Origin of the sequence: Actinomadura verrucosospora (genome assembly GCF_039540335.1) — a bacterium.
Classification (GTDB): Bacteria; Actinomycetota; Actinomycetes; order Streptosporangiales; family Streptosporangiaceae; genus Spirillospora; species Spirillospora verrucosospora.
In genome coordinates this window covers 1-113435 of sequence record NZ_BAABEV010000007.1, presented here as the reverse complement: position 1 = coordinate 113435, position 113435 = coordinate 1, and the positions used below count along the sequence as shown (strand labels likewise).

Annotated in this window: 103 protein-coding genes, 6 tRNA genes and 1 pseudogene (1 of these 110 running past the window's edge); 36 read left to right on the top strand and 74 right to left on the bottom strand. The window is 73.2% G+C overall.

Going from position 1 to position 113435, the window contains the following annotated elements:
* The 8 genes from ABD944_RS10775 to ABD944_RS10740 all read right to left on the bottom strand — a co-directional run.
* On the bottom strand, window positions 1–399 hold the 5' portion of the coding sequence (locus ABD944_RS10775; protein WP_345174921.1) for an SDR family oxidoreductase. 381 nt of this gene lie to the left of the window's left edge; 399 of the gene's 780 nt are visible here — the first part of the coding sequence; the start codon lies at window positions 397–399; its stop codon lies off the left edge, out of view.
* Window positions 399–1595, bottom strand: a complete 1197-nt coding sequence (locus ABD944_RS10770) for a cytochrome P450 (RefSeq protein WP_345174919.1) — start codon at window positions 1593–1595, stop codon at window positions 399–401. Before ABD944_RS10770 ends, ABD944_RS10775 begins: the two co-directional genes overlap by 1 nt.
* A gap of 10 nt (window positions 1596–1605) precedes the next feature.
* Entirely contained in the window at window positions 1606–2193 is a 588-nt protein-coding gene (locus tag ABD944_RS10765; protein WP_345174917.1) for a TetR/AcrR family transcriptional regulator, read from the bottom strand.
* Window positions 2194–2252: 59 nt separating this feature from the next.
* Window positions 2253–2336 (bottom strand) — tRNA-Tyr (locus ABD944_RS10760).
* 25 nt (window positions 2337–2361) lie between these two features.
* A tRNA-Leu gene (locus ABD944_RS10755) sits at window positions 2362–2434 on the bottom strand.
* Between the two features lie 5 nt (window positions 2435–2439).
* A tRNA-Leu gene (locus tag ABD944_RS10750) sits at window positions 2440–2513 on the bottom strand.
* Between the two features lie 229 nt (window positions 2514–2742).
* A complete protein-coding gene (locus tag ABD944_RS10745) occupies window positions 2743–4242 on the bottom strand; it encodes a protein kinase domain-containing protein (RefSeq protein WP_345174915.1) in 1500 nt (499 codons plus the stop codon).
* Between the two features lie 95 nt (window positions 4243–4337).
* The gene (locus ABD944_RS10740) at window positions 4338–4913 is read right to left on the bottom strand and encodes a TetR/AcrR family transcriptional regulator (protein ID WP_345174914.1); all 576 of its coding nucleotides are present in this window, start codon (window positions 4911–4913) and stop codon (window positions 4338–4340) included.
* Window positions 4914–4986: 73 nt separating this feature from the next.
* Here ABD944_RS10740 and ABD944_RS10735 point away from each other — a divergent pair, with 73 nt between their 5' ends.
* From ABD944_RS10735 to ABD944_RS10715, 5 genes are all read left to right on the top strand, one after another.
* Entirely contained in the window at window positions 4987–5691 is a 705-nt protein-coding gene (locus ABD944_RS10735; RefSeq protein ID WP_345174913.1) for an enoyl-CoA hydratase-related protein, read from the top strand.
* A gap of 92 nt (window positions 5692–5783) precedes the next feature.
* Window positions 5784–7214 (top strand): aldehyde dehydrogenase, encoded by a 1431-nt coding sequence (locus tag ABD944_RS10730; protein WP_345174910.1) that lies wholly within the window; start codon window positions 5784–5786, stop codon window positions 7212–7214.
* Complete coding sequence (locus tag ABD944_RS10725) at window positions 7211–7945, top strand: SDR family oxidoreductase (RefSeq protein ID WP_345174908.1); 735 nt, start codon at window positions 7211–7213, stop codon at window positions 7943–7945. Before ABD944_RS10730 ends, ABD944_RS10725 begins: the two co-directional genes overlap by 4 nt.
* A complete protein-coding gene (locus tag ABD944_RS10720; protein ID WP_345174906.1) occupies window positions 7942–8817 on the top strand; it encodes an NAD(P)-dependent oxidoreductase in 876 nt (291 codons plus the stop codon). The genes ABD944_RS10725 and ABD944_RS10720 overlap by 4 nt, the downstream gene beginning before the upstream one ends.
* Window positions 8818–8932: 115 nt before the next feature.
* Window positions 8933–9274 (top strand): carboxymuconolactone decarboxylase family protein, encoded by a 342-nt coding sequence (locus ABD944_RS10715; protein WP_345174904.1) that lies wholly within the window; start codon window positions 8933–8935, stop codon window positions 9272–9274.
* Here ABD944_RS10715 and ABD944_RS10710 read toward each other — a convergent pair.
* Window positions 9271–9843, bottom strand: a complete 573-nt coding sequence (locus ABD944_RS10710) for an acetamidase/formamidase family protein (RefSeq protein ID WP_345174902.1) — start codon at window positions 9841–9843, stop codon at window positions 9271–9273. The two genes, ABD944_RS10715 and ABD944_RS10710, sit on opposite strands and share 4 nt — an antisense overlap.
* A 159-nt stretch (window positions 9844–10002) precedes the next feature.
* Between ABD944_RS10710 and ABD944_RS10705 the strand changes: the two genes are divergently transcribed.
* Window positions 10003–11871, top strand: coding sequence for a beta-propeller domain-containing protein (locus ABD944_RS10705; protein ID WP_345174901.1), 1869 nt, complete (start codon window positions 10003–10005; stop codon window positions 11869–11871).
* On the opposite strand, the gene ABD944_RS10700 is transcribed toward ABD944_RS10705, so the two are convergent.
* From ABD944_RS10700 to ABD944_RS10690, 3 genes are all read right to left on the bottom strand, one after another.
* A complete protein-coding gene (locus ABD944_RS10700) occupies window positions 11868–12992 on the bottom strand; it encodes a D-alanine--D-alanine ligase family protein (RefSeq protein ID WP_345174900.1) in 1125 nt (374 codons plus the stop codon). The two genes, ABD944_RS10705 and ABD944_RS10700, sit on opposite strands and share 4 nt — an antisense overlap.
* Before the next feature lie 71 nt (window positions 12993–13063).
* On the bottom strand, window positions 13064–14053 hold the full coding sequence (locus ABD944_RS10695) for an NAD(P)H-dependent glycerol-3-phosphate dehydrogenase (RefSeq protein WP_345175213.1): 990 nt from the start codon (window positions 14051–14053) through the stop codon (window positions 13064–13066).
* 17 nt (window positions 14054–14070) lie between these two features.
* Complete coding sequence (locus ABD944_RS10690) at window positions 14071–14991, bottom strand: lysophospholipid acyltransferase family protein (protein WP_345174899.1); 921 nt, start codon at window positions 14989–14991, stop codon at window positions 14071–14073.
* A gap of 105 nt (window positions 14992–15096) precedes the next feature.
* On the opposite strand from ABD944_RS10690, the gene cofC reads away from it, so the two are divergent.
* Window positions 15097–15753: a 2-phospho-L-lactate guanylyltransferase gene (gene cofC / locus ABD944_RS10685; RefSeq protein WP_345174897.1), complete on the top strand. Its 657-nt coding sequence runs from the start codon at window positions 15097–15099 to the stop codon at window positions 15751–15753.
* 10 nt (window positions 15754–15763) lie between these two features.
* Window positions 15764–15976: a hypothetical protein gene (locus ABD944_RS10680; RefSeq protein WP_345174895.1), complete on the top strand. Its 213-nt coding sequence runs from the start codon at window positions 15764–15766 to the stop codon at window positions 15974–15976.
* Window positions 15977–16082: 106 nt separating this feature from the next.
* Here ABD944_RS10680 and ABD944_RS10675 read toward each other — a convergent pair whose 3' ends face one another.
* The 4 genes from ABD944_RS10675 to leuC form a co-directional block, all read right to left on the bottom strand.
* Window positions 16083–16361 (bottom strand): HU family DNA-binding protein, encoded by a 279-nt coding sequence (locus ABD944_RS10675; RefSeq protein WP_021598708.1) that lies wholly within the window; start codon window positions 16359–16361, stop codon window positions 16083–16085.
* A 158-nt stretch (window positions 16362–16519) separates the two neighbouring features.
* On the bottom strand, window positions 16520–16753 hold the full coding sequence (locus ABD944_RS42620) for an SCO5555 family protein (RefSeq protein WP_179843372.1): 234 nt from the start codon (window positions 16751–16753) through the stop codon (window positions 16520–16522).
* Between the two features lie 158 nt (window positions 16754–16911).
* Window positions 16912–17499: a 3-isopropylmalate dehydratase small subunit gene (gene leuD, locus ABD944_RS10665; RefSeq protein ID WP_345174892.1), complete on the bottom strand. Its 588-nt coding sequence runs from the start codon at window positions 17497–17499 to the stop codon at window positions 16912–16914.
* 9 nt (window positions 17500–17508) lie between these two features.
* Complete coding sequence (gene leuC / locus ABD944_RS10660; protein ID WP_345174889.1) at window positions 17509–18960, bottom strand: 3-isopropylmalate dehydratase large subunit; 1452 nt, start codon at window positions 18958–18960, stop codon at window positions 17509–17511.
* A 136-nt stretch (window positions 18961–19096) separates the two neighbouring features.
* Between leuC and ABD944_RS10655 the strand changes: the two genes are divergently transcribed.
* The 5 genes from ABD944_RS10655 to ABD944_RS10635 all read left to right on the top strand — a co-directional run bounded on the left by ABD944_RS10655 (window position 19097) and on the right by ABD944_RS10635 (window position 22712).
* Entirely contained in the window at window positions 19097–19816 is a 720-nt protein-coding gene (locus ABD944_RS10655; RefSeq protein WP_345174887.1) for an IclR family transcriptional regulator, read from the top strand.
* A gap of 103 nt (window positions 19817–19919) precedes the next feature.
* Window positions 19920–20597, top strand: coding sequence for a MerR family transcriptional regulator (locus tag ABD944_RS10650; protein WP_345174886.1), 678 nt, complete (start codon window positions 19920–19922; stop codon window positions 20595–20597).
* A 96-nt stretch (window positions 20598–20693) separates the two neighbouring features.
* Complete coding sequence (locus ABD944_RS10645; protein WP_345174885.1) at window positions 20694–21086, top strand: YidH family protein; 393 nt, start codon at window positions 20694–20696, stop codon at window positions 21084–21086.
* Entirely contained in the window at window positions 21083–21385 is a 303-nt protein-coding gene (locus ABD944_RS10640) for a DUF202 domain-containing protein (RefSeq protein WP_345174884.1), read from the top strand. The genes ABD944_RS10645 and ABD944_RS10640 overlap by 4 nt, the downstream gene beginning before the upstream one ends.
* Before the next feature lie 94 nt (window positions 21386–21479).
* Window positions 21480–22712: an NAD(P)-binding domain-containing protein gene (locus tag ABD944_RS10635; RefSeq protein ID WP_345174883.1), complete on the top strand. Its 1233-nt coding sequence runs from the start codon at window positions 21480–21482 to the stop codon at window positions 22710–22712.
* Here the strand turns inward: ABD944_RS10635 and ABD944_RS10630 are convergent.
* A complete protein-coding gene (locus ABD944_RS10630; protein WP_345174881.1) occupies window positions 22709–23668 on the bottom strand; it encodes a LysR family transcriptional regulator in 960 nt (319 codons plus the stop codon). The two genes, ABD944_RS10635 and ABD944_RS10630, sit on opposite strands and share 4 nt — an antisense overlap.
* A 73-nt stretch (window positions 23669–23741) precedes the next feature.
* Here ABD944_RS10630 and ABD944_RS10625 point away from each other — a divergent pair, with 73 nt between their 5' ends.
* Window positions 23742–24149 (top strand): NUDIX hydrolase, encoded by a 408-nt coding sequence (locus tag ABD944_RS10625; RefSeq protein ID WP_345174880.1) that lies wholly within the window; start codon window positions 23742–23744, stop codon window positions 24147–24149.
* Between the two features lie 122 nt (window positions 24150–24271).
* Window positions 24272–25405, top strand: a complete 1134-nt coding sequence (locus tag ABD944_RS10620) for a glycoside hydrolase family 113 protein (protein WP_345174879.1) — start codon at window positions 24272–24274, stop codon at window positions 25403–25405.
* Here the strand turns inward: ABD944_RS10620 and ABD944_RS10615 are convergent.
* From ABD944_RS10615 to ABD944_RS10575, 9 genes are all read right to left on the bottom strand, one after another.
* Complete coding sequence (locus tag ABD944_RS10615; RefSeq protein WP_345174877.1) at window positions 25402–26769, bottom strand: NADH-quinone oxidoreductase subunit N; 1368 nt, start codon at window positions 26767–26769, stop codon at window positions 25402–25404. The two genes, ABD944_RS10620 and ABD944_RS10615, sit on opposite strands and share 4 nt — an antisense overlap.
* A complete protein-coding gene (locus tag ABD944_RS10610) occupies window positions 26769–28250 on the bottom strand; it encodes a complex I subunit 4 family protein (RefSeq protein WP_345174876.1) in 1482 nt (493 codons plus the stop codon). Before ABD944_RS10610 ends, ABD944_RS10615 begins: the two co-directional genes overlap by 1 nt.
* Window positions 28251–28254: 4 nt before the next feature.
* Window positions 28255–29892, bottom strand: coding sequence for a proton-conducting transporter transmembrane domain-containing protein (locus ABD944_RS10605; protein ID WP_345174873.1), 1638 nt, complete (start codon window positions 29890–29892; stop codon window positions 28255–28257).
* Window positions 29893–29932: 40 nt separating this feature from the next.
* Complete coding sequence (gene nuoK / locus ABD944_RS10600) at window positions 29933–30238, bottom strand: NADH-quinone oxidoreductase subunit NuoK (RefSeq protein ID WP_345174871.1); 306 nt, start codon at window positions 30236–30238, stop codon at window positions 29933–29935.
* The gene (locus ABD944_RS10595) at window positions 30235–30774 is read right to left on the bottom strand and encodes an NADH-quinone oxidoreductase subunit J (protein ID WP_345174870.1); all 540 of its coding nucleotides are present in this window, start codon (window positions 30772–30774) and stop codon (window positions 30235–30237) included. The genes nuoK and ABD944_RS10595 overlap by 4 nt, the downstream gene beginning before the upstream one ends.
* On the bottom strand, window positions 30771–31634 hold the full coding sequence (locus ABD944_RS10590) for a complex I subunit 1 family protein (RefSeq protein WP_345174868.1): 864 nt from the start codon (window positions 31632–31634) through the stop codon (window positions 30771–30773). The genes ABD944_RS10595 and ABD944_RS10590 overlap by 4 nt, the downstream gene beginning before the upstream one ends.
* On the bottom strand, window positions 31627–32505 hold the full coding sequence (locus tag ABD944_RS10585; protein ID WP_345174865.1) for a hypothetical protein: 879 nt from the start codon (window positions 32503–32505) through the stop codon (window positions 31627–31629). The genes ABD944_RS10590 and ABD944_RS10585 overlap by 8 nt, the downstream gene beginning before the upstream one ends.
* Window positions 32496–32840: an NADH-quinone oxidoreductase subunit A gene (locus ABD944_RS10580; RefSeq protein WP_345174863.1), complete on the bottom strand. Its 345-nt coding sequence runs from the start codon at window positions 32838–32840 to the stop codon at window positions 32496–32498. The genes ABD944_RS10585 and ABD944_RS10580 overlap by 10 nt, the downstream gene beginning before the upstream one ends.
* A gap of 88 nt (window positions 32841–32928) precedes the next feature.
* Complete coding sequence (locus tag ABD944_RS10575; RefSeq protein ID WP_345174862.1) at window positions 32929–33375, bottom strand: hypothetical protein; 447 nt, start codon at window positions 33373–33375, stop codon at window positions 32929–32931.
* Window positions 33376–33585: 210 nt separating this feature from the next.
* Here ABD944_RS10575 and ABD944_RS10570 point away from each other — a divergent pair, with 210 nt between their 5' ends.
* Together ABD944_RS10570 and ABD944_RS10565 are read left to right on the top strand one after the other, a co-directional pair.
* Window positions 33586–34146 (top strand): ArsR/SmtB family transcription factor, encoded by a 561-nt coding sequence (locus tag ABD944_RS10570; protein WP_345174860.1) that lies wholly within the window; start codon window positions 33586–33588, stop codon window positions 34144–34146.
* A 116-nt stretch (window positions 34147–34262) separates the two neighbouring features.
* On the top strand, window positions 34263–36317 hold the full coding sequence (locus ABD944_RS10565) for an MMPL family transporter (RefSeq protein ID WP_345174859.1): 2055 nt from the start codon (window positions 34263–34265) through the stop codon (window positions 36315–36317).
* 645 nt (window positions 36318–36962) lie between these two features.
* On the opposite strand, the gene ABD944_RS10560 is transcribed toward ABD944_RS10565, so the two are convergent.
* On the bottom strand, window positions 36963–37631 hold the full coding sequence (locus tag ABD944_RS10560; protein ID WP_345174858.1) for a TetR/AcrR family transcriptional regulator: 669 nt from the start codon (window positions 37629–37631) through the stop codon (window positions 36963–36965).
* A gap of 57 nt (window positions 37632–37688) precedes the next feature.
* On the opposite strand from ABD944_RS10560, the gene ABD944_RS10555 reads away from it, so the two are divergent.
* A complete protein-coding gene (locus tag ABD944_RS10555; RefSeq protein WP_345174857.1) occupies window positions 37689–38195 on the top strand; it encodes a cupin domain-containing protein in 507 nt (168 codons plus the stop codon).
* A 91-nt stretch (window positions 38196–38286) separates the two neighbouring features.
* Here the strand turns inward: ABD944_RS10555 and ABD944_RS10550 are convergent, their stop codons facing one another.
* Complete coding sequence (locus tag ABD944_RS10550) at window positions 38287–39276, bottom strand: AraC family transcriptional regulator (protein ID WP_345174856.1); 990 nt, start codon at window positions 39274–39276, stop codon at window positions 38287–38289.
* 213 nt (window positions 39277–39489) lie between these two features.
* Here ABD944_RS10550 and ABD944_RS10545 point away from each other — a divergent pair, with 213 nt between their 5' ends.
* Complete coding sequence (locus ABD944_RS10545; RefSeq protein WP_345174854.1) at window positions 39490–40413, top strand: NADP-dependent oxidoreductase; 924 nt, start codon at window positions 39490–39492, stop codon at window positions 40411–40413.
* A gap of 46 nt (window positions 40414–40459) precedes the next feature.
* On the opposite strand, the gene ABD944_RS10540 is transcribed toward ABD944_RS10545, so the two are convergent.
* Window positions 40460–40792 (bottom strand): YnfA family protein, encoded by a 333-nt coding sequence (locus ABD944_RS10540; protein WP_345174852.1) that lies wholly within the window; start codon window positions 40790–40792, stop codon window positions 40460–40462.
* A 202-nt stretch (window positions 40793–40994) separates the two neighbouring features.
* On the bottom strand, window positions 40995–42134 hold the full coding sequence (locus tag ABD944_RS10535; RefSeq protein ID WP_345174850.1) for an erythromycin esterase family protein: 1140 nt from the start codon (window positions 42132–42134) through the stop codon (window positions 40995–40997).
* An 81-nt stretch (window positions 42135–42215) separates the two neighbouring features.
* On the opposite strand from ABD944_RS10535, the gene ABD944_RS10530 reads away from it, so the two are divergent.
* Window positions 42216–42986, top strand: coding sequence for a TioE family transcriptional regulator (locus ABD944_RS10530; protein ID WP_425550304.1), 771 nt, complete (start codon window positions 42216–42218; stop codon window positions 42984–42986).
* A 25-nt stretch (window positions 42987–43011) separates the two neighbouring features.
* On the opposite strand, the pseudogene ABD944_RS10525 reads toward ABD944_RS10530, so the two are convergent.
* From ABD944_RS10525 to cimA, 10 genes and pseudogenes are all read right to left on the bottom strand, one after another.
* Window positions 43012–43503, bottom strand: a pseudogene (locus tag ABD944_RS10525) (phosphatase PAP2 family protein); the annotation flags it as partial.
* Window positions 43504–43692: 189 nt separating this feature from the next.
* Window positions 43693–43765: transfer RNA gene (locus tag ABD944_RS10520), tRNA-Glu, on the bottom strand.
* A gap of 513 nt (window positions 43766–44278) precedes the next feature.
* Window positions 44279–44351, bottom strand: a tRNA-Glu gene (locus tag ABD944_RS10515).
* Between the two features lie 24 nt (window positions 44352–44375).
* A tRNA-Gln gene (locus ABD944_RS10510) sits at window positions 44376–44447 on the bottom strand.
* A 101-nt stretch (window positions 44448–44548) separates the two neighbouring features.
* Window positions 44549–45184, bottom strand: coding sequence for a DUF2461 domain-containing protein (locus tag ABD944_RS10505; RefSeq protein ID WP_345174848.1), 636 nt, complete (start codon window positions 45182–45184; stop codon window positions 44549–44551).
* A 10-nt stretch (window positions 45185–45194) separates the two neighbouring features.
* Window positions 45195–45962 (bottom strand): fumarylacetoacetate hydrolase family protein, encoded by a 768-nt coding sequence (locus tag ABD944_RS10500; RefSeq protein ID WP_345174845.1) that lies wholly within the window; start codon window positions 45960–45962, stop codon window positions 45195–45197.
* A 22-nt stretch (window positions 45963–45984) separates the two neighbouring features.
* On the bottom strand, window positions 45985–47556 hold the full coding sequence (locus ABD944_RS10495) for a cellulose binding domain-containing protein (protein WP_345174843.1): 1572 nt from the start codon (window positions 47554–47556) through the stop codon (window positions 45985–45987).
* An 82-nt stretch (window positions 47557–47638) separates the two neighbouring features.
* Window positions 47639–48007, bottom strand: a complete 369-nt coding sequence (locus tag ABD944_RS10490) for a hypothetical protein (protein WP_345174842.1) — start codon at window positions 48005–48007, stop codon at window positions 47639–47641.
* Between the two features lie 240 nt (window positions 48008–48247).
* Window positions 48248–48526: a GNAT family N-acetyltransferase gene (locus ABD944_RS10485; RefSeq protein WP_345174841.1), complete on the bottom strand. Its 279-nt coding sequence runs from the start codon at window positions 48524–48526 to the stop codon at window positions 48248–48250.
* Window positions 48527–48564: 38 nt separating this feature from the next.
* Entirely contained in the window at window positions 48565–50142 is a 1578-nt protein-coding gene (gene cimA / locus ABD944_RS10480; protein ID WP_345174840.1) for a citramalate synthase, read from the bottom strand.
* A gap of 386 nt (window positions 50143–50528) precedes the next feature.
* Here cimA and ABD944_RS10475 point away from each other — a divergent pair, with 386 nt between their 5' ends.
* Window positions 50529–50768, top strand: a complete 240-nt coding sequence (locus ABD944_RS10475) for a cold-shock protein (RefSeq protein ID WP_345174838.1) — start codon at window positions 50529–50531, stop codon at window positions 50766–50768.
* 77 nt (window positions 50769–50845) lie between these two features.
* Window positions 50846–51415 (top strand): hypothetical protein, encoded by a 570-nt coding sequence (locus tag ABD944_RS10470; protein WP_345174837.1) that lies wholly within the window; start codon window positions 50846–50848, stop codon window positions 51413–51415.
* A gap of 58 nt (window positions 51416–51473) precedes the next feature.
* On the opposite strand, the gene ABD944_RS10465 is transcribed toward ABD944_RS10470, so the two are convergent.
* The 9 genes from ABD944_RS10465 to ABD944_RS10425 form a co-directional block, all read right to left on the bottom strand.
* Entirely contained in the window at window positions 51474–52577 is a 1104-nt protein-coding gene (locus ABD944_RS10465; protein ID WP_345174836.1) for a branched-chain amino acid aminotransferase, read from the bottom strand.
* A 164-nt stretch (window positions 52578–52741) separates the two neighbouring features.
* Window positions 52742–53791, bottom strand: a complete 1050-nt coding sequence (locus ABD944_RS10460) for a 3-isopropylmalate dehydrogenase (protein ID WP_345174835.1) — start codon at window positions 53789–53791, stop codon at window positions 52742–52744.
* A 58-nt stretch (window positions 53792–53849) separates the two neighbouring features.
* A complete protein-coding gene (locus ABD944_RS10455) occupies window positions 53850–54491 on the bottom strand; it encodes a (2Fe-2S)-binding protein (protein ID WP_345174834.1) in 642 nt (213 codons plus the stop codon).
* Between the two features lie 871 nt (window positions 54492–55362).
* Window positions 55363–56952, bottom strand: coding sequence for a phosphoglycerate dehydrogenase (gene serA / locus ABD944_RS10450; protein ID WP_345174831.1), 1590 nt, complete (start codon window positions 56950–56952; stop codon window positions 55363–55365).
* A gap of 174 nt (window positions 56953–57126) precedes the next feature.
* The gene (locus tag ABD944_RS10445; RefSeq protein ID WP_345174829.1) at window positions 57127–57783 is read right to left on the bottom strand and encodes a thymidylate synthase family protein; all 657 of its coding nucleotides are present in this window, start codon (window positions 57781–57783) and stop codon (window positions 57127–57129) included.
* A 411-nt stretch (window positions 57784–58194) separates the two neighbouring features.
* Entirely contained in the window at window positions 58195–59751 is a 1557-nt protein-coding gene (locus ABD944_RS10440) for a DUF2079 domain-containing protein (RefSeq protein ID WP_345174828.1), read from the bottom strand.
* A 53-nt stretch (window positions 59752–59804) separates the two neighbouring features.
* The gene (locus ABD944_RS10435) at window positions 59805–61781 is read right to left on the bottom strand and encodes an FtsX-like permease family protein (protein WP_345174826.1); all 1977 of its coding nucleotides are present in this window, start codon (window positions 61779–61781) and stop codon (window positions 59805–59807) included.
* On the bottom strand, window positions 61778–62494 hold the full coding sequence (locus ABD944_RS10430; RefSeq protein ID WP_345174825.1) for an ABC transporter ATP-binding protein: 717 nt from the start codon (window positions 62492–62494) through the stop codon (window positions 61778–61780). The genes ABD944_RS10435 and ABD944_RS10430 overlap by 4 nt, the downstream gene beginning before the upstream one ends.
* The gene (locus ABD944_RS10425; protein WP_345174823.1) at window positions 62491–63075 is read right to left on the bottom strand and encodes a PadR family transcriptional regulator; all 585 of its coding nucleotides are present in this window, start codon (window positions 63073–63075) and stop codon (window positions 62491–62493) included. Before ABD944_RS10425 ends, ABD944_RS10430 begins: the two co-directional genes overlap by 4 nt.
* A gap of 140 nt (window positions 63076–63215) precedes the next feature.
* Between ABD944_RS10425 and ABD944_RS10420 the strand changes: the two genes are divergently transcribed.
* The gene (locus ABD944_RS10420; protein ID WP_345174822.1) at window positions 63216–64004 is read left to right on the top strand and encodes a hypothetical protein; all 789 of its coding nucleotides are present in this window, start codon (window positions 63216–63218) and stop codon (window positions 64002–64004) included.
* Between the two features lie 80 nt (window positions 64005–64084).
* Here the strand turns inward: ABD944_RS10420 and ilvC are convergent, their stop codons facing one another.
* The 4 genes from ilvC to ABD944_RS10400 all read right to left on the bottom strand — a co-directional run bounded on the left by ilvC (window position 64085) and on the right by ABD944_RS10400 (window position 70517).
* On the bottom strand, window positions 64085–65068 hold the full coding sequence (gene ilvC, locus ABD944_RS10415; protein WP_345174821.1) for a ketol-acid reductoisomerase: 984 nt from the start codon (window positions 65066–65068) through the stop codon (window positions 64085–64087).
* Window positions 65069–65138: 70 nt separating this feature from the next.
* A complete protein-coding gene (ilvN, locus tag ABD944_RS10410) occupies window positions 65139–65663 on the bottom strand; it encodes an acetolactate synthase small subunit (protein WP_345174819.1) in 525 nt (174 codons plus the stop codon).
* A gap of 5 nt (window positions 65664–65668) precedes the next feature.
* Window positions 65669–67540 (bottom strand): acetolactate synthase large subunit, encoded by a 1872-nt coding sequence (locus ABD944_RS10405; protein WP_345174817.1) that lies wholly within the window; start codon window positions 67538–67540, stop codon window positions 65669–65671.
* A gap of 151 nt (window positions 67541–67691) precedes the next feature.
* Entirely contained in the window at window positions 67692–70517 is a 2826-nt protein-coding gene (locus tag ABD944_RS10400; RefSeq protein ID WP_345174816.1) for a putative bifunctional diguanylate cyclase/phosphodiesterase, read from the bottom strand.
* A 405-nt stretch (window positions 70518–70922) separates the two neighbouring features.
* Between ABD944_RS10400 and ABD944_RS10395 the strand changes: the two genes are divergently transcribed.
* Window positions 70923–72023, top strand: a complete 1101-nt coding sequence (locus tag ABD944_RS10395) for a PQQ-dependent sugar dehydrogenase (protein WP_378189365.1) — start codon at window positions 70923–70925, stop codon at window positions 72021–72023.
* 97 nt (window positions 72024–72120) lie between these two features.
* Here the strand turns inward: ABD944_RS10395 and gatB are convergent, their stop codons facing one another.
* The 3 genes from gatB to gatC all read right to left on the bottom strand — a co-directional run bounded on the left by gatB (window position 72121) and on the right by gatC (window position 75795).
* The gene (gene gatB, locus ABD944_RS10390) at window positions 72121–73605 is read right to left on the bottom strand and encodes an Asp-tRNA(Asn)/Glu-tRNA(Gln) amidotransferase subunit GatB (protein ID WP_345175209.1); all 1485 of its coding nucleotides are present in this window, start codon (window positions 73603–73605) and stop codon (window positions 72121–72123) included.
* A 14-nt stretch (window positions 73606–73619) separates the two neighbouring features.
* On the bottom strand, window positions 73620–75074 hold the full coding sequence (gatA, locus tag ABD944_RS10385; RefSeq protein ID WP_345175207.1) for an Asp-tRNA(Asn)/Glu-tRNA(Gln) amidotransferase subunit GatA: 1455 nt from the start codon (window positions 75072–75074) through the stop codon (window positions 73620–73622).
* Between the two features lie 421 nt (window positions 75075–75495).
* A complete protein-coding gene (gene gatC / locus ABD944_RS10380) occupies window positions 75496–75795 on the bottom strand; it encodes an Asp-tRNA(Asn)/Glu-tRNA(Gln) amidotransferase subunit GatC (protein WP_345174812.1) in 300 nt (99 codons plus the stop codon).
* A gap of 178 nt (window positions 75796–75973) precedes the next feature.
* Between gatC and ABD944_RS10375 the strand changes: the two genes are divergently transcribed.
* The gene (locus ABD944_RS10375; protein WP_345174811.1) at window positions 75974–76222 is read left to right on the top strand and encodes a DUF6458 family protein; all 249 of its coding nucleotides are present in this window, start codon (window positions 75974–75976) and stop codon (window positions 76220–76222) included.
* 140 nt (window positions 76223–76362) lie between these two features.
* Here ABD944_RS10375 and ABD944_RS10370 read toward each other — a convergent pair whose 3' ends face one another.
* From ABD944_RS10370 to mnmA, 5 genes are all read right to left on the bottom strand, one after another.
* Window positions 76363–78477 carry a putative bifunctional diguanylate cyclase/phosphodiesterase gene (locus tag ABD944_RS10370; protein WP_345174809.1) on the bottom strand — a complete coding sequence of 705 codons (2115 nt, stop codon included), beginning with the start codon at window positions 78475–78477 and terminating at the stop codon, window positions 76363–76365.
* Between the two features lie 258 nt (window positions 78478–78735).
* Entirely contained in the window at window positions 78736–80904 is a 2169-nt protein-coding gene (gene ligA, locus ABD944_RS10365) for an NAD-dependent DNA ligase LigA (protein WP_345174808.1), read from the bottom strand.
* Between the two features lie 51 nt (window positions 80905–80955).
* On the bottom strand, window positions 80956–81957 hold the full coding sequence (locus tag ABD944_RS10360; protein ID WP_345174806.1) for a methionine synthase: 1002 nt from the start codon (window positions 81955–81957) through the stop codon (window positions 80956–80958).
* 33 nt (window positions 81958–81990) lie between these two features.
* Entirely contained in the window at window positions 81991–82809 is an 819-nt protein-coding gene (locus ABD944_RS10355) for an LLM class F420-dependent oxidoreductase (RefSeq protein ID WP_345174803.1), read from the bottom strand.
* A gap of 24 nt (window positions 82810–82833) precedes the next feature.
* On the bottom strand, window positions 82834–83910 hold the full coding sequence (mnmA, locus tag ABD944_RS10350; protein ID WP_345174801.1) for a tRNA 2-thiouridine(34) synthase MnmA: 1077 nt from the start codon (window positions 83908–83910) through the stop codon (window positions 82834–82836).
* Between the two features lie 67 nt (window positions 83911–83977).
* Between mnmA and ABD944_RS10345 the strand changes: the two genes are divergently transcribed.
* Window positions 83978–85063, top strand: coding sequence for a DUF695 domain-containing protein (locus tag ABD944_RS10345; RefSeq protein WP_345174800.1), 1086 nt, complete (start codon window positions 83978–83980; stop codon window positions 85061–85063).
* Between the two features lie 232 nt (window positions 85064–85295).
* Here ABD944_RS10345 and ABD944_RS10340 read toward each other — a convergent pair whose 3' ends face one another.
* Window positions 85296–86123 (bottom strand): DUF1206 domain-containing protein, encoded by an 828-nt coding sequence (locus tag ABD944_RS10340; RefSeq protein ID WP_345174799.1) that lies wholly within the window; start codon window positions 86121–86123, stop codon window positions 85296–85298.
* Between the two features lie 39 nt (window positions 86124–86162).
* Complete coding sequence (locus ABD944_RS10335; RefSeq protein WP_345175205.1) at window positions 86163–87338, bottom strand: cysteine desulfurase family protein; 1176 nt, start codon at window positions 87336–87338, stop codon at window positions 86163–86165.
* Window positions 87339–87481: 143 nt separating this feature from the next.
* Here ABD944_RS10335 and ABD944_RS10330 point away from each other — a divergent pair, with 143 nt between their 5' ends.
* The 3 genes from ABD944_RS10330 (at window position 87482) to ABD944_RS10320 (ending at window position 91262) form a co-directional block, all read left to right on the top strand.
* Window positions 87482–88003, top strand: coding sequence for a TetR/AcrR family transcriptional regulator (locus tag ABD944_RS10330; RefSeq protein ID WP_345174797.1), 522 nt, complete (start codon window positions 87482–87484; stop codon window positions 88001–88003).
* A 178-nt stretch (window positions 88004–88181) separates the two neighbouring features.
* Window positions 88182–89405: an MFS transporter gene (locus ABD944_RS10325; RefSeq protein ID WP_345174794.1), complete on the top strand. Its 1224-nt coding sequence runs from the start codon at window positions 88182–88184 to the stop codon at window positions 89403–89405.
* Between the two features lie 48 nt (window positions 89406–89453).
* Window positions 89454–91262 (top strand): serine/threonine-protein kinase, encoded by a 1809-nt coding sequence (locus ABD944_RS10320; RefSeq protein WP_345174793.1) that lies wholly within the window; start codon window positions 89454–89456, stop codon window positions 91260–91262.
* Window positions 91263–91310: 48 nt separating this feature from the next.
* Here ABD944_RS10320 and ABD944_RS10315 read toward each other — a convergent pair whose 3' ends face one another.
* The 8 genes from ABD944_RS10315 to ABD944_RS10280 all read right to left on the bottom strand — a co-directional run bounded on the left by ABD944_RS10315 (window position 91311) and on the right by ABD944_RS10280 (window position 100247).
* Window positions 91311–92261, bottom strand: coding sequence for an electron transfer flavoprotein subunit alpha/FixB family protein (locus ABD944_RS10315; RefSeq protein WP_345174792.1), 951 nt, complete (start codon window positions 92259–92261; stop codon window positions 91311–91313).
* Window positions 92262–92282: 21 nt separating this feature from the next.
* A complete protein-coding gene (locus ABD944_RS10310) occupies window positions 92283–93062 on the bottom strand; it encodes an electron transfer flavoprotein subunit beta/FixA family protein (RefSeq protein ID WP_345174791.1) in 780 nt (259 codons plus the stop codon).
* A 275-nt stretch (window positions 93063–93337) separates the two neighbouring features.
* The gene (locus ABD944_RS10305) at window positions 93338–94642 is read right to left on the bottom strand and encodes a protein kinase family protein (protein WP_345174790.1); all 1305 of its coding nucleotides are present in this window, start codon (window positions 94640–94642) and stop codon (window positions 93338–93340) included.
* Window positions 94643–94704: 62 nt separating this feature from the next.
* Window positions 94705–96663 (bottom strand): serine/threonine-protein kinase, encoded by a 1959-nt coding sequence (locus tag ABD944_RS10300; protein WP_345174787.1) that lies wholly within the window; start codon window positions 96661–96663, stop codon window positions 94705–94707.
* A 48-nt stretch (window positions 96664–96711) separates the two neighbouring features.
* Entirely contained in the window at window positions 96712–97524 is an 813-nt protein-coding gene (locus ABD944_RS10295; protein ID WP_345174786.1) for a serine/threonine-protein kinase, read from the bottom strand.
* A gap of 98 nt (window positions 97525–97622) precedes the next feature.
* Window positions 97623–98627 (bottom strand): acyl-ACP desaturase, encoded by a 1005-nt coding sequence (locus tag ABD944_RS10290; RefSeq protein ID WP_345174784.1) that lies wholly within the window; start codon window positions 98625–98627, stop codon window positions 97623–97625.
* Between the two features lie 119 nt (window positions 98628–98746).
* The gene (locus tag ABD944_RS10285) at window positions 98747–99514 is read right to left on the bottom strand and encodes an SDR family NAD(P)-dependent oxidoreductase (RefSeq protein WP_345174782.1); all 768 of its coding nucleotides are present in this window, start codon (window positions 99512–99514) and stop codon (window positions 98747–98749) included.
* A gap of 67 nt (window positions 99515–99581) precedes the next feature.
* The gene (locus tag ABD944_RS10280) at window positions 99582–100247 is read right to left on the bottom strand and encodes an NADPH-dependent F420 reductase (RefSeq protein WP_345174779.1); all 666 of its coding nucleotides are present in this window, start codon (window positions 100245–100247) and stop codon (window positions 99582–99584) included.
* Window positions 100248–100329: 82 nt separating this feature from the next.
* Here ABD944_RS10280 and ABD944_RS10275 point away from each other — a divergent pair, with 82 nt between their 5' ends.
* Window positions 100330–100716 (top strand): winged helix-turn-helix transcriptional regulator, encoded by a 387-nt coding sequence (locus tag ABD944_RS10275; protein WP_345174777.1) that lies wholly within the window; start codon window positions 100330–100332, stop codon window positions 100714–100716.
* Here ABD944_RS10275 and ABD944_RS10270 read toward each other — a convergent pair.
* The gene (locus ABD944_RS10270; protein WP_345174775.1) at window positions 100703–101485 is read right to left on the bottom strand and encodes an enoyl-CoA hydratase/isomerase family protein; all 783 of its coding nucleotides are present in this window, start codon (window positions 101483–101485) and stop codon (window positions 100703–100705) included. The genes ABD944_RS10275 and ABD944_RS10270 overlap by 14 nt on opposite strands.
* 106 nt (window positions 101486–101591) lie before the next feature.
* On the opposite strand from ABD944_RS10270, the gene ABD944_RS10265 reads away from it, so the two are divergent.
* From ABD944_RS10265 to ABD944_RS10255, 3 genes are all read left to right on the top strand, one after another.
* On the top strand, window positions 101592–104591 hold the full coding sequence (locus ABD944_RS10265) for a DEAD/DEAH box helicase (RefSeq protein ID WP_345174772.1): 3000 nt from the start codon (window positions 101592–101594) through the stop codon (window positions 104589–104591).
* The gene (locus tag ABD944_RS10260) at window positions 104591–105367 is read left to right on the top strand and encodes an SWIM zinc finger family protein (RefSeq protein WP_345174770.1); all 777 of its coding nucleotides are present in this window, start codon (window positions 104591–104593) and stop codon (window positions 105365–105367) included. Before ABD944_RS10265 ends, ABD944_RS10260 begins: the two co-directional genes overlap by 1 nt.
* A gap of 153 nt (window positions 105368–105520) precedes the next feature.
* Window positions 105521–106306, top strand: a complete 786-nt coding sequence (locus tag ABD944_RS10255) for an ATP-binding cassette domain-containing protein (protein WP_345174768.1) — start codon at window positions 105521–105523, stop codon at window positions 106304–106306.
* Between the two features lie 164 nt (window positions 106307–106470).
* Here ABD944_RS10255 and ABD944_RS10250 read toward each other — a convergent pair whose 3' ends face one another.
* Window positions 106471–107640: a sensor histidine kinase gene (locus tag ABD944_RS10250; RefSeq protein ID WP_345174766.1), complete on the bottom strand. Its 1170-nt coding sequence runs from the start codon at window positions 107638–107640 to the stop codon at window positions 106471–106473.
* Between the two features lie 116 nt (window positions 107641–107756).
* On the opposite strand from ABD944_RS10250, the gene ABD944_RS10245 reads away from it, so the two are divergent.
* Together ABD944_RS10245 and ABD944_RS10240 are read left to right on the top strand one after the other, a co-directional pair.
* On the top strand, window positions 107757–108029 hold the full coding sequence (locus tag ABD944_RS10245; RefSeq protein ID WP_345174764.1) for a helix-turn-helix transcriptional regulator: 273 nt from the start codon (window positions 107757–107759) through the stop codon (window positions 108027–108029).
* Entirely contained in the window at window positions 108026–108601 is a 576-nt protein-coding gene (locus tag ABD944_RS10240) for a hypothetical protein (protein ID WP_345174761.1), read from the top strand. Before ABD944_RS10245 ends, ABD944_RS10240 begins: the two co-directional genes overlap by 4 nt.
* On the opposite strand, the gene glgP is transcribed toward ABD944_RS10240, so the two are convergent.
* Entirely contained in the window at window positions 108598–111195 is a 2598-nt protein-coding gene (gene glgP, locus ABD944_RS10235) for an alpha-glucan family phosphorylase (protein WP_345174759.1), read from the bottom strand. The genes ABD944_RS10240 and glgP overlap by 4 nt on opposite strands.
* A gap of 378 nt (window positions 111196–111573) precedes the next feature.
* Between glgP and ABD944_RS10230 the strand changes: the two genes are divergently transcribed.
* Window positions 111574–113435, top strand: a 1862-nt coding sequence (locus ABD944_RS10230) for an alpha-1,4-glucan--maltose-1-phosphate maltosyltransferase (protein WP_345174757.1), incomplete at its 3' end; no start/stop codon positions are given.

Genomic DNA, 113435 nt, shown 5'->3' with positions numbered 1-113435 from the left:
CATCTGCGGGACGAAATGCGACACGAGCCGGTGCGCGCCGACGAGGTGGACCTGCACCTGCGCGAGGAACTCGGCGGTGTCGAGCTCGTGCAGGCGCCCGGCGGACAGGTCGCCGGCGCTGGAGACGACGACCTCGACGGGGCCGAGCGCGTCGGCGGCCGCCGCGGCGAACGCCTTGACCGAGTCGGAGTCGGCGACGTCCAGCGGGTGCGCGAACGCCTCTCCCCCGCCGGCCCGGACCGTCGCGGCCAGCTCCTCGCACTTGTCGACGCGCCGCGCGCCGAGCGCGACCGGGTGCCCGGCCATCGCCAGCGCCGTCGCCGTCGCCGCGCCGATCCCGGAGGAGGCGCCGGTCACCACGGCCGTCCGCCGCCGCGGATGGGGGTCGAACCTGGGCATCAGCGCACCTCCACGCGCAGGGGCAGGGCGGCGAAACCGCGGACGTTCACCGAGTGCACGCGCTCCGCGCCGTCGTGGTCGACCTCGTAGGAGGAGACGCGGCGCACGAACTCGGTCAGCGCGATGTGCGCCTCCAGCCGCGCCAGGTTCGCGCCGAGGCAGAAGTGCCGTCCGCCGCCGAAGCTGACGAGCTGCGAGGTGTCGCGGTCGAGGTCGTAGGCGTCGGCGTCGGCGAACGCGCGGGGGTCGCGGTTTGCCGATCCGACCAGCAGGAGCACGCGGTCGCCCTCACGGACGCGCCGCCCGTGCAGCTCGACGTCGCGCACGACCTTCCGGGCGAGCATCTGGCTGGAGGTGTCGTAGCGGAGCGTCTCCTCCACCCAGTCGTCCACGCGGGCCGGGTCGCGGAGCGGCTTGGCGCCCTGGTCGGGGTTGCGCGCCCCCCAGTACAGGGCGTTGGCGAGCAGCTTGGTGGTGGTCTCGTTCCCGGCGACCACCATCAGGAACAGGAAGGCGATGACCTCCTCGTCCTCCAGCCGGTCGCCGTCGATCTCGGCGTCCAGGAGCGCGGAGGTCAGGTCGCCGGCCGGCGCGCGGCGCCGCTCGGCGACCATGTCCTGGTAGTAGCCGGCGAGGGTGAGCGCCGCGTCCATCCCCGCGGGCGGGACGTCGTTCAGCCCCTCCTCCCGGTGGACGACCGTGTCGGCGAGCCGGCGCACCTCGGCCCGGTCGGCCTCGGGGACGCCCATCATCTCCGAGATGACGTCCATGGGAAGGAGGCCGGCGAAGTCGGAGACGAAGTCGAACTCGCCCTTCTCCAGGGCCGGCTCCAGGTGGCGCCTGGTCAGCGCGAGGATTCCGTCCCCCAGCTCCTTGACCCGCCGTGGCGTGAACCCCTTGGACACCAGGGCGCGCATCCGGGTGTGGCGCGGCGGGTCGAGCGCGAGGAACGACATCGTCCGGGGCGCGTGGGGGCCCCAGGCGCTCGGCTCCACCGAGACGCCGTGGGAGTTGGAGAAGGTCGCGTGGTCGCGGAAGGCCGCGGACACGTCGGCGTGCCGGGACAGCGCCCAGAAGCCGATCTCGTCGTTGCGGTAGAGGGGCGCCTCCTCGCGGAGGCGCGCGTAGAGGGGGTAGGGATCCTCGTGGACGGCGTAGTCGAAGGGGCTGTAGGAGACCTGCGCGGCAGGGTCCACGGCCGTCACCTCACTCGGGGGGTTCGGGCAGGATGAGCTCCGCCATCTCGGCGAGCCGGTCGGCCATGCGGGCGTAGGAGGTGTAGCCCATGCCCGCGTACAGGAGCGCGCCGGTGTAGGCCAGTTCCAGCGCGCCGAGGATCTTGGGGTCGTCGTGCTCGCGCAGCGCCGCGCGGAGCCGTTCGCGGATCGCGTAGCCGATCCGCGTCCGCAGTTCGCGGACGTCGGGGTCGGTGCCGAGCAGCGCGGTGGTGCACGCCGCCGCGAGGTCCGGCTCGTCCGAGACCAGCAGCGCGATCTCGCGGAGCGTCCCCACCACCCGTTCGCGCAACGTCCCGTCCGCCTCAACGGGGGGCAGGGCGCTGAGCCGCCGCCAGAACACCTCGGTGATCAGGTGGTTCTTGGAGGCGAAGTAGGTGTACGCGGTCGCGGGCGCCACGCCGGCGCGGCGGGCCACGTTGCGGACGGTCAGGCCCTCGTAGCCGGTCTCGGCGACCTCCACCACGGCGGCGGCGGTCAGCCGCCGCACCGTGTCGGCCTGCCGCTCGGTGAGGCGGCGCCGGGTGGGCTCGGTCAGGGGTTCGGGTTTTCCGGACACGTGTCCAGACATTAGTTCAGAACCGGACCGCGCGCAACGCCCCGGCGCGTCGTCCCCGGTGAGGCGGGTGGGATTCGAACCCACTCAGTCAGCGACACTTGGGTTACAGCCAAGCCCGACTCTCCGAACGTCGGCGCCGCCCCTCGCGCGGGCCGCGGGCCCGCGCCGTACCTCCGGAGGGATTCGAACCCCCAGCGCACAGCACCTCATGCTGCCGTCTCTGCCGTTGGACTACGGAGGCATGCGTGCGGCTCCCGGGATTCGAACCCGGAACGTCCACTTCCTGAAAGTGGTCTCTCTGCCGGTTGGAGTAGAGCCGCGGGGAACTCGCCTGGACGGGCGTCGCTCGCGGCGGCTCGGCCGGGGCCTCTAGGAGACGGGATACCGGCCGGGGCGGGCGTGCGACGCCGAGGGCAGTCGGAGTCGATACTGCTCCAGAGCCATGGCCGGTCCTCCTCTCGGGCTTCTCGCGTCACCGTCCCTGTCTCGGACGGGCTGACGTCGTCAACGGTGCCACCGGCGGCGCGGCGGCCGCAACGGGTTTTCGGCTCAGTTCTCGTCCGGCAGGGCCGCGCCGAACGCGACCAGCGCCCAGAACGCGACCATGATCCAGCCGAGCGCGATCCCCGTCACCGCGAGCCCGAGCCCGCGCTCGCCGGAGCGCCGCAGCCGCACCCAGGCCATGTGCCCGGCGACGATCGCGGGGATGGACGGCAGCCCGCAGGTGATGAGCCCCACCGCGCCCATGGACACCGCGTAGATCGCGAGGCTGTTCATGGGCGGCTTGCCGTGCGCATGACGCGCGGCCGTGTACTGGTGGGGCGCCTGGGAAGGGTGGCCCTGGTAGCCGGTCTGCCCCTGGTAGCCCGTCTGCTGCTGGTACCCGGTCGGCTGCTGGTAGACGGCCTGCCGGGCGTCGATCGCGTCGGCGTAGCGGCTCCAGCTCTCCGCCTCGGCGGTCCGCCCCTGCCCGCTGAGCAGGACGGCGAGGTTGCGCATCGCGGCGGGGTCGCCGGCCTGCGCGGCCTGCCGGTACTGCCCCTCGACGAGCGCCGCGGCCTCCCCCGCGGCGAGGGCCGGAGCGACCCCCGGCGCCTGCGTCCCCGGCGTCTCGGTCGGCGGCCGGGAGGGCGCCTCGGCGCGGTCCCCGCCCGGAGTGGGCGATGGGGCCGGCGTCTCGGCGCGGTGCCGGCCGGGCGCCCGGGTGTGCTGCGTGTGCTGGGTGTGCTGCGTGGAGGGCGCGGGCTGCCGGACGCCGCTGGAGATGAGGCCGTCCAGCAGCGCCTGGGCGGACGGCCGCCGCGCCGGGTCCTTGGCCAGCGCCGCCTGGACGGCCTTGAGCAGCGTGCCGTCCAGCCCGCCCAGTTCGGGTTCGCCGCTGATGATCTGGTGGATGACCGCCGGCAGCGAGTTGCCGCCGAAGCACGGCCCGCCGCGCGCCGCGAAGGCCACGGTCGCGCCCCAGGCGAACACGTCGGACGCCGGGCTCGCGCCGCGCCCGTCCAGCTGCTCGGGGGCCATGAACGCGGGCGTGCCGATGATGCCGCCGGTCGCGGTGAGGCGTGTCCCGTCCAGCGAGCGGGCGATGCCGAAGTCGATGACGCGCGGCCCGAACGTGGACAGCAGCACGTTGGCGGGCTTGAGGTCGCGGTGCACCACCCCGGCGTCGTGGATGGCGGTCAGCGCGGTCGCGATGCCGACCGCGACGGCCTCCAGGTCGGCGCCGCGCAGCGCCCCCTCCTTCGCGACGGCGTCGTCCAGGCTGGGGCCGTTGACGAACTCGGTCACCAGGTAGGGCGGGTCCGCCGCGGGGTCGGCGTCCAGGACCGGCGCCGTGCAGAACGCGCGCACCCGCTTGGCCGCCGCGACCTCCGCCTCGAACCGCGCGCGGTACTGCCGGTCGGCCGCGTACTCCCGCCGGATCACCTTGAGGGCGACCTTGCGCCCGGACGCGTCCAGCCCCGCGTACACCGTCCCCATACCGCCCTCGCCGAGACGGTCGACGACCCGGTAGGGGCCGATGCGTTCCGGCAGGTCGGCGTGCGGCACGGACATACTCCTCGGGACGGCGATCGGCCCTACAAGCCTGGCACATCCCCACACTTCACGCGGCCCGGTCCGCCATCTCCCCGGGCCCGCGCCCCTCAGCCGAGCTCGGCCCGCAACGTCCGGGCCACCACCTCGGCGGTCACCTCCAGCGGGCGGACGTCGTGCGCCGTCCGGCTGAGCACGAGCGCCCCCTCGAAGGCGCTCAGCACGTAGGTGGCCAGATCCTTCGCGCGCGCGTCCGGGATCCCGCCCTCGGCCAGCCTGCGCGCGAGGGAGAGCTCCCACGACGCGAACACCTCCGCGCACGCGTGCCGCAGCGGCTCGCTCGTGCTGGCGACCTCCAGCGCCACGGTCGCGATCGGGCACCCGTCGCCCCACTCCGACCTCTCCAACGCCTCCGCGCTCAGCCGGAACATGTCGATGACCGACCGCTCCAGGCTCTGGTCGGCCCGCGCGAACACGAGGTCGAACAGGCGCAGGTACCGATCGCCCGAATGCCGCACGGCCTCGGCCCCCAGCTGCTCCTTCCCGCCCGGGAAGAAGTGGTACAGCGACCCCCAGGGCGCCTCGCCCGCCGCGGTGATCTGCTTGAGCCCCGTCCCGGCGTACCCCTGCTCGCGGAACAGCTGGGCGCTGGCCTCCAGCAGCCGGGTCCGTGTGTCGCGCGTCATGGGGACACCCTAGCCATTGCCCTCACTAGATCGATCTATCTACTATGACGATCGATCCAGACAGGAGGCGCTCATGAGCGTGCGAACCGAACGCCGCGGCCCCGTCCACGTCATCACCCTCGACCGCCCGGACCGCCGCAACGCGGTCGACGGGCCGACCGCCCGGCGGCTGGCCGACGCGGTCCGCGCCTTCGAGGACGGCGACGCGAAGGCCGCCGTGGTGACCGGCGCCGGCGGGGCCTTCTGCGCGGGCAGCGACCTGAAGGCGATGGCCGCGGGCGACTTCCCCGTCCCGACCGCCGAAGGCCCGCCCCCGATGGCCGTCACGCGCGCCCGCCCGTCCAAGCCGGTGATCGCGGCGATCGAGGGCTACTGCTTCGGCGGCGGTTTCGAACTGGCCCTGTGGTGCGACCTCCGGGTGGCGTCGGAGACCGCCGAGTTCGGCCTGCTCAACTTCGAGCACGGCCTCCCGTCCCTGGACGGCGCCACCGTCCGTCTCCCCCGCCTGGTGGGGCAGCCCCGCGCCCTGGACGCCCTCCTGACCGCCCGCCGCATCCCCGCCCGGGAAGCCGCGAGCTGGGGCCTGCTGACCGCCCTCACCCCGCCCGGCGAAGCCCTGGAGACGGCGCTTGCCCTGGCCGCCCGGATAGCGTCCCTCCCCGCCCCGGCCCTCCAGGCCGCGCGCGCGTCCCTCCTGGCACAGGGCCCTCTCCCCGAGGCAGATGCCCTGAGGAACGAAACGACTCTCGCCCTGGCCGCCTTGCCCACGCGCACGTGACCAGACGCGAATTCGCGTGGGCGTCTTGCGTCCCGGCGGGGGCTGAACTGTAGTCTGGACAGGTGTCCAGAACAAACGATCGCTTGCTTCTGGTGGACGGGCGTCTCGTCCCCGGGGCGGGCGGCGCCTTCGAGACGATCAATCCCGCGACCGAGGAGGTGCTCGGCACCGCCGCCGACGCCTCCGCAGACGACATGGACCGGGCGATCGCGGCCGCGCGCCGCGCGTTCGACGAGACCGGGTGGTCGACCGACCACGCCTTCCGCGCGCGGTGCCTGCGGCAGTTCCGGGAAGGGCTGCGGCGGCGCGCCGACGAGCTGCGCGAACTCACGATCAAGGAGGTGGGCGCGCCGAGGTTCCTGACGTTCGGGGCCCAGCTGGACGCGCCCGTCGACGACCTCGCGTGGTTCGCGGACCTGGTCGAGGAGTACGGCTGGGAGCGGGACCTCGGGCGGGCCGAGCCGATGGGGATGCCCAGCCACCGGCGGGTCGTCCGGGAGGCGGTGGGCGTCGTCGGCGCCGTCACCCCGTGGAACTTCCCGCACCAGATCAACCTCGCCAAGCTGGGCCCGGCGCTGGCGGCGGGCAACACGGTGGTGCTGAAGCCGGCGCCCGACACGCCCTGGTGCGCGGCGGTGCTCGGCGAGGTGATCGCGGAGGAGACCGACATCCCGCCGGGCGTGGTCAACGTGGTCACCTCGTCCGATCACGCGCTGGGCGCCCAGCTCACCCGGGATCCCCGCGTCGACCTGGTGTCGTTCACCGGGTCCACCGCGACGGGGCGCGACGTGATGGCGAGCGCGGCCGGGACGCTCAAGCGGGTGTTCCTGGAGCTCGGCGGCAAGTCGGCGTTCGTGGTCCTGGACGACGCCGACCTGCGGGCCGCGTGCTCGTACGCGGCGTTCGCCGGCATCACCCACGCCGGTCAGGGCTGCGCGATCACGACCCGGATCCTCGTCCCGCGCGAGCGCCACGACGAGGCCGTGGAGATCACCGCCGGGGCGCTGGCGAAGCTCGGCGCCGGCGACCCGCAGGACGACCGGACGATCTGCGGCCCGGTCATCTCGGCGCGCCAGCGCGAGCGGATCGAGGGCTACCTGGACCTGGCCGTCAAGGACGGCGGCGCGTTCGCCTGCGGCGGCGGCCGCCCGGAGGGCCGGGACAGGGGCTTCTGGATCGAGCCGACGCTGATCACCGGGTTGACCAACGACTCCCGCGCGGCGCGGGAGGAGATCTTCGGCCCGGTGCTGGTGATCCTGCCGCACGACGGCGACGACGACGCGGTGCGGATCGCGAACGACTCGCCGTACGGGCTGTCGGGCGCGGTGCACGGCGGGGACGTCGAGCGGGCGCGCGGGGTCGCGCGCAGGCTGCGGACCGGGACGGTCAGCGTGAACGGCGGCGTCTGGTACGGCGCGGACGTCCCCTTCGGGGGCTACAAGCAGTCGGGCATCGGCCGCGAGATGGGCGTGGCCGGTTTCGAGGAGTACCTGGAGACCAAGGCGATCGCGGAGGGCGTGTGAGGTTCGAGGGAAAGGTCGCGGTCGTCACCGGGGCCGCGCAGGGAATCGGCGAGGCGTACGCGCGTGCGCTGGCCTCCGAGGGCGCCCACGTGGTCGTCGCGGACGTGGACGAGCGCGGCCGGGACGTCGCGGACGACATCAAGGGCCTGTTCGTGCGGACGGACGTGTCCGACCCCGCGTCCGTGGACGCCATGGCCGGGGAGGCGGCGGAGCGGTTCGGCGGGATCGACCACCTCGTCAACAACGCCGCCATCTTCGGAACGATGAAGCTGGACTTCCTCTTCACCGTCGACTGGGACTACTACAAGAAGTTCATGTCGGTGAACATGGACGGCGCGCTGCTGTGCGCCCGCGCCTGCCACCCCCACATGCAGGCGCGCGGCGGCGGTTCGATCGTCAACCAGTCGTCCACGGCGGCGTGGCAGTACTCGGGCTTCTACGGGCTGGCCAAGGTCGGCGTCAACGGGCTCACGCAGCAGCTCGCGCACGAGCTGGGCGGCATGAACATCCGCGTGAACGCGATCGCGCCGGGCCCGATCGACACCGAGGCCAACCGGGCCGTCGTGCCGGGGAACATGTCGCAGAAGATCGTCCGGGACAAGATGGCGCTCAAGCGGATGGGGTCGCCCGAGGACCTGGTGGGCGCGTGCCTGTTCCTGCTGTCGGACGACGCCGCGTGGATCACCGGCCAGATCCTCAACGTGGACGGCGGCGAGGTGTTCCGGGCATGAGCGATGCGCGCGTCCCCCCGCAGGGTGAACGCAGGGCGGTCGGCTTCGTCGGGCTCGGGCAGATGGGGGCGCCCATGGCGACCCACCTGGCGGGCCGGGGCCTGGCCGTGTACGACGCGCGGCCCGAGGCGATGGCGCCGTTGGTGAAGGCGGGTGCGCGGGCCGCGAGGAGCGTCGCCGAGGTGGCCGCGCACTGCGACCTGGTCTCGGTCATGGTCCGGGACGACGCCCAGGTGAGGGAGGTGAGCGAGGAGGTGCTCGCGAGCGCGCGTCCGGGCACGGTCCTCGCCGTCCACTCGACCATCCGCGCGCGGACCGCCGAGGACCTGGCCTCGCGAGCGCGGCGCTACGGGATCGAGGTGGTGGACGCGCCGGTGAGCGGCGGGTTCATGGGGGCGAGCGCGGGCAGCCTCGCGGTCATGGTCGGGGGGTCGGACGAGGCGTTCGAGCGGTGCCGCGAGCCGTTCGGCGCCTGGGCGGACCTCGTCCTGCACATGGGGCCGGTCGGCGCGGGCACCCGGGCGAAGCTGGCCCGCAACATGCTGCACTTCATCTCGTTCACGGCCGCCGCGGAGGCGCAGCGGCTCGCGGAGGCGGCGGGGGTGTCGCTGCGCAAGCTCGGCAGGGTCGTCCGGCACACCGACGCGATCACCGGCGGCGCGGGCTCGATCATGCTGCGGCCGACGACCGCGCCGCTGGAGCCGGACGACGACCTGTACGACATCCTGCGGCACACGCGGGATCTCGGCGAGAAGGACCTGGCGCTCGCGCTGGAGCTGGCGGACGAGCTCGGCGTCGACACCCCGCTCGCCCGGATCGCCCTCGACCGGTTCGGTGCGGGGCTGGGGCTGAGGGGAGAGGCCAATGACTGAGCGGAGCGAACCGGGGGGTGTGGGGGGTCGCCCCCCCACAGAGAACATGACTGAGCGGAGCGAACCGGGGGGTGAGCGCGGCGAAGCCGTGGGGCGGCGTGAGCGTGGGCTGGAGATGATGCGCCAGGTCTACGGCTGGGAGGTCTCGGACGGGCCCGGCGACTTCTTCGGCATCACCGTGGAGCACCTGTTCGGCGAGATCTGGACGCGGCCGGGGCTGAGCATGCGCGACCGGCGGCTGCTGCTCGTCGGGGCCCTCGCCGGTCAGGGGCTGAACGACGTCCTCGACATCCAGATCCCGGCGGCGCTGGCCAACGGGGAGCTGTCCCCGGACGAGCTGCGCGAGATCGGCGTGTTCCTCACCCACTACATCGGCTGGCCGCTCGGGTCGAAGCTGAGCGTCCAGATCGACACGCTGATCGCCAGGCACGAGAAGCGCGCGCGGCGGGACGGCTAGCACAGGCGCGGGGTCGGGTCGGGCATCAGCATCGGCCCGGTCACGCGGAACCGTTCGACGCCCTGCCGGGTGAGGCTGACGCGCAGGTCGATCCAGCCGCGCACGCCCGGCTCGCCGCAGTCGTAGGCGCCCCTCAGCGGGAAGTGCAGGTCGCCCACCGACAGCTTCGCGCCGCGCACGTGCACCGGCAGCAGGATGCGGGAGCCGGCGGTGAGCGGGGCGATGAGGCATCCGCCGACGTCGCGGCCGCGCGCTTCGCCGGGCACGGCCACGGGGTCGGACGGCGCGCAGCCGATGATCCCGGGGTGGCCGCCGGCGTCGCGCCCGCCGCCGGGGCGCCCGACGGCGAGCACGTCCACCACGATGACGTCGCCGGGCTCCGCGCCGACGACGACGAGCGGACCGCACAGCAGGACGCCGCCGCCGGGTTCCCGGCCGGGGCACTCCATCCGGACGGACCCGCCCGTGATGACCTCCGCCACACCCGGGATGTCGGGGTGCCAGTGGGAGTGTCCGAGAACGTCCCGCATCCCGGGGTCGCCGAGGTCGAACACGGCTGGTGAAGGCATCGGGCAGAGCTCCTTCCGCAGGGACCAGGTGATGCTCCGATCCTGCCCAGCCGCTGTTTCGGGACGGTTTCGGCTTCCTGACGCCCGCGTAAGACGGCCTTCACCGGAAAATCCGCGAGCCCCGGGGAACCGGGCCGCGAGAGCGCGCGTCCAAGGTCCATGCGTGGTCGTATCCTCCTCCCGGTCGCGACGACGCTCCTGCTGGCCGGGAGCGCCGGGTGCTCCAGGTCAGGGCAGGTCCACGACCGGGACTCCCAGGCGCCGCCGGTGCGGCTCGTCGCCTATGGCCGCTGCGACGCGCTCCTCGACGAGCTGCGCCGCGCCACCCTGGACAAGGTCGGCCCTTACGGGCTCGACGGCGTGCCGGGCGGCGGCGGCATGGAGGCGCTGGCGAAGGCGTCGAAAGCGGACAAGGTCCCCGGGGCTCCCGCGCCCGCACCGGAGCACTCCACCACGAACTCGCACGAGCCGGATGCGGACGAGCCCGATCTCGTGAAGACCGACGGCCGCAGGATCGTCGTGTTCGCCCGGGGACGCCTCAAGGTCATCGACCCGGTGTCGCGCAAGGTGGCGCACACGGTGGAACTCCCGGGCGGCACCCGCTACGACAGCGGGGAGCTGCTGCTCAGTGGTGACCGCGTGCTCGTGCTGACGCGGCAGACCATGGCCGTGCCCTTCGAAGGGCCGGGACCGGGCCGGTCGGCACCCGGTCGACCGCTGCCCGGGTCGACGCAGGCGACGCGCCTCACACTGGTCGATCTGGCCGGCAGGCCCAGGGTCGCCGGGACGATGACGTCCGGCGCCGACTACCTGGACGCGCGGCAGACCGGCTCCACGGTCCGCGTTGTGGTGAGGTCTCTTCCGCGCATCTACTTCCCCGGTGGCGACGGCGAGAAGAAGGCCGTGGCGGCGAACCGGGAGGCCGTGTGGAAGGCCCCGCTGGACGCCTGGCTCCCGTCCTTCGAGGTGGAGGGCGGGGCGACGTACCGGACGCCGTGCGACCAGGTCAGCCGCCCGTCCTCGTCCGCGGGTTCCTCGATGCTGACCGTGCTGACGCTCGACCTGGCGAAGGGCCTCGGCGACCCGCGGCCGGTCGCGGTGGCCGCTGACGGCTCGACCGTCTACGGCAACGGGAAAAGCCTCTACATCACCGGCACTCCCCCACAGCTCTTCGCGTGGCCGCGCAAGAAGGCGGTCGAGCCGCGTACGGACGTCTACAAGTTCGACGTCCGCGGTGGCGGCCCTCCTCGCTATGTGGCCTCAGGCTCGGTCAAGGGGTTCCTGCTCAACCAGTACTCGATGTCGGAGCACGAGGGGAATCTCCGCCTGGCCGCGACGACCAGCCGGAACGAACCCGGCAGCCAGGCGTCGCAGAGCTCGGTGTACGTCCTGGCCCAGCACGGCGCGCGACTCGACCAGATCGGGCGGCTCGACGGCCTCGGCAAGGGCGAGCGGATCCACTCCGTCCGGTTCATCGGCGCCACCGGCTACGTCGTGACGTTCCGGCAGACGGACCCGCTGTACGTCGTCGATCTCAGGGACCCCCGCCGCCCCAGGACGACCGGCGAACTCAAGATCAACGGCTATTCCGCCTACCTGCATCCGACGGCGGACGGGAAGCTGCTTGGGGTGGGGCAGGACGCCGACTCCTCCGGCCGGACGAGCGGTCTCCAGGTGTCGCTCTTCGACGTCTCCGCAGGCCCCCGCAGGCTGGACGCCTACAAGCTCCCCGGGGCGGCCTCCCAGGCGGAGTTCGAACCGCACGCGTTCCTGTACTGGCCGAAGACCGGTCTCACCGTCGTGCCGGTGACGCGGCGGGACGGCGGCCCGCCCGAGGCCCTCGCCCTCAGGGTCACCGGTTCGGGCGTCACGAGGCTCGGAACCGTCCGGGCCCCGGGCCCGGACTTCGGCGGCGGCGCCGGCCGCTCACTCGTCATCGGCGACACCCTCTGGACGTTCTCCGACGCGGGCGCGCACGCCGTCGACGCGGCCACCCTCAAGGGCGGCGACCGGCTCGCCTTCGGCTAGCGCAGCCCGGTCGAGCGCTGGAGCGCCGTCTGGATGAGCCGGTCGACCAGCGCCGGGTAGTCGAGTCCCGTGGCCGCCCACATCTGCGGGAACGCCGACGCCGGGGTGAAGCCGGGCATCGTGTTGATCTCGTTGAGGATCCAGCGGCCGTCGGGCGTGTGGAAGAAGTCGACCCGGGCGAGGCCCTCGCAGTCGAGCGCGTCGAACGCCTGCACGGCGATGCGGCGGACCTCCTCGATCGCCGCGGGCGGCAGGTCCGGCGGGATCGCCATGGTGGTGGAGCCGTCGAGGTACTTCGTCTCGAAGTCGTAGAAGTCGTGGCCGCCCCCCATCAGGACCTCGGCGGGCACGCTGGCCTCGGCGGGGCCGTCGTCCACCCCCTGCAGGACGCCGCACTCGATCTCGCGGCCCTCGACGGCGGCCTCCACGATGACCTTGGGGTCGTGCTCGCGGGCCGCGTCGACCGCGGCCTCCAGGCCGGCCTCGTCGGTGACCCGGGTGATGCCCATGCTCGACCCGGCGCGGGCCGGCTTGACGAACACCGGCGTGCCGTCGGCCAGGCCGAGCTCCCTGATGATCTCGTCGACCTTGCGCTTGCGCTCGCGCCGCCACTCCCGGTCGCCGACCAGGACGTACGGGCCGACGGGCAGGCCGCGCGCCTGCCACACGAGCTTCATGAACCCCTTGTCCATGCCGACCGCGCTGGCCAGCACGCCGGCGCCGACGTAGCGGATGCCGGCGAGGTCGAGCAGGCCCTGGATCGTGCCGTCCTCGCCGTAGGGGCCGTGCAGCAGCGGCAGGACCACGTCGACGTCGCCGAGGGCCGCGGGCACCTCGCCCGGCCGGACCACCATCAGGCCGCGGCTGTCGGGGTCGAACGGCAGCGCGAGGACGCCGCCCTCCCCGGTCACCTCCGGGAGCCGGCCGCCCTCGATCGCCAGGCTCAGGTCCGCGGGCGGGAGCACCCAGCGCCCGTCGCGGGCGATGCCGATCGGCACGACCTCGTACCGGTCCCGGTCGATGGCGGCCATGACGGCGCCGGCGGTGACGCAGGAGATCGCGTGCTCGGAGCTGCGCCCGCCGAACACCACCGCCACGCGGATCCTAGAAACCTGGGACATGACGCCCGACCCTACCGGTGATCAGCACGGGTCGGCCACGAGCGAACCGGGCGCGCTGCGCTGCCATTCCGTCACACCCCGTACCGCTCGGGCTTGGGAGACCGCGAAATCAGCGAGATCGCCGCCTCCTTGATCGGTATGCCGCGGTGCAGCACGGCGGTGACGGCCTCGGTGATCGGCATCTCCACGTTGTGCTTGCGCGCCAGCTCCAGCACCGCCTCGGCCGACTTCACGCCCTCCGCGGTCTGCTTGGTGACGGCGATGACCTCGTCCAGGGTCATGCCGCGGCCGAGGTTCTCGCCGAACGTCCGGTTGCGCGCGAGCGGCGAGACGCAGGAGGCGACGAGGTCGCCCATCCCGGCGAGGCCCGCGAAGGTGTGCTCGTCGGCGCCGAGGGCGGCGCCCAGCCGCGCGATCTCGGCCAGCCCGCGGGTCATCAGCAGCGCCTGGGTGTTGGAGCCGAACCCGAGCCCGACCGACATCCCGACGCACAGGGCGACGACGTTCTTCACCGCGCCGCCCAGCTCGACGCCGATCACGTCCGTGGAGGTGTAGACGCGGAAGTAGGACGTCATCGTGGCGGCCTGCAGGCCGCGCGCGGCGTCCTCGTCCACGCACGCGGCGACGGCGGCGCTGGGCTCGCCGGTGGCGATCTCGCGCGCCACGTTCGGGCCGCTGAAGACGGCGACGCGCTCCTGCGGGACGTCGGCGACCTCGCGGATCACCTCCGACATCCGCCGGGTGGTGCCGAGCTCGACGCCCTTCATCAGGCTGACCAGGACGGCCTCGCGCGGCAGCAGGGAGACCCAGCCGCCGAGGTTGTGCCGGAGCGTCTGCGCGGGGACGGCGAGCGCGACGAAGTCGGCGCCGCGCAGGGCCTCCGCCGGGTCCAGGGTGGCGCGAATGCCCTCGGGGAGCGGGACGCCCGGCAGGTAGTCGGTGTTCTCGTGCCGTTCGTTGATGCCCTCGACCACCTCGGGGCGGCGTCCCCAGAGGGTGACCTCGCCGCCGGCGTCGTGCAGCATCATCGCGAACGTGGTGCCCCAGGAGCCGGAGCCCATCACCGCGGTACGGAAGGTCACGAGTCGGCCGCCTTCGGTTCGGCCGCGCGCTGCCCGCCGGACTCCGGCCCGGCCGGTCCGGCCTGCTCGGGGACCGCGTCCTTGGCCGCGCCCGCGTCCGCCTCGGCCTGGGCGGCGCGGCGGCGCTCCTCCAGGACCCTGTGGTGGTCGAAGGGCTCGGAAGGCGGCTCCTCGCCGCGCAGCTCGCCGAGCAGCGCGGTGATCGCGGCCATGATGTCGTCGGTGGCGGCGCGCAGGGTGTCGCGGTCCAGCGGGAGGCCCGCGTACCGCGACAGGTCCACGGGCGGCCCGGCGATCACTCTCATCGTCTTGCGGGGCAGCGGGTGCACGCCCTTCTTCAGGCTGCCCGCCAGGCCCTTCTGCTCGCCCTTCTTGTACGGCATCAGCTCGTGCGCGCCCCAGCTCGCGACCGGGACGACCTTGGCGCCGGTCTGCAGCGCCATCCGCGCGGCGCCCGTCTGCCCCGTCATCGGCCACAGCTCCGGGTCGCGGGTGCAACTGCCCTCCGGGTAGAACATCAGGCACTCCCCGTCCAGGAGGGCCTTCTCGGCGTCCCTGAGGGCCAGGGCGGCGTCGGCGCTGTCGCGGTAGACCGGGATCTGGCCGGTGCCCCGCAGCACCGCGCCGATGAACCTCACGCCGAACAGCGTGGACTTGGCCAGGTAGACGGGGTAGCGGCCCGACTCGTAGACGAAGTGGGCGAGCGCGAGCGGGTCGGACTCGGAGATGTGGTTGGCGGCGATGATCACGCCGCCCTTCCTCGGGACGTTGCCGCGGCCGCGCCAGTCGCGCTTGAGCAGCCCGAACAGCAGCGGCCGGAGGATGACGATCGTGAGCTTGCGCCACCCCGGCGAGTAGCGGTGGCCCGGGCGTCCCTCCTCCTGCGAGGGGGCGACCCCCTGCTTCGCTCCGCTCATCCCGCCCCTCCCTCGATCCGGCCCGCAGGTGAACCTGGGGTGTCCTCAAGTGTCGCGGTTGCGGGCGCATAGTGTCGAGTTGCCATGTCTACACCAGCACCCCCCGTGCGAGCGCACGGGAAGCCGCCGCTCCGGTGGTCGCTCGTCGTCCCCGTCAAGGTCCTCGCCAAGGCCAAGACCCGCATGTCGGCCGCGGCGGGACCGCACCGGGAGGCCCTGGCGCTCGCGGTCGCGGCCGACACGGTCGCCGCCGCGCTGCGCTGCGACCGGGTCCGCGACGTGATCGTAGTCACCGACGATCCCCTTCCGGCGGCCGAGCTCGCCGCCCTCGGCGCCCGGATCGTTCCGGACGTCCCGGATGCCGGCCTGAACCCGGCCCTCGTCTACGGCGCCGGCCGCGGCCGGGAGCTGGCCGCCGACGCCGGCGTCGGGGCGCTTTCAGCCGACTTGCCCGCTTTGCGACCTCTTGAACTCGCTCGCGTCCTGGACGCCGCGAGCGCCGCGCCCGAGGCGTTCGTGCCGGACGCGGCCGGCGTCGGCACGACCCTCTACACGGCCCGCCCGGGCGTCCCGTTCTCCCCCGCGTTCGGCGGCGGCTCGCGGACCGCCCACCGCGCCCGCGGCGCCCGGGAGATCCTCCTGCCCGGCACCGACAGCGTACGCCGCGACGTCGACACCCCGGACGACCTCCGCGCGGCGCTCGCGCTCGGCGCCGGTCCCCGCACCACGGCCGTCGCCTCCCGGCTGCCCTCGTTGGCCTAGAGTCGGGGGCATGCAGGGGACGGTGAAGGCGTTCGACGCGCGGACCCGCTCGGGGAGCGTGCTCCTCGACGACGGGACGGAACTGCCCTTCGACGCCGAGGCGTTCGCGGCGGGCGGCCTGCGGCTGCTGCGCTTCGGCCAGCGGGTGAACCTCGCGCTGGACGGCGAGCGGATCTCGGTGGTGACGCTGTCGACCTTCCCGCTTCCCGCACCGCCCGCCTGAGCGGGCGGTCCCGGACGAGCACGTCCCGGAGGAGCGCGGCCGGACGAGCCCGGAAACGCGGCAGCGCCCGGAACCATGCGGTCCCGGGCGCTGACGCGGTGAGGCACTACTTCTTGCCGGCCACCAGGTTCTTGAAGTCGGCGCCCGCCTTGAACTTCGGCACGGACGTCGCGGGAACCTCGATGGTCTTGCCCGTTGCGGGGTTGCGGGCCGTGCGGGCAGGCCGGTCGGCCTTCTCGAACGAACCGAACCCGGTGATCGCGACCTTGTCGCCCTTGGCGACCGCGTTCTGGATCGCCTCCAGGATGGCGTCGACCGCCTCGGCTGCGGCCTTCTTGCTGCCCAGCCGGTCAGAGATGGCGTCGACCAGCTCACGCTTGTTCATGGGTTACTCCTCTAGTTCCCCCCTTGCCCGAACGAAACTAAGGGACCCTCACCATGGACACAATCACCTTCACGCAAACGATGGCGTGTCGCTGGCGTTTTTGTCGGTCTCGCCCCCGTCTCGCCCGGTGACCGGACCGGATCCGGCCACTGCGCACGCTAACCGACGTCGGGCCCCTCTTGGAAATCGGCGAGGAACGCGTCCAGCCTGCGGGCGGCCAGTTCGGCGTCCCGTTTCGCCAGATCGGTGATCGCCAGAAGGTGCCGGATGAGCCGCTGCCGGTCCTGTGGCGGGAGCGGTGCCACGGCGCGATGAGCGTCACGCAACTGTCGTGCGAGCTGCGTCAACGTCGGATCGTCCCACTCTGGCCCGGTCCACGGGGCCGTGCTCACTTGGAGTCCCCCAACGGTCGGCGGTCGTTGCACACCAGGGAGATTCTCCCCGCGTCCGCGCCGACCGTCTCGCCCGGGGTACGTTCGGGCGCGCCCGTGACGCCGGATACTTCCAGGTATCTGGCGCCACGGGCGGCGTGTCGCGGATCTCGGACGGGCTACACCGTGGTGGGGAGCAGGGCGGTGCGGGCCGCCTCGAACTCGGCGATGGCGTCGGCGTGGCGCAGCGTGAGGCCGATGTCGTCCAGGCCCTCCATCAGCCGCCAGCGGGTGTAGTCGTCGATCTCGAACGTCGCGGTCTCGGCGCCCCAGCGGACCTCGCGCTCGCCCAGGTCGACGGTGATCTCCAGGGCGGGGTCCTTCTCGACCGCGCTCTGCAGCGCCTCGACCTGCTCGCCCGTGAGGACGACCGGCAGCAGGCCCATCTTCGTGGAGTTGTTGCGGAAGATGTCGCCGAAGCGCGACGCGATCACGACGCGGAAGCCGTACTGCTGCAGCGCCCAGACGGCGTGCTCCCGGGACGAGCCGGTGCCGAAGTCGGGCCCGGCGACCAGGATGCCCGCGCCCTGGTACCGCGGCTGGTTCAGGACGAAGTCCGGGTCCTCGCGCCAGGCCGAGAACAGGCCCTTGTCGAATCCGGTGCGGCTGACCTGCTTGAGCCAGACGGCCGGGATGATCTGGTCGGTGTCGACGTTGCTGCGGCGCAGCGGCACCGCGCGCCCGGTGTAGGTGGTGAACGCTTCCATCGTGCTTCCTTAGAGGTCGGCGTCATTCTGGGGGGACGACCCCCCAGACCCCCCGGCGGCTGCGCCGAGGTCAGCGGGGGCGGCCAGATGCCCGGTCACGGCGGTGGCGGCGGCGACGGCGGGCGACACCAGGTGGGTGCGGCCGCCCGGTCCCTGCCGGCCCTCGAAGTTGCGGTTGGACGTGGAGGCGCTGCGCTCGCCGGGCGCGAGCTTGTCGGGGTTCATCGCCAGGCACATCGAGCAGCCGGCCTCGCGCCACTCGGCGCCGGAGGCCGAGATGACGGCGTCCAGCCCCTCCTCCTCGGCCTGCTTCTTGACCTTCATGGAGCCGGGGACGACCAGCATCCGGACGCCGTCGGCGACCTTGCGTCCCTCCAGCACGCCCGCGACGGCGCGCAGGTCCTCGATCCGGCCGTTGGTGCAGGAGCCGACGAAGACGGTGTCGACCGCGATGTCGCGCAGCGGCGTCCCGGCGGTCAGGCCCATGTACTCCAGGGCGCGCTCGGCGGACTGGCGCTGGACGGGGTCGTCGAAAGACGCGGGGTCGGGCACGGACTCGCCGAGCGGCAGGCCCTGGCCCGGGTTCGTCCCCCACGTGACGAACGGGGTCAGCTCGGCGGCGTCGATCACGACCTCCCGGTCGAAGACCGCGTCGTCGTCGGTGCGCAGGGACGTCCAGTACTCGACGGCGCGGTCCCAGTCCTCGCCCCGCGGGGCGTGCGGGCGGTCCTTGAGGTAGGCGAAGGTCGTCTCGTCCGGGGCGATCATCCCGGCGCGGGCGCCGGCCTCGATGGACATGTTGCAGACCGTCATGCGGCCCTCCATCGACAGCGACCGGACGGCCTCGCCCCGGTACTCTACGATGTGGCCCTGACCGCCGCCGGTGCCGATCCGTGCGATGATCGCGAGGATCAGGTCCTTGGCGGTCACGCCCTCGGGCAGCGCGCCCTCGACCGTGACGGCCATCGTCTTCGGGCGGATCTGCGGCAGCGTCTGCGTGGCGAGGACGTGCTCGACCTCGCTGGTGCCGATCCCGAAGGCGAGGGCGCCGAACGCGCCGTGGGTGGAGGTGTGCGAGTCGCCGCACACGACGGTCATCCCCGGCTGGGTCAGGCCCAGCTGCGGGCCGATGACGTGCACGATGCCCTGGCCCTCGTCGCCCATCGGGTGGAGCCGGATCCCGAAGTCGGAGCAGTTCTTGCGCAGCGTCTCGACCTGGGTGCGCGACACCGGGTCGGCGATCGGCTTGAGCAGGTCCGTGGTCGGGACGTTGTGGTCCTCGGTGGCGATCGTCAGGTCCGGGCGGCGGACCTGGCGGCCCGCCATCCGCAGCCCGTCGAACGCCTGCGGGCTCGTGACCTCGTGGACCAGGTGCAGGTCGATGTAGAGGAGGTCGGGCTCGCCCTCGGCGTGCCGTACGACGTGCGCGTCGTACACCTTCTCGGCCAGTGTTCGGCCCATCACTCCACCTCACCTGTGCTGATCGTCGGCTGTGCTGGTCGTCGTGCCGGCCGGCGGCGCGCCGCCGGCCCGGTCGCTCGGGCGGTCCCGGCCACCTCGATTTGCATCTCAAATTACGAGACGGCAATATCAATGCATGGACAACTCTAGCGGAGTCGGCGTACTTGACAAAGCGGTGCTCGTGATGAACGCGCTGGAGGCCGGTCCGGCCTCGCTCGCCCAGCTCGTCCAGACGACGGGGCTGGCCCGCCCCACCGCCCACCGGCTGGCCGTCGCGCTGGAGCACCACCGCCTCGTCCACCGCGACGCGCAGGGGCGCTTCATCCTCGGGCCGCGGCTGGCGGAGCTCGCGGTCGCCGCGGGCGAGGACCGCCTGCTCGCGATCGCGCAGCCCATCCTGGCCCAGCTGCGCGACCACACCGGCGAGAGCGCGTCGCTGTTCCGCCGCCAGGGGGACGTGCGGGTCTGCGTGGCCGCCGCCGAGCGCACCAGCGGCCTGCGCGACACCATCCCGGTCGGCGCCGCGCTGCCGATGACGGCGGGGTCCGCCGCGCAGATCCTGCTCGCGTGGGAGGAGCCCGACCGGCTGCACCGCGGGCTGCGCGGCGCCAAGTTCGAGGCCACGACGCTGGCGTCCGTGCGGCGCCGGGGGTGGGCGCAGAGCGTCGGCGAGCGGGAGCAGGGCGTCGGCTCCGTCTCGGCCCCCATCCGCGGCGCCGCCGGACGGGTGATCGCGGCCGTCTCGGTGTCCGGTCCCCTCGAACGCCTCACCCGCTCCCCCGGGCGCCTGCACGCCGCGCCCGTCGCCGCCGCCGCCGAGAAGATCTCCGAAGGCATGCGCCGCACCGCGTCCTGATCCGGCCGTGGGGCGAACCGCCACAAGCCGGACGGACCTGGGAGTGTGCCGGTCTCCGCGCCCCCGACCTCGCTACCGTTGCCTTCGGTAAAGGGGGTGCAACGTGCAGATCTCCGAGCTCAGCGACCGCAGCGGGCTGACGGTCCAGACGATCAAGTTCTACATCCGGGAGGGCCTGCTGCCGAAGGGCTCGACGGTCAGCGCCACGCGCTCGGAGTACGACGGGCGGCATCTGGAGCGGCTCCGGCTGATCAGCGCGCTGCGCGAGGTGGGCGACATGCCGATCTCGGCGATCCAGGAGGTCATCGAGGCCGTCGAGGACGACCGGGTCGGCATGCACGAGCTGTTCGCCACCGCCCAGCACGCCGTCGGCCCGCACGCCGCCGCGCCGCACGACCCGCACTGGCGGGCCGCCCGCGAGGACGTCGACGCCATCGTCCGCGAGCTCGGCTGGCAGGTCGGCGACCGCGCCCCCGCCCGCGACCTGCTGGCGCACGCGTTCGTGGCGCTGCGCCGCCTCGGCTTCCCGATCACCCTCAAGGACCTGCGCCCCTACGTGAAGGCCGCCGCCGAGGTCGCCGAGCACGAGATCGGACGGGTCGCGGAGGGCGCCCCGCGGGCCCGGACCGTCCATTCGCTGCTGGTGTCGACCGTCCTCTACGAACAGGTCCTCGCGTCCCTGCACCGGCTGGCCCAGGAGGACGCCTCGGCGCGCCGCTTCGGCCGCACCGTGCCCGCCCCGCGCGCCTCCCCCCGGCCGGACCCCGCTCCGCCGCCCTGACCCGGTCCCACCAGGCTTTTCCGGGATAGACGGTCGGAATTGCCATTCACGCCCCCGTTTTAGGGCTTTCACTTTCTTCGCCTAATATGAAAGGCGATGACCGCGACGACGCCTCCGGGCTCCTCCTCCGGCGGCAGGTGGACCGACCGCCTGCTCGCCGAGGGCGACGACCCCGATCCGCGCTTCACCATGGCCAACGAGCGCACGTTCCTGGCCTGGATCCGCACGGCTCTGGCACTGATCGCGGGCGGCATCGGCCTCGCCCTGGCGGGCGACCTGATCGATTCGCCGCTGCGGCAGGTGCTCGCGGTCGGCTTTGCCGCGGGCGGCGCCCTGGTCGCGGCGCTGGCGTTCCGCCGGTGGCTGCGCACCGAGCGCGCGCTGCGGCGCGCCGAGACGCTGCCGCCGCCCGCGCTGGCCCCGGTCATCTCCTACGGGCTGGCGGGCGCCGCGATCGTCCTGCTGATCGCGCTGCTGATCACCCGGTGAGGCTCCGGGACCCCGGCGCGCAGCCGGAGCGGACGGCGCTGGCCTGGTCCCGCACCACCCTGGCCCTGATCGGCGCGGGCCTGCTGTGCGTGCGCCTGGCCCCCTCGGCCCCGGGCACCATCCTCGCCGCGTCGGTCGTGTGCGGCGGGGCCGCGCTCATGCTGCGCCGCACCCGCAGGAGCTTCCACGCCCGGCGCGCCCTGCCCACCGGGGCGGGCGCGGCCGACCCGGTCTCGATCCTGATCACGACCGGTCTGGCCATCCTGCTGGCGGGCGTCGCCGCCGCCTTCGCCTTCTGAGGCGCGTCCCAGCGAGCCATGCGCGTCGCGCATGACTGGCGTGCGAAGTCTTCGCTGGTGACATGAGTGCGCGACGTCTAACGTCGGACGCGCCATGACACGAATCGCCTTTCTCGGACTGGGACGCATGGGCGTCCCGATGGCCCGGCGCCTCATCGCCGCCGGGCACGACCTGACCGTCTGGAACCGCACGCCCTCCCGGGCCGCCCCGCTCGCGGAGGCGGGCGCCGCCGTCCGCGGCACGCCCGCCGAGGCGGCGCGGGACCGCGAGCTGGTCGTCACGATGCTCACCGACGCGGCCGCCGTCGACGACGTGCTGTTCGGCCCGGACGGCGCCGCCCCGGCCCTGCCGCCCGGCGCCGTGATCGCCGACATGTCGACGATCGGCCCGGACGCCGTCCACCGCGTCCGGAGCCGGCTCCCGGAGGGGATCGGGTACGTCGACGCGCCGGTCTCCGGCAGCGTCCCGCAGGCGGAGGCGGGCGAGCTCGTGATCCTCGCGGGCGCCGGGCCGGAGGACCTCGCCCGCTGCGCCGGCGTCCTCGCCGCCCTCGGGGACGTGCGGCACGTCGGCCCGCCCGGCTCGGGGGCCGCGCTCAAGCTGGTGGTCAACAGCGCGCTCGTCGGGAACTTCGCCGTACTCGGCGAGGTGCTGGCCCTGGCCGACCGGCTCGGCGTCGACCCGGGCCTCGCCCTGGACGCGCTGGCGCGCACCAGCCCCCAGGCCCGCCGCCTCAAGGAGCACGCCGACGGCGACTCGCCGCGCTTCACGCTCGCGTTGGCGGCCAAGGACCTCGGCCTCGCCCTCGACGGCTCCCCGCCCGCGGGCGTCCTGCCCACCGTCCGCGCCCGGACGGACGCCGCGCTCGCCGCCGGGCTCGGCGGTCACGACCTCGTCGCTCTCACCGACCACATCAGGAGGACTCCGCCCATGCGCGTGACGCTCGCCAACCCCGAGACCGTCCCGGCCCCGCCGAACCCGGCCTACTCCCACACCGCGTACGTGACGCAGGGCCCGATGCTGTACGTGTCGGGGCAGATCGCGCTCGGCGCGGACGGCGAGATCGACAAGCCCGGCGACATGACCCGCCAGTCGGAGGTGATCATGTCGCTGCTGGAGCGGATCCTCGCCGCCCACGGGGCGGGCTTCGGCGACGTGGTCAACATCCGGACGTTCGTCACCGACCTGGACCGGCTGCGGGAGTACGGCGACGTCCGCCGGCGGTACTTCACCGGCCCGCCGCCCACCAGCACGACCGTCGAGGTGTCCCGTCTCTTCCACCCCGACGCCCTGCTGGAGGTGGAGATCGTCGCGGTCGTCCCCTAGGTCCGGGGCCTCCCCGCCGCGCCCCGCGAGATTCCGGGCCCGCCCTCGGACCGCAGCTCCGCGGCCACGTCCCGCAGGTCCGCGAGGAAGGCGGTGACGGCCGGGGACCGGCGCGCGTGCCGCCCCACCGCCGCGTAGACGGCGCGGCGGGGGCGGCCGGACGTCACGGCGCGGAGCACGACGCCGTCCCGCGCCAGGGCGGAGGCGGCCACGGCCGGGACGAGCGTGACGCCGAACCCCTCGGCGACCAGCCCCAGCTTGGAGATCCACTCGGCGACCCGCAGCGGCGTCTGCGGCACGAACCCGGCCGCCTCGCACCGGGCGCGCAGCGCCGCGATCGCCTCCGGGTCGTCGGCGACGATCCACGGCTCGTCGGCCAGTTCCGCGAGCGGGACGCGTTCGCGCGCGGCGAGCCGGTGGCCGGACGGCAGCGCGACGAGCAGCGCGTCGTCCAGCAGGGTCACCAGGTCGTCGGCGGCGATCGAGGGGACCTTGTGGGTGCTGACCAGGGCCATGTCGAGATCCCCCGCCTCCAGCATCGGCAGCAGGCGCTCGGTGGTGCCCTCGCGCAGCAGCGGCCGGACGCCCGGGTGCCGGGCCCGGAACCGGGCGAGCGCGCGGGGGACGAGCACGGCGTTGGCGGTGGGGAACGCGCCGAGCCGCAGGGTCCCGGTGTCGAGCCGGCGCAGCCCGTCGAGGGCGCGGGCCGTGTCGGCGAGCCGGTCGAGGAGGGCGCGCGCGTGCGGGAGGAGGTACTCCCCGGCGGGCGTCGGCCGCACGCCCCGGGCGCCGCGCGCGAACAGCTCCACTCCGCAGACGTCCTCCAGCGCCGCGATCTGCCGCGAGACGGCCGACTGCGTGTAGCCCTCCGCGGCCGCGGCGGCGGTGAAGGAGCCCAGGTCGGCGACGGCGACGAAGGTCCGCAGCAGGACGGGATCGAGGGCTTCGGCACGCACTCCCGGAGCATACGGCCCGCTGCTGCCCGCACGGCGCCGCCTCCCCGCGCGCCGCCGCGCGGCCTGGAGGAGAATGACCGCCGTGGAAGATCTCGACGTCGTCGCGTGGATCCAGGTGTCGGACGGCCGGATGCTCGCCGTCCGGTCCCGGGGCCGCGACCTGCTGTACCTGCCCGGAGGGAAACGGGAGCCGGGCGAGGACGACTGGTCGGCCCTGTCCCGGGAGGTCCGCGAAGAGCTGGATCTGGAGCTCGACCGGGCGTCCTTCCGGGAACTGGGCGTGATCCGGGCCCCCGCCCACGACCAGCCCGACTTCGCCCACGTCCGCATGGCCTGCTTCACCGCCGCGTACCGGGGCGCGATGGCGGCGGCCGGCGAGGTGGACGAGTACGTCTACGTGGGGCGCGGCGACCGGCACCTGCTCGCGCCGGCCGCGCAGGCCGCCCTCGACCTCGCCGAGCGGCACGGCCTGCTCCCCTGATCGACCTTCGGACCCGGCCCCCGGCGACTTTGGTCGCCGGGGCCTGGTCCGGTGGCCGCTGCCCGGGCGTGCCCGACCCCGGAAGGCTCGGTGGCGGGCGGCTCGACCAGCGAGGAGCAGACGTGTCACACCAGGGACCGACGGCACAGCGGAGACCTTCGGCGAAGATCAGCCGCAGGACCGTGCTCGCCGGGACGGCGGCGGCCGCCGTGTCCGGGGCGGCGGTGATCGCCTCTGCCCCGACGACCGGCACCGCGCAGGCCGCGCCGGCCCGGAGGCGGCCGCTGCCGCAGCACGGCGTCAACTACGACACCGAGCGCGAGGTGTGGAAGCCCGCGTACGTGCGGCGCGAGATCCGGGCGATCCGCCGCGACCTGCACTGCAACGCGATCATCCTGCTCGGCTCGAACCTGGGACGCCTCATGCTCGCGGCCCGCTGCGCGGCGGAGGAGGGCATGTTCGTGTGGTTCGAGGCCCGGCAGTTCGACAGGGACGCGCGGGCGACGCTGAAGTTCCTCACCGGCGTCGCCAAGGCGGCCGAGGGGCTCCGCCGCGTCCACGCCGGCGTCGGCATCTCGGTGGGCTGCGAGCTGACGATCTTCATGGAGGGGCTGGTGCCCGGTAAGGACTGGCGGGAGCGGGCCGCCAACCTCGGGACCCCGGCGGGCGAGGGCTACAACGAGCGGCTGAACGCGTTCCTCGGCCGGGCGCTCAGGACCGTCCGGCCGCTGTTCGGCGGCCGCCTCACCTACACCTCCGGCGTCTGGGAGGAGGTCGCCTGGCGCGGCTTCGACGTCGTGGGCGTCGACCTGTACCGGGACGAGACGAACGAGGCGACCTACGTCCAGGACGTCCGGGCCCTGCACCGGTTCGGCAAGCCCGTCGTCATCACCGAGTTCGGATGCTGCACCTACCGGGGCGCGGACAGGCGCGGCGGCGACGGGTTCGACATCGTCGACTGGTCGCAGGACCCGCCCGTCATCCCGCCGGGCTACGTCCGCGACGAGCGGACCCAGGCCCGCTACATCTCAGAGCTCCTGGACGTCTACGAGGCCGAGGGCGTGTACGGCGCGTTCGTCTACGACTTCATCGAGCCCGACGGCCCGTACTCTCCCGATCCCGCCAGGGACCTCGACATGGCCGGGTTCTCCCTGGTCAAGGTGCTCCCGCCCGAGACGGGACTCGGCTACGAGAAGACCGGCCACTTCGAGCCGAAGCTCGCGTTCCGCACCCTCGCCCACCGCTACGCCCCCTAGACGGCGAGGGCGGCGCCGGCGGCGATGCCGAGGGCCAGGGACAGCAGGGCGGCGGCAGCGGCGAGCGCGGTGGCGCCGCGCGCCCGGGGCGGCGGGCGGGACGGCCGCCGGAACAGCGGGACGATCCAGCGCAGGTAGTAGAAGACGCTGGCGACCGTGTTCACGGCGGCGACCGCCGCGAGCCACGCGTGACCGCCGTCCAGCGCCGCGCCGAACATCAGGACCTTCCCGACGAACACGGCGGTCGGCGGCGTCCCGACGAAGCCGAGCAGGCAGACGACGAGGGACAGGCCGAGCAGCGGCGAGGCGCGCAGCAGCCCGGTGTATCCGGCCAGGTCGTCGCGGCCGGCGGCGACCACGACCGCGAAGGCGCCGAGGTTCGTCACCGCGTAGGCGGCCACGAAGTACAGCAGCGCGGGACGGGCCAGATCGGTCCGTCCCGCCATCGCGACCGGGACGAGCAGGTAGCCCGCCTGGCTCACGGTCGAGTACGCCAGCAGGCGCCGGACGTTGTCCTGCCCGAACGCGGCGAGGTTGCCGAGCGTCATCGTCGCCGCCGCGACCACGGCGAGGAGGGCGGCCCAGCCGTCCGGGGAGGTCTCGGCGCCGAAGCGGTAGAGGGCGGCGAACGCGCCGACCTTGGGGACGGTGGTGACGTACGCGGCGACGGCGGGCGGGGCGCCCTCGGTCACGTCCGGCACCCAGTAGTGGCCCGGGACGGCGCCCGCCTTGAACAGGAGCCCGGCGAGGAGCGCGACGAGGCCCGCCGCGACCGCCGCCGGGGGCGCGCCGGCGAGCCCGGTCCGCAGCACCGGGTAGGCGGTGCCGCGCCCGACGCCGGACAGCAGCGTCACGCCGCCGAGCATGAGCACGCCCAGCAGCGCTCCCATCAGGTAGTACTTCAGCGCGGCCTCGGTCCCGGGCGCGTCCTTGCCGAACCCGGCGAGCGCGTAGGCGGGGATGCTCGCCAGCAGGTACGCGGCGACGAGGACGAGCAGGTCGGACGAGGCGCCGAGCATGATCGTCCCGAGTGCGGAGAGCAGGATCAGGACGTGGTGCTCGCTCTCCCTCGGATGGCCGCGGACCCGCCCGGCCGCGAGCAGGACCACGGCGAGCGTCGAGCCGAGCACGGTGATCCGGGTGACGTGCGTGATCGCGTCGACGGAGAAGGAGTCGAACGCCATGAGGCCGGGACGGGCCGCCGCGGCCCCCGCGAAGGCCAGGCCGGCGACGAGCCCGGCCGAGCAGACCACCGGGACCGGCCACTGGCGCGCACGGGGCAGGAACATCCCCGCCATCAGCCCGGCCACGGCGGCGGCCAGCACGCACAGTTCGGGGGCGAGGTCGGCGGGGTTCTCGTTCATCAGCGGCCCACCAGCGCGACGACGGCGGCCGACAGCGGTTCGATCGTGTCGAGCAGGAAGCGCGGCGCGACGCCGATCACCAGCGACAGCGCCAGCAGCGGGACGAGCGCGGCCAGTTCGGGGCGCCGCACGTCGGTGACGAGCGGGCTCAGCTCGCCGGGCGGGCCGAGCACGGCGCGGTGCAGGACGCGCAGGAACAGCGCCGCCGTGACGAGGATGCCGAGGACGGCCAGGGCGCCGGTGACCGCCGTCGCCGCCGTGCCGCTCCCGATCGTCCCGGCGAAGATCTGGAACTCGGCGACGAACCCGGACAGGCCCGGCAGCCCGAGCGAGGCGAACGCGGCCACCGCGGTCAGCGCGGCGAAGACGGGCGCGCCGCGCGCGATGCCGCCGAACCGCCCGAGGTCGTAGCTGCCCGCCCGGTCGTACAGGACGCCGCACAGCAGGAACAGCGCGCCGGTGATGAGGCCGTGGCTGACCATCTGCGTGACCGCGCCGGTGACGGCGAGCCGCCGCGCGTCGGCGTCGCCGGCGGCGTATCCGGCCGCGCCCAGTGCGAGGACGATGTACCCCATGTGGTTGACCGACGTGTAGGCGACGAGCCGCTTGAGGTCGTCCTGCGCCAGTGCGACCAGCGCCCCGTACAGGACGCCGACCAGCCCGACGATCAGGAAGACCAGGGCGTAGCGCCGCCAGGCGTCCGGCAGCATCGGCATCGCGATCCGGACGAGCCCGTAGACGCCCATCTTCAGCATCACGCCGGCGAGGATCGCCGACCCCGCGGCGGGCGCGTCGGTGTGGGCGGGCGGCAGCCAGGTGTGGAAGGGCACGACGGGTGTCTTGACGCCGAGGCCGATCCCGACGGCGAGGAGCGTCAGCGCCGCCAGGCCGCCGCTCCGCGGCGGGTTCCGGGTCAGTTCGACCATGTCGAACGTGTGCGGGTCGGCGCCCAGGTAGAGGCCGATGAACCCGAGCAGCAGGACGAGCGATCCGAGGAACGTGTAGAGGAAGAACACCAGCGCCGACCGCGTCCGGTCGCCGTGCCCCCACAGCAGGATCACGAAGTACATGCCGACGATCGACAGGTCGAAGAAGACGAAGAACAGCAGCAGGTCGAGGGCCGCGAAAAGGCCCAGGCACACGGTCTCCAGGAAGAGGAACAGGATCGCGAAGGCCCGCACCCGGTGGGTCTGCCGCAGCGAGTACACCGCGCACGCGGCGAACAGCACGGCGGTCAGGGCCAGCAGCGGCAGCGACAGGCCGTCCACGCCGACGTGGTAGCCGGCCCGGACGGACGGGATCCACCGGACGTCGGTCTCGTAGGCGATCCCGCCGCGGGTGCCGTGCGCGGCCCACATCCCGATGACGAGCGCGAGGTCCAGGACGCTGACGCCGATCCACGTCCAGGGGACCGCGCGGCGTGGGACGGCGGGCAGCGCGAGCGCCACCGCCAGCGGGAGGAAGACCACCAGGTTCAGCATCGGCTCACCCGGCCAGCACGGCGACGACGACGAGCACCGCGAGCACCACGGCGGCCTGCGCGTAGTACATGTGGACCTGCCCGGTCTGCGGGCGCCGCGCCAGGGCGCCGAGCCCGCGCGCCGCGCGCCCGACCGCGTTGACGAGGCCGTCCACCCGGAACTCGACGCGGCGCCCGGCCAGCCCGGCGGTCGCCTGGACGCCGCGCGCGACGCCCCGGACCGCGCCGTCGACGACCCGGTCGTCGAATCGTGCGAGGGCCCGGGCCGCGGCGAACGACGGACGGACCACCAGGACCGAGACGGCGTCCTCCAGCCAGAGCCAGTGCAGCGCCCACGCCGGCTCCGGGATCCGCCGGACGGCCACGACCGCGCCCACCGTGAGCACCGCCAGAACACCGGAGAGGGCGAACGACCAGGGTCCGGGGCCGCTCTCGTCCGGCATGCCGAGCAGCCGCCGCCAGGCGTCCGCGACCGGGGGCAGGCCGAGCGCCCCGAGCGAGGCCGCCGCGACGGCGAGCGGGACCAGCGGCGCCCGCTGCGCGAACGGCACCCGGACCGCCCCGTCTCCGGCCACCAGACGGAACGCGGCGAGCAGGGCCTTCGCGGCATACGCCGCCGACAGGACCGCCGCCGCGAGCCCCACCGCGAGAAGGGCCGGCGAGCCGCCGGAGCCCGCGAGGATCTCGTCCTTGGTGACCCACAGCGACAGCGGCGGGACGCCGGCCAGCGCGAGCGCGCCCGCTCCGAACGCCGCGCCGACCGTCCGATGCCGCCGTGCCGCGCCCTGCAACGCGTCCAACCGCTGCGTCCCGAGCACGCCCAGCCACACGCCCGCGCAGAGGAACAGGAGGCTCTTCACCGCCGCGTGCGCGACGAGGTGCGCCGTGCCGCCGCTGAGCGCGCCGGCACCGGCTCCGAGCACCATGAAGCCGATCTGCGCGCATGTGGACGCGGCGAGGAGCTGCTTGAGGTCGCGCTGCGCGAGCGCGACGGCGCCCAGGACCAGGGCGGTCACGGCCCCGGCCCAGGTCACCAGCGTGGCGGCCCAGCCGGTCGCGGCCAGCAGCGGATGCACGCGTATCAGCAGGTAGGCGCCTGCGGCGACCATCGTGGCCGAGTGCAGGAGCGCCGACACCGGGCTCGGGCCGTCCATGGCGCGCGACAGCCAGAAGGAGAACGGGAGTTGCGCCGACTTCCCGAGCGCCGACACCACCAGTCCGGCCGCGACGAGGTCCCGCCAGGGGGCGCCGGACGCTGCGAGGTCGTCGAGCCGGAGGGAGTGGGCCCCGGCGATCGCGAACCCGGCCGCCGCGTAGAGGCCCATGTCGGCGGCCCGGGTCATCAGGAACGCGACGCCCGCCGACCTGACCCGTCGCTCGTCCCACCACTCGTACCCGATGAGCGCGTACGACATCGCGCCCATGACCTCCCAGCCCATCAGCAGCAGGACCAGGTCGGTCGCCGTCACCGTGACGGCCATCGCCGCGGCGAACAGCAGCATCAGGCCGAAGAAGCGGGCGCCGCGCCCCTCCCCCGCCGCGAAGACGAGGACCGCCGCCAGGACGGCCGCGAGCGTCACGAGCAGGACGGCGGACAGCCCGTCCACCGCGAGCCCGCCCGGCCAGCCGGGCAGGAACGTCATCCGCGCGCTCCCCGCGAGCGGACGGCCCCGCGCGATCCGCTCATCCCCTGAGGTCCCCCGCGTCGTCGGTCACGTCCACGTCGCGGGCCCGGAACAGGGCGGTGACGACGGCGAACCCCATCGCCATCTCCAGCGCCATCACCGTGATCGCGACGAGGACCAGCACCTGCCCGTCCGCCGCGCCGGGCGACACCCAGAACCAGAACGCCGCCGCGGCGACCACGATCCCGTTGATCATGAGTTCGAGGCCCATCATCAGCATCACGATCGACTGCTGCGACAGCGCCCCGAAGAGCCCCACGCAGAACAGCGCGGAGGCGAGCAGCAGGAACGCCTCCAGCGTCATCGCGCCCCCTCCCCGCCGTCGCGGCCCCCGTCGTAGCGGCCCCGGTGCGCGGCCAGCACCACCGTCGCGATCATGGTGGCCAGGATGGCGGCGCCGATCACCATCATGACCAGCATCTTCGGTCCCATGATCGCCTCGCCGAGCGCCACCGTGGGGTCGCGCGGCGGGCGCCCCGCGCGCTCGGGCCACGGGACGGCGAACACCCCGGCGGCCAGCGCGGCGAAGGCGGCGCCGGAGATGGCGAACGCGCCCCGCCGGTTGTGCAGCATCGTCATCGGCATCAGCCCGGCCGGGTTCATCATGTACATGACCATGAAGACGGCCATCACCAGCATCTCCATGATCATCATGAGGACGATCAGGACGCCGAGGTAGTGCAGGTCGATCAGCAGCAGCTCGCCGCCGACGCACAGGAACGAGGCCAGGAGCGCGAACGTCGCCCGCGCCATCGAGTCGACGGCGAACACGGCGACGCCCGCGCCGACGGCGGCGACGGCCAGCACCCAGAACGCGACGGCCTCCACGGTCCCCCTCACACCACGACGATCGCGACGACGAGCATCTGCAGGACCGAGGCCGGGATCAGGACCGCCCACGCCGCGGTCATGGCGCGGTCCATGCGCAGCACCGGGATGCGCCGCCGCGTCCAGACCAGCAGCGCCAGGACGGCGCACGCCTTCACCAGCGACCACAGCCACGCCGGCAGCAGCGGCCCCGAGCCGCCGCCGAGGAACAGCGGGACGGCGACGGCCGAGGCCGCCGCCAGCAGCCCGTAGCGTCCCGCCAGGAAGACGAGCCGGTCGGGACCGGACAGTTCGGCCAGGACGCCCCCGGCCACGTCGGCGCCGAGGGGATGGTCGAACGGCCCCCAGAACGCCATCGCCGCCGCCGAGACCAGGTAGACGGCGAACGCGACCGGCATCCAGACCGCGAACCACAGCCCCTCCTGCGCGTGGCCGATGGCGCGCAGGTCGAGCGAGTGCGCGGCGAGCGCGGCGGTGATGAGCGCGAACATGTGCGGCAGCTCGTAGGCGAGCCCCTGCGCGAGGAACCGGTACCCGCCCACCAGCCCGAACGCCGAGTTGACGCCCCAGCCCGCGAGCCACACCGACCCCCACGCGACGACCTCCATCGCGTTGAACCAGACGACGCCGATCCGCGTCCCGGCCGCGACGCGGTCGCCGAACGGCACCACCAGCGCCGCCAGGGCCGCCGCCACCGGCAGCGACACCGCGCCGATCCTGGTGAGCAGCACGTCCGCCCTGGCCGTGACGCGCCGCTGCACCGTCAGCAGCCGCGCGGCCTCGCGGAACGGCTCGGCCGGACGTCCGGCGAGCGCGCCGCCGAACGACGCCGCCGCGACCGCGAGGACGCCGAGGACCAGCACCTCAACCATCGGCGACCGCCCCGAGATCGGGATCCAGGCTCGCGACGGCCAACCGGGCCGCGGCCAGTTCCGCTCCCCTCAGCAGCACCGGCAGGACGGCCGCCGCCTCGTCCCAGGTCTCGCGCGGCTGGACGGGTCGTCCTTCCAGGGCGGCGCCGACGTCGCGGAGCCAGCCGTCCAGCCGCTCCTTCACGAAGCCCCGCGTCATCCACGCCAGCGCGCGCGACCGTCCGACCTGGCGGGCGAACGGTGCGAACCGCCGCGCCAGCACGTCGTCGGCGGCCCCGGTCAGGGCGTCGTCCCGCAGCACCGCGGCGCGCTCCCCGGCCGCCTCCCATCCCGCCACGTGCAGCAGCCGGGACAGGCTGTCGAGACGGGACGCGGCCTGGCGTTCCCGCGTCCAGAACGTCCCGCCGCCGCTGTCGACGGCGGTGACCTCGGCTTCCTGGACGACGTCGCCCTGCAGGGTCAGATCGACGCGCAGCCCTGCCGGCCAGTACGACAGCACAGGCCCTAGCGGCACGTGCAGGACGTCCAGCTTCAGGCCGTCCCTGTCGTCGGCCCGGCCGGCCATGTCCGCGTCCAGGTCGAGGGCGGGACGCGGGCCTCCGGCGACGCCTTCCAGATCGGTCGCAGAGACGCGCACGCGCGGCTCGGGCATGTCCCGCCAGACCACGTCGATGGCCTCGGCCAGCGCGGGTCCGGGGTTCCCGCACACCACGAGCATCCCGGTCTCCGCTGGCGACAGGGCGGGGCGCCACCGGCGTCCGCGCAGCGCGCGCTCGACCGCGAGCCGGTCGCGCGTCCCGTCCGCGGCCGAGACGACGAACGGGCGCCGCGCGGCGAGCCGTCCGAGCCCCAGGGACCGTCTCAGGCCCACCGGAACGCCCCCTCCCGCCACGCGTAGAGGACCCCGACCAGCAGCAGCGCCAGGAAGAGGAACATCTCGACGACCGCCTTGGCGCCGATCGACGCGACGACGAGCGCCCACGGGAACATGAAGACCATCTCCATGTCGAAGGCCAGGAAGACCATCGACACCGTGTACCAGCGCACGTGGTACCGCGACACCGCGTGCTCGGCCGGGCGCGCCCCCGACAGGAACGGCCCGCTCTCGAACCCGCGGGGCGCCGCCGCGAACGAGACGGCGTAGACCCCGGCGACCAGGGCGGCCACCAGCCCGAGAACCGAGAGGACGGCGGCGGACGACGACATTGCCCCTCCGGGGTGCGGGTGACGTGCTAGTCGCCCTCTACCTGATCAGCTCCCCGCCGAAACATCGCCCGGCGCAGCCCGCGCGGACTCAGGCATGGCGCACGCGGTCGGCCTCGGCGGCGGCGAGGATCATCTCGTCCACGACCCAGCGCGCCTCCGGGGACAGGTCGACCAGGGCGCGCAGCACCTCGGGCCGGATGATGCCCTGCTCGACGTCCCGGCGCAGCGCCTTCAGCGTGAGGTCCTCGCCGATGGGCTCGGACTCCCCGGCGAACCCGAAGTAGCCGATCGGCACGCCGAAGAACGTGGCGAGCGCCGTCAGGGTCTTCAACTGCGGGTTCTCCTGCCGCCCGGTGCGCAGCTTCCACACGGTGGTGGACGAGATGTCCTCACCGGTGGCGTGCGCGATGGCCGCGGCCGTCTCCACGTTGTTGCGCGGCGGCTCCGCGTCCGCCGGCCAGAGGTTCTGGATCAGCCACTCGACCTTCTCGGCGAGCGACGCTCCCGGCGGCACCTCGTCCACATGACGCTGCATTCGCTCCCACTCCCCCATCGCCAACGATTTAAGTTGACCACACCCTCATCCGTCAGCCAAGGACATGCCCCACGACAGGAACGGTCGTGGCGCGCCGCTACCCGAGGGGGCAGGCGGCGCCTCCCTCCCAGGTCGCGGCGGCGCCTCCTGCCCGGCGAAGTTTACAAAGAGCCCTTGCAAAGACTCTTTGCAACATCTAACGTCGCGGGCATGAAGGAACAGCCGGCCCCGGAGACGATCACCGACCCGCAGCGGGTGCGGCTGCTCGCGCACCCGCTGCGGAGGAGGATCGCCGAGATCATGCGGCGCGGGCCCGTCTCGTCCACGACCCTCGCCCGCGAGCTGGGCGAGAGCACCGGCGCGACGAGCTACCACCTGCGGCAGCTCGCCAGGCACGGATTCGTGGAGGAGGTCCCCGAGCTGGCACGCGGGCGGGAGCGCTGGTGGCGGGCGGTGCCCGGCGACCGGCGGCTGCCCCCCTACAGCGAGCAGTCGCCGGGGATGCGCGAGGCGGTGGAGGAGCTGACCCGCCGGGAGTTCGCGAACGAGATGGAGATGCTGGACCGCTACCTGCGGGAACGCGACGGGATGGGCCCGTGGGCGGACGCCCTGCTCTTCTCGTTCTCCACCCTCACGCTGACGCCGGAGCAGGTGCGTCCCTTCTTCGAGGAGTACATCGCGCTCCTCTACCGCTACAAGCGCGCGGACGACGATCCGCCACCGGACGCGCGCACCCTCCACGCCAGGTTCCTGGCGTTCCCGGAGGTCTGAGAGGTCCGGGCCGCCGAGTTGCCGCTCGCCGGCCCGGACGGGCGGAAGCCCGCATCACCACGCCGACCGGCGTGTTTCCACGCAACGCGAACCCCCGAACGAAAGGAGAGCACCTTATGCTGCTCTCACGCAAACGGCGCCTGCTGAAATGGGCGGTCCTGGCCTTCTGGGTCGCGGTCACGGCGGTGGCCGTGCCGCTGGCGAGCCGGCTGCCGGACGTCGTGCAGGCCGACTCGACCGCCGAACTCCCGCGCGGCGCCCAGTCCACGAGGGTCGACGAGCTGGCGGACCGGTTCGCGGACGGCGACATCGCACCGGGCATCCTCGTCTACGTCCGGCCGTCGGGCGTCACCGGCGCGGACCGCGCGAAGGCCTACGCCGACCGCCGCGCCCTCGCCCCGGTCGCGGCCGCCCCGATCGCGGCGCCCGTCCCGTCCCGCGACGGCAGGGCACTGATGCTGACCGTCCCGCTGCGGGGCGAAGGCGCCCTCGCCGACAAGGCCGGAAAGCTTCGCGACCAGGCGGCTCGGGGCACCCCGCCCGGACTCGAGGTCAGGCTGACAGGCCCCGCCGGATCCGCGCTGGACGTGGGCGACGCCTTCAAGAAGGTCGACAAACCCGTCCTGATCGCCACGGTCGTCCTGGTCGCCCTGGCCCTGCTGCTCACCTACCGCAGCCCGATCCTGTGGCTGCTGCCGATCGTGAACGCGGCGATCGCACTCCAGACGACGGGCGCCGTGGTCTACCTCCTCGGCGAGCACGCCGGCCTCTACGTCGCGGACGGGACGGCCACCATCCTGAACGCGCTGGTGTTCGGCATCTCGACCGACTACGCGCTGCTCCTGCTCGCCCGCTACCGGGAGGAGCTGCGCCGCCATCCCGACCGCCACGACGCGATGTCCGCCGCGCTGCGCCGCTCCGCCGCCCCGATCGCCGCGTCCGCCGCGACGGTCTCGCTCGGCCTGCTGTGCCTGCTCGCCGCGCGCATGGGGTTCAACTACGCGCTCGGGCCCATCGGCGCCATCGGCGTGCTCGGCGGCCTGGTCGTCGTCATGTCGCTGCTGCCCGCCCTTCTTGTGATCCTCGGCCGCTGGGTGTTCTGGCCCCGCATCCCCCGCCACGGCGACGCCCCGCCCGCACGCGGCCTGTGGGACCGCATCGGCGCCGGCGTCGCCGCACGCCCCCGGCTGGTCTGGGTGGGCGGGCTGGCGGTGCTCGCCGCCCTCGCGGCGGGCTGCCTCGGCATCAGCACGGGCCTCGACCGCGCCCACTTCCTCACCACGACGCCCGGTTCGGCGGTCGGGGAACGGCTGCTGGCGCAGCACTACCCCGGCGGCCAGGGACGCCCGCTCCAGGTCGTCACCGACGAACCGGACACCGTGGCCGCCGCCCTCCGCGCCTCCCCCGGGGTCGCCCGCGTCGGGACGCCGGAGCGCTCGACGGACGGACGCCTGACCAAGTTCGACGTCGTCCTCACCGACCCGCCGGACGGCGAGGCGGCGAAGGGCACGGTCCGCGCGTTGCGGGACGCGATCCCGGAGGCGGACTTCGGGGCGAGCACCGCGCGGCTGATCGACCTCGCCGACGCGCAGTCCCACGACCGGCGGGTGGTGATCCCGCTGGTGCTGGGGGTCGTCCTGCTCATCCTGATGGCGCTGCTCCGCGCAATCGTCGCACCCCTCCTGGTGGTCGCCACGGTCGTCGCGTCCTACTTCGCCGCACTGGGCGCCGCCTGGCTTCTGTTCCGGTACGGGTTCGGCTTCCCCGCCCTGGACATCCAGGTCGCTCTCATGGGGTTCCTGTTCATGGTGGCGCTCGGCGTGGACTACAACCTGTTCCTCGTCTCCCGGATCCGGGAGGAGGCCGCCCGCTCGGGGCACCGCGCGGGCGTCCTGCGCGGCCTCGGCGTCACCGGCGGCGTCATCTCCAGCGCCGGACTCGTCCTGGCGGCCACGTTCGGCGTCCTCGGCGTCATGCCGATCACGATGATGGTGCAGATCGGCGTCCTGGTGTCCCTCGGGGTGCTGCTGGACACCTTCTTCGTCCGCTCCGTCATCGTCCCCGCCCTGGCCCTCGACGCGGGACACCGCTTCTGGTGGCCCGCCCGCAGGCCGGAAGCCCCGTCCCCCACCGGCCCGCCGGCCGAGCTGATCAACGCGAAATTGGCGTGAATTGCGCGCGGGCTCTCGGTGACCGATCGTGCCCGAGGGCCCGCACCTTCTTCGAACATAGGGAAGCCTAACCAAACGTTCCAGCTCTCAACAGCTCACGGAATCCATTATCAAGAGCATTATTCATTCCAACGATCACGACAAACACGACTTTCATGCACCCGCGAATCGCCTCACCGAAGAGAGCCCACGCACTCCTTCCGCCACACCCTGACAACGGCACATGATGGCAGGTAACGCGCAAGGTCAGGAGAGGATTCCCGCATGAATACCCCTTCCAGGGAGACGTGATCGTGATTGTTTTCCCGTCCCCCCACAGCCTCACGGACGCGACCTCTCCGACACATTCGGGCAACTAGGACGACGATCGGACAGACGGGTGAACCCGGTCACCTTCCTTCCACACTTACGAGAATTTTCATTTCCAACTCTTCGGCAACGCGCATTCGACTAACATGTTCTTCGAACGCCCCGGGGCCCGGAATGGCTCCCGCTGGGCGGGCGTTCTTTCGAGGACGCGGAGGGGCGGTCGGGGGGGCCGCCCCTCTCGCATGCCCGTCACGGGTCGAGGATCGCGACGAACGCGGCGGCGTCCCCGCCGGGCCCCGGCACCGGGTACGCGCGCACCGGAAGTGCGCGGGCGGGTCAACCGGTCGAGACGCCCAGGGCGTGACGGAGTTGGCTGGACAGCCAGGCGGTGTAGTCCTGGGGGCTCCAGCCTCGTGTCGTGACCAGGGCTCGGTAGTGGGACGGGTCGTTGAACAGCCACACGACGTCCACGGCGCGCTCGTGGTCGAGGTTGTGCGACGCGGGGCCCAGCGACTCGATGCGGTCGACCACCATGGCGGCGCCGAGGCGGCGGTTGCGCTGCATCGTCTCCCACAGCTCGGCCGGTTCGGGCCCCTCGTCGGCCGCCCGGCGGGCCACCTCGAAGATCTCCGCGGCGCGCTCGCCGATGAGGCGGCAGACCTCGGCGTAGGCGTTTACGACCGCCTCCGGCGTCGTCCCCTCCAGCACCGGCCGGAACCACGGGCGCTCGGCGACCGGCACCGGCTCGTCGTCGCCCGCGAGCGCCTGGTCCACCACCTCGCGGAGCAGCGCGGCCTTGGAGCCGAAGGCGGCGAAGGCCGTCGGCCGCGCCACCTCGGCGTCCTTGGCGATGTCGGCGAGGGAGGCGGCGGCGTAGCCGCGCTCGACGAAGAGCCGGTTCGCCGCCGCGACGATCGCCTGCCGGGTCTGCCGGGCCCGCTGGTCGCGCAGCGGCGAGTCGTACCGGCGCCTCCCGCGGCCGGACGAGCTGTCATTGACGCCCATGCCGAGGCATACTACCGTCCTATTCAATAGACGTTGTCTCTCCAAATGGAGGCGGCCGTGTTACCCGTCAACCGTCCCTACGTCCTGGGAAGCGCCGAGGGCCAGGCGCTGTGGTTCCTCGGCAACCTCGTCACCGTCAAGGCCGCGGGCGCGCAGACCCGGGGCGGGGTCACCGTCGCGGAGTTCCTCAACCCGGCCGGATTCGCCCCGCCGCTGCACCGCCACCTGGAAGAGGACGAGATGTTCTACGTCCTGTCGGGCACGGCCCGCTTCCTGTGCGACGGCGAGGAACTCGTCGCACGTCCTGGGGACTTCGTGCTCCTGCCGGTCGGCCTGCCCCACACGTTCGTGGTCGGCTCCGATGAACCGCTGCGCTGCCTGCAGATCACCACGCCGTGCGGCTTCGAGGAGTTCGCCGCCGAAGCCGGCGCCCCGGCCCGCGAACTCCGGCTCCCCGACCCGGAACCGTTCGACCCCGCGGTGCTCGGGCACGCGGCGGCACGCCACCACGTCGAGATCCTCGGCCCTCCCCCGAACGCCGTCGGCGCGTCTCGTCCGGAGTGACGGCCGAGGACTGGAGGAAGGCCGCGGCGGACGCCGAGGCGAACGCGCGGGTCCGCGGCGTGGACGCACGCGTTCGCGGCTGGGGGCGACCTCAGGCGTGCGGGACGAGATCGGAGTCTGCCGGCTCCGGCCTGCCGGGAGAGCGGCTGTCGCGCCGATAGCGTCCGGGCGGGAGGCCGAACTCGCGTTTGAACGCGTTGGCGAATGCGTACTCCGAGCCGTATCCGACCTGTTCCGCCACGACGTTCAGAGGGGCGTCGGAGTCGCGCAGCAGCCGCGTCGCGATCGTCAACCGCCACCAGGTCAGGTAGGCCAGCGGCGGCCGCCCCACGAGCGCCGTGAAACGACGGGAGAAGGCGGCCCGCGACAGTCCCGCGTGCGCGCCCAGGCCGGCGACGGTCCAGGGATGCGCGGGATCGCCGTGGAGCGCCTCCAGGGCGGTACTGATCGCGGGGTCGGCGAGCGCCGCCGCCCACCCGGTGGCCCCGCCGCCCTCCGGTTGATCGGCGAACCATGCCCGGAGGATGTAGAGCAGCAGCGTGTCCAGGAGGGCGGGCACGAGGGCGCCGGTGCCCGGCTGAGGGTCCTCGAGTTCCGCGCCCAGCAGCTCGACCGCGGCGCGCAGCCGGGGGTGGCGTCCCAGCCGAGCGGGCAGATGCAGCACCGGAGGCAGATCGTCGAGCAGCGGGTGGACGCGGGCGGCGTCGAGCTCGTAGGCCCCGCAGAGCGTCACCGCGGCCGGGGAGCCCGAGCCCGCCCGTCCGATCGGAGCGGCGGCGTGCCTGCGCTCGAACCTTACGTCGTCCTGCGGATCGCAGGCGTGCTCGGCCAAGGGCGTGGACGGAGCGTCGGCCAGGCCGTGCCGGCTCTCGTGGGGAAGGAACACCACGTCACCGGCGGCCAGCGGGAACGGGTCGCCACCTTCCGGGATGAACCAGCAGGACCCCCGCAAGACGATCTGGAACCCGGCCGCTCCCGGCACTGTCCGGAACCGCTGCCCCCACGGCGCCGACCATTCGACCAGCGCCGACCGCGGCTCACCGGTGCGCATCACGGCTATCACGTCGCTCAGCACATCCATCCCCGGATCCTAGCGATGGTGCTCGTCGGGGAGACGCTCGCTTAAGAATCCGAGATGAGCACGCATTGGTCGTCCACGGCGCCGGATCTACGGTCGATATCACTCAAGATCAGCAAGGACGTGCACGAGAGATGCGCGATCCCCTTCCATTGAGGACGACTCATGACACCAGGACTCCGATCGGATCGGCCCGCTCCGAGCCGTAGTGCGACGATGACGGCGGCGCGCGTCCACGCCTTCGGCGGGCCCGACGTGATCCGCTATGAGCGGGTCCCCCGTCCGTCCCCGGGACCGGGCGAGGTGCTGGTGCGCGTCGCGGCCGCCGGGTTCAACCCCTCGGACGTGGGCTTCCGGGCCGGCATGATGCGCGACATCGTCCCGCTGGACCTGCCGTTCACTCTCGGCTCCGAGGCCGCCGGGACGGTCGTCCAGGTCGGCGACGGCGTCGAACGCTTCGCGGTCGGCGACCACGTCGTCGGCCGCCTCGACGAGGGCGGCGCGGCGGCCGAGTACCTCACCGCTTCCGCCGCCCGGCTCGCCAGCGCGCCTTCCGGGCTCCCGCTCGCCCATGCCGCGGCGATCCCGGTCGCGGGGCTGACCGCCTGGCAGGGGCTGTTCGACCACGCCCGCGTCGGACCGGGCACGCGGATCCTCGTCAACGGCGCGGGGGGCGGCGTGGGCATGTTCGCCGTCCAGCTGGCCCGGCGCGCCGGCGCCCGCGTCATCGCCACCGCCGGTCCGCGCAGCTCCGACCGGGTCCGCGGCTACGGCGCCGAGCAGATCATCGACTACACGCGGGTCCCTCCGCACGAGGCGCTGGACCGTCCGGTGGATCTGGTGTTCAACCTCGTCCCGACAGCGCCCGAGGCCGCGCGGGCGCTGTGCCGCGCCGTCCGCCCCGGCGGCTCCCTCGTCTCGATCACCGGCCCGGTGCAGCCCCCGCCCGGATCGGACGTGACGGCCGCGCACTTCGTCGCCCGCAACGACCCCGCTCAACTCGCCGAACTCATCGCCCTCGTCGACGACGGCGCGGTGCGGGTGGACGTCGCGGCGGCCCGGCCGCTCGCGGAACTCCCGGCCGTGCACCGGGACGCCGAGGCCGGCCGCGCGAACGGCAGGACCATCCTCGTCCCCTGAAAGCCATCGGGCGGCGCCGCCCGCCTGCCCTCCGGGACCGCAGCGATCAGGCGCGCGGTGCGTACATGATGATCAGGACGCCGAGGACGCAGACGGCCGCCCCGGCGACGTCCCAGCGGTCGGGGCGGAAACCGTCCACGGCCATGCCCCAGGCCAGGGACCCGGCGACGAACACGCCCCCGTAGGCGGCCAGGACGCGGCCGAAGTGGGCGTCGGGCTGGAAGGTCGCGACGAAGCCGTACAGGCCGAGGGCGACCAGGCCCGCGCCGATCCACCAGCCGCCCCGGTGCTCGCGGACGCCCTGCCAGATCATCCAGGCGCCGCCGATCTCCGCGACCGCGGCGAGGGCGAACAGGGCGAGGGAGCGCGCGATCGTCATACCGGAACGGTACTCACGCACGGAACCGCTCCCCCGCGGCCCCGGCAGGCGATCGGCGTCTCCGCATCCCGGCTCCCCGTCCCGGCCGCCCTGCGGCGGCCCATGACCTGACGGTAAGCCTGTGCCCCACTACCGGATGCAACCCGGGGGGTGCCGCGCCCGTCCCCGCCGCCGGTCACGCGGCGGCGGGGCCGGAGATACCTCAGACGGTCGCGCCGTCGCTGATGTGCAGGACCGCGTCGGCCGTGTCGAGGACCGCCTGGTCCAGAGGGAAATAGCCCTGCTCGGGGACGGTGTCGGTGCGCCGGCGGGCGGACGGGATCGCGGCGGCCGGCGTCAGGCCCCACGTGGCGATGCGGCTCTGCATGCCGCCCTCGTAGGTGTCCGGCTCCGGTTCCCCGAGCTTGATCGTTTCACTGCGGCCCAGGCTCCCGGCGATGAAGGCGTACCGCTCGTCCAGCAGGGACGCGATGACGGAGCCGGTGCCGAACCAGGTGAGGTCGATGTCCCCCATGCTCATATGGCACGGGTTTCGCTGCAGGTGGGTGTTGTGCGCGAAGACGAAGGTCGGGCCGCGCCGGTCCTCGGCGTTCCGGACGGCCAGGAGGTTCTGGGCCATGAGCGCGTCGCGGGCGGCCGCCAGGCGCGAGATGCGCGCGTCCCGCTCCAGGCGCTGGGTCGCCCGCTTGTGGTACCGCAGCAGGCCGATGGCGGCGGTGAGGTGGATCTCCGCTCTGGACCACTCGGCGCGCGACGTCGCCGCGATCAGTTTCGGAGCGCGCTCGTAGAGCGCGAGGAGCATGTCGTCGGCGATCGTCCGCAGCCTGCCCGCCTCGGGCGTCGCACCGATCGACTGGGCCGGATCCATGACCGCCTCCGGGCGGCTCCACCGCCGGTCGTCGCCGCAGAGGGCCGCGATGTCGAGGTCGAGTCCCATGTAGTCGCGGGCGTGTTCGAGGTAGGCGCGCGGGCTGGGGGCGCTGAGGGTCTCCATCGGAGCGTCGAAGCCGTGGAAGGCCAGCCGCTCGTGCGGGGGACGGCCCTCGTTGTACTCCCGCATCCAGGCGACCAGCCGCCGGTTGGCGTCGATCTCCCCCCAGCCGTGCGAGAAGCCTTCGCTCATCACGGCGTCGAGGCTCCCCTTCCCCTCCTGGACGAAGTCGTCGACGGCGAGGGCGGCGACCCGGTCGGTCTCCATGGCGATCGACCGGAAGCCGTGGCCCGCCAGCCGGGCGAACAGTTCGTTGCGGAGCCGCCCGAAGGACGGCTCCCGGTGCGTCGGCTCGCCGAACGCCAGAAGGTCACAGGAGGCGGGCACGAAGTCGCGAATGTCCTGACTCATGTGGTGAAAGCGTATCCTTGAAAAGACGGTTGATACTTTCCCGCCTGTGACCGTCGTTCTTCCGTCCCAAGCCTCCAAACGGTGATCACCCTGCGACCGTCCGACCTCGCGCGCGGGCACGGCCTCTCGGCGCAGGCCGTGCGCAACTACGAGCGCGACGGGTTCCTCCCGCCCGCCGACCGCACGCCCAGCGGCTACCGGATCTACACCGAGGTGCACGCGGCCGCCCTGCGCGCGTTCCTCGCCCTCGTCCCGGCGTTCGGGCACGCCGCCGGCGGCCGGATCATGAACGCGGTCCACGACGGCGACGTCGACGACGCCCTGCTGGTCATCGACCGCGGCCACGAGCAGGTGCTCCGCGACCGCGAGACCCTCACGGCGGTGAAGAGCGCGGTGGACCATCTGATGGCGGAGCCGGGCGCCGAGCGCCCGGGCGCCCCCGGGCCGCTGACGATCGGCGAACTCGCCCACCGGCTCGACGTCACCCCCGCGACGCTGCGCAACTGGGAGGGCATCGGCATCCTCGTCCCCGCCCGCGATCCGGCGACCGGGTACCGCGTCTTCCGCGCGAGCGACGTCCGCGACGCCGAACTCGCCCATCTCCTCAGGCGCGGCGGCTACCCGCTGGAGCACATCGCCACGGTGGTCCGGCAGGTCCGGACGGCGGGCGGCACCGGGCCCCTGGCGGAGGCGCTGGACGACTGGCGGCGCAGGCTCACCGCACGGGGCCTCGCCATGCTCGCCGCGTCCGGTGAACTGAGCCGCTATCTGGACGTTCTCGACCGCGCCGGGTGGCGAACGGATCCAGGAGAAGCAGGCACTGCAGCAGGAGGGGGCCGAGGGCGAGGCTGAACAGGCAGTCGGTGAGCCAGTGCTTGTCGACCACCGTGAGGGCCACCGCCGTGACCGTCCCGGTCACCACCGCGATGTCGCGGCGGCGGCGCGGAGGCAGGGCCCCGGACGTCGCGGGGAACGCGACGACCACCAGTTCGAGGATGACCCAGACGAGCACGAACCCGTTGAGGGTGTGGCCGGACGGGTAGGCGTCGCCGCGGACGAACAGCACGTCGGTCTCGCTGATCGGGAACGTCCGGGGGATCGCCGCCTTCAGCAGCACCTGCAGCAGCGAGAGGACGCCCACGATCAGCACGCTCGCCAGCGGGTACCGGACCGACCGCACCCGTACCGCGGCGATGATCGCGAGCGGGACGATGACCCTCGCCAGGTAGCCCCGCTGGCCGAGCGCCGCGAAGACGTCCACCGCCGTCAGCCGCCAGCCCTGGACGTGCGCGTCGCTCCAGTCGTGCACGACGTGGTCGAGGTGGCGGAGCGGACCGTCCAGCAGAACGTCCACCGTGACGAGCACCATGACCGCCACGAGCACCGCGTACCAGCTCTTGGTCCCCCACCTCACGGCCGGAACATTCCCCGGCCCGCACCGGAAGCACCTCATCGGCGCATCAGAATGCGCGCCGTGCGAGGGAGACGCAGAGAAATGCTCGTCACGAGCCTGTGAGAAAGAGGTGGCGCACACGTACGCGCCCAGAGACTTGCCAGGTACCCCCGAGCGGATTCGAACCGCCGTTACCGCCTTGAGAGGGCGGCGTCCTAGGCCACTAGACGACGGGGGCAGGACCATGACCTTCGCGGTCTCCCGCGCGGCCTCGCCTAGCTTACCGGACCCGACCCCCCACCTCGAACCGGTTTCCCCCCGAACCTCCCAGCACCCCCACGCTCACGACGACGCCCTGCCTCCGACCCCGACGCGACGCTCCTACGAGCGCACGACCTCGATCGCATGGTCGGGACTGGAGGGGCACGGACGGCAACGCGACCATGTCTCCCAGATCGTCCGAAGCCGCCATTGCAGGAATTCGCCGGCTTGAGCACCGAACACGCCAGACCACAGTTAGGTAGGCAAGGAGTGCGGCAGCCGACACCAACGCAAATTCGGCCAGCTGAGGAAAACGAGCGAAAAACGCCCGTTAGACGTCGCAGAAAAAACCCTCTAGGCGTACGCCCCAACCAAGTGAGGGCGAAGCCCGAACACCGGGGGTTCCAGGGGGTCGCCCCCCTGGGAAGACACTGCGGGCCCCGGCGAAGTTGAGGCCCGAAGGGCCCAACGAGCAGGGAAGCCCGCCACGTACCCCCGAGCGGATTCGAACCGCCGTTACCGCCTTGAGAGGGCGGCGTCCTAGGCCACTAGACGACGGGGGCGTGTGTCCGCCTGAGCGGACGCAGCTGGGGTACCAGGACTCGAACCTAGACTAAGTGAACCAGAATCACTCGTGCTGCCGATTACACCATACCCCAGTGAGGTACGGGCTCCCGAACCGTTTCCGGCTGGTTGCTCGCGCCTCGAAGAGAATACAGGACAGTGGGAGCAGGGCCAAAACGATTGGCCGACCGGAGGGTCATCGGGTGAAGTCGGGCGGTCCGATGTGCTCGTGACCCCAGGCGACGAGGGGGCGGAGGCGCCGCCAGGACGCGCCGACCCGGGAGACGACCTCGTCGGCGTCGGACATCCACGGGTCGGCGGGCCAGCCCTCGCGGGCGTAGAGGGAGCGGTGCCGCAGGAGGTCCAGCCGGGGGTGGTCGGGGTCGGTCCCGCGCGGGCGGGTCTTGAGGCGGTCGCCGGCGATCTCCATGCCGGCGGCGCGGAGGTCGTCCACGATGGCCCGCAGCTCGGCGCCGTGGGTGTCGGAGGCGACGGCCTCGCGGTAGCGGCGGAGCTGGTCGGGGGTCGGGGCGTACATGCCGCCCGCGACCATGAGCCCGTCCGCGTCGACCTGGATGTAGAAGCCCTCGCTGGTGTGGCCGCCCTGGTGCGTCTTGTACGGCGTCTTGTCCTTGCTGAACCGGACGTCGCGGTAGGGGCGGAAGAGCTTGACCGCGCCGAACTCGCCTTCGAGTTCGGCGCACAGCTCGGCCAAGGGCTCACGCACGTGGCGCTCGTAGACGTCCTTGTGGGACGTCCAGTAGGGCTTGCTGTTGTCGGCCTGCAAACCCTCGTAGAAGGCGAACGCCTCGTCGCTGAAGCCGCTGAACACCTGGGCCCCCTCAGTCGCGGGCGATGACCCGGTTGGTGAGGCTGCCGATGTTCTCGACGGTGACGGTGACCTCGTCCCCGACCTCCAGGGGGCCGACGCCGGCGGGGGTGCCGGTCAGGATGACGTCGCCGGGCAGCAGCGTCATGACCTGGCTGACGTACTCGACCAGGGTGGGGACGTCGTGCAGCAGCAGGGACGTGCGGGCCTCCTGCCGGACCTCCCCGTTGACGGTGGTGGAGATCGACAGGTCGGCGGGATCGACCTCGGTCTCGATCCACGGCCCGATCGGGCAGAACGTGTCGAAGCCCTTGGCCCGCGTCCACTGCCCGTCCTTGGCCTGCAGGTCGCGGGCGGTGACGTCGTTGGCGCAGGTGTAGCCGAGGATGACCTCGGCGGCGCGGGCCGCCGGGACCTCGCGGCACATCCGGCCGATGACGACGGCGAGCTCGCCCTCGTGGTCGACGCGCTCGGACAGCTTCTGCGGGTAGGCGATCGCCTCCTCGGGGCCGATCACGGCGGTGGACGGCTTGGAGAACAGCACCGGCTCGGCGGGCGGCTCGTCCCCGCCCATCTCGCGGACGTGGTCGGCGTAGTTCTTCCCGATCGCGATGATCTTGCTGGGCAGGATCGGGGCGAGCAGCCGGACGTCGGCGAGCGGGAGGCGCTGCCCGGTGAAGGTCAGCTCCCCGAAGGGGTGGGCCGCGATGACGGCGACGGTGTTCTCCTCCACCACACCGAAGGACATGCCGTCGTCGGTGGAGAATCTGGCGATACGCATGGTCAAGAGCCTAGTACGCCGGTCAGAAGCCGCAGGCCCTGCCGTTCAGCACGCAGGACTTCGGGGTGGACGCCGTCCCGGCCGCGCCGAACTGGATGTCCCAGGTCGAGCCGGGCTGGATCGGGGGGACGCCGTCCAGGTTCCTGATCTCGACGGTGGAGCCGCCGTGCACGAGCCGGGCGCCCCAGATGTTCTTCACGTCGGCGCGGGGGGCCTTGAACGTCAGCTTCCACGCCTTCAGGGGCTTCTTGGTGTGGTTCGTGATGACCATCTTGCCCTCGAAGTACCCGCTGTCCTGCTGGACGAGCTGGTACGTGATGCCCTTGCCCTGCACGAGCGGCCCGATCGGGGCGGTGGTCACCGGGGGCGGCGTGACGGGCTGCCCGCCGGGCTGCTGCCCCCCAGGCTGCTGCCCCCCGGGCGGCTGGTTCGTGGGGGCCCCGGACTGCGGGGGCGTGGCGGGCGCGCCGCCGCCGGGCGTGGGCGCGCCGGACGACGCTGGTCCGGTGCCGCCGCCCGTCGCCGGACCGCTCGCCGACGGGGTCGGGGACGTCTGGCCGGAGGCCTTGCCCTTCTCGGAGCCGCCGCCGAGCACCAGCGCCACGACGCCGACCAGGACGAGGACCACCACCAGGGCGCCCAGCAGGATGAGGACCGGCGGCCGCCGCGACCGGGACGGCGGCTGCCCGCCGGGCGGCCCGCCGGGCAGCCCGCCGGACGGCGACGCCACCGCGGGCGGCGGCATCGGCGGGACGGTCGACTCGTGGTGCGGGGGCATCGTGCTCTGGGCGGGGGAAGGGGCCCCGGGCATCCCGTAGGCGAACGCCGGGGGGCCGCTCTCCGCCGGGTTCGCCGTCTCCTCCTCGGAGGCGAACTGCTCCGTCCACGGCGCCTCGGCGGGCATCGGGGCGGCGGCCTGGGCCGCGACCTGCGCGGGCGGCGCCTGCTCCGACGGGGGCGCCTGCTCCGGGAAGAGCGCCGGCTCGGGGAAGGGCGCCGGCTCCCGGAAGGGCGGCGGCTCCTGGTACGGAGCGGGAGGCTGGGCGTACACCGGCGCCGGGTTGGCCCCCTGCTCGAAGGCGGCCGGCTGCGCCGGTGGCGGGACGGCCGGAGCGGCCGGGGGCGGCGCGGCCTGGGGCGGGACGGGCGGAGCGGCCGGGGGCGGCGCGGGCCTGGCGGGCTGCTCCATGGGGATGTCGGTGAAGGTGGCGGGAGGCTGGAACGCGGTCACGTCGAGCTCGTCGACGGTGTCCGCGGGCGGCGGCTTCTGGAAGGTGATGACGCCCGGGTCGCGCAGCGTCCTGTCGAAGTCGTCGTCCGGCTCGACGCCCGGACCGTCCTGGTACGTCGTCTCCAGATCGTCCTCGGGGTCGTCGGACGGGAGGTCCTGCATCACCACGGCGTCCGACTGGGGGACGTCATGGGTCGTGGCGTCCCCGTCGAAGAGGTCGTCGTCCAGGTCCTCGCCGTCGGCCGGACCGTCCACCGTCCCGGGAAGGGGCAGCTCTCCGGACACCGGGGACTTCCTGGAGACGCCGAACTCGGCGGTCGTCTTGTGGTCCGGGGGCACGTACCCGGAGTCCTCGCCGCTCAACTCGTCCACCTTCCACTGACGCCGATCTCATGGAGTCCGACGACCGGCGTGACGGATCGGTTCGCCCCCCGCCCCGACGGCGTCAGCCGGCGGGGGCCGGTTCGAGTCCGCGGCGCGCGGCCTGCCGCATCTGCCGGTTGAGCGTAGCGGTGATGAGCTCGATCGCGTCGGGAGTGGTGGCGTCCTGCGCGCCGCTGAGCCAGCGGGTCGCCTCCGCCAGCAGCTCGACGGCCGTGTGGTCGGCTCCGGCGTCGGCCATCCTGCCGAGGACGGCGCCGAGGCGCAGCGCGGCGTCGGCGCTCCCGGACTCGGCCGCCCGCCGGTACCAGCCGGCCGCCTGCTCCAGACGGCCCTCGCGCTCGTACGTCTCGCCGAGGCCGAACGCCACGTCGGCCCAGGTCCCGTCCGTGGGACGCCCAAGGTCCTCGGGGCTCCAGGGTCGGACAGGCATACGATCACTCCGGCGGGTCGGGTCGCAGGGACATCGGTTCACAGGGGACGGGGCTTGCGCGCACGTGCCGCGCAGAATGCCATAGTGGATCCTTCAACTGAAATCCGCTACCGGTTTCGCCGGTTTGGCGAACTTTCTGCGTGACCGTACCGATACTCACGGAAAGATCCCCGTTCATCCGAACGAACGGGCCGCTCCCCGTGTCCGCGAGCATCGGCGCGCTCCTTTAACGCGACGCGGCTAGCGCACCAGGCCATGGTAATCCGGGTGTCTGTCAATCCACTTCTTGATGAACGGGCACAGCGGGACGACCGAGAAACCCTTGGAGCGGACGTCGTCCAAGGCGCCACGTGCCAGCGCACTGCCCAGGCCCTTGCCCTCGAACGCGAAGTCGACCTCGGTGTGGGTGAAGACGACGGTGCCCTCGCCCCGCTCGTACTCGGCGAATCCGGCGAGGTCGCCGTCCACCCGGATCTCGTAGCGGCTCTGCTCGGCGTTGTCGCTGATCTCGGTGCTCATGCCCTGATAATGCCCGCGACCGCGCGGAGATTCCCGCCTCAGCCGGCCTCGTAGCCGGCGCGGAGCAGGCAGTAGGTGACGGCCTCCTCCAGGGCCTGCCAGGACGCGGCGATCACGTTGTCCTCGACGCCGACGGTCCCCCACTCGCGCTCGCCGTCGCCGGACTCGACGAGCACCCGGGTCCGCGCGTCGGTGCCGTGCGCGCCCTCCAGGATGCGGACCTTGTAGTCGACCAGCTCCAGCCGCGCCAGCTCCGGGTAGAGGCGGCCGAGCGCGAGCCGCAGCGCGTTGTCGAGGGCGTTGACGGGGCCGTTGCCCTCGCCGGTCGCGATGATCCGCTCGCCCTTGGCGTGCAGCTTGACGGTGGCCTCGCTGATCATGGAGCCGTCCGGCCGGCGCTCCACGATCGACCGCCACGACTCGACCTCGAAGTGCCGCTGGCGGACGCCGGTCAGCTCCTCGCGCAGCAGCAGCTCGAACGAGGCGTCCGCGGCCTCGAAGGTGTAGCCGGTGGACTCCAGCTCCTTCACCCGGGCCACGACGGCCTTGGCCTTCTCCCCGGACAGGTCGTAGCCGAGCTCGCGGCCCTTCAGCTCGACCGACGCGCGCCCGGCCATGCTGGACACCAGCATCCGCATGTCGTTGCCGACGGCGGCCGGGTCGATGTGCTGGTACAGGTCGGGGTCGATCTTGACGGCGGACGCGTGCAGCCCGGCCTTGTGCGCGAACGCGGACACGCCCACGTACGGCTGCTGCGAGCTCGGCGCGACGTTGGTGACCTCGGAGACGGCGTGCGCGATCCGCGTCATCTCGGCGAGCTGGGCGTCGGAGACGAGGCTCATGCCCCGCTTGAGCTGGAGGTTCCCGACGACGGTGAACAGGTTGGCGTTGCCGCTGCGCTCGCCGTACCCGTTCGCGCAGCCCTGGACGTGCGTCGCGCCGGCCCGGACGGCGGCGAGCGTGTTGGCGACCGCGCAGCCGGAGTCGTCGTGGCAGTGGATGCCGACGCGGACGCCGTGGCCGACGACCTCGTGCACGACCTCGGCCAGCTCGTCCGGCAGCATGCCGCCGTTGGTGTCGCAGAGCGCGACGACGTCGGCGCCCGCCTCGGCGGCGGTGCGGACGGCCTCCAGCGCGTAGGCGCGGTTGGCCTTGTAGCCGTCGAAGAAGTGCTCGGCGTCCAGGAAGACCCGTTGGCCCTCCGCACGCAGGTGGGAGACCGTGTCGCGGATCATCGCGAGGTTCTCCTCCAGGGTGGTGCGGAGGGCCAGCTCGACGTGCCTGTCGTGACTCTTGGCGACCAGGGTCACGACGGACGCGCCGGATTCGCGCAGAGCGGCGACCTGGGGGTCGTCGGCCGCCTTCACCCCGGCCCGGCGGGTCGCGCCGAACGCGGTGAGCTGCGCGTGCCTCAGGTCGAGCTCTGTTCGAGCCCGCCTGAAGAACTCGGTGTCCTTGGGGTTGGCGCCCGGCCAGCCGCCCTCGATGAAGCCGACGCCCAGGTCGTCCAGATGTCGCGCGACCGCGAGCTTGTCGGGCACGGAGAGGTTGAGCCCCTCCTGCTGCGAGCCGTCGCGCAGAGTGGTGTCGTAGACGTGGAACGCGTCGCCTTGCATGTGAGAACCCCCAGGGGGACCAGCGCCAGGACGCAAAAAAGACCCCTCACGGACGTGAGAGGTCTGCGCGCCGGCGGTGTCCCGTTAGCTGCCGGCGCGCCAGCCGATAATCACGAGGCTGTGGCGCATGATGCTCACAGTCTGCCACATGGTCCTCGGATCTTGGACATCCGTCTCAGATGCTGGGACGTCGCCGCCGGACCCGCGGCCGCCCCGCCGCCGCCCCGCCGCCATAACGCGACTTTCTCCCCTTGGAGTCCATTGCACAATAAAGAACGATTACCAATCAAAAGATGATGGCAATACATTCCTCACCCCGAAATGCACTTGCGCTTTCACAGTAAAAGGAATGAGGATCGCACTGTCCGCCGGAGAAGGGGGATCCGATGAGCGGCGAACCGGTCCGCGGGACGGTGGCGTCCTGGGACGACGATGCCGGGTGGGGGGTTCTGGTCTCACCCGACGTGCCCGGCGAGGTCTGGGCGCACTTCTCGGACGTGCAGGCCGAACCGGGTGCCTTCGCCTCGCTCGATCCGGGCGAGAGCGTGCTCTTCACCTGGGAGGAGGCCGAGCAGGACGGCTACGCCTACCGCGCGCTGTACGTGCGGTCGGTCGGCCGCGGCTGAGCACCCGGGCGGCGGGCTGACCGAGGCCGTCCACCCGACGTGGCGGACGGCGAACCTTTCCGAAGGGAATTCCTGGAATGCGCATGCACACATACGGCCGGGTCGCGGCCGCTTCCGGAACGGCGCTGGTGATGGCGCTCGGCACCGTGTCCACCGCGTCCGCCGCATCCGCCGCGTCCGCGGCCGAGCGTCCGGAACGCGCCGCACCCACCCATTACTTCACGTTCACGAAAAGCCGCCAGTCGTTCGTCTACCGCGACTCGGTCGGCCGGTTCCACGCGCAGGTGAACGTGGCCAGGCCCTCCAGGGGCTACCCGATGCCGTGGCTGTTCCAGATCACCAGTGCGAGGCTCCGGGCGATCGCGCGCAGCAGGGCCGTCTGCACGGCGACCGGGCTGAACGGCCGGTACCACGACCGGCACGTCGTCCCCGTCGGCTACCTCTGGCACTCCACGGTGGCACCGCACCGCGTCCGGAAGGTCTACACGCTCTCGGGCATCTGCACCTTCGCGGTGCAGGAGGGCGGCCGCCCCGGCCGCGCCTTCGTCGGCTTCTCGTTCAACTACGCCATCAACCCGTCCTCGCGGGGCGCGGGACCGGCGAGCAAGGGCCCGGTCGTCGAGACGTCCGTGCACATCCGCCACTGAGCGGCCCGGACCGGTCCGGCGGCGCGCCGCTGCGGGCGCGCGCCGCCGGCGCCGCCGGTCAGACGATCTTGTGGACCCAGCCGTAGGGGTCGGGACGGGTGCCGTACTGGATGCCGACCAGCTCCTGGCGCAGCCGCATCGAGATCTCGCCGGGCTCGCCGTCGCCGATCGTCCACTCGCGGTCCCGGCCCTTGACCCGGCCGACCGGGCTGATGATCGCGGCGGTGCCGCAGCCGAACACCTCGGTGATCTCGCCGGAGGCGCAGCCCGCCTCCCACTCATCGATGCTGATCTTGCCTTCCTCGGTGGGCACGCCGAGGTCGGGCGCCAGCTTGAGCATCGAGTCGCGGGTGACGCCGGCGAGCAGGGTGCCGGTGAGCGCGGGGGTGAGCAGCCGGGCCTGGGCCCCGGAGCCGTAGACGAACATGAGGTTCATCGAGCCGACCTCCTCGACCCAGCGGTGCTCCACCGCGTCGAGCCAGACGACCTGGTCGCAGCCCTGCGCGACGGCCTCGGCCTGGCCGGCGAAGGACGCGGCGTAGTTGCCGCCGAACTTGGCCTCCCCGGTCCCGCCGGGCGCCGCGCGGGTGTAGTCCTGCGACAGCCACACCGAGACGGGCTTGATGCCGCGCGGGTAGTAGAGGCCGGACGGGGACGCGATGACCATGAAGAGGAACTCGTGGGCCGGGCTGTTGACGCCGAGCGCCCGCGTGGTGGCGAACATGAAGGGCCGCAGGTAGAGGCTGTGGCCCTCGGTGTCGGGCACCCAGTCCCTGTCGGTGCGGACGAGCGTCTCGACGGCGTCCACGAACAGCTGCTCGGGGATCTCCGGCATCGCCATCCGCCTGGCCGACCGGTTCATCCGCGCGGCGTTCATGTACGGCCGGAAGGTGACGATCGAACCGTCCGGCTGCCGGTAGGCCTTGAGGCCCTCGAAGAGCTCCTGGGCGTAGTGGAACACCTGCGAGGCCGGGTCCATCGGGATCGGCCCGTAGGGTTCGAGCTTCGCGTCGTGCCAGCCGCGCTCGGCCGAGTACCGGATCGTGACCATGTGGTCGGTGAAGTATCGGCCGAAACCGGGCTCGGCCAGGATCCGCGCGCGGTCCTCGGCGGTCGCGGGCCGCTCGGTGCGCGTGATCTCGAATTCCAGGGTGTCGCTCATCGCGGTCTCGTCCTCTCGCGGATGGCCCATGCTGCCCCATCGCCGCATCGGCTTCCTAGTCCCCATTGTCCTACTTCGTCTAGACCTGCTCCTCCACGCGGGCGCATACGGAAAACCGGGCGCGCCGCGAGGGCACGCCCGGTCTGGCCGGAGGCGGCGTGCCCCTAGCCGGATACTCGCTTGGCGATCGCGTCGCCGATCTGGGACGTGGACCGGGCGCCCAGCGCGGCGCGCTCGGCCAGGTCGTCCGAGACGGCCTGCTCGACGCGGCGGGCGGCGTCGCCCTCGCCGACGTGGTCGAGCAGCATGGCGACCGACAGGATCGTGGCGGTCGGGTCGGCCTTGCCCTGTCCGGCGATGTCGGGGGCGCTGCCGTGCACCGGCTCGAACATCGACGGCGCGGTGCGGTCGGGGTTGACGTTCCCGGACGCGGCGAGCCCGATGCCCCCGGCGATCGCGGCGCCGATGTCGGTGATGATGTCGCCGAACAGGTTGTCGGTGACGATGACGTCGTACCGCCGCGGCTGGCTCACGAAGAACATCGTGGCCGCGTCCACGTGGCAGTAGTCGGTCGTGACCTGCGGGTACTCCGCGGCGACCCGCTTCAGGGTCCGCTGGTAGAGGTCACCGGCGAAGGTGAGCACGTTGTCCTTGTGGACGAGCGTGAGCTTCCTGCGCGGGCGCGACGCCGCGACCTCGAACGCGTACCGGATGACGCGCTCGACGCCGTAGGCGGTGTTGACGCTCTCCTGCGTGGCGACCTCGTGCGGGGTGCCCTTGCGCAGGACGCCGCCGACACCGGTGTACGGGCCCTCGGTGCCCTCCCGCACGACGACCATGTCGATGTCGTCCGGGGTCACGCCGGCCAGCGGGGTGCTGACGCCCGGGAACAGCTTCACCGGGCGCAGGTTGACGTAGTGGTCCAGCTCGAACCGGGTCCGCAGCAGCAGCCCGCGCTCCAGCGTGCCGCTCGGCACGCTCGGGTCGCCGACGGCGCCGAGCAGGATGACCTCCTGCTCGCGCAGTTCCTCCAGGACCGAGTCGGGCAGCGTCTCCCCCGTCCGGTGCCACCGCGCGGCGCCCAGGTCGTAGGAGGTCTGCTCGAACGTGAGGTCGCCGGACACGGCGTCGAGGACCTTCAGTCCCTCGGCGACCACCTCGGGGCCGATCCCGTCCCCCGGGATGACGGCCAGACGAATGCTGCGCGAAGCCATGCGCGCACTCTACTGCAAACGTCTCAGTGCTTGGGCTTTCGTCTCACATCGCGGGCATTCAGCGCGCCAGCCCGCAATCACCGCACATGCCACCACCAGGGACGCGGTAATACAAGCAGCAATTGTTCCGGACGAACCCGCGCGGCCCGAAGGACCCGGCCCCGACCAGTGGTTCCCGCGTGAGCAGCGCCCGCACGATCGCGGCACGCCCGGGATCGGCGGCCCCCACGTTCAGGCTCCCGGCGAGGGCCGAGGCCGCGTTGCCCCAGACCAGCCCGTCCGCGAGCCTGACGAAGTCCAGCAGCGCCTCCCGCAGCGGCCGCAGCAGCCCGTCCACGACCATGGGATGGACGATCTCGACGGCCTCGGCCACGCTCCCGACGCGCCACCCGCGCACGTCGGCGAGCCCCAGCATGATCGGCTCACCCGGCGCCCACCGCCACCGCACCCCCGAAAGATCGGGCACGACCCCGAGCGCCGCCGCGGCGACGACCGGCGACCAGATCCGCGCCGCGAGCCCCTGGAAGAGCAGCGAGGCTGCCACCCGGGTCTCATCGGTCCCGAGCCGCCCGGCATGGTCGCGGACGACCTCCCGCAGCCGTCCGGCACCCCCGGGAAACACCCCCCAGCCGGCCTCGCCGGAGACCTCCTCCGCAACGAGCTCGAAATAGGGCCCAAGCCCGGCAACGCGCCCCAGCACGCTACGAACCTCGGCACTACTCACATCGCCCGCCACTCCCCCAGTCTCGCATCGGCGCCCGGGCAAGGCCCGCCCGCCCAGCACCGCAACCACGCACGCCCTCAAGGCTCGCGATCGCGTCCGAAGGCAACTCCAACCAAACGAAAACCTGAGCGCGAAGCGGCCGCCCGGCACGACGCAACGAGACTGGCGGGCAACCTCGGGCCTTAGAGGCGGCCACTACACGGCACCCGACTCGCTGACCGGACCCACTACTGCAACCGCCTCAGCCTGCCTCGCAACCCCGCGAAAACCTCAGTGGTTGCGATCGCGTCCGAAGGCAGGTTCAAGCGAAGCGAGAACCTGATCGCGCAGCGAGCCGCTAGGCGAGACGGAGCGATGCCAGCGATCGCCCCGATTTTTCGACGATGGAGGGCCTTTAGGCCCGAAGGAGGAGAAAAATCAATCAGCACGCCTTTCCAGGGCCGTCTGCAGGGCGCGGGCGGCTTCTTCCTGGGCGTCGTCGGCGGGGGCGTTGTTCCGGGTCTCGTTCATGATGGAATGCTCCGATCGCTGGGCTGGTGGCCAGAGGGGCCGCCGGGGGGCCGTGGTTCGCACGGTCCGGTTCGGCATCGGACTCACGGCCAGGCAGAGCCTCCGCAGCGGGTGCCGGCCTGCCGATGTTCAGGCCCCGCTGCGGCAGCGAAGGATTACCACGAAGCGCCGCATGACTACAGCGAGGCTACCCGCGGTTCGGCGGGTTGTCCCGACCCGTGGCTCAAAATCTCGGCATATGAGATGGGCGGGCGTCCGGCCCGTGGCCGGACGCCCGCCCGAGGCTCAGCCGTCGTGACGGCCGGCCTTCGCGTCATGCGGGGGTCGCCCCCGGCGGCTAACCCTCCAGGTCGACGCGGCGGCCCATGTCGGCGCCCACCTCGCGGCTGATGGCGTCGACGAGCTGGGGCGCGATGGCCGAGTCGACGGTGAGCGCGATGAGCGCCTTGCCGCCCTTGGCGTCGCGGCCGACCTGCATGCCGGCGATGTTGACCTGCTCGTCGCCGAGCAGCTTGCCGACGGCGCCGACGATGCCGGGGCGGTCGACGTAGGAGAAGAACGCCATGTGCTCGGTCGGGACGAGCTCCATGTTGTAGCCGTTGATCTCGATGATCCGCTCGGCGTGCTTGGGGCCGGTGAGGGTGCCCGACACCGACACGACGGAGCCGTCGGACATGGTGCCGCGCACCTGCACGACGTTGCGCCAGTCGGGGCTGTCCTCGCTGGTGGTGAGGGTGACCTCGACGCCGCGGTCGCGGGCCAGCAGCGGCGCGTTGACGAAGGTCACGGCCTCCTCGATGACGTCCACGAAGACGCCCTTGAGCGCGGCCAGCTCCAGGACCTTGACGTCGTGCTCGGCGATCTCGCCGCGGACCACCACGTCCAGCCGGACGGGGACGCCGCCGGCGAGGGCGGTGAAGATGCGGCCGAGCTTCTCGGCGAGCGGCAGGCCGGGCTTGACGTCCTCGGCGACGGCGCCGCCCTGCACGTTCACCGCGTCCGGGACGAACTCGCCGGACAGCGCGAGCTTCACGGAGCGGGCGACCTGGGTGCCCGCCTTCTCCTGCGCCTCGTGGGTGCTGGCGCCGAGGTGCGGGGTGACGACGACGCTGTCGTGGTGGAACAGCGGGCTCTCGGTGCACGGCTCGGTGCTGAACACGTCGATGCCGGCGCCGGCGACGCGGCCGTCCTTGAGCGCGAGGTCGAGGGCCGCCTCGTCGACGATGCCGCCGCGGGCGGCGTTGACGATGCGGACGGACGGCTTGACCTGCTGGAGCTCGCGGTCGCCGATGAGGCCGAGGGTCTCGGGCGTCTTCGGCAGGTGGACGGTGATGAAGTCGCTCTCGCGGAGCAGCTCGTCGAGCGTGACGAGCTTCACGCCGAGCTGCGCGGCGCGGGCGGCCTGGACGTAGGGGTCGAAGGCGATGACGTTCATGTCGAACGCGGCGAGGCGCTGGGCGACGAGGACGCCGATGCGGCCGAGGCCGAGCACGCCGACGGTCTTGCCCTGGAGCTCGACGCCGGTGTACTTGGAGCGCTTCCACTCGCCCTGCTTGAGCGCGGAGTGGCCCTGCGGCACGTTCCGGGCGGTGGCCAGGAGCAGCGCGATCGCGTGCTCGGCGGCGGTGACGATGTTGGACGTGGGCGCGTTGACGACCATCACGCCGGCCTTGGTGGCGGCCTCCACGTCGACGTTGTCGAGGCCGACGCCGGCCCGGGCGACGACCCGGAGCCTCTTGGCGTGCCGGAACACCTCGGCGGTGACCTTGGTGGCGCTGCGGACGATCAGGGCGTCCACGTCGGCGACGGCGGGCAGCAGTTGTTCTTTGTCGCTGCCGTCGACGTGGCGGACGTCGTAGTCGGCCTCCAGGACGGCGATGCCGGCCGGGGAGAGTTCTTCTGCGACGAGGACGACGGGCTTGCTCAAGTGGAAACAGTCCTTCGAGAAAAGTAGGTGTTCGTGTGCTGTGCAGGTGAAGTCGCGAGTCACCTCGTCGTGCCCTCGCCCCCTCCGGTGAGTCTATAACCCGGGGGCGGCGGGGGTTCGCGGCAGGGAAAGACCCGTCAGTAACTCCTGTTCGTCCTGCGTTGTAATGATTCGTCAGGCGGCGTTCGGCTCCGGCACGGAGGCGAGCACGGACGCGACCCGCTCGGCGTCACCGACGTGCACGTGCGGGACGTCCACGAACACCCGCAGCGGCCCGGGCGGCAGCCCCAGCTCGTCGGCGACCTGGACCTGCACCTCGCGGAGCGGGATGTAGGCCAGGTAGGCGCGGTGGACGTTCTGCGACCGGAACATCGCCGTCATGATCAGACGGTAGCCGCGAATGCGGAACGACAGCGCGGTGAGCGCCGGCAGCCCGTCGGCCGGCTCGCCCGGGATCGTGAGCGAGATCCAGGCGCTGGTGGTCCACGGCCTCGCGCGCAGCAGGTCCACCACCCACCGGATCTGGTCGTGGCCCTGCAGGTCGTGCAGCCGCGGCCAGAACCGCCCGCGGACGGCCCGGCGGGTGCGCTCCTGCGCCCGGCGGACCAGGCGCGCCCGGTCGCCGTACTCGCGCAGGATCGGGTCCTCCCAGCTCAGCGAGCAGATCTCGAACAGCAGCGGCGGCCCCTCGATGATGGGCCCGCCGTCCTCCAGCCCCGCCTCCCCGGCCGCCCACACGTGCCGCAGGACGCCGATCCACGCCCGCCCGCACGTCTCGAAGCGCCGGACGTCCCGGTCCTCCCGCCCCGGCATGTCCTCCCGCCCCGGCATGTCACGGCTCCCCGCCGTGACCGGTTCCCCGGTCCGCCGCGCGGATCGTCGGGGATTCGCCTGCCCGTCGCATTGCCCGCCGGACGAGAAATTCCGGGCCACCGCCCACCGGTGCCCTCGCCTCGCCGCCGTTCAGCCTCACACCGCTCATGTACACGCCCCAAGGCCCGCTCCGGCCGAGGTCACGGGGTGTTCGCGCAGGCTCTCCTCCCGCGCCGGCCCCGGCCGTAACGGCTTTCTTCAAGTATCTGGCAAAGTACCCAGAAAGGGTAGGGATGATTGGCCGGGAGGCGCCTTCACTCGAATTCTTACCCGTGCGACGATGATCGGTCATCGGACAATCTGTCCAAAAGCCGCGTTTCGCCTTATCAGGCGTTCGCCTTACCGGGGACCCGCCCGCCGGGCCCCGCCTCACCAGGGATCGGGGACGTCCTTGTGCAGGACGACGTAGCCCTCTCTCTGGAAGACCTCCCGGTACCCCTCCGCCTTGAGCCCCTCGACCCGCCGCCGCTGCTCGGCGGGCGAGGCGAAGGGGAACTCCAGCCGCTCCACCTGGGCGATCACCCAGGGCGCGCCGTGCGAGCGGTCGTCCCACAGCAGCACGCGGGCGCGGGACGTCAGCGCCGGGCCGAGGCCGTTCGCGGCCTCGACGAGCGCGCCGTCCGGGATGCGTTCGACGGCCGCGGACGCGGCCCGGACCCGCTCGTTCGGCCGCCACAGCGCGGGGTCGGCCAAATGGCGATAGGCGAAGAACGGCGCGAAAGCGACCGTGACCGCGAGGATTCCCGCCATCGGCGCGGCGGACGGCAGACGTCCCGGCGCGCCTCGCGCGAATCGGGCCCGTCCGCGCAGCCGGGCCGCGCCGTCGGCGGCCGCCAGGACGAGCACGGCGACGATGAACGCGTTGTAGTGGTAGTGGGGCTCCCACCAGTTGCTGAACCGGCTGGCGAGCATCCGCTCGGCGAGCAGCGGGACGGCGGTGAGGGTCAGCGGTGACGCCAGCGGCAGCAGGAGCAGCGGGAGCAGCACCAGAGCCATCGTGAGGAGCTTCTGCGGCGGGTCGCCGAGGACGCGGAGGACGTCCCAGGGATGGGTGACGGCGTGCACCGCGGCGTGGGGAAGGTCAGGGCCGAGCGCCCCGTACGCCCAGTAGTAGTCGTTGTCCCCGCCGAACGCCGCGACGGCCACACGCGAGCAGGCCCAGGTCGCGGCGACCCCCGCCGCGACGTAGGCCAGGCCGGCCCGCCGGTCTCCCGGCGGCAGGAGTCCGCGCAGGCCGCGCAGGCCCCGCAGGCTCCGCCGCCCCCGCCCGGTGGGACGGGTGAGCAGGTAGAGGCCGAAGCCCGCGAGCAGCAGCCCCATGTCCTCCTTCACCAGGAGCAGGGCGAACGCGGCGGCCGCCGCCTGGAGCCGCCGTCCCGCGTCGTGCCGCTCGACCATCAGCGCCGACAGCAGCGGCACGAAGGCGACCTCGTGGAAGTCGAAGGCGAGCGCCTCGGCGATCGGCCAGGACAGCGCGTAGGCGCCCGCGGCGCAGTAGGCGGCACGGGCGCCGAGCCTGCGCTCGGTGTACCGCCAGATCGGCGGGATCGCGAGCGCGAGCAGGACGGCCTGGGCGACCAGCAGGGTCGCCGGTCCGTCGTGGATCCAGTAGAGCGGCGCGAGCAGGGCGAGGAGGGGCGAGAAGTGGTCGCCGAGGATCGAGAAGTCCGGGCCGAAGTCGTTGTGGACGCCCTTGACGATGGCGACCGGCAGGCCGAACCGGCTGTAGGAGCGGATCGCCTGGTCGAAGATCACCAGGTCGTAGCTGCCCGTCCGGAAGGCGCGCAGCCGCATCAGCGAGTACGTCCCGTACAGCAGCGCGCTCGCCGCGACCAGCGCCGCCAGGGCGGCGCGCCGGCGGCGGGCGCCCCCGCGGCCCGCGGAGGAGCCGCCCGCCGGTCCCTGCACCGCCACCGCCTCGACCACGCGCCGGACGCTATCACCAGCGCCGGCGCGTGGTTGAGGGGCCCCGGGCGTCCCTACCCGGGGGTGCGCCGGACCGCGGGGAGGCGGCCGCCGGTCACCGCGCCGGCGACGAGCGCCGCGACGAGCGGGACGCCGATCGCCAGTGCGATCAGGAGCAGCCACGGGATGTCGACGATCGTGCCGTGCGGGGCGGCGCCGGTCTCCTCCAGGCTGTCGGTGAGCGGGCGCGTCACCGCGAGGCCGGGGACGAGCCCGCCGGCGATGCCGAGCCAGCAGCCGAGCCCGGCGATGAAGGCGCCCCGGCCCATCGTCAGCAGCCGGCCGGTGCGGGGCCGCGCGCCGACGGCGCGCAGGGTCGCCAGGTCGGGACGGGCGTCCGCGGCGGCGAGCCCGGTGGCGATCAGGGTGGCGCCGAGCGCCAGGGCGGCCGCGGCCCCGCCGAGCATCAGCGTGACGCTCCCGTACGACTCGGTGAAGCCCCGTTCGACGCGCACCGCGCTGTCGCTGGGGCCGAAGGCCCGCATGGTCCTGGTCAGCCGGGCCTGCTCGGCCTTGGTGACCCGGTGGTCGGCGCGGTCGATCCCGAACGCCTCCGTCCGGACGGGCAGGCCCGTCTTCCCGGCGAGCGTCTCCGCGACCTTGGGCGGGACGATGGCGGGCACGTGCGGGTCGCCCTGGGCGGCGACGGCCGGCAGGTCCTTGATCGTCGCGAGCGTGTGCTCCTTGTCGTCGTCCCAGTAGGTCACGGCGGCGCTGACCGTCCCGTGGTCGGGCGGCCGCGCCCGGAACAGGACGATCTTGCCCGCGTCCAGCGCCGAGGACACCGCGGGATCGTCGCGGCCGAGCAGCATCCGGGCCTCCCGGGGACCGCCGGCCACGACCTGCAGGACCTCGGCCTGCGGCCCGGCGCGCTTGACCGAGAGGGAGAGCGAGAGGCACTTCGCGCTGTCCCCGCCCAGGCATTCCCCCCAGGGCCCAGGGAGGGTGCGCAGCGGGACGAGGGGCACGCCCGGCAGGTCGCGCCGGACGGCGGCGGCCACGGCGCCCTCCTGCTCGGCATGCGTCACACGGATCAGCGCCGAGCCGTGGGGCAGCACCGCCTGGTACTCCACCTGCCGCTGCCGGAAGTCGCTGGCGCCCCCGATGGCCAGCGCGGTGACGCCCGCCACGGCCGCCATGATCGCGGCGACCGCGGGCGCGGTGCGGGCCCGGTTGCGGGCGCCGTCCCGGACGGCGAGGCGCAGCGGCAGCGGCAGCCGTGGCGCGAGCCGCCCGGTCGTCTCGACGATCCACGGACCGGCGAGGACCAGGCCGATGATGATCGCCACGGCGCCGAGCGCGGCGCCGAACTCGCGCAGCACCCGGACGCCCTCCAGGGATCCCGCCACGCCCGCCACGACGAGGACGCCGCCGGCGATCGGCAGACCGCGCCGCGCCCGGCCGGGCGGTTCGCGGCGGCCGGCGAGGGCGGCGACCACGTCCATCCGGCCGGCCTGGCGCGCGGGCACCAGGGCGGCGAGCACCCCGCTGCCGGCGCCGAGCAGCATCGTCACGGCGACGACGGTCCACGGCACGGTCAGCGGGCCGAGCCCGTCCGGTCCGGACCCGAGCCGCGCGACGACGGCCGCGGCGGCGATGCCGAGCCCGGCCCCGGCCAGCGCGGCGATCCCGCCGAGGAGCAGGCCGCTCGCCAGGACGACGGCGCGCAGGTGCCGGCCCGCACCGCCCGACGCCGCGACGAGCGCGAGCTCGCGGCGCCGCCGCCGGACGTCCACCATGAACGCCGGCCCGGCGAGCAGGACGACCTCCAGCACGACCATCGCGACGATCATCGCGAGCACGGCCGACTCGGCGGCGCTCGGGGCGCCGGACTCCGCGTCGGCCCCCGCACCGGCGGTCGAGCGCAGCACGGCCAGGGCGACGACGACGCCGATCGGCAGGCCGATCATGGACAGCACGAGCGCCGTGCGGCCCTTGGCGCGCAGCGCGTCCTGGCGGGCCATGCGCAGCGCGAAGACGTAGCGGTTCACAGGTTCTCCTGAAGGAGGCTCTCGGGGCCGGTGGCACCGGGCGTGGCGTCGACGATCCGGCCGTCGCGCAGGAACACGATCCGGTCGGCCCAGGCGGCGTGCCGCGACTCGTGCGTGACCATCAGGCAGGACGCGCCCGCGTCGCAGCGGGCCCGCAGCACGCGCAGCACGTCCTCGCCGGTGTGGCTGTCGAGCGCCCCGGTCGGCTCGTCGGCCAGGACGAGCCGCCGCTCGCCGACCAGCGCGCGGGCGATCGCGACGCGCTGCTGCTGGCCGCCGGACATCTCGTCGGGGAAGCGGTCGGCCAGCTCGGCGACGCCGACCTCCGCGAGCGCCTCACGCGCCTCGCGGCGGGCCGTGCGGGCGCGGACGCCGTCCAGCTCGCGCGGCAGCATGACGTTCTCGGCCGCGGTGAGGCTCGGGATGAGGTTGAGGTCCTGGAAGACGTAGCCGACGCCGCGGCGGCGCAGCGCGGCCCGCCCGGCCCGGCCGAGTCCGGCGAGGTCGGCGCCGTCCACCAGGATCCGGCCGGCCGTGGGGTGGTCGAGCCCGCCGGCGAGCGTCAGCAGGGTCGACTTGCCGGAGCCCGAGGGGCCCATCACGGCGACGAACTCCCCCGCCGCGACGTCCAGCGTCACCTCGCGCAGCGCGTGGACGAGGGACGGGCCGGCGCCGTGGTCGCGGGACACCTCCCGCATCGCAAGAAGGCTCATCGCCGCGCCTCCTCGTCGACCGGAGCGGGCGCCTCGACCGAGGCGGGCGCGGTGGCCTCGGCGCGGGCGACGTAGGCCTCGCAGTGGTCCAGCCAGCGGACCTCGGCCTCCGCCTGGAAGATCATGGATTCCAGGACGAGCCGCCACGCGCGGTCGCCCTGGTCGGCGGGGACGGCGGGCGCGCCGGCCTTGAGGCGGGTGAGGTCCTGCAGGGTGCGCAGCGTGGCGGTGCGCTGGGTCTGGACGACGTGCGCGGTGTCGACGCCGGGCGTGGTGACGGCCATCGCCAGCTTGATCGCCAACTCGTCGCGGGGGCGGTCGGAGCGGGCGATGGGGGTGGCGAACCACCGCCGCACGTCCTCCTCCCCCGCGGGGGTGATCCGGTAGACGAACCGGCCCTCGTCGTCGGCGTCCCCGCGCGTGACGAGCTCGTCGCGTTCGAGGCGGGACAGGGTGGAGTAGACCTGGCCGATGTTGAGCGGCCAGGTGGCGCCGGTGGACGACTCGAACTCGGCGCGCAGCTGGTAGCCGTAGCGGGGCCCCTGGGACAGCAAGGCGAGCAGACCGTGACGGATGGACATGCCTACCAAGTATGCATACCGAGTATGCGGCAGGCAATACCGAGTATGCATCCGAGACGACACACCGGCCGGTTTTCACTGTGCGCGACGGGTCGGGGCCTTACCGTGACCGAAGTCCCCGGCCGATCAGGAGATGCCCCGTGACCTCGGACAGCACCATCAGCGTCCTGCGCGACGTCCTGCGCGTGTACGACCACCGCTTCCTGGCCCTGGACGGCCCCCAGCGGGAGCGGCTCCTGGAGGGCACCCGCCGCGTCCTCGGCGAGGAGGGGCTGAGCGAGGCCGCCCGCGCGGCGATGCCCGCGTCCGTTCGGCTCAGGGCGTTCTGCATCCAGCACGGCCTGCGCGACGAGCTGGAGCGGCTGATCCGGGACGAGGTCGAGGGGGCCCCGGCGGGCGCGGTCGTGGTCGGCGGCCGGATCTACGCGATGTACCCCTACCTGCGCGGCGTCTCCCGGCAGGACGCCGACATCACCACCGAGGTCGGCGTCGAGCACCGCCTGGAGGCCGTCTGCTGGCAGGGCAGGAAGGTGCGCATCCGCGGGGCCGCCGCCCTCCAGCGCGTCGAGACCGGCCGGACGTCCGTCGACGTCGTCCTGCGGGAACGCTCGTCCGGCAAGGAGCACGGCTTCGTCGCCGATCCCCGCGCGGGCCGGTCCGGAGGGTTCGAGGTCGTCGCCGACCCGGCCGCCGTGGAACCGGGGCGCTGGGACGTGCACGTCACCGCGACCGCGCTCGGCGTCACCCGCGAGGCCCGATTCGGGTCCGTGCGCGCCGAGGGGGTCAAGGCGGCGGCGCAGCGGCGGGCCGTCGGAACCAAGGACGTCACCGTCTACTTCACCAAGGGCGGCCACCTGGCCCTGCTCGTGGCCGAGGCCGCCGAGCCCGCCTCACTGCGCGCCAGGATCCGCCGCCGCCTCCGCCGCTGAGCCCACGGGCCCGCGCGGCGCCGCCGGGCATGCGAAGGCGCGGGGACCGCGCACCGGTCCCCGCGCCGTCACGGAACGGCTCAGTCGTTGAGCCAGCTCATCATCGGGCGCAGCTCGGCGCCCGTCTTCTCGATCGGGTGCTGCGCCAGCTCCTCGCGGTACTGCGTGAACTTCTTCTGGCCGCCCTCGAACTCGTCCACCAGCTCCTTGGCGTACTCGCCGGACTGGATCTCGCCGAGGATCTTCTTCATCGCGGCCTTGGTCTCCGGCGTGATCACGCGCGGGCCGCGGCTGTAGCCGCCGTACTCGGCGTTGTCGGACACCGACCAGTACATCTTGGACACGCCGCCCTCGTACATCAGGTCGACGATCAGCTTCATCTCGTGGAGGACCTCGAAGTAGGCGACCTCCGGCTGGTAGCCGGCCTCGGTCAGCACCTCGAACCCGGTCTTGATCAGCTCGGAGACGCCGCCGCACAGCACCGCCTGCTCGCCGAACAGGTCGGTCTCGGTCTCCTCGGTGAAGGTCGTCTTGATGCCGCCCGCGCGCAGGCCGCCGATGGCCTTGGCGTAGGACAGCGCCAGCGGCCAGGCGTTGCCGGACGCGTCCTTCTCCACGGCCACGATCACCGGCACGCCGCGCCCGGCGACGAACTGGCGGCGCACGAGGTGGCCCGGGCCCTTCGGCGCCACCATGGCCACGTCCACGCCCTCCGGCGGCTGGACGAGGTCGTAGCGGATGCTGAAGCCGTGGCCGAAGAACAGCGCGTCGCCCTCGACGAGAGCGGGCTTGATGTCCTTCTCGAAGATCTCCCGGTGGTGGTGGTCGGGGGCCAGCAGCATGATCAGGTCGGCCTCCTCGGCGGCCTCCGCCGGGGTGACCACGCGCAGGCCCTCGGCCTCCGCCTTCTCCCGGCTGGCCGACCCCTCGCGGAGCCCGACCCGCACGTCGACGCCGGAGTCGCGCAGCGAGAGCGCGTGCGCGTGCCCCTGGCTGCCGTAGCCGATGATCGCCACGTGCCGGCCCTGGATCACGCTCAGGTCGGCGGCGTCGTCGTAGAACATCTCAGCCACAGTGCTGTTGCCTTTCGTTGGTGTGGTTGGTGCCGCCCGAGGGCGGCGTGCGGGTCGCGGGTCAGGCGCTGCGCTCGATGGACCGCAGCGAGCGGTCGGTGATGGACCGGGCGCCGCGGCCGATGGCCACCATGCCCGACTGCACCAGCTCCTTGATGCCGAACGGCTCCAGGATCCTGATGAACGCGTCCAGCTTGTCGCGGTTGCCCGTCGCCTCGATCGTGACGGCGTCGGGCGCGACGTCCACCACCTTGGCGCGGAACAGCGTCACGGTCTCCAGGACCTGCGAGCGGGTCTCGGCATCGGCGCGCACCTTGACCAGCACGAGCTCGCGCTGGACGGACGCCGAGGAATCCAGCTCGACGATCTTCAGCACGTTGATCAGCTTGTTCAGCTGCTTGGTGACCTGCTCCAGCGGCAGGTCGGCGACGTTCACCACGATCGTCATCCGGGAGATCTCCGGATGCTCGGTGGTGCCGACCGCCAGGGACTCGATGTTGAAGCCGCGCCGGGAGAACAGCGCCGCGACCCGAGCCAGGATGCCGGGCTTGTTCTCCACCAGCACCGAGAGGGTGTGCAGGCTCATCGGGGTCAGTCTCCGTTCTCCCAGTCGGGCGCCATGTCCCGGGCGATCTTGATGTCGTCGTTGGCGGTGCCGGCCGCGACCATCGGCCACACCATGGCGTCCTGGTGGACGACGAAGTCGATCACGACGGGGGCGTCGTTGATCTCCATGGCCTTGGCGATGACCTCGTCGACGTCCTCGGCCTTCTCGCAGCGCAGGCCGACGCACCCGTACGCCTCGGCGAGCTTGACGAAGTCGGGGATCCGCCTGGCCGAGTGCAAGTTCGTGTTGGAGTAGCGGCCCTCGTAGAAGAGCGTCTGCCACTGCCGGACCATCCCCAGGTTGCCGTTGTTGATGACGGCGACCTTGACCGGGATGCCCTCGATCGCGCAGGTCGCGAGCTCCTGGTTCGTCATCTGGAAGCAGCCGTCGCCGTCGATCGCCCAGACCGTGGAGTCCGGCGCGCCGACCTTGGCGCCCATCGCCGCCGGGACGGAGTATCCCATCGTCCCGGCGCCTCCGGAGTTCAGGAACGCGCCCGGCCGCTCGTACTTGATGAACTGCGCGGCCCACATCTGGTGCTGCCCGACGCCCGCGACGTAGTAGGCGTCCGGCCCGGCGATCTGCCCGATCCGCTCGATGACGTACTGCGGCGACAGCGAGCCGTCGTCGGGGGTGTCGTAGCCCAGCGGGTACGTCTCGCGCCAGGCGCTGAGCTGGCGCCACCAGTCGGTGTAGTCGCCCTTGCGGCCCGCCTCGTGCTCGTTCTGCAGGGCGACGACCAGGTCGGCGATCACCTCGCGGGCGTCCCCGACGATCGGGACGTCGGCGTGCCGGTTCTTGGAGATCTCCGCCGGGTCGATGTCGGCGTGCACGACCTTGGCGTGCGGCGCGAACCCGTCCAGCTTCCCGGTGACGCGGTCGTCGAACCGGGCGCCGAGCGCGACCAGCAGGTCGGCGCGCTGCAGGGCGCCGACCGCGCCGACCGTGCCGTGCATGCCCGGCATGCCCATGTTCAGCGGGTGGCTGTCGGGCAGCGCGCCCTTGGCCATCAGCGTGGTGACGACCGGCGCGCCGGTCAGCTCGGCGAGCACCTTCAGCTCGGCGGCCGCGCCCGCCTTCAGCACGCCGCCGCCGACGTACAGCACCGGGCGCCGCGCCTGGACGATCAGCCGCGCCGCCTCGCGGACCTGCTTGGAGTGCGGCCGGGTGACGGGCCGGTACCCGGGGAGCTGCAGCGCGACCGGCCACTCGAACCCGACCGTGGCCTGCAGGGCGTCCTTGGCGATGTCGACCAGGACGGGGCCGGGCCGCCCGGTGCCCGCGATGTGGAACGCCTCGGCGATGGTGCGGCCGATGTCCTCGGCCTGGGTGACCAGGAAGTTGTGCTTGGTGATCGGCATCGTGATGCCGGCGATGTCGGCCTCCTGGAAGCCGTCGGTGCCGATCAGCGAGGACGCGACCTGCCCCGTGATCGCCACGATCGGCACCGAGTCCATGTAGGCGTCGGAGATCGCCGTGACGAGGTTCGTCGCGCCCGGCCCGCTGGTGGCCATGCAGACGCCCACCTTGCCGGTCACCATCGCGTAGCCCTGGGCGGCGTGGCCGGCGCCCTGCTCGTGCCGGACGAGGATGTGGCGCAGCTTCCTGGAGTCGAACAGCGGGTCGTACGCCGGGAGGATCGCGCCACCCGGAATCCCGAACACGGTGTCGACGCCGACGTTCTCCAGGGCGCGGACCAGCGCCTGGGCTCCCGTCATCTGTTCGATCGTCATGATTCTGCGGTTCCTTGGGGAGTGAGTCTTGGCTCGCCGGGCAACAAAAAACCCCCGCCGCCATGGAGCGGTCGAGGGGAGGCGCGCAGGACGGAAAGCTTGGTCAGCCTGCGCGCCGACCAAGTACTACGAGGATGGTGGAGGTGCTCTGCACGTGCCCACTTTCGCCGATGTCCGGCCAACGGTCAAATCCTTGGACGCATTGTCTCATATGTCGAGACGGAGTGTCGTCCGGCAGGGGCGCCTCCCGGCATGACCGCCCCGCGCACCGCGGTCACCCCGGCAGCGGGAGCGGGACGTCGCCCGGACGGGCCTTGCCCGCGAGGTTCGTCCGCACCAGCGACTCGACCCGCTGCGCCGCCATCGGCCGCGCCACGAGGAACCCCTGGCCGCGCGGGCACCCCATCTCCCGCAGCAGCTCCAGCTGCTCGGGCCGCTCGATGCCCTCCGCCACCACGGTCAGCCCGAGGTCGCTGCCGAGCCGCACGATCGTCCGGGTGAGCAGCGTCAGGGTCTCGTCCGAACCGAGCCCCGCCACGAACGACGGGTCGATCTTGATGATGTCGACCGGGAGCTGCCCGAGGTAGGCCAGCGAGGCGTACCCGGTGCCGAAGTCGTCGATCGCGAGCCGGACGCCGAGGTCGCGCAGCTGGGACAGGCGCTCGACGTTCTGGTCGGCGTCCTCGACCAGGACCTCCTCGCGCACCTCCAGCGTGAGCGCCTGCGGCGGCAGCCCCGTCTCCGCCAGCGCCGCCGCGACCGACTCCACGAACCGGGGCGCGGCGATCTGCCGGGCGGTGAAGTTCACCGACAGGCCCACGTCCCACGAGTCGCCGCGCCAGCGGGCGACCTCCCGGCACGCCTCCCGCAGCATCCAGTCGCCGAGCGGGATCATCAGCCCGGACTCCTCGGCCAGGCCGATGAACTCCTCCGGCGGCACCGCCTCGCTCCCCCGGCGCCAGCGCAGCAGCGCCTCCACGCCGGTCACGCGGGACGTGGCCAGGTCGACGACCGGCTGGAACTCCACGGAGAACTGCTCCTCGGCGAGCGCCGCCTGCAGGTCGCTGCCGAGCTCCAGCCGCCGGACGACGTCGGCGTGCATGTGCGGCGCGTACACCTCGACGCGCCCGCCGCCGAGCTCCTTCGCGCGGGCCATCGCGAGGTCGCCGTTGCGGATCAGTTCGGCGGCGCTGCGGCGGAGCCTGCGCCCCGCGTCCGATCCGCCGCCGTTCGGCTGCTCCGCGTCGGCGGCGAAGGCGATGCCGACACTCGCCGTCAGCACGATGTGCTTGTTGCCGACCTGGTATGGGTCGACCGAAAGCACGCGAAGGAGCCGACCGGCCAGTTCGACTGTGGCGCGCGTCTCACGGTCGTCCGGCGGGAGCTGCACCAGGACCGCGAACTCGTCGCCGCCCCACCGCGCCACCGTGTCGTCGGCCTGGACGTTCGCGCGCAGCCGCCGGGCCGCCTGCGCGAGCACCTGGTCGCCGGCCGCGTGACCGTCGGAGTCGTTCACGGCGGTGAACCCGTCGATGTCGACGAACACGACCGCGGCCTTGCCGCCGGACGCCTGCCGCGACAGCACCTCCCGCGTGCGCTCCTCGAAGTACGACCGGTTCGGCAGGCCCGTCAGGCCGTCGTGGAAGGTCAGATGGGCGACCTGCCGTTGCAGCGCCGCCCGCTCGCTCAGGTCGCGGGTGGTGACCAGGAGCCGGGACGGCGCCCCGCCCGACCCCTTGTAGCGGGAGATCGTGGACTCCGTCGGCAGCCACGTCCCGTCGGCCGCGCGCAGCCGGCACGACACGCGCAGCGCGTCCTGCGGCCCCACGTCGGACGGCTCGTCCAGGAACTCGGTGAACACCTGCTGGACGCGCGGCAGGTCCTCCGGGTGGATGATCTCGTTCAGCGGGCGGCCGAGCAGCTCGTCCTGGGTGTAGCGGTAGGTCCGCAGGGCGCCCGCGCTGGCGTGCCGGACGGTGGCGTCGAGGTCGCAGATGAGCACCGCGTCGTCGATGCTCTCCGACAGGGCCCGGAAGTGCTCCTCGCCGGTGTCCACGGCCCGGCGCAGCGCCTCGTTCTCCCGCAGCAGCGCCGCCAGGCGCGCGATCAGCACCAGCGCGGCCGAGCCCGCGGCGATCGAGATCGCCGGCTCCAGGCCGTCGTTGCCGGCGATCGAGTGGCCCGCGATGAACAGCGCGGCCGCGGCGGCCACCGCGGCGGGCGCGAGACCGGGGCCGATCATGCGGCCGCACTCCTCGGCGGGCGCCGCGACGTCCTCGGGGATGTCGTCGACGGGCAGCTCCGGCTCGGCGGCCGGGCCCGTCCACGGCACCAGCAGCAGGAGCAGCAGCCCCGCCAGGCGCAGGATGTCGGACGGATCCTCGGCGGACCCGCCCCCGTCCAGCCGGACGAACGTGGTCACGATGTCGGCCGCCGCGATGGCCGCCAGCGCGCCGTACCCCATCCAGGCGAGGCGGCGGTGCCCGCGCGCGGCGCCGAGCACGAAGGGCAGCGCCCCGCAGACGAACACGATGTCGATCAGCGGGTAGAGCAGTTCCAGCAGGAACTCCGGCGGCGACTCCCCCGACCGGTGGTACAGGTTCCCGAACAGGGCCACCCAGCCGAGGACGAACAGCGCGCAGGCGCAGACGTAGGTGTCGGCGGCGTAGCGCAGCCACGTGCCCGCGTCGCGGGGCAGCCGGATCGGCGCGACCAGCCCGATGACGAGCGCGACCAGCGCGACCAGGTAGAACAGGTCGGGGACCGACAGCGACAGGGCGCTGCGGCCGGAGCCGTACGCCAGCGCGCCGCCGACCGCGCCGACGAGCCAGGAGGCGGCGGCGATGCCGTACCACCGCCAGGACGCGCGCCAGATGCCGCCGGGGGCGGCCGCCGGATCGGCGGACGGCCCGTCGGGGCGCCGGGACGACAGCAGCAGGGAGATCGCGGCGGCGCCCGCGGCGCCGGCCTCGGTCCAGGCGATGAAGGCGCGGCCGCCCCAGCCGAGCAGCGAGCCGGTGGCGTACAGCACACCGACGATCGCCGCCAGGGCGACCGGCAGCGCACGCGGCGGTACCCGCCTGGCGTAGTCGCCGCTCATCGCGCCGCGTCCCTTCCTGCCCGATGGGCTGATCGGCCCTGGCGGAGGCCGCGCCACGCCAGGGGAGTTGGGGGCCACGACCCTCGCCGCCTGGATAACGGCCCGAAGGTCACGGATGGTGCCCCGCGCCGGATCGGCGCGGACCGGTGGCGAGCGCACCGGCCTCGCCTGCCCGGGGATCAGCGACGTTGCTGCACTACGGGATCACCGTGTCGCTCACTGTACGTTCGGTAGGTCACGGAGCGATTGAGGCTGGGCGACCTTCCCGCGACGAACGGCCTCGTCTCGGATCCGTTTGGGACGTCCGAAAGCCGAACATCCCCGGATCGCCTGCTTGCCCGGGATTACGCTGCGTAACAGGGAACGGTGAGCACCCGGGATCCGTACTACCTGCGGGAGGCGCCCATGCGACAGCACACCATCCTCGCCCCGGTCGTCGTGGCCTCGGCGGCCGCGCTCCTCGCGGCCTGCTCGTCCTCGCCGTCCGGAGGCGGAGAGGGCCGGACCCCGCCGCCGGCGTCCGCCACCCCGTCCGCGACCGGCGGCGGGCCCGGCATGCCCCGCTCCGTCACCGAGAACCTCAAGGTGCCGTGGGCCGTGGCGTTCCTGCCCGGAGCCGACGCGCTGGTCACCGAACGGGACACCGCCCGGCTCCTGCGCGTCACGCCGTCCGGGCGCGCGACGACGGTCGCCACGGTGCCCGGTGTGGACGCGAAAGGTGAGGGCGGTCTCCTCGGCGTCGCGGTGTCCCCGTCTTACGGCACCGACCATTTCGTCTACCTGTACTACACGGCCGCGTCCGACAACCGTGTCGTGCGCGCCACCTATGACGGCCGTCTCAGCGACCTGAAACCGATCATCACCGGCATCCCCAAGGGCTCCATCCACAACGGGGGGCGCCTGGCCTTCGGCCCTGACAGGATGCTCTACGTCACCACCGGCGAGACCGGCGAGACCGGCATGGCGCAGGACAGGAACTCCCTCGGCGGCAAGATCCTCCGGGTCACCTCCGAGGGCGCCCCCGCGCCCGGCAACCCGTTCGGCACCCGCGTCTGGACCTACGGGCACCGCAACGTCCAGGGCCTCGCCTGGGACGACGCGGGCCGCCTGTACGCCACCGAGTTCGGCCAGGACCGCTTCGACGAGATCAACCTGATCCGCAAGGGCGGCAACTACGGCTGGCCGGTCGTCGAGGGCGTCGGCCACCGCAAGGGCTTCACCGACCCGCTCCTGACCTGGACGACCGACCAGGCGTCGCCGTCCGGCCTCGCCTACGCGAACGGTTCCCTGTGGGCCGCCGCGCTGCGCGGCGAGCGCCTCTGGCAGGTCCCCCTCGACAACGGCAAGGTGGGGCGCCCCCTCGCCCGCTTCCAGGGCCACTACGGAAGGCTGCGCGCGGTCGTCCGCACCCCCGACGGCTCACTGTGGGTGACGACCAGCAACAAGGACGGACGAGGCCAACCCCGCCCAGGCGACGACCGCATCATCGACGTCCCCCACCCCTGACCAGCACAACCCGACCGGGGACGCGTTCGGGTTCGCCGAGGCGTCTCACCATGGGTGAGACGCCTCGGCGGACGTTCGGAACCCCCGGACCGGAGGGTCAGGAGGCGCCGAGCTTCTCCAGGATCAGCTCGCGGGCGCGGCCGGCGTCGGCCTGGCCGCGGGTGGCCTTCATCACGGCGCCGACGAGCGCGCCGGCGGCGGCGACCTTTCCGGCGCGGATCTTGTCGGCCACGTCGGCGTTGCCGGCGATCACCTGGTCGATGACCGAGGACAGCTCGCCCTCGTCGCTGACGACCTTCAGGCCCCGCGCGGCGACGACCTCGTCCGGGCCGCCCTCGCCCGCGAGGACGCCCTCGAACACCTTGCGGGCCAGCTTGTCGTTCAGCTCGCCCGCGGTGATCATCGCCTGGACGCGGGCGACCTGCTCGGGCGTGATCGGCAGCTCGGCCAGTTCGACGCCCTGCTCGGTGGCGCGCCGCGACAGCTCGTTCATCCACCACTTGCGGGCGGCCGGGGCGTCGGTGCCCTGCGCGACCGTCGCCTCGATGAGGTCGACGGCGCCGGCGTTGACGACGTCCCGCAGCTCCAGGTCGGACAGCTTCCACTCCCGCTGGATGCGGGCGCGGCGAGCGGCCGGCAGCTCCGGCAGGGTGGCGCGCAGCTCCTCCACCCACTCCCGCGACGGCGCCATCGGCACCAGGTCGGGCTCGGGGAAGTAGCGGTAGTCCTGCGCCTCCTCCTTGCTGCGCCCGCTCGTGGTGCGGCCGGTGTCCTCGTGGAAGTGCCGGGTCTCCTGGACGACGGTGCCGCCCGCGTCCAGCACGCCCGCCTGCCGCTCGATCTCCGACCGGACGGACCGCTCGACCGACCGCAGCGAGTTGACGTTCTTGGTCTCGGTCCGGGTGCCCCACTTCTCGGCGCCGCGCGGCATCAGCGAGACGTTCACGTCGCAGCGCATCGAGCCCTGCTCCATGCGCACGTCCGACACGCCGAGCGACCGGACCAGCTCGCGCAGCTCCGTCGCGTACGCCCGCGCCACCAGCGGCGCCCGGTCACCGGTCGCCGGGATCGGCTTGGTGACGATCTCCACCAGCGGGATGCCCGCCCGGTTGTAGTCGACGAGGGAGTACTCGGCGCCGTGGATGCGCCCGGTCGAGCCGCCGACGTGCAGCGACTTGCCGGTGTCCTCCTCCATGTGGACGCGCTCGATCCCGATCCGGAACGTCTCGCCGTCGACCTCGACGTCCAGGTGGCCGTCCACGCAGATCGGCTCGTCGTACTGCGAGATCTGATAGTTCTTCGGCATGTCCGGGTAGAAGTAGTTCTTCCGGGCGAACCGGCACCACTCCACGATGTCGCAGTTCAGCGCGAGGCCGATCTTGATGATGCCCTCGATCGCGGCGTGGTTGGTGACCGGCAGCGATCCCGGCAGCCCCAGGCACACCGGGCACACCTGCGTGTTCGGTTCCGCGCCGAACGCCGTCGGGCACCCGCAGAACATCTTGGACGCGGTGCCGAGCTCGATGTGCGTCTCGATGCCGAGGACCGGTTCGTACTTCGCCAGCGCCTCGTCGTAGTCCATCAGGGCCGGAGTGGTCACTTCGCCTCCACCAGTTCCGGGGCCTGGGCCAGCAGCGGGCCGCCCCAGCGCTCTTCGAGGGCCCGCTCGACGGCGGCGCCGACGCGGTAGACGCGGTCGTCGCCGAGGACGGGGGCCATGATCTGCAGGCCGACGGGCAGGCCGTCCGCCAGGCCGCACGGCACCGAGATCGCGGCGTTGCCGGTGAGGTTGGCCGGGATCGTGCACAGGTCGGCCAGGTACATGGCGATCGGGTCGTCGGCGCGCTCGCCGATCGGGAACGCGGTGGTCGGCGTGGTCGGCGAGACCAGCACGTCCACCTGCTCGAACGCCGCCTCGAAGTCGCGCTTGATCAGGGTGCGGACCTGCTGCGCCTTGCCGTAGTAGGCGTCGTAGTAGCCCGACGACAGCGCGTAGGTGCCGAGCATGATGCGCCGCTTCACCTCGGGCCCGAAGCCCTCCGCGCGGGTCAGCGCCATGACCTCCTCGGCGCTGCGGCTGCCGTCGTCGCCGACGCGCAGGCCGTACCGCATCGCGTCGAAACGCGCGAGGTTGGACGAGCACTCCGACGGCGCGATCAGATAGTACGCGGGCAGCGCGTAGGAGAAGTGCGGGCAGGACACCTCGACGACCTTCGCGCCGAGGGACTCCAGCAGCTCGACCGCCTCGTTGAAGCGCGCCGAGACGCCCGCCTGGTAGCCGTCGCCCGCGAACTCCTTCACGACCCCGACGCGCAGCCCGTTGACGTCGGCGCGGCGCGCGGCCTCCACGACCGGCGGGACGGCCTGGTCCACCGAGGTGGAGTCCATCACGTCGTGGCCGCTGAACGCCTCGTGCAGCAGCGCCGCGTCCAGCACGTTGCGCGCGAACGGGCCGGGCGTGTCGAGCGAGGACGCGAACGCGATGACGCCGTAGCGGGACGAGCCGCCGTAGGTGGGCTTCATCCCGACGATGCCGGTGACGGCGGCGGGCTGCCGGATGGAGCCGCCGGTGTCGGTGCCGGTGGACAGCGGCGCCTCGTACGCCGCGACCGCCGCCGACGACCCGCCCGACGACCCGCCCGGGACCCGCTCCAGGTCCCACGGGTTGCGGGAGACGAAGTAGGCGCTGTTCTCCGTGGACGAGCCCATCGCGAACTCGTCCATGTTCGTCTTGCCGAGGATCACCAGCCCGGCCTGCCGCAGCCGCGCCGTCACGGTCGCGTCGTACGGCGGCCGCCAGCCCTCTAGGATCTTGGATCCGGCGGTGGTGGGCATGTCCGCGGTGGTGAACACGTCCTTGTGCGCGATGGGCACGCCGGCCAGCGGGCCGAGCTCCTCCCCCGCCGCGCGCCGCTCGTCCACCTCGCGGGCCTGCGCCAGCGTCGTCTCGCGGTCGACGTGCAGGAACGCCTTGACGCTGCCGTCCACCGCCGCGATGCGGTCCAGGTGCGCCTCGGCCACCTCGACGGCCGACGCCTCACCCGCGGCCATCAGCTCCCCGAGCTCCGCCGCACTCTTCCTGACCAGCTCACTCACCGCACGTGTCCTTTCTGGGGGGACGACGCCCCAGGCCCCCCAGGCGTGCCGCCTGAGCGGCGCCCTCCACTCCGCTGCGCTCCGTTCCGGTCACCGCACGCCTGACTTCTGGGGGGCGACCCCCCAGACCCCCCAGGCGTGCCGCCTGAGCGGCGCCCTCCACTCCGCTGCGCTCCGTTCCGGTCACCGCACGCGTGACTTCTGGGGGGCGACCCCCCAGACCCCCCGGGCCTGCCGCCTGAGCGGCGCCCTCCACTCCGCTGCGCTCCGTTCCGGTCACCGCACGCGTGACTTCTGGGGGGCGACCCCCCAGACCACCCAGGCGTGCCGCCTGAGCGGCGCCCTCCACTCCGCTGCGCTCCGTTCCGGTCACCGCTCAGGCCTCCTCGTCGAGGATCCGCGGCACGCGGAAGCGCTGCTCCTCGGCGGCCGGGGCGCCGGCGAGGGCCTGCTCGGGCCGGAGGCACTCCCGCACCTCGTCCGTCCGGTAGACGTTGGTCAGCGGCAGCGCGTGCGAGGTGGGCGGGATGTCCTCCGCCGCGACCTCCTGCACCCGCGCGACCGCGGAGATGATCTGGTCGAGCTGGGCGGCGAGATGGTCGAGCTCATCGTCGCCGAGCGCCAGCCGGGACAGCCGGGCGAGGTGCGACACCTCGTCACGGGTGATGGCGGACATTGAAGAAACCGTTCCTGCGATGAAGTGGGTTCACGGCCATCCTATGGGCCCGCGCCCCCGCACCCCGACCCGTTTACGCGGGCGTGCCCGCGGCGGGTCGCCCAGGTCGCCCGTTTCATCCCCGCACAGAGGGAACGCTTCTTGCGTCCACCCCCGGGACGAACGAGAGGAGACCGCCGTGACCATCGGCGGCAGCATCGCCCTGATCATCATCGGCGCGATCCTGGCATACGCAGTCAATTACGACATCAGCGGCATCGACATCCGGCTGGTCGGCGTCATCCTCATGATCGGCGGCGTGATCGGCCTCGTCGTCGGCATCGTGCGGATCATGTCCGCCCGCCGCGCCGTCGACCGCCGTCCCCCGCCCGCGGCCGTGCGCGAGGAGTACTACGCCGACGACTACGAGGCCCGTCGCCGCTACTGACCGCGGACACCGCCCCACGCATCACGCCCCGCGGCGGGCAGGGCGCCCCCTCACCTGGGCGGCGCCCTGCCCGCGCGTCCGCTGGAAGACCCTTCTGGTGCGAAACGGTCCCTGCCCCCATCGGCGTTCGGCCGTGGCGGTCAGGCGCCTCCGGGCGCCTTCACCGAGGGGACGGCGAAGGAGTACAGCCAGTCGGTGGCGGTCGCGGCGTCCATGGGACGGCAGAAGTGCCAGCCCTGGGCGGCGTCGCAGCCCATCTCCCGCAGCCGCTCTGCGGTGGCCGGGTCCTCGACGCCCTCGGCGACCGAGCGCAGCCCGAGCGTGCGGACGAGGTCGACGATCGAGCGGACGATGACGGCGTCGTCGGCAGAGTCGGCCAGGCGCCCCACGAACGATGAGTCGATCTTGATCTCCTCGACGGGCAGGCGCTTGAGCCGCACGAGGGAGGAGTAGCCGGTGCCGAAGTCGTCCAGGCTGAGCGGGATGCCGAGCTCGGCGAGGGCGCTCACCGTGTCGGAGGCGTAGGCGGGCTCGTTCATCAGGATGCGCTCGGTGATCTCCAGTTGGAGCGCGGCGGCGGGCAGGCCGCGGGCGAGCAGGCCCTCCTCGATGACCTCGGTGAGCCCGGTGTCGAGCAGGTCGCGTCCCGAGGCGTTCACCGCGACCTGGACCGGCATGTCCGCCCGCCACCACGCGGCGGTCTGGGCGAGCGCGGCCTGCACGACGTAGTGGGTGATCGAGCGCATCAGGTACGTCTGCTCGGCGACCGACAGGAACGCCTCGGGCTCCAGGAGGCCCTTGTCGGGGTGGCGCCAGCGCAGCAGGGCCTCCATGCCGACGAGGTGGCCGTCCCGCAGCGAGATCTTCGGTTGGTAGAACAGCTCCAGCTCGGAGCGGTCGATGGCGCGGCGCAGATCGCCGAGCATGCTGAGCCGGGCCGGGGAGTTGCGGTCCTTGCCGGGCGAGTACGTCTCGACGCCGGTCCGGGCCTCCTTGGCGTTGTACATGGCGACGTCGGCGCGCTGAAGGAGCAGCTCGAAGTCGGGCGCGTGGTCGGGGAACAGCGCGATGCCGACGCTGGCCTCCAGATCGAACGACATGCCGTCCAGCCGGACGGGTTCGGAGAGCGCGGCGCGCAGCCGGGCGGCGACCTCGCGGGCGGCGGCCTCGTCCCGCACGGTGGGCAGCAGCACCGCGAACTCGTCGCCGCCGAGCCGCGCGACGAGGTCGCCGGGGCGGACGCTGTGGGTGAGCCGGTGCGCGACGAGCTGGAGCAGCCGGTCGCCGGTGGGGTGCCCGAGGGTGTCGTTGACCTCCTTGAACCGGTCGAGGTCGAGCAGGAACAGCCCGGCGCGGTGGTCCGGCGGGTCGGCCGCCTTGCGGCGCCGGGCCCCGAGCCCGGCGGCGCGCGGGAGCCGCCGCTCCGCGCCGCGCGCCTCGGCGAGGGCCTCCTCGGTACGGACGATCAGCAGCTTGCGGTTGGGCAGGCCGGTCAGCCCGTCGTGCAGCGCCTGGTGCTCGCGCCGGACCGAGACGGAGGCGTTGAGGTAGACGGCGATGAACGGCAGGACGATCAGCGGCACGAAGACGGCGGACCGGTCCATCGCGATGACCATCAGCGGGGCGAGGCCGAGCAGCGCCAGGTGCACGAGGACCTGGTAGGCCAGGTCCCAGCGGAGCGCCTTGACGAGCGAGACGCGGGCGTGCAGCGCGACGGCGGCGCCGACGAGGGTGTCGTTGCAGACGAAGTAGACGGCGCCGGCGAGCGCGATCGCGGGCAGGTCGGAGCCGTGCGGCACCCACAGCTGCGAGGGGGTCGCGAGGTCGCCGGAGAGCGCGAGGACGAACTGGGCTGCGGCCAGGCTGAGCGTGTACTGCGCGACGTTGAAGGCGATGCGGTGGGGGGAGCGGGAACGGAAGATCCCGCAGGTGATCACGGCGACGGCCTGGAGGGCGGCGGCGATGGGCAGCCCGGCGTACAGCAGCGCGGCGAACGAGAACGTCGTCGAGGTGGTGGCGCCGTTGTTCTCGGTGCTGCCGGGCGTGATGATCGGCCGCAGCTCGCCGAAGATGATGAAGCAGCCGAGGATCCAGAACACGGGGGTTCCGGCGAGCGCGTCCAGGTCGGCGCGGGTCAGCCCGGAGAACGCGGCGGCCGCGGCGGCGAGGCCGAGCAGGATGACGACGACGAAGTAGATCCACAACGGGGAGCCACGGCGTGGCGCCGTGTTCCGCGTGTTGTTCGGGTCCTTCATCACATCCTCGGGGGGCTGCGGGGGGTCGCCCCCCGGCACCGGGCGTCCCCGACCTCGGGGGACGCCCCCCGGGTGTTACGTCCGGAGATTTCAGGTGTGGGTCGTGATGTGAGGGAGGGTACGGCCTTCGCTCAACTTCGCGAAACCGGTTGCGTACGTTCCGTTATTTCCTTTCCGCGTCCGTCCCTCGTCGCTGGGTAGTGGAAGTGTACCCCTGAGTAACGCAACCCTGGTCGAAACCCCCGCAACCACGCCGTGTTAGGCGTCCGCGCGCATAGTTACGTTTTTGGCCGCATCTGGCCCATCGGAGAGGAGGACCCGGAACCCCTCCTCGGCCAGGACCGGCACGCCCAACTTGACCGCTTTGTCGTATTTCGACCCTGGACTGTCGCCGACGACCACGAAGCCCGTCTTCTTCGACACCGACCCGGACACCTTCCCGCCGAGCCGCTGCACCGCCTCGGTCGCCGAGTCGCGGCTGAACCCCTCCAGCGATCCGGTGATCACCACGCTGACGCCCTCCAGCGGGCGCGGCCCCGCGGCCCCCTCGTCCCGCATCCGGACGCCGGCGGCCCGCCACTTGTCGACGATCTCGCGGTGCCAGGGCTCCTCGAACCACTTCTTGATGGACGCGGCGATGGTGGGCCCCACGCCGTCCACCGCGGCGAGCTCCTCCTCCGTCGCCTCGGCGATCGCGTCGAGCGAGCGCATCTCGCGCGCGAGGTCCTGAGCGGCGGACGGCCCGACATGCCGGATCGACAGCGCCACCAGCACCCGCCACAGCGGCTGCCGCTTGGCCTTCTCCAGCTCCTCGAAGAGGATCTCGACCGTCTTCTTCGGCTCGCCCTCCTTGTTGGCGAAGAAAGACACCACCTTCGGCTCGCCGGTCTTCGGGTCGGTCTTGGCCGTGCCGGTCCGCTGGTCGAGGACCGGGCTCCTGATCGGGAGCAGCTGGTCGACGGTGAGGTGGAACAGGTCGCCCTCGTTCTTCACCGGCGGGTCGCTCGGCTCCAGCGGCTGGGTGAGCGCGGTCGCCGCGACGTAGCCGAGCGCCTCGATGTCGAGCACCTTGCGGCTCGCCAGGTAGAACAGCCGCTCGCGCAGCTGGCCGGGGCAGCTCCTGGCGTTCGGGCAGCGGATGTCGACGTCGCCCTCCTTCTCGTACGCCAGCTCCGTCCCGCACTCGGGGCAGGTGTCGGGCATGACGAACTCGCGCTCGGACCCGTCGCGCAGCCCGGTCACCGGCGCGACGATCTCGGGGATGACGTCGCCCGCCTTGCGCAGCACGACCGTGTCGCCGATCAGCACGCCCTTGCGCCTGACCTCGCTCGCGTTGTGCAGCGTCGCCCGCTCCACCGTGGACCCGGCGACCTTGATCGGCTCCATCACCCCGTAGGGGGTGACGCGCCCGGTCCGCCCCACGCCGACCCTGATGTCGAGGAGCTTGGTGTTGACCTCCTCCGGCGGGTACTTCCACGCGATCGCCCAGCGCGGCGCCCGGCTCGTCGACCCGAGCCGGCGCTGCAGCGCGAACTGGTCGACCTTGACGACGACCCCGTCGATCTCGTAGGCGGTGCCGTGCCGGTCCTCGCCGTACTCCTCGATGTACTCGCGGACGGCGCCGAGCCCGGAGACGACCTTGTAGCGGTCGCTGACCGGCAGGCCCCAGCCGCGCATCAGCTCGTACGCGCCGGACTGGCTGTCGGGCTGCTCCCCGCCCCGCCACGCGCCGAACCCGTGGACGAGCATGCCGAGCGGCCGGTGCGCGGTCACCCGCGGGTCCTTCTGCCGCAGCGAGCCCGCCGCCGCGTTGCGCGGGTTGGCGAAGGGCTCCTTGCCCGCCTCGATCTGGACCGCGTTGACCTGCTCGAACCCCTCGACCGGCAGGAAGACCTCGCCGCGGACCTCCAGGACGTCCGGCCAGCCCTCGCCGGCCAGCCGGGCGGGGATGTCGGCGATGGTGCGGACGTTGTTGGTGACGTCCTCGCCGGTGCGCCCGTCGCCGCGGGTGACCCCGCGCACGAGCCGCCCCTTCTCGTACGTCAGCGCGATCGCCAGGCCGTCGATCTTCAGCTCGCACAGGTAGCCGGCGACCTCGCCGACCTCCTTGACGACCCGCTCGTCCCAGGCGAGCAGCTCCTCGGCGCTCATCGCGTTGTCGAGGCTCTGCATCCGCTCCAGGTGCTGGACGGTCGCGAAGTCGGTGACGATGGGCGCGCCGACCCGCTGCGTCGGCGAGTCGGGCGTGACCAGCTCCGGATACCGCTCCTCCAGCGCCCGGATGTCGCGCATCATCCGGTCGTACTCGGCGTCGGAGAGCGTCGGCTGGTCGAGGACGTAGTACCGGTAGTTGGCCTCGTCGAGCCGCTCGCTCAGCTCCTTGTGGCGCTGCCGCGCCTCGGTCGGAACGCCGTCGCTCATGGTCATGCCCCTATTCTCGCCAACGGGACCGACAATATGAGCCCTCGGCGCGCCCTTCTAGAGAGCCGCTTCGTAGAGCATCCGGGCGGTGTCGCGGCAGCGTGCGAGGGCGGCGCGGACGTGGCGGGGCGAGGCGCCCGCCATGCCGCAGGCCGGAGTGATCACGACTTGTTCGGCCAGCCGCTGGGCGGGGAAGCCGAAGCGGCGCCACAGCTCCCGCACCGGCTCGGCGGTCGCCTTGAGGGGCGGAAGGGCGGCGTCGGTCGCGGGGACGGCGCCGAGGAACAGGCCGATCCCCGCGTCGATCGCCTCCCCCACGGCGTCGTCGTCGCGTCTTGGGATCAGGCGCAGGTCGATGGAGAGGGCCTTCGCGCCGGCGCCGCGCAGGAGGCCGTAGGGGACGTTCCGGGCGCAGCAGTGCACGACGGGGTAGGCGTCCGTCGCGCCGATCACGGTGCGGAGGGCCTCTTCGGCGATCGGCGCCTCGATCGCCCGTAGGCGGGAGAAGCCGCTGGCGGTCGGGACCGTCCCGGCCAGGGCGGCGGGCAGGCTGGGCTCGTCCAACTGCAGGATGATCTGCGCCGCCGGGAGTCGGCGCTGGACGTCGGCCACGTGGGCGGCGACGCCCTCGGCCAGCGAGGCGGTCAGGTCGCGGACGGCGCCGGGGTCCTTCAGCGCCCGGTCGCCGTGCCGCAGCTCGATCGAGGCGGCCAGCGTCCAGGGCCCGCAGACCTGGATCTTGAACGGGCCGTCGTGGCCGCCAGCGAGCTGCTCCAGGACGTCCAGGTCGCGGGCGAGGTGGTCGCGGGAGCGCTGCGTGTCGCGTCCGGGGCGGTCGGAGAACCGCCAGCCGGACGGCTCCAGGTGCACGGGCATCTCGACCAGCAGCCCGGCGGTCCGCCCCGCCAGGTCGGCGCCGGGGCCGCGCGCGGGCAGCTCGGGCAGGTGCGGCAGCTCGGGCAGTTCGCCGAGGACGATCCGCAGCGCCTCGGCGGGGTCCTCCCCCGGATAGGACCCGACGCCGGTCGCCGTCCCGGCCTGCCACGGAAAGCTCGTCACCCTGCAAACCCTATCGGCGCCGCGGGGCGGCGATCACAGCAGCGCGGCCAGCCGGTCGAGGCGGCGGAGCGTGTCGTCCTCCGGCTCGGTCCGCAGGTTGAACAGGACCTCGTCGGCGCCCGCGGCCTCCAGCTCGGCGACGGCCTCCGGCCTGGCCGGGACGGCGAACATCGTCACCGGCACCCGGCGTCCCGCCCGCTCGCGCAGGTCCGCGATCCGGGCGGCGAGATCACCGGTTCCGCGGCCGTAGAGCGGCATCCATCCGTCGCCGTACTCCGCGACCCGGTCGAGCGCCGTGGGCCCCGAGCCGCCGACCAGCACGGGCGGATGCGGGTCCTGGACGGGCTTGGGGTAGGAGAACACCGGGTCGAAGTCGACGAACTCGCCGTGGAACTCGGCCCGCTCCTTCGTCCACAGCTCCTTGACCGCCAGCACCCGCTCGCGCATCAGCCGCATCCGGGTCGCCGGGTCGGTGCCGTGGTTGCGCATCTCCTCCCGGTTCCAGCCGGCACCGACGCCGAGCACGGCGCGTCCGCCGGAGACCAGGTCGAGGGAGGCGGTCTCCTTCGCCAGCGTGATCGGGTCGCGCTGGACGACCAGCGCGATGCCCGTCCCGAGCCGGAGGCGCGCGGTGACGGCGGCGGCCGCCGACAGCGCGACGAACGGGTCGAGCGTCCGGTAGTAGATGCGCGGCAGCTCGCCGCCGCCCGGATACTCCGACTCCCGCTTCACGGGGATGTGCGTGTGCTCGGTGACGAACAGGGACCCGAACCCGCGCTCCTCCAGCGCCCGCCCGAGCGCGGAGGGGCCGATCCCCTCATCGGTCACGAACGTCGAGACACCGAACCGCATCGCGCTCTCCTTCCGGCACCCTGGTCAGGCGGGGACGCGCGCGGTCTCCGCGATCGTGGCCGACCCGAGGACGCGGTCGCCGTCGTAGAGGACAGCGGCCTGGCCGGTCGCCACGCCCCGCGCGGGCGTGGCCAGGCGGACGCGCAGCTCGTTCCCGGTGTGCTCGGCCGTGCAGTCGTAGACCTCGCCGTGCGCGCGGAGCTGGACCTGGCACTCGAACGGGCCCCGCGGGGCCTCGCTCAGCCACACGGGGCGCTCGCCGGTGATCTCGTGGACGTCCAGCGACTCGCGCGGCCCCACCGTCACGGTGTTGGTGACCGGGGAGATGTCGAGGACGTAGCGGGGTCGCCCGTCCGGCGCCGGGGTGCCGATCCGCAGGCCCTTGCGCTGGCCGATCGTGTAGGCGTAGGCGCCGTCGTGCTCGCCGACCTCGTTGCCGTCGGCGTCGACGATCGGGCCGGGCGCCGACCCCAGCCGCTCGGCCAGGAAGCCGCGCGTGTCGCCGTCGGCGATGAAGCAGATGTCGTGGCTGTCGGGCTTGTCGGCGACCTGGAGGCCGCGGCGCTCCGCCTCCAGCCGGATGTCGGCCTTGGTGGTGTCGCCGAGCGGGAACAGCGCGTGCGCGAGCTGCTCGGGCGTGCAGACGGCCAGGACGTACGACTGGTCCTTGCCCGCGTCGACGCCGCGCCGCAGGACGCCGCCGTCCAGCCGCGCGTAGTGGCCGGTGCAGACGGCGTCGAAGCCGAGCGCCATCGCCCGGTCCAGCAGCGCCGCGAACTTGATCTTCTCGTTGCAGCGCAGGCACGGGTTCGGGGTGCGGCCCGCCGCGTACTCGCTGACGAAGTCCTCCACCACGTCCCGGTGGAAGCGCTCGGCGAGGTCCCACACGTAGAACGGGATGCCGATCACGTCGGCGGCGCGGCGGGCGTCCCGGGAGTCCTCCAGGGTGCAGCAGCCGCGCGCCCCCGTCCGGTACGACTGGGGATTGCTGGACAGGGCCATGTGGACGCCGGTCACATCGTGCCCGGCCTCGGCGGCGCGGGCGGCGGCCACGGCGGAGTCGACGCCGCCCGACATGGCGGCAAGTACACGAAGGGGCATAGTCCTTCGAGCGTACGCGGCGTGGCCCGGTCTCCCGACTCCATTTCCGCGTACGATTGGGGCCGCTATGGGAATCTTCCGTCGTCCGCGCGAGGCGTCCGCCGCCGCACCGCCCGCCATCAGCGAGTTCTGGGAGTGGTGGGCGCAGGCCCGCCCGACGATCGAGGCCTCGCTGGCCGCCGGGCCGGAGCCGTCCGAGGAGTCCGATCCGGCCGCGCCCGGTGAGGGCCTGTCCGCCGAGACGATGGAGGAGCTGTCCCGCCTCGTCCACAAGATCCACCCCGAGCTCCAGTGGGAGATCGGCGGTGCCGACGACCGCCACCCCTCGCTGACCGTCACCGGCGGCGGCGACCCCGAGCTGCGCGGCCTGACCGAGCGCTGGGCGCGCTCCGCCCCGTCCGGCTCCGCCGCGGGCGGCTGGAGCTTCCACCCGTCCCGCCAGGCCGACCCGGAGATGCTCGGCCAGGACCTCATCCTCGGCGACCACGAGTTCGACCTGGAGTACGTCCGGCTCGGCATGCGCGCCGACGCCGACCGCGCCCGCGTGCACATCACCGCCTACCACCCCGACTTCCTGTTCGTCTCCGAGGAGCAGCAGCTCCAGGTCGCGCTGAACGTCCTGCACTGGGCGCTCGGGGAGGACGACGTGGCCCGCTGGATCGGCGAGGTCACGATCGCGACCGAGGCGCCGATCGACTCCCTCCCGCCGTCCATGCTGTCCGCGGTCGTGGAGCAGATCTCCGAGCCGTTCGCCGAGCCGGCCTGGCTGACCGGCGAGGGCCGCACGCCCCGCGGCCACCCCGCCCGCCTCGGCGCCCGGTTCCCGCTGCACCGGCAGGACTACCCGCTCTGCGACCTGCACGTGGCGATCACCGTCCCGTACGCCAACAGCAACCCCGACCGGCTCCCCGTCGAGCCGTCGTCGGGCGCGCTGCGCGCGTTCGAGAAGAAGCTCGCCAAGCTCGGCGACCGCGCCGTCCTCGCCGTCCGCGAGACCGGCGACGGCCTGCGCGTCTTCCACCTGTACGCCGACCCCGACTCCGGCGTCATCTCCGAACTCGACCAGCTGGCCGCGGGCTGGCCGGAGGGCAAGGCCAAGGTCGCCTCCACCAGCGACCCCGGCTGGCGAGCCCTGGCCCCCTACCAGCCGTGACTCCCAGGGGGCGACCCCCTGGAACCCCCGTCACGAGCCGGGCGATCCTCACGCCACGGTGCGGGTTTCCGTGCCCGTGCGGGTTCTCGTCGTGTCGCTGCGGTCGCCCGGCTCGACGGGCATGCGCGTTGCGCTCGCTGCGCTCGCTCCACGCGCCTGCCCGTGACCGGAAGCTGAGGTTCGAGCCTGGGGTCGACGTTCGAACCTGAGGGCCGGCGTTCGAGCCCGGAGGTTAGTTACTCGCGTCAACTTTGCGGTAGCGGGCTTCGCAGAAGTTGTAGAGGCCGAAGGTGATGACGCCGAGGGCGATGGCGGCCAGGCCCCAGGGGCCGGCGGGGGTCGAGGCGAACTCGCGGAGGGTGCCGTCCAGGCCCTGGGCCTTGTCGGGCTGGAAGCTGACGGCCGCGTAGGCGAGGAAGGCGCCGACGGCGGCGACGACGAGACCGCGGGCGGTGTTGCCGACGATCGCGAGGGGCTTGACGACGCGGCGTGCGGTCCTGCCCATCTCCCAGGACTTGAGTTCCTTCATGAACTTGTGCCGGAAGGCGTTCACGACCATGACCGCGCCCACGACGAGGAAGCCCACCGCGACCGCCAGGACGAGCCAGCGGCCGCCGGGCGCCTCCATGAGCCGCGCGGTGTAGGTCTTGGACTGCTTGTCGCTCGACGAGCCGTGGTGGCCGAAGAGGAACGCGAGGGTCCCGACGAACGCGACCGCGTAGATGACCGCGCGTGCGGCCGACATCAGGCGCTTGGTCGCCTTGTCGCCGTCCGGGACGGGACGGCCGAGCAGGGCCTCCGCGATCTGCCAGAGGACGAGCGCGGCGAAGCCGACCGCCATCAGCGCGATGAGGACGAGGCCGCCCGGTTTGCCGGCGATGGTCTCCAGCGCGCCCGTGCGGTCGGCCTCCTTCCCGCCGCCGCCGAAGGCGACCTGGAGGGCCAGCCAGCCGATGAGGAGGTAGAGCAGGCCGCGCGCGACCAGCCCCACCCGGGACATGTGGTGGAACCAAGGGTGTCCCGCCGCCTGCTTGAGCCCGCGGCTCACATCCGTCGTCACGGCCACGCTGTCCCCGTTCAAGGGGAGGTCAAACCAGCGTCAGCTGAGGCCCGCGCGGCGGGCGCGCTCGACGACCGGGCCGATGGCGTCGGCGAGGGCCTTCACGTCGGCCTCGGTGCTGGTGTGGCCGAGGGAGAACCGCAGCGACCCTCGGGCCCGCTCGGCGCCCGCGTCCATGGCGACCAGGACATGGCTGGGCTGGGAGACGCCCGCCGAGCAGGCCGATCCGGTGGAGCAGGCGATGCCGCGCGCGTCCAGGAGCATGAGCAGGGCGTCGCCCTCGCAGCCGGGGAAGGAGAAGTGCGCGTTGCCGGGGAGGCGGTCGTCGGGGTCGCCGTTCAGCACCGCCTCGGGGACCGCGTCCCGGACGGCGGCGATCAGCTCGTCGCGCAGCCCGGCGAGGCGGGCCGCCTCGGCTTCGCGGCGGGCGACCGCGGCCCGGACGGCGGCGGCGAAGCCCGCGATGGCGGGGGCGTCGAGCGTCCCGGACCGGACGTCGCGCTCCTGGCCGCCGCCGTGCAGCAGCGGCACCGGGTCGAGGAACACCGGCGGCTTCGGCTTGGCCAGCAGCAGCGCGCCGACGCCGATCGGGCCGCCGAGCTTGTGGCCGGTGATGGTCAGGGCCTGCGCGCCGCTCGCCGCGAACCCGACGGGCAGCTGCCCGGCGGCCTGGACGGCGTCGGTGTGCAGGGGGACGCCGCGCTCGCCGGCGGCGGCGGCCAGTTCGGCGACGGGCTGGACGGTGCCGACCTCGTTGTTGGCCCACATCACGGTGGCGAGGGCCACGTCGTCGCCGGAGCCGAGCAGTTCGCGCAGCGCGTCCGGAGCGACGCGGCCGAGCCCGTCCACCGGGACGACGTCGACGCGGGCGCCCTCGTGGTCGGCGAGCCACTGGACCGCGTCCAGGACCGCGTGGTGCTCGACGGCGCCGACGAGCACGCGGGTGCGGGCCGGGTCGGCGGCGCGGCGCGCCCAGTAGATCCCCTTGACGGCGAGGTTGTCGGCCTCGGTGCCGCCGGAGGTGAACACGACCTCGCTCGGACGGGCGCCGAACGCCTCGGCGATGAGCTCGCGGGACTCCTCGACGACGCGCCGGGCGCGCCGGCCCGCGGCGTGCAGCGAGGAGGGATTGCCGAGCTCGCGCAACTCCGCCGTCATCGCCTCGATGGCCTCGGGCAGCATCGGGGTGGTCGCCGCATGGTCGAGGTAGGTCACCACGCGGACAACAGTATCCGCGCCCTTCCTGTTCCCTTCCGGTGCCCGGTGCGACGGCCGGAAGCCGGGCCTCGACAGGGGGAATAGCGGGCGCCCGCCCCCGGTTGGCCCGTATACCGTCCAGCCGGTACAGTAAGGACGTCATGAAACGGGAAGCCCTCTTGGACGCAGCCGAGTCCGTGCTCTTCGAGCAGGGGACGCAGGCGCTGACCCTCAGCGCGGTCGCCGACCGCGCCGGCGTCAGCAAGGGAGGGCTGCTCTACCACTTCCCCACCAAGGAGGCGCTCGTCCGGGCCATGGTGGCGCGGGTCATCGAGGAGTTCGACGGCCTGATCGCCTCCTACGACGACGGCACGCCGGGGTCCTACACCCGGGCCTACGTCGAGGCCACGTTCGAGATCCTCACCGGTGAGGCCCGCGCCTACCGGCGGTGGTCGGCCATCACGGCCGCGGCCGCCGACCCCGAGCAGGCCGAGCCGCTGAACGAGGCGATGCGCCGCTGGCACGGCCACGACCCGGCGGACGATCCCGACCCGGGCGACGCGGCGGTCGTCAGGCTGGCGGCCGAGGGCCTCTGGGAGGTGGTCAGCCATGATCCCGGGCTGTATGACGCCGAGCAGCTCAGAGCGCTGAAACAGCGGCTTCTGGGGTTGCTGGAGCGCTGACGCCGGGGGCGCGCCGCCCGCGCCCCGCCCGACCTTCCGGACGTTCCGGGCCCACACGGGTTTGGAGCGTTCCATGACCTATGTCACACGACGGCGCCCGTCCCGCGACGGCGCACGTCGCGGACGCCGCATGCCACACGCCGGGGTGCGCCCCGCCGAGACGAGAAAGAGGTGAACAATGCTGTTCCGTGCCCGTTCGGGGACGTTCCTGACCTTCGCACTGGCCGGTCTGCTGACCGGAGTGTGGGTGGCGCGCATGCCCGCGCTGGCCGGCAAGTTCGGGACGAACGAGGGCGAGATCGGCATCGTCGTCCTCGTCTGGGGGCTCGGCGCGATCGCGGCCATGCAGGCGCTGCGCGGCGTGATGGCGCGGGCCGGCAGCCGCGCCGTCCTGCGGATCGCCCTGCCGCTGACGGGCCTGTCGTACGCGGCGGTGGCGCTCGCCCCCACCTACGGCGTGCTCCTCGGCGCCGTCGCGCTGTTCGGCATGACGTTCGGGATCACCGACATCGCGATGAACGCGCAGGGCAGCGTCGTCGAGCAGGCGTACCGCCGGTCCGTCATGAGCGGCATGCACGCCGGCTGGTGCGTCGGCGCGATGAGCGGCGGCCTGTTCGGCGTCGCGACCGCCGCCGCCGGTTTCGGGTTCACCGAGACCGTGCTGGTCACCGCGGTGCTTTCGGTGCCCGCCGGGCTCGCGCTCGGCCGCACCTACCTGCCCGACCCCGCCGCGCCCGCCGCGTCCGGGACGGGACGCGGGGCGCGCCGGATGCCCCCCGCCGTCTACCTGATCGGCGTCCTCGCGTTCATCGCCTTCATGACCGAGGGGTCGATCGCCGACTGGAGCGGGCTGCTGCTGCACGACGAGCTCGGCGCGACCGAGGCCGTGGCCGCGGCCGGCTACCCGATGTTCGAGCTGGCGATGCTGCTCGGGCGGCTCGTCGGCGACCGCGTCCGGATGCGGGTCGGCACCCGCCGGCTGCTGGTCGGGGCCGGCCTCGGGACCGCCGCCGGCATGACCGTCGTCGTGCTGGCCCCGGTCCCCGCGGTGGCGATCGCCGGGTTCTTCCTGACCGGGCTCGTGGTCTGCACGGTCGTCCCGACGACGATCTCGCTGGCGGGCTCCGCCGCTCCGGACCGTCCCGGCGCGGCCGTCGCCCAGGTCGGCGCGATGGGCTACGGCGGCCTGCTGCTCGGGCCGGTCGTGGTCGGCTTCCTGTCGGAGGCGACGTCCCTGCGCGTCGGCGTCGGCGTGGTCGTCGTGCTGGCGCTGCTGATCGCGGCGGGCGCCCGGTACGCGCCGCTGCGCGCGACCGCGGACATCTCCGTCCCCGCCCCGGCCGAGCCCCCGGCGCAGGCTCCGGCGGCGGGCGACTCCCGGCCGGAACCCGTCGCCGCCTGAGGCCCACATCCGATATAACCCCTTCCACGACGGGTGTGTGGGGGCGGTATGGACGGATGGCGGGTTCCCGGCTACAGCGAGATGCGCGTTCTCGGCGAGGGCGCGCAGGGTCGCGTCGTGCTCGCGCGGCACGACGCGACGGGGCGTCCAGCGGCGATCAAGTACCTGGCGCCGGCCCTCGCCGGTGACGCGGAGTTCCGCGAACGGTTCCGCGGCGAGGCCGACCTGCTCAGCCGGCTGCGCAACCCGTACGTCGCCCAGCTGTTCGGTCTCGTCGAGACGCCGGACGGCGCGGCGATCGTCATGGAGGCGGTGGACGGGGCGCCGCTGAAGTCGGTGCTCGCCGAGCGGGGGCCGCTGGCGCCCGAGGCCGCCCTGGCGGTGCTCAAGGGCTCGCTGCTGGGCCTCGCCGCCGCGCACGGCCTCGGCATCGTCCACCGCGACTACAAGCCCGCGAACGTGATCGTGCGCGGCGACGGGCTGAGCAAGCTGATCGACTTCGGCATCGCGGTGGACGCGGGCGCGTCCGGGCGGTCGGGGACGCCGGTCTACATGGCCCCCGAGCAGTGGCGGGACGAGCCCGCCTCCCCCGCGACCGACGTGTACGCGGCGGCGTGCGTGTTCTACGAGTGCGTGACGGGACACCGCCCGTACACCGCCGGGAACCCGGCCGGGCTGATGGGCCGCCACCTCACGGCCCCGATCCCGGTGGGGGACGTCCCCGGGCCGCTCCGCCCGCTGATCGAGCGCGGGCTGGCGAAGAACCCGTGGGACCGTCCGCCGGGCGCCGCCGCGTTCGTCTCCGAACTGGAGTCGGTCGCGGCGGGCGCGTACGGGACCGACTGGGAGGGACGCGGCATCCGCACGCTCGCGGGCGCCGCCGCCGCGCTGTCGGTGCTGTTCCCCATGACCGCGCTCGGCCTCGGCGACGACGGCGCCTCGGCGGGCGCTGCCGGGGCCGCGGGCACCGCCGGGGCCGCCGGGGTCGCCGGGTCGGGGGGCGCCGCGGGGACGGGCGGAGCCGGAGCGGCGGGCGCGGCGGGCAAGGGCGTCATCGGCACGCTCGGCGTGAAGGGCACGGCGGCCGTCGCGGGCGGCGCCGCGGCCGTGGCCGTGGGCGGCGGCGCGGCGGTCTACGTCGCCACGGCGCAGGAGGCGCCCAAGCCGATCGTCGCGCGGCTGGTGGCGCTCAGCGAGCCGCGGCAGGAACTCGGCGGCGGGATGACGTTCCAGGCGCAGGGCCGGGTCGTGCGCGTCACGGGCGGGGACGCCGCGCTCAACCGGAAGATCAACCAGGCGCTGCGGGCGCCGCTCGAACGGCGCTGGGCGAAGACCCGCAACGGCTTGAAGGACATCGGCCGCGGCGCCTACACCGATGTCGTGACGCCGGCGATCCTCCTGCGCGGCGACCGGCTGCTGTCGGTCTGGTACAAGGTCGAGCTGCGCGGCGAGCGCGGGACGGGCTGGGACCAGTCCCAGGCGGCGACCGTCGACCTGCGGACCGGCGCCTCCTACCGGCCGACCGACCTGTTCCGCGTCCCGAGCGGCCAGGGCCTGAAGCCGCTGGACGGCAGGATCAAGGCCCGCCAGCCCGGCGGCGCCTACTGCGGCAGAGGCCAGACGGGCGGCGCGGGCCTGCCGCAGGGCACCGACAACCCGTCCGCGTTCGTCGGGTCCGGCGAGGTCACCATGGCCCTCACCCCGACGGGGCTGCGCGTGGCCTTCTACCTCTCGACCCTGGGATACGAGTCGGCGTGCGGGCAGCTCGACAACGTGCTCCCCTACGCCGAGGTCAACGACATCCTGAAGCCCGCGCTGCTCAAGGCGGTTCCGTACCCGTCGCCCAAGCGCTCCTGAACGACGGCGGCCCGGCGACGCGAGCGTCGCCGGGCCGTCCGCGCGAGATCACTTGCGCTTGCTGATCTCCTCGGTGAGCTGCGGCGCGACCTGGAACAGGTCGCCCACCACGCCGTAGTCGACCAGCTCGAAGATCGGCGCCTCGGGGTCCTTGTTGACCGCGACGATGGTCTTCGAGGTCTGCATGCCGGCCCGGTGCTGGATGGCGCCGGAGATGCCGACCGCGATGTACAGCTGCGGCGACACCGTCTTGCCGGTCTGGCCGACCTGGAACGAGTGCGGGTACCAGCCGGCGTCGGTCGCGGCGCGGGAGGCGCCGACGGCCGCGCCGAGCGAGTCGGCCAGCCCCTCGATGATCTTGAAGTTCTCGGCGCCGCCGACGCCGCGGCCGCCGGAGACCACGATCGCGGCCTCGGTCAGGTCCGGGCGCTCGCCCTTCTCCTGGACGACCTTCTCCACGATCTTGGCGCCCTTGTCGGCGTCCGAGAGCGTGACCGACACCTGCTCCTCGGCCGGGGTGGCCGGGGCCGCCTCGGGGGCGACGGAGTTCGGCCGCACCGCGATGATCGGCGTGCCCGTCCGCACCCTGGCGTGCGCGATGATCGCGCCGCCGAAGATGGAGTGCTCGCCGACGAAGCCGTCGGCGACGTCCACGACGTCGGTGAGCACGCCGGAGCCGGTCTTGACGGCGAGGCGGCCCGCGATCTCCTTGCCCTCGCCGGTCGCGGCCACCAGCACCGCGGCCGGGGACTTCTCGCTGACGAGCTGGGCCAGCAGCGCGGCCTTCGGGGCGACGACATAGGAGGCCAGCTCCTCGTCGGCGGCCACGTAGACCTTGCCGGCGCCGTACTCGGCGAGCCTGTCCTTGGCGTTCTCGTAGCCCGGGCCGACCCATACGGCGGCGGCCTCGCCGAGCCGGTTCGCCAGCGTCAGCAGTTCGAGCGTGACCTTCTTGACCTCACCGTCGACGTGGTCGACGAGGACGAGAATCTCGGCCATGGTTGCAATCCCCTTCCTCGGTCAGACGAACTTCTTCGACGCGAGGAACTCGGCGATCTTCGCACCGCCGTCGCCCTCGTCGGTGACGATCTCGCCCTTCGCGCGCGGCGGCGCCTCGGCGAAGTCGACCACCTCGGTCGCGGCGTTCGCCAGGCCGACCCGCGACGCGTCGATGCCGGCGTCGCCGAGACCGAGCGTCTCGACCGGCTTCTTCTTGGCCGCCATGATCCCCTTGAACGAGGGGTAGCGCGGCTCGTTGATCTTCTCCACCACGGACACGACCGCGGGCAGGCTCGCCTCGACCCGGTCGAAGCCGTAGTCGGTCTGCCGCTGCACCTTGATGGACGTCCCGTCGATCTCGACCTTGTTGGCGAGCGAGAGCTGCGGGACGCCGAGGCGCTCGGCGAGCATCGCGGCGATCATGCCGGTGCGCGCGTCGGTGGACTCCGCGCCGAGGACGACCAGGTCGAACCCGGTGCGTCCGAGCGCCTGCTCCAGCGCGTACGAGGTCTGCAGCGCGTCGGAGCCCGCGAGGCCGTCGTCGAGGAGGTGGACGGCCTTGTCGGCGCCCATCGCCAGCGCCTTGCGGATGGAGTCGGTGGCCTTGTCGGGACCCATGGTGAGGACGGTCACCTCGCCGCCGTGGGCCTCCTTGATGCGCAGCGCCTCTTCGATGGCGTACTCGCAGAGTTCGTTGATGACTCCGTCCGCCGCGGCGCGGTCGAGCGTGCTGTCATCGGACTTCAGCTTGCGCGGGCTCTCCGTATCGGGAACCTGCTTCACCAGGACGACGATGTTCATGGCCGGTGGCCGACCTCCCTGCACTCAGTTGGCCGCTGAGGTAAGCGGCAGAGGGGCGCCGCCCATGGCGGGTCGACGCGGACATGCGCTTTCGCAGTCACAGCCTGCCAAACACCCGAACGTGCTTCGGAGTCGGGTCCCCGGTTCGGCCGTGCACGACAATGTTACTCGTCGGTAGCCTACTGGCAAATCCCAGTTCGTGAGACCTTACCCACGTGTGCGGCGGGTTTGCGGTGCATGCGGCGTCCCGAACCGGACGTGACGGACATCATGCCTCACACCCCGTTGACGGCGTGCTGGAGGCGGTCCATCGAGCTCTCCAGCGTCCGCTGCAGGCCGTAGGTCGGGGAGAAGCTCGGCGTCAGCGTCATCGCGCCGACGCCGACGAGCAGGCACAGCACGCCGAGGCCCACGACCGCGGCGGCGACCGCGCGCGGCCGCCGCGCCACCGGCAGGAACATCCGCTCCAGCTGGCGCCGCGGAGCGCTGACGCCCGGCGCCGTCCACAGCACGGCGGCCCCCGCCCCCGCGCCGAACGCGCAGGACGTCAGCGAGTCGAGCTTCCCGCCGACCGCCGACACCGCGGCGAGCCCGAGCGGGACGGCGACCGTGAACACCGCCGCGTAGGGGACGGTCAGCAGCGTCCGCCCGACCGCCCACGCCCAGCCGCGCGCCGTCGTGCCCGCCACCCGCAGCAGCGTCACCGCGGCCAGCGTCAGGACGAGACCCGCGATCGGCAGCATGATCACGACCCCGACGCCGGCGACCACGACCAGGGCCGCGAGCAGCCGCGCCCAGCCCTGCGTCACCGCCATGTCGTGCGCCGCCGCCTCGTGCGCCGCCGTCTCCCCTGTCCCGGCGGGGGACGCGGTCGGGACGTCCGCCGGAGCCGGGGCCGGGACCTCCGGCGCCAGCGCCTCGGCGGCGGGACGGGCGGCGGCCGCCGGAAGCTTCAGGCGGGACGCCGCCTCCGCCAACTCGGCCGCCGACGGGCGGGCGGCCGGGTCGGGATGCGAGGCGGCCGCCACCAGCGGGCGCAGATCGGCGGGCAGCGCCTCGGCGGGCGCGTCCGGACGGCCGGTGGCGGCGAACGCCACCGTGGCCGCCCACGCGCGGACGTCGTCCGCGGCGCCGGCGCCGGGGGTCAACGCGAAGTCGACGACGACCGGCGCGTCGTCCACCACCAGCACCGTTCCCGGCCCCAGCTCGCCGTGCGCGAGGCCGGCCAGGTGGATGGCGGCGAGAGCCTTGGCGAGCCCGAAGGCCATGCGGCGCAGCGCGTCCCCCGCCATCGGCCCCTGCCCGGCGACCGTCTCGGCGAGCGGACGCCCGGGGACGAACCGGAACACCACGTAGGGGCGCGGACCGGCGGCCTCGCCGTCCAGGACGTCCGCCACGTAGGGGCTGAGCACCTCGCGCATCCGCGGGACGTCGGGCGCGGCGCCCGGCGGCAGGAGCCGGATCGCCACGTCGCGGCCGTCGGGGCCCGCGGCGCGGTGGACGTCGCCGGTTCCGCCGCCCAGCCTGGACAGCAGCCTGTACGGACCGATGTGCGCCTGGTGGCTCGTCTCACCGCTCATAATGGGTCGCCACCCTATCGACCGGAGAGGGGACGCGCCCCCGTCGCCGGGGGCGCCGCGCGTCACGTCCCGGGGATGCTCGCCACGAGGTCGTGGACGTCGGCGCGCAGGCTCTCCAGATCCTGGCTCATCCCGTCCACCGGCGTGGTGTCGGGCGGCTGCCGCTGCGACAGCCCGACCAGCACCGCGGCGAAGATCCCGAGGATGAGGGCCCCGACGAGGGCGGCCTCGGCGCGCGGCAGCACCGCTCCCCAGATGCGGGCCAGCTGGCGGCGGGGCGCGCCGCTGCCCGGCGCGAGGCAGAGCAGCCCGATCACGGCCATCGCCGCGTAGGCGATGGCCCGGGAGGCGGTCATCGCCGGATCGGCGAAGATCAGCACACCGAGAAAGATCAGCCCCGCGAGGCCGCTGAGCGACGTCCACAGCACGGTCGACATCAGCGCGCCGGGAAGGTGCAGCGGCGTCCGGAACGCGGCCGCGACGGCGTCGCCCGAGCGCGGGCCCCGCCGCGTCTGCCGGCCCTCCATGCCCTTGGCCGCCTTGTCGCCCGCCCGCAGGACGAACACGCCGGCGACGGTGACGCCGAGGGCGAGCAGCGGCGCGATGTGGGCGAACCCCAGCAGCGCCACCAGGACGATGAAGCTGAGCACCCGGTACCAGCCGTAGGGCTTGCGCCGCTCCTTGTCGCGCTCGGACCCGTCGGCGCGGTCGGGACGGGCCTGGTCGGGGCGCTGCCGCGCCTCCGGCTCGTACGGGCCGCGCTGGAGCGCGCCCTGCGGCGGCTGGTTCGGCGGGGGCCCGTACTGCGGCGGCGGATACCCGCCCTGGTAGGGGCCCTGGTCGTAGGGGGCGGGCGGCCCGTAGCCGCGCTGCCCGTACTGCTCCCCCGCCTTGAACGGCGCGGGGCCGGGCGGCGGGACGGGCGGCGGCGCCGCGGGCGGCAGCTGGCCGACGAAGTCCTTCGGCTGCGCCGGGACGGGCGCGGGCGTCGGGACGGGTGCGGGCGCCGGGACCGGCATCCCGGGCGACGCCGACGACGTCCCGGACGACGGCGGGTCCTGCGGCGCCGGCATGGAGAACTGCCGGGAGTGGTCGGCGGCCGTCTCCTCCGGCCCCGGCTGCCCCGGCCCGCCCGGCGCACCGGCCGCACCCGCCGCGCCGGCGGCCCCGGCCGCCGGGTAGTGCCGGTCGACGCGCGTCTGGTCGGTGATGGTGGCTTCGAGATGGATGCGGCGCGTGAGCTGCACCAGGTTGACGGCCGTCGGCCGCTCGGCCGGGTGCCGCGCCATCGCCGACCGCAGCACGGGCAGCATCGCCTCGGGCACGCCGTCCAGATCGGGCGTGCTCTGCATGATCTTGTAGAAGATCGATTCGAAGGTGCCGGAGCCGAAGGGCGGGCGGCCGGTCGCGGCGTAGGCGACCGTCCCGCCCCAGGCGTGCACGTCCGACGGCGGGCCCGCGTCCTCACCCTCGATGATCTCCGGGGCGAGGTAGCCGGGGGTGCCGATGACCATGCCGGTCGCGGTCAGCCGGGTCGCGTCGGCGGCCTGCGCGATGCCGAAGTCGATCACGACGGGCTCGCCGTCCACGAGCATCACGTTGCCGGGCTTCATGTCGCGGTGCACGATCCCGGCGCCGTGGATCGCCGACAGCGCCGACGCCAGCCCCACGCCGAGCCGCTGCAGCGCCGGCCCGTAGATCGGGCCGGACTCCTCGACGATCTCCTCCAGCGTCCGGCCGGGCACGTACTGGGTCACGATGTAGGGCTGGTCGGCGGTCACGTCGGCGTCGAGGATCTCCGCGACGTGCGGGCTGTGGACCCTGCGCATCGAGTCGACCTCGCGGGCCAGCCGGCGACGCGCCGTGGCGTCCCCGGCGACCGCAGGCCGCAGCACCTTGATGGCCACGTTGCGCCCCTCGGGGTCGGCGCCGAGGTAGACGACGCCCATCCCCCCTTCCCCCAGGGTTCGCTGGACGCTGTAGTGGCCGATTCGGTCCCCGGACGTGACGGCTCCCCTCATCGTTTCCGAAACCCTACCCTTGCCCATCCTGCCGGGGAGATCCAGCCATCAGGCCGCCACCACCCCGTGGCCCTCGGCCGCCGCGGCCAGCGCCCCGGCGAACCAGCGCGCGGAGGGACGCTGCGCGGGGTCGCGGCGGAACGCCGCCCGCAGCAGCCCCGCCAGCGGCTCGGGCGCGCCGTCGATGTCGGCCTGGCCGCGCAGGATCCGGAAGCACACCCCCTGCAGCGACCCGCGCCCGAACGGCGGGCGGCCCGTCGCCGCGTAGGCCACGGTCGACGCCCACGAGAACACGTCCGACGCGGCGGTGGCGCGCTCCCCCTCGATCAGCTCGGGCGCCAGGTAGGCGGGCGTCCCCACGACCATGCCGCGCCTGGTGATCTGCTCCGCGCCGGACTCGTGCGCGATCCCGAAGTCGATCAGCGTCGGGCGGTCGCCCAGCACGATGACGTTGCCGGGCGACACGTCGCGGTGCAGCACGCCCGCGTCGTGGACGTCCCCGAGCGCCAGCGCCAGCCGCCGCGCGAACCGGACGAGCCGGTCGCCGCGCAGCGGCCCGTACGCCGGGACGAGGTCGTTCAGCGGGCACCCCGGCACGTACTGCATGACCACGTGCGGCCTCGGCGCCGAGACCGCCCCGTCCAGCAGGCGGGCGACGTGGGCGCTGCGCACCCGCGCCTGCGCCCGCATCTCCCGCGCCAGCCGGCTGATCGCCTCCGGCTCCCCCGCGAGCTCCGGAACGAGCTCCTTGACCGCGACCTCCCGGCCGGCGGCGTCCATGGCCAGGTGGACCACCGCCGTGCTCCCCCGGCCGATCTCGCCCAGCAACCGGTACCCGCCCAGTCTCCTGTGCGTCCCCATGCACCCTTTGACGCCAGAAAACGCCCTCCGGGTTCCCGGCGTCCGCGCGAGTCCGGTTCAGGTCACCCGGGTTCCCGCGGGTCCGCCTCGCGGGCCGGCTAGCCCTTGCGCGCCGCCTGGCGGGCCCGGCGCTCCTCGCGGCGGGTCTCGAACTTGGTGGCGGCGGCGTCGAGCTGCTCCAGGAACTCGGCGAGCTCCTCGCGGGCCTTCTCGCCGTCGCCCGTCAGGTCGGTGCGGTCGAAGACGCCCCACTTGCGCAGCACCGGGACGAGCACGTCGTCGTGGTGGAGCCGCAGGTCGTAGATGCCGGCGTTGGCGATGACGACCGACTTGCGCAGGAAGCCGTCGATGCTGTGGCCGGGCATCTGGAACGTCGTCACGACGTCGGTGATCGCCCGCATCGTCTCGTTCGGGGAGGCCTCCAGCGCGGCGCCCATCAGGTTCCGGTAAAAGATCATGTGGAGGTTCTCGTCGGCGGCGATGCGCGTCATCATCTGCTCGCAGACGGGGTCGCCGGACGCCTTGCCGGTGTTGCGGTGCGACACGCGGGTCGCGAGCTCCTGGAACGACACGTACGCCGTCCCGTGCAGGAACGAGTCGCCGTGGTCGGCCTCGTAGCCCGCCTCCATGTGGTGCATGCGGGCGCGCTCCAGCGCGATCGGGTCGACCGCGCGGCTCACGGTGAGGTAGTCGCGCAGGGCGATGCCGTGCCGGTTCTCCTCGGCCGTCCAGCGGTTCACCCACGTGCCCCAGGCGCCGTCGCGGCCGAAGACGGTGGCGATGGCGCGGTGGTAGCCGGGCAGGTTGTCCTCGGTGAGGAGGTTGACGATCAGGGAGTCGCGCGCCTCGGGAGTCACCTTCGACTGCTCGATGGACCACGGCTCGCCGCCCAGCGGCCCGTCGAAGTCGCGGCCCTCGCTCCACGGGACGTACTGGTGCGGGAACCATTCCTTGGCCATGGACAGGTGCCGGTTCAGCTCCTGCTCGACCACCGGCTCGAGGTCGAGCATGAGGCCGGTCTGGGACTTCTCTTCGGGGGTCACGGACATGCGGTTCCTTCGCTGGACGAGGTCGTCTTTGCGGGCGCCCAGCAGGCCGTTCACAACCTACTCAAGCGTAGGTTCGATGGTCGCGAGTCGGCGCGAGCCCCGTCAAGTCAGCACCGCGACAAGCAAGGCGCGGGAACTTTTGTAGGTCCGCGCGAAATCGGCATGACGCCTCGTCACCGCGTGTCGGCGGCCTGTTGCCACATCCGGTTCACGGCCGCCCTGAGCAGCGGCCGCGGAACGAGGCGGAGCGCCGGGAGCGCCGCCTTGTACTGCATGCCGGGAACGCACAGCGCGCGTCCGGTCGCCACGGCCTCCAGCCCCGCCCGCGCCACGTCGTCGCGCCGCAGCCAGAGCAGGTTGGCCGGGACGTCGTCGTCGGTGCGGGTGAAGCCGGGGCACAGCGCCGTCACGTGGACGCCCTTGCCCGAGACCTCCGAGTGCAGGCTCTCGGAGAACGACGCCACGTACGCCTTCGTCGCCCCGTAGGTCGCACTGCCGGGCGAGGGCGCGAACCCCGCCATCGACGCGACGTTCAGCACCCCGCCCCGGCCGCGCGCGATCATGCCGGGCAGGGCGGCGTGGGTGAGCCGCACGAGCGCGGCCACGTTCAGCTCGATCTGCGCGAGGTGGTCGTCGAGCGGCAGTTCCGCGAACGCTCCGAAGGCGCCGTACCCGGCGTTGTTGACGAGCAGTTCGACCGGCTCGGCGCGCAGCCGCGCCTCGACCTCGGCGCGCCGCGCGGGATCGGTGAGATCGGCGGCCACGACCTCCACGGCCACCCGGTACCGTTCGACGAGCTCGCGGGCCAGCCCGTCCAGCCGGTCGCTCCGGCGGGCCACGATCACCAGGTCGGTGCCGCGGCCGGCCAGGAGGCGGGCGAAGCTCTCGCCGATACCGCTGGACGCCCCCGTCACGAGCGCGGTCCGGTACGCATGTCGCATGGCGGCAGATGCTATCGGCGGTTCTTCGCGCACCCCCACAGCACGCCCAAAAAACACCGATAACGTTTCAGCCCGCGAGTTCGGAGGTGCGCTCCGGATCGCCCCCAGCGTACTCGGGGGGCGGCAGCATGGCGGCCGGATCCTCGCCCGCCACCCACAGCCCCACCATGAACGCGGTGGCGGCCTCCAGGAGCCCGGCCCGCTCCAGGCTCCCCCCGTCCATCGGCACGCAGCCGAGGTCGCGCACCAGGCCGCGCACCGCGGCGAGGGCCTCCTCGTCGTCCCCGCACAGCGGGACTCCGAGCGGACGCCCCCCGAACGCCGGGGGCGTCATCCGCCACACGCTCTCGTGGCAGGTGTTGAACGCCTTCACGACCCGCGCGCCGCTGAGGTCGGCGATCCGCCGCGCCGCGGACGGGCCGCCCGCCGTCTTGAGCCGCTCGAACGGCGGCTCCATCGGGTTGGTGCAGTCGATCAGCACGCGCCCCTCCAGCGGCCCCGCCTCGCGCAGGACGTCCGGGACGCCCTCGTGCCAGACGGCGAGGAGCACCGCGTCGCCGTGCTCCGCCGCCTCCCGCAGCGTGCCGCCGGCCGCGCCGTGCCCGATCCGTCCGGCCAGCGCGACCGCCTTCGCGGGGGTTCTTGCCCCGATCCGCACCCGATGTCCCTTGCGCGCCCACTGCGTGGCGAGCGCGTCCGCCATGGCGCCCGCGCCGAGCACTCCGATCCGCATGACGTCCTCCCGTTCGTTTACCGTCGGTCGGGACGTTAGGCGGTCCGTTCCGCACCATCCGGTGCGTATCGGAGGGGGCAGGATGGCGGGCGAACCCATGGACGAATACGAGTACATCGCCGACTGCCAGACGAGGCTCGGCCTCGACGTGCTCTCGGGCACGTGGACGGGCGTCGTGCTGTGGTCGCTCCAGCACGGCCCGCTGCGTCCGGGCGAACTGCGCGAGCGGATCGGCGGCATCAGCCACAAGGTGCTGACCGAGACGCTGCGCCGCCTCGAACGCGACGGCCTGGTGGTCCGCCGCCGGTACGCCGAGGCGCCCCCGCGCGTCGAGTACGAGCTCACCCCGCCCGGGCGCGGGATGCTCGAACCCCTCGCCGCCCTCGGCCGCTGGACCGAACGCTACGCCGACGAGGTGCTGGGCACGCGGGACCGCTCGCCCGGCGACGGTGAACTCAGCGGCCGGTGAACGTGGCCTTGCCCGGGCCCTCCTCCATGAAGCTCTTCATCCCGGCCGCCTGGTCCTCGGTGGCGAAAAGGGCCGCGAACTGCGTCCGCTCGATCTCCAGCCCGGTGTCGAGGTCGGCCTCCAGCCCCCGGTCGATGGCCTGCTTGGCGGCGCGCAGCGCGATCGCGGGACCGCCGACGAACGTCGCCGCCCACTTCCGGGCGGCGGAGTAGACGGCGTCGTCGGGGACGACCCGGTCCACCAGGCCCATCGCGAGGGCCTCGTCCGCCGCGACGTGCCGTCCCGAGAAGATCAGGTCCTTGGCCTTCGACGGCCCGACCAGCCGGGCCAGCCGCTGCGTGCCGCCCGCGCCGGGGATGATGCCGAGCTGGATCTCCGGCTGGCCCACCTTCGCGCCCTCTCCCGCGACGCGGAAGTCGGCGGTCAGCGCCACCTCCAGCCCGCCGCCGAGCGCGTACCCGGTGATCGCGGCGATGACCGGCTTGGGGATCCCGGCGAGCGCCTTGGCGAAGTCCTGCAGCAGCCGCGAGTGCCCCGCCGACATCTCCGCGTACGACATCGGGGCCATTTCCTTGATGTCCGCGCCCGCGGCGAAGACCCGCTCGCCCCCGTACAGCACCACCGCGCCGACCGCCTCGTCCTGCGTGACCTGCCGGGCCGCGTCGATGAGCTCCCGCTGCATCTGGGCGTTCAGGGCGTTCATCTTCGGACGGTCCAGCCTGATCGTCGCGATCCCGTCCTCGACCTCGACCCGTACGAACTCGCCCACGGCGACCCTCCCAGTGCAACTCGGTGCGGACGCCCCGAGCCTAACCAGCGGCCGGTCACGGAGCGGGCCCCGGTGGTGTCCGAGGCTGCTGGTAGCTTCGGGGACCATGCTCGTCGCCCACGCCACCTGGCATGGCGGTGCGCTCTGCCTGTGGGCCGAACGCACCGGCCCGTACGAGCCCTCCCCGGACGTCCACCCCTTCGCGACCTGCGACTTCACCGGCACGTCCTACGAGCCGCTCCTGCGCGCCGCGTTCCGCGTCGAGCTGGCGATGTCGCTGCCCACCGCGGGCGACCATCCGCTGCCGTCGGCCGAGCTGGGCCCCGAGCCGGTGCGCGACGAGCCCGAGCTGCGCCCGTGGCGGGTCCCGGCCCTGGTCCTCGCCCCGTTCCCCGCGATGGCGCTGCTCCAGGCGGCCGAGCACAGCGCCGACGTCGTCGCGGGCACCGACCTGCGCTTCCTGTGCCTGCTCGCCGACGAGGCGGTGCACCTCGCCGGGCGCGGCCACGTCCTGCCCGCCCTGCTGCGCGAGGACGGCGACCTCGTCGCCCGCTGGCGCCCGGTGATCGACGACCCGGCGCGGTTCCGCGCGCTGGCCCGCGCCATGCCCGCCGCCTGCCGCGCGGCCGACGGCGGACGGCCCGCCGCCGAGGTCCTGCGCGAGGCGCTGTCGGCCCTGGTCGACACGGCCGTGCGCGGCACCGTCCCGCATCCGCTGCTGGTGTCGCGGCGCAAGGAGCCCGACCGGCTCCCGCTCGCCGAGCGCTGGGTGATGGCGCTGACCGGCCCGTCCCCCGAGGTCGCCCGCGAACCCCGCGACGACCCCGACGACCTCATCGCCGAGCTGGACGCGTGGGCCGCCGCCGCGCGCCGCCCGTCCGGCCCGCTGCGCGTCTGCTTCCGCCTCGCCGAACCGGGCGCCGAGGAGTTCGAGGAGGACGCCGAGCCCCGCGACGGCGACTCCTGGCGGGTCGAGTTCGCTCTCCAGGGCACCGACGACCCGAGCCTCTACGTCCCCGCCGCGCTGGTCTGGGACGGCGAGGCCACGTCGATCCCGCAGGCCGAGGAGACCCTCCTCGCCGGCCTCGGCCGGGCCCTGCGCCTCTTCCCCGACCTGGCGCCCGCCCTGGACGGCCCCGCGCCGCGCGAGCTCCTCCTCGACACGGCGGGCGCGTTCCGCTTCCTCCGCCAGGCGGCCCCCATGCTCGCCGCCGCGGGCTTCGGCGTCCTGCTCCCCCAGTGGGCGGGCAAGGCGAAGCTCGGCATGAGGCTCACCACCCGCCCCGAGGACCCGGAGGCCTCCGCGGGGTCGGCGGCGCCCTCGGGCTTCGACCTGAAGTCGATGGTCGACTTCCGCTGGGACCTCGCCATCGGCGACGAGAGCATCGACGAGGCCGAGCTGGAGGAGCTGGCCCGGCTGAAGACCCCCCTCGTCCGCCTGCGCGGCCAGTGGGTGGAGCTCGACGAGCACCAGCTGGAGGCGGCCCTCGACTTCCTGCGCCACCCGCGCCGCGGCCGCATGACGGCCGCCGAGGCGATCAGGGCCATCGTGCACGCCGGCGACGACGCCCTCCCCCTGACCGGGGTGGACGCCGCGGGCCCCCTCGGCGACCTCCTCTCCGGCGAGGCCGACCGCCGCCTCGCCCCCATGCGCACCCCGGAGGACCTGGACGCCGAGCTGCGGCCCTACCAGGAGCGCGGGCTCGCCTGGCTGACGTTCATGAACGAACTCGGCCTGGGCGCCCTTCTCGCGGACGACATGGGCCTCGGGAAAACCATATCGGTGCTCTCACTGCTTGTTCACGAACGAAAAGATGGTGCGACGACCGCTCCAACGCTGGCCATTCTCCCGATGTCGCTGGTGGGGAACTGGCAGCGGGAGGCCGCGCGGTTCACGCCGAAGCTGCGGGTGTACGTGCACCACGGGACGGGGCGGCACCGGGGCGAGGAGCTCGCCGAGGCGGTGGCGGGGGCGGATCTGGTGCTCACCACCTACGGGACGGCGGCGCGCGACGCGGAGATGCTCGCGCCGATCGCGTGGGAGCGGGTCATCTGCGACGAGGCGCAGGCGCTCAAGAACAGCGGGACGCGGCAGGCCCGCGCGGTGCGGAGCATCCCGGCGCGGAGCCGGATCGCGCTCACCGGCACGCCCGTGGAGAACCACCTGACCGAGCTGTGGTCGATCATGGAGTTCGCGAACCCGGGGCTGCTCGGGCCGCGGAGCGCGTTCCGGCGGCGGTTCGCGATCCCGATCGAGCGGGAGGGCGACGAGCAGGCGGCGCTGGCGCTCAGGCGGGCGACGCAGCCGTTCATCCTGCGCCGCCTCAAGACCGACAGGTCGATCATCTCGGATCTGCCGGAGAAGCAGGAGATCAAGGTCTACTGCAACCTGACGACCGAGCAGGCGTCGCTCTACCAGGCGACCGTGGACGACATGCTCCAGCAGATCGCCGAGGCGGAGGAGGCCAAGCGGCGCGGGCTGGTGCTGGCGACGATGGCCAAGCTCAAGCAGGTCTGCAACCATCCGGCGCAGCTGCTCAAAGACGGCTCGCGCCTGCCCGGACGGTCGGGCAAGCTCGAACGGCTGGAGGAGATCTGCGCCGAGGTACTGGAGCAGGGCGAGAAGGCGCTCGTCTTCACCCAGTACGCCGAGTTCGGGTCGATGCTCCAGCCCTACCTGGCGGCGCGGCTCGAACGCCCGGTGCTGTGGCTGCACGGCGGGACGTCCAAGCAGGGGCGCGACGACCTCGTCCAGCGGTTCCAGGAGGACGGCGAACCCGCCATCTTCCTGCTGTCCCTCAAGGCCGCCGGGACGGGCCTGACGCTGACGGCCGCCAACCACGTCGTGCACGTCGACCGCTGGTGGAACCCGGCCGTGGAGGACCAGGCCACCGACCGGGCGTTCCGCATCGGGCAGACCCGCGACGTCCAGGTCCGCAAGTTCATCTGCGTGGGGACGATGGAGGAGCGCGTCGACGAGATGATCGAACGCAAGAAGGCCCTGGCCGACTCGATCGTCGGCACGGGTGAGGACTGGCTGACCGAGCTGTCGGTCGCCGAGCTGCGCGACGTCCTGCGGCTGTCGCCGGAGGCGGTGAGCGACTGATGGACGAGGGCGTCAGGGCGCGCACGAGGCGCGGCTCGATCGGGGCGCGGTGGTGGTCGCGGCGCTTCATCGACCTGGTGGAGTCGTTCGCCGACGCCGGGCGCCTGGAGCGGGGCCGCGCCTACGCCCGCAAGGGCACCGTGTTCGACCTGCGGGTGGAGGCGTACGAGGTGACCGCGAAGGTGCGGGGCTCGGCGCCGGAGCCGTACGAGGTGGCGCTCGGCATCGAGGCGATCGACGAGGACGGCTGGCGCGCGGTGGAGGCGGAGCTGGCGTCCCGCGCGCTGTTCCGGGCCCGGCTGCTGGCCGGGGAGATGCCACCGGAGATCGAGTGGGTGTTCGCCGAGCTGGGGCTCGCGCTGTTCCCGGACTCGGCGTCCGACCTGCACCTGATGTGCGACTGCCCCGACTGGGGCGACCCGTGCAAGCACGCCGCCGCCGTCCTGTACCTGCTCGCCGAGGCGTTCGACGACGACCCGTTCCTCGTCCTCCAGTGGAACGGGCGGCGCCGGGACCAGCTGCTCGGCGCGCTGCGGCGCGCCACCGGGACGGAGCCCGACCCGCTGGAGATGCGGGACGAGCCGCTCACCGCCGAGGGTTTCTGGACGCCGCCGTCCGGGTTGGCCCGGCTGCGCGAGCGCCCGCCGGCGCCGCCCGTCCCGCCGGGGTTCGTGCTCCAGGTCGCCGCTCCCCCGCCGGTCCGCGTCCGGCGCCGCGCGCTGACCGACGTGCTGGCGCCCGTCTACGAGGCGCTCGCCGGGCAGGACGAGGACTGACCCGAGGTCTCCGGCGCCTGCGGGCCACGGATGATCTTACGGAGTGCGAACGCCGGCGCGGCTCGACCGCCTGCCGGAGGGGCCGCTCCCTAGGCTTTCAGCACGTGGGCGCCCCGAGAGGGCCGGGCGCCGCCTTGGGGGGAGCGACGAGGGATGGGTGGAATCGTCGTGGAGGCGCGTGAACTGCGCGTCCGCTGCGGTGCCCGGACGGTCGGGGACTTCTCGTTCGGGGTGCCGGAGGGCCAGGTCTACGCGCTGCTCGGCCACGGGGGGTCGGGCAAGACGCTGCTGCTGGAGGCGCTGGCGGGCCTCCGCCGCCCCTGGGGCGGCACGGTGCGGATCCGGGGCGCCGACCCGTACGCGGAGCGGGAGGGGCTGCGGATCGGCGCGGTGTGGCGGGACGGCGGGCTCTTCCCCGGCCTCACCGTCTCCGAGGTCGTCACGGCTTGGCGCCGCTGGACGCTGGACCCGCTGGCGGCGGCCGAGGCGCTCGCGCTGACCGGCCTGGAGGCGTCCGCCGGGGTGCGGTTCGAGCGGCTGACGGCCGGGCAGCGGCGGCGGCTCGACCTGTCGCTGGCGCTGCTGGGGCGCTCGGACGTGCTCTTCCTGGACGAACCTACGTCCGGCCTCGACAGTGGAACGGTCCACCTGATCTGGGCGACGCTGCGCCGGATCGCCGCGTCCGGCACGACAGTCCTGCTCACCACGCGCGACGCGGCCGAGGCCCGCCGCGGCGACGGCGTCGGCGTCGTCGACCGGGCGCGGCCCGTGGCGCCGGGCGGGGGCGGGACCGGCATGATCTCGATCAGCAGGCGCGCCCCGTCCGGCGGTCCCGGCGCCGCCCGGTTCTGGGCGCAGGCGGCCGCGGCTCGCGCGCCGGGTCCCGCGGCCGCTCGGGTTCCGGAGCCGCTGGGGTCCCGGGGCCGGGAAGCAGGCTAGGGCCTATCTCGAAGTGGCCTCGGCCACGCGCGCGAGCGCGTGACCGGCCTGGTGCGGCGAAGCCGAAGGCGGGACCGGGCAGATCGCGAAGCGATGTCGCGCTCGCCCAGGTCACGTAGCGAGCCGCCAGGCGAGCGAAGTGGGCCGGGCCTTCGGAACACAGGCTAAAGCGGCAGGCGGGCGCGGACGGTGAAGCCGCCGTCCGGGCCGGGCCCGGCGTCGAGGTCGCCGCCGAGCGCCTCGGCGCGCTCCCGCATCCCGCGGATGCCGCTGCCGTCGGACGACGGCGCGCCGGATCCGGGCGTCCCGTCGTCCGCCACGCTGACGACCACGCCGTCGGCGCCGTAGCCGACGCGGACGACGGCGGACGTCGCGCCGGAATGCCGCGTGACGTTGGTGAGCGCCTCCTGGACGATCCGGTACGCGGCGAGGTCGGCCTCGGCGGGCAGCGGGCGCGGCTCGCCCTCCACCTCGGTGCGGATCTCCAGGCCGGCCGCCGCGAGGCCCCGGGTCAGCTCGTCCAGCCGGGCGAGGCCGGGGGCGGGCGCGACCGGGGCGGCCTCGTCGACCTGCCGCAGGACGCCGAGCGTGGCGCGCATCTCCCGGAGCACGTCCTTGCTGGCCTGCTTGATCGCGGTGAGGGCGTCCTCGGCGCGCTGCGGCTCGCGGCGCAGGCCGTGCAGCGCGGCGGTGGCCTGCACGTTGATGAGCGAGATGTTGTGGCCGAGGACGTCGTGCAGCTCGCGGGCGATGCGCAGGCGCTCCTCGATGGCCCGGCGGCGGGCCTCGGCCTCGCGTCCGCGCTCGGCGACGCGGGCGCGCTCCTGCGCCTCGCGCAGGTAGGCGCGGCGGTTGCGGACGACGCCGCCGATGGCGACGACCGCGACGAACCAGCCGATGAGCAGGAAGCCGGCCGCGTCCGCGAGGTGGTTGACGTCGTCGCGGCGGTCGCCGGCCACCGTCCCGGCCACCGCGATCCCCACGAGGACGACGGCCGCGGTGATGTGGCCCTCGGCGGCCGCGGTGTAGAGGGCGACGACGAACGTGAGCACGGCCGGCCCGTCGGGTTCGGTGACCGGGTAGTAGACGGCGCAGGCGGCGAGCGTGACGGCGGCGACCGCGACGGGATGGCTCCGGCGGAAGTACAGCGCCCCGCAGGCGACCGCCAGCAGCGCCCAGCTGTAGAGGGGCATCCGCGAGGGCGGGCCCGTGTGGACCGACACGAGGGTCATCGCGGCCAGGACGGCGAAGGCCCCGCCGGCCAGTGCGGCGTCCGCGGTGCGGCCGGTCGGCGGCCAGGGGACCGGCCGCCCGCCCCGGTTCGCAAGTCGCACGTGTCCATCCTGCCAGCTTCGGCTCGCTTGCATGTCCGATACGAGATGTAGTACTTCTACTATCAACAGATGCAGACTTACGGTGATCCGTCCAAGGACCCGTACGGGGAGTGAGCATGAGCGAGCCGGTGAACCGCAAGGCCGATCCGGTGTCCGCCGAGAAGGAGACCGTCCACAACCGGATCACGGTGCTCAGGGCGGAGCGCGGCGTCTCGCGCCGCGACCTCGCCGCCGCGCTGGGGGTGCACTACCAGACGGTCGGCTACCTGGAGCGGGGCGAGTACAGCCCGAGCCTGCACCTCGCCCTGCGCATCGCCGAGTACTTCGAGGTGCCGGTCGAGGTCGTCTTCTCCCTCAAGCCGTTCCCGAGAATCGGAGGCACGTCATGACGAACCGCACCGCCGGGTGGAGGGAGCGGTCCCGCCGCAGGCGCTCGGACCGCCTCGCCGCCCTCGACGAGGAGCTGGAGCGGCGGCTGCCCGCCCGCTACGCGCGCCGCCGGCCCCGCCGGATGCTGGCGGGGGCGGGCGCGGCCATGCTGGGCCTGTTCTGGGTGGACGCCGCCGTGTCGTGGGCGCTGGCCCCGAGCGACACCGCGATGATCGTCAACTTCGTGATCCTCGGCGTCCTGGTGGTGGGCGGGATACCGCTGGCCGGCCAGCTGATCGCGGTGACCCGGGGCCTGACCTCCAGGCGGGAGCGCGAGCTGGACGAGCGGCAGCTCACGGCGCGGCTCCGCGCCTTCGCGACGTCGCACCAGGCCACCACGGTCGTGCTGGTCGCGGTGCTGGTGGCGACGATGATCGCCGACCGGGACGGCCGCGAGTCGCAGATCCCCGGCGCCGCGCTCTTCCTGATCCTGTTCGCGCTGCTGGCGACGCACACGCTGCTCCCCCTCGTCGTCGCGGCCTGGCAGACGCCCGATCCGCCGCCCGCCGACGACGAGGGGGAGGCCGGCTAGCGCAGGTCGCCGTTGGTCATGCCCTGCGGCGCGGGCGGCAGCGCGACGAGGCCCATCTCGGCCCGTCCGGACAGCAGCGGGTGGCTCGGCACCACCCGCACGCTGTAGCCGAACGCGCCGCTGCGCCCGAGCGGCACCTCGCCGGTGTAGCGGCGCCGCCCGTTCTCGGCCGGGCCGCCGTCCTCCAGCTCCAGGTAGGACGGGTCGACGAGCGCGTCGGCGTCGTCCACCCGGCCGTAGGCGACCTCGACGGCGACGTCCTCGGGGGCGAGCCCGTCGAGGTCGACCACGACCCGGACCGTCAGCCGCGCGCCGACCTGGGGGCTCTCCTCCCCGGTCGACTCGACGTGCTCGACGGCGACCCGCGGCCACGCCGAGCGGACCTGCCGCTTCCAGGCCGCCAGCTCGCGGGCGCCCGCGAACTTGTCGGCGACCATGGAGCGCTCCGACACGGCGGCCGGGGTGTAGAGGTCGTCGACGTAGTCGCGCAGCATCCGGGACGCGAGCACCTTCGGGCCGACGGTGGCGATGGTGTGCTTGACCATCTCCAGCCAGCGGCGCGGCAACCCGGCCGAGTCGCGGTCGTAGAACGTGACGGAGACGTGGTCCTCGATCAGCTCGTAGAGGGCGGCGGCCTCCAGCTCGTCCCGCCGGTCGGGGCCGGCGAGGCCGTCGGCGGAGGGGATCGCCCAGCCGTTCTGGCCGTCGTACCACTCGTCCCACCAGCCGTCGCGGATCGACAGGTTCAGCCCGCCGTTCAGCGCGGCCTTCATCCCGGACGTGCCGCACGCCTCCAGCGGGCGCAGCGGGTTGTTCATCCACACGTCGCAGCCCTGCACCATGAGCTGCCCGAGGGCCATGTCGTAGTCGGGCAGGAACACGATCCGGTGCCGGACGTCCTCGGACCCGGTGAACCGGACGATCTCCTGGATGAGCCGCTTGCCGCCCTCGTCGGCGGGGTGCGCCTTCCCGGCGATGACGATCTGCACGGGCCGGTCGGGGTCGAGCAGGATCGCGCGGAGCCGGTCCGGGTCGCTCATCATCAGCGTGAGCCGCTTGTAGGACGGGACGCGCCGCGCGAACCCGATCGTCAGGACGTCGGGGTCGAGGGCGTCGTCGATCCACGAGGTCTCGGCCTCGCTGGCGCCGCGCTGGCGCCACGACTCGCGCAGGCGGCGGCGCGCGTCCATCACGAGGCGGCGGCGCAGCAGGTTGCGCATCCGCCAGACCTCCGGCTCGGGGACGTCGCGCACGGCCTCCCAGCCGCGCCCGGACTCCATCACCGACGGCAGCTCGCGGGCGGTGAACTCCAGCACCTCGCGCGCGACCCACGTCCCGGCGTGCACGCCGTTGGTGATCGACCCGATGGGGACCTCCGCGGTGTCGAACCCGCCCCACAGCCCGCCGAACATCTCCCGGCTGACCTCGCCGTGCAGCCGGCTGACGCCGTTCACGCGCTGCGCCAGCCGCATGCCCATCACGGCCATGTTGAACACGGTGCGGTCGCCGCCGGGGTAGTCCTCGGCGCCGAGCGCGAGGATCCGGTCGACGGGGACCTGCTCCTCCTCGTTCGCGCCGCCGAAGTAGCGGGCGATCAGTTCGCGGGGGAACCGGTCGATGCCGGCCGGGACGGGCGTGTGGGTGGTGAACACCGTGCCCGCCCGGACCGCCTCCAGGGCCTCGTCGAAGGTCAGGGCCTCCTCCTTGGCCAGCTCGCGGATGCGCTCCAGGCCGAGGAACCCGGCGTGGCCCTCGTTGGTGTGGAACACCTCCGGCGCCGGATGCCCGGTGATGCGGCAGTACGCGCGGATGGCCCGCACGCCGCCGATGCCGAGCAGCATCTCCTGGAGGAGGCGGTGGTCGCCGCCGCCCCCGTACAGCCGGTCGGTGACGTCCCGGGCGGCCTGGTCGTTCTCCTCGACGTCGGAGTCGAGGAGCAGCTGCGGGACGCGGCCGACCCGCGCGATCCACACCTGCGCGTGCAGGCCGCCGCCCTTGGGCAGGCCGATGACGACGCGCACCGGCGTCCCGTCCCGCTCGCGCAGGAGGGTCAGGGGCAGCCCGTTGGGGTCGATCGGGGGATAGCGCTCCAGCTGCCAGCCGTCCGGCGACAGCGACTGGGAGAAGTAGCCGTGCCGGTAGAGGAGCCCGACCCCGAGGATGGGCACGCCGAGGTCGCTGGCGGTCTTCAGGTGGTCGCCGGCGAGGATGCCGAGGCCCCCGGAGTACTGCGGCAGCGCGGCGGTGATCCCGTACTCGGGTGAGAAGTAGGCGATGCTCACCGGCGAGTCCCCTGGGCGCGACTGGTACCAGCGCGGCGCCGTCAGGTACTCGCGCAGGTCCTCGGCGGTGTCCTGGAGGCGTCGCAGGAACCGCCGGTCCTCCGCCAGCCGCGCGAGCCGCTCGGGGGCGACCTCGCCGAGCAGCCTGACCGGATCGTGGTGGACGGCCTTCCAGAGCGCAGGGTCCACGTCGCGGAAGAGGTCGAGCGTCTCGTGGTGCCACGACCAGCGCAGGTTGAGGACCAGCTCCTCGAGCTGCCTGAGGGGCTCGGGAAGGACGGTGCGTACCGTGAAACGTCGGATTGCCTTCACGCAACGTCACGCTATGCGCTTCGGGGGCATGGGCGCGACGGCGGGGACCACACCGTCACCTCGCGGACCGATCGGCCCGCCGGGGGCACGAGTCCCCGGAATCCCCGTCCCCACAGGGGCTCCCGCCCGGTCCCGGGCGCTCGTCACCTGGGCGGGCTCCCGCGTCCGGGCCGACCGTTTGCCCAATCTCGACCCTCCCAAGACCGGCGCGGCACGGCCGGGGTCGGCCAGGAGCCGTGTCGCAGGTCGGCCAGGGGACGAGCCGCACGCCACGGCGACCATCGGGCGAACGTGGAAAAACTTCCGCGACTACTCGGCAGTAGGCGGCGCGTTCCGGGCATGGACGTTTTGGATCTCTCGAGAGGGTAGGGGTGGCACATGCACGTCGAGTCCGGAACGTCCAGCATGCCCGGGATTCCGAGGCTGGGACGCATCCCGATCGTCAACGTCGAGCCGGTGGTGGACTGCGGCCGGTGGCCGGCGAAGGCGGTGGTGGGCGAGACCGTCGAGGTGTCGGCGACGGTGTTCCGGGAGGGGCACGAGCGGCTGGGCGCGGCGGTGGTGCTGCGGACGCCGGACGGCGAGGAACTGCCGCCGCAGCGGATGAGCGAGGTCGGGGTCGGGCTCGACCGGTGGTCGGCGCAGGTGACGCCGACGGAGATGGGGTCGTGGTCGTTCCGGGTGGAGGCCTGGGGCGATCCGATCGCGCACTGGCGCCACGACGCCGAGATCAAGGTTCCGCGCGGCCAGGACGTCGAGCTCATGCTCGCGGAAGGGGCGCGGCTGTTCGCCCGCGCGGCGGAGGCCGTCCCGAGCAAGGACCGCCCGACCGTGGGGCGGCTGGCCAAGCGCCTCGGGGACGAGACCGTTCCGGTCGCCGACCGGATGGAGGCCGTTGCCGATCCCGATGTCGAGGACGTCCTGGAACGCCATCCGTTGCGGGATCTGTTGACGGTCAGTGACTGGTATCCGCTGGTGGTGCACCGGCAACGAGCCCTGTACGGGGCCTGGTACGAGTTCTTCCCCCGCTCCGAAGGCGCCACCTTCGACCCCCTGGGGCGGCGCGGCCCGACCTCGGGCACCCTGCGCACCGCGATGAAACGCCTGCCCGCCATCGCCGACATGGGCTTCGACGTGGTCTACCTGCCCCCCATCCACCCCATCGGCACCACCCACCGCAAAGGCCCCAACAACACCCTGGACGCCGGCCCCTACGACCCCGGCTCCCCCTGGGCCATCGGCTCACCCGACGGCGGCCACGACGCCGTCCACCCCGACCTGGGCACCCTGGAGGACTTCGACGCCTTCGTCGCCCACGCCGGCGACTGCGGCCTGGAAGTCGCCCTCGACCTGGCCCTGCAATGCTCCCCCGACCACCCCTGGGTGACCCAACACCCCGAATGGTTCACCACCCGCGCCGACGGCACCATCGCCCACGCCGAGAACCCGCCCAAGAAATACCAGGACATCTACCCCCTCAACTTCGACAACGACCCCGACGGCCTCTACACCGCCGTCAAGAACCTCCTGCACCACTGGATGAACCACGGCGTCCGCATCTTCAGAGTCGACAACCCCCACACCAAACCCGTCGCCTTCTGGGAACGCCTCCTGGCCGACATCAACACCACCGACCCCGACGTGCTCTTCCTGGCCGAGGCCTTCACCCGCCCCGCCATGATGCACACCCTCGCCAAAATCGGATTCCACCAGTCCTACACCTACTTCACCTGGCGCAACAACGCCGAAGAACTCACCGAATACATGCGCGAACTCACCGGCCCCGCCGCCGCCTACATGCGCCCCAACCTCTTCACCAACACCCCCGACATCCTCAACGAATACCTCCAGCACGGCGGCCGCCCCGCCTTCGAAATCCGCGCCGTCCTCGCCGCCCTCCTCTCCCCCGCCTGGGGCATCTACTCCGGCTACGAACTCTGCGAGAACACCCCCGTCCGCCCCGGCAGCGAGGAATACCGCGACTCAGAGAAATACCAGTACCGCCCCCGCGACTGGGAAACCGCCGACCGCACCGACACCACCATCGCCCCCCTCATCACCACCCTCAACACACTCCGCAACACCCACCCCGCCCTCCAACAACTCCGCAACCTGCACTTCCACCACATCGACCAACCCGAACTCCTCGCCTTCTCCAAACACCACCTCGACGACATCGTCCTGACCATCGTCAACCTCAACCCCCACCAACCCCGCGAAGCCACCGTCCACCTCGACCT

Coding starts and splice junctions, on each gene's coding strand:
- ABD944_RS10300 (WP_345174787.1), bottom strand. CDS start 96,663: ATGAGGGGAGCCGTCACGTCCGGGGACCGAATCGGCCACTACAGCGTC.
- ABD944_RS10540 (WP_345174852.1), bottom strand. CDS start 40,792: ATGACGATCGCGCGCTCCCTCGCCCTGTTCGCCCTCGCCGCGGTCGCG.
- ABD944_RS10260 (WP_345174770.1), top strand. CDS start 104,591: ATGGACGAGGGCGTCAGGGCGCGCACGAGGCGCGGCTCGATCGGGGCG.
- ABD944_RS10285 (WP_345174782.1), bottom strand. CDS start 99,514: ATGCGACATGCGTACCGGACCGCGCTCGTGACGGGGGCGTCCAGCGGT.
- nuoK (WP_345174871.1), bottom strand. CDS start 30,238: ATGACGCTGGAGGCGTTCCTGCTGCTCGCCTCCGCGCTGTTCTGCGTG.
- ABD944_RS10580 (WP_345174863.1), bottom strand. CDS start 32,840: ATGTCGTCGTCCGCCGCCGTCCTCTCGGTTCTCGGGCTGGTGGCCGCC.
- ABD944_RS10690 (WP_345174899.1), bottom strand. CDS start 14,991: ATGAGCGGAGCGAAGCAGGGGGTCGCCCCCTCGCAGGAGGAGGGACGC.
- ABD944_RS10430 (WP_345174825.1), bottom strand. CDS start 62,494: ATGAGCCTTCTTGCGATGCGGGAGGTGTCCCGCGACCACGGCGCCGGC.
- ABD944_RS10460 (WP_345174835.1), bottom strand. CDS start 53,791: ATGGCTTCGCGCAGCATTCGTCTGGCCGTCATCCCGGGGGACGGGATC.
- ABD944_RS10715 (WP_345174904.1), top strand. CDS start 8,933: ATGATGCGCCAGGTCTACGGCTGGGAGGTCTCGGACGGGCCCGGCGAC.
- ABD944_RS10330 (WP_345174797.1), top strand. CDS start 87,482: ATGAAACGGGAAGCCCTCTTGGACGCAGCCGAGTCCGTGCTCTTCGAG.
- ABD944_RS10560 (WP_345174858.1), bottom strand. CDS start 37,631: ATGGGCGTCAATGACAGCTCGTCCGGCCGCGGGAGGCGCCGGTACGAC.
- cimA (WP_345174840.1), bottom strand. CDS start 50,142: ATGCAAGGCGACGCGTTCCACGTCTACGACACCACTCTGCGCGACGGC.
- ABD944_RS10545 (WP_345174854.1), top strand. CDS start 39,490: ATGACGGCGGCGCGCGTCCACGCCTTCGGCGGGCCCGACGTGATCCGC.
- ABD944_RS10280 (WP_345174779.1), bottom strand. CDS start 100,247: ATGCGGATCGGAGTGCTCGGCGCGGGCGCCATGGCGGACGCGCTCGCC.
- ABD944_RS10605 (WP_345174873.1), bottom strand. CDS start 29,892: ATGACGTTCCTGCCCGGCTGGCCGGGCGGGCTCGCGGTGGACGGGCTG.
- mnmA (WP_345174801.1), bottom strand. CDS start 83,910: ATGCCCCTTCGTGTACTTGCCGCCATGTCGGGCGGCGTCGACTCCGCC.
- ABD944_RS10295 (WP_345174786.1), bottom strand. CDS start 97,524: ATGGGGACGCACAGGAGACTGGGCGGGTACCGGTTGCTGGGCGAGATC.
- ABD944_RS10500 (WP_345174845.1), bottom strand. CDS start 45,962: ATGCGTATCGCCAGATTCTCCACCGACGACGGCATGTCCTTCGGTGTG.
- ABD944_RS10275 (WP_345174777.1), top strand. CDS start 100,330: ATGGCGGGCGAACCCATGGACGAATACGAGTACATCGCCGACTGCCAG.
- ABD944_RS10675 (WP_021598708.1), bottom strand. CDS start 16,361: ATGAACAAGCGTGAGCTGGTCGACGCCATCTCTGACCGGCTGGGCAGC.
- ABD944_RS10735 (WP_345174913.1), top strand. CDS start 4,987: ATGAGCGTGCGAACCGAACGCCGCGGCCCCGTCCACGTCATCACCCTC.
- ABD944_RS10610 (WP_345174876.1), bottom strand. CDS start 28,250: ATGCTGAACCTGGTGGTCTTCCTCCCGCTGGCGGTGGCGCTCGCGCTG.
- ABD944_RS10315 (WP_345174792.1), bottom strand. CDS start 92,261: ATGGCCGAGATTCTCGTCCTCGTCGACCACGTCGACGGTGAGGTCAAG.
- ABD944_RS10485 (WP_345174841.1), bottom strand. CDS start 48,526: ATGAGCACCGAGATCAGCGACAACGCCGAGCAGAGCCGCTACGAGATC.
- ABD944_RS10395 (WP_378189365.1), top strand. CDS start 70,923: ATGCGACAGCACACCATCCTCGCCCCGGTCGTCGTGGCCTCGGCGGCC.
- ABD944_RS10575 (WP_345174862.1), bottom strand. CDS start 33,375: ATGCAGCGTCATGTGGACGAGGTGCCGCCGGGAGCGTCGCTCGCCGAG.
- ABD944_RS10255 (WP_345174768.1), top strand. CDS start 105,521: ATGGGTGGAATCGTCGTGGAGGCGCGTGAACTGCGCGTCCGCTGCGGT.
- ABD944_RS10550 (WP_345174856.1), bottom strand. CDS start 39,276: ATGGATGTGCTGAGCGACGTGATAGCCGTGATGCGCACCGGTGAGCCG.
- ABD944_RS10345 (WP_345174800.1), top strand. CDS start 83,978: ATGGGAATCTTCCGTCGTCCGCGCGAGGCGTCCGCCGCCGCACCGCCC.
- leuD (WP_345174892.1), bottom strand. CDS start 17,499: ATGGAAGCGTTCACCACCTACACCGGGCGCGCGGTGCCGCTGCGCCGC.
- ABD944_RS10400 (WP_345174816.1), bottom strand. CDS start 70,517: ATGAGCGGCGACTACGCCAGGCGGGTACCGCCGCGTGCGCTGCCGGTC.
- ABD944_RS10680 (WP_345174895.1), top strand. CDS start 15,764: ATGCAGGGGACGGTGAAGGCGTTCGACGCGCGGACCCGCTCGGGGAGC.
- ABD944_RS10535 (WP_345174850.1), bottom strand. CDS start 42,134: ATGAGTCAGGACATTCGCGACTTCGTGCCCGCCTCCTGTGACCTTCTG.
- ilvN (WP_345174819.1), bottom strand. CDS start 65,663: ATGAGCCTGCACACCCTCTCGGTGCTGGTGGAGAACAAGCCCGGCATC.
- ABD944_RS10305 (WP_345174790.1), bottom strand. CDS start 94,642: ATGAGCGGTGAGACGAGCCACCAGGCGCACATCGGTCCGTACAGGCTG.
- leuC (WP_345174889.1), bottom strand. CDS start 18,960: ATGGGCCGAACACTGGCCGAGAAGGTGTACGACGCGCACGTCGTACGG.
- ABD944_RS10490 (WP_345174842.1), bottom strand. CDS start 48,007: ATGCCTGTCCGACCCTGGAGCCCCGAGGACCTTGGGCGTCCCACGGAC.
- ABD944_RS10645 (WP_345174885.1), top strand. CDS start 20,694: ATGACCGCGACGACGCCTCCGGGCTCCTCCTCCGGCGGCAGGTGGACC.
- ABD944_RS10470 (WP_345174837.1), top strand. CDS start 50,846: ATGCGCATGCACACATACGGCCGGGTCGCGGCCGCTTCCGGAACGGCG.
- ABD944_RS10635 (WP_345174883.1), top strand. CDS start 21,480: ATGACACGAATCGCCTTTCTCGGACTGGGACGCATGGGCGTCCCGATG.
- ABD944_RS10465 (WP_345174836.1), bottom strand. CDS start 52,577: ATGAGCGACACCCTGGAATTCGAGATCACGCGCACCGAGCGGCCCGCG.
- ilvC (WP_345174821.1), bottom strand. CDS start 65,068: ATGTTCTACGACGACGCCGCCGACCTGAGCGTGATCCAGGGCCGGCAC.
- ABD944_RS10320 (WP_345174793.1), top strand. CDS start 89,454: ATGGACGGATGGCGGGTTCCCGGCTACAGCGAGATGCGCGTTCTCGGC.
- ABD944_RS10700 (WP_345174900.1), bottom strand. CDS start 12,992: ATGTCCCAGGTTTCTAGGATCCGCGTGGCGGTGGTGTTCGGCGGGCGC.
- ABD944_RS10720 (WP_345174906.1), top strand. CDS start 7,942: ATGAGCGATGCGCGCGTCCCCCCGCAGGGTGAACGCAGGGCGGTCGGC.
- ABD944_RS10425 (WP_345174823.1), bottom strand. CDS start 63,075: ATGTCCATCCGTCACGGTCTGCTCGCCTTGCTGTCCCAGGGGCCCCGC.
- ABD944_RS10370 (WP_345174809.1), bottom strand. CDS start 78,477: ATGAAGGACCCGAACAACACGCGGAACACGGCGCCACGCCGTGGCTCC.
- ABD944_RS10710 (WP_345174902.1), bottom strand. CDS start 9,843: ATGCCTTCACCAGCCGTGTTCGACCTCGGCGACCCCGGGATGCGGGAC.
- ABD944_RS10695 (WP_345175213.1), bottom strand. CDS start 14,053: ATGGGCTCCGGCTCCTGGGGCACCACGTTCGCGATGATGCTGCACGAC.
- ABD944_RS10590 (WP_345174868.1), bottom strand. CDS start 31,634: ATGGTTGAGGTGCTGGTCCTCGGCGTCCTCGCGGTCGCGGCGGCGTCG.
- ABD944_RS10265 (WP_345174772.1), top strand. CDS start 101,592: ATGCTCGTCGCCCACGCCACCTGGCATGGCGGTGCGCTCTGCCTGTGG.
- ABD944_RS10570 (WP_345174860.1), top strand. CDS start 33,586: ATGAAGGAACAGCCGGCCCCGGAGACGATCACCGACCCGCAGCGGGTG.
- ABD944_RS10310 (WP_345174791.1), bottom strand. CDS start 93,062: ATGAACATCGTCGTCCTGGTGAAGCAGGTTCCCGATACGGAGAGCCCG.
- gatC (WP_345174812.1), bottom strand. CDS start 75,795: ATGTCCGCCATCACCCGTGACGAGGTGTCGCACCTCGCCCGGCTGTCC.
- ABD944_RS10625 (WP_345174880.1), top strand. CDS start 23,742: ATGACCGCCGTGGAAGATCTCGACGTCGTCGCGTGGATCCAGGTGTCG.
- ABD944_RS10355 (WP_345174803.1), bottom strand. CDS start 82,809: ATGCGGTTCGGTGTCTCGACGTTCGTGACCGATGAGGGGATCGGCCCC.
- ABD944_RS10655 (WP_345174887.1), top strand. CDS start 19,097: ATGGACAACTCTAGCGGAGTCGGCGTACTTGACAAAGCGGTGCTCGTG.
- ABD944_RS10240 (WP_345174761.1), top strand. CDS start 108,026: ATGACGAACCGCACCGCCGGGTGGAGGGAGCGGTCCCGCCGCAGGCGC.
- gatB (WP_345175209.1), bottom strand. CDS start 73,605: ATGGACTACGACGAGGCGCTGGCGAAGTACGAACCGGTCCTCGGCATC.
- ABD944_RS10245 (WP_345174764.1), top strand. CDS start 107,757: ATGAGCGAGCCGGTGAACCGCAAGGCCGATCCGGTGTCCGCCGAGAAG.
- ABD944_RS10475 (WP_345174838.1), top strand. CDS start 50,529: ATGAGCGGCGAACCGGTCCGCGGGACGGTGGCGTCCTGGGACGACGAT.
- ABD944_RS10565 (WP_345174859.1), top strand. CDS start 34,263: ATGCTGCTCTCACGCAAACGGCGCCTGCTGAAATGGGCGGTCCTGGCC.
- ABD944_RS10615 (WP_345174877.1), bottom strand. CDS start 26,769: ATGAACGAGAACCCCGCCGACCTCGCCCCCGAACTGTGCGTGCTGGCC.
- ABD944_RS10445 (WP_345174829.1), bottom strand. CDS start 57,783: ATGCCGGGGCGGGAGGACATGCCGGGGCGGGAGGACCGGGACGTCCGG.
- ligA (WP_345174808.1), bottom strand. CDS start 80,904: ATGACCATGAGCGACGGCGTTCCGACCGAGGCGCGGCAGCGCCACAAG.
- ABD944_RS10740 (WP_345174914.1), bottom strand. CDS start 4,913: ATGACGCGCGACACACGGACCCGGCTGCTGGAGGCCAGCGCCCAGCTG.
- ABD944_RS10705 (WP_345174901.1), top strand. CDS start 10,003: ATGCGTGGTCGTATCCTCCTCCCGGTCGCGACGACGCTCCTGCTGGCC.
- ABD944_RS10325 (WP_345174794.1), top strand. CDS start 88,182: ATGCTGTTCCGTGCCCGTTCGGGGACGTTCCTGACCTTCGCACTGGCC.
- gatA (WP_345175207.1), bottom strand. CDS start 75,074: ATGGCCGCGGGTGAGGCGTCGGCCGTCGAGGTGGCCGAGGCGCACCTG.